94 protein-coding genes, 1 riboswitch and 1 other annotated feature (2 of these 96 running past the window's edge) are annotated in these 115343 nt (G+C 46.1%); of the genes, 27 read left to right on the top strand and 67 right to left on the bottom strand.

The annotated features are described in order from the left end of the window. The 4 genes from hisC to tet(35) form a co-directional block, all read right to left on the bottom strand. Window positions 1-402, bottom strand: partial view of a histidinol-phosphate transaminase gene (gene hisC / locus ATB78_RS05820; RefSeq protein ID WP_061008078.1) — the beginning only. It extends 639 nt beyond the left edge of the window; 402 of the gene's 1041 nt are visible here — the first part of the coding sequence; the start codon lies at window positions 400-402; its stop codon lies beyond the left edge, outside the window. Window positions 403-414: 12 nt separating this feature from the next. Continuing rightward, entirely contained in the window at window positions 415-1707 is a 1293-nt protein-coding gene (hisD, locus tag ATB78_RS05815) for a histidinol dehydrogenase (RefSeq protein ID WP_061008077.1), read from the bottom strand. Between the two features lie 5 nt (window positions 1708-1712). Beyond that, complete coding sequence (gene hisG / locus ATB78_RS05810) at window positions 1713-2609, bottom strand: ATP phosphoribosyltransferase (RefSeq protein ID WP_020196974.1); 897 nt, start codon at window positions 2607-2609, stop codon at window positions 1713-1715. 53 nt (window positions 2610-2662) lie between these two features. Then, window positions 2663-2801 (bottom strand) — a sequence feature (His leader region). Window positions 2802-2981: 180 nt separating this feature from the next. Next, on the bottom strand, window positions 2982-4583 hold the full coding sequence (tet(35), locus tag ATB78_RS05805; RefSeq protein ID WP_061008076.1) for a tetracycline efflux Na+/H+ antiporter family transporter Tet(35): 1602 nt from the start codon (window positions 4581-4583) through the stop codon (window positions 2982-2984). Between the two features lie 109 nt (window positions 4584-4692). Continuing rightward, a riboswitch (Lysine riboswitch) is annotated at window positions 4693-4873 on the bottom strand. A gap of 601 nt (window positions 4874-5474) precedes the next feature. Between tet(35) and ATB78_RS05800 the strand changes: the two genes are divergently transcribed. Beyond that, window positions 5475-5882, top strand: a complete 408-nt coding sequence (locus ATB78_RS05800; protein WP_005437211.1) for an H-NS family nucleoid-associated regulatory protein — start codon at window positions 5475-5477, stop codon at window positions 5880-5882. Window positions 5883-6017: 135 nt separating this feature from the next. Here the strand turns inward: ATB78_RS05800 and ATB78_RS05795 are convergent, their stop codons facing one another. Together ATB78_RS05795 and ATB78_RS05790 are read right to left on the bottom strand one after the other, a co-directional pair. Then, window positions 6018-7322 carry an inosine/guanosine kinase gene (locus tag ATB78_RS05795; protein ID WP_061008075.1) on the bottom strand — a complete coding sequence of 435 codons (1305 nt, stop codon included), beginning with the start codon at window positions 7320-7322 and terminating at the stop codon, window positions 6018-6020. A gap of 116 nt (window positions 7323-7438) precedes the next feature. After that, window positions 7439-7708, bottom strand: a complete 270-nt coding sequence (locus ATB78_RS05790; RefSeq protein ID WP_005437209.1) for a hypothetical protein — start codon at window positions 7706-7708, stop codon at window positions 7439-7441. A 190-nt stretch (window positions 7709-7898) separates the two neighbouring features. On the opposite strand from ATB78_RS05790, the gene mnmA reads away from it, so the two are divergent. From mnmA to purB, 3 genes are all read left to right on the top strand, one after another. Beyond that, window positions 7899-9023 (top strand): tRNA 2-thiouridine(34) synthase MnmA, encoded by a 1125-nt coding sequence (mnmA, locus tag ATB78_RS05785; protein ID WP_009705752.1) that lies wholly within the window; start codon window positions 7899-7901, stop codon window positions 9021-9023. A 10-nt stretch (window positions 9024-9033) separates the two neighbouring features. Further along, the gene (gene hflD / locus ATB78_RS05780; RefSeq protein ID WP_045478697.1) at window positions 9034-9651 is read left to right on the top strand and encodes a high frequency lysogenization protein HflD; all 618 of its coding nucleotides are present in this window, start codon (window positions 9034-9036) and stop codon (window positions 9649-9651) included. A gap of 153 nt (window positions 9652-9804) precedes the next feature. After that, window positions 9805-11175, top strand: coding sequence for an adenylosuccinate lyase (gene purB / locus ATB78_RS05775; protein ID WP_005378198.1), 1371 nt, complete (start codon window positions 9805-9807; stop codon window positions 11173-11175). A 262-nt stretch (window positions 11176-11437) separates the two neighbouring features. Here the strand turns inward: purB and ATB78_RS05770 are convergent, their stop codons facing one another. The 9 genes from ATB78_RS05770 to htpX all read right to left on the bottom strand — a co-directional run bounded on the left by ATB78_RS05770 (window position 11438) and on the right by htpX (window position 18662). Continuing rightward, on the bottom strand, window positions 11438-11956 hold the full coding sequence (locus tag ATB78_RS05770; protein ID WP_045478699.1) for a DUF3833 domain-containing protein: 519 nt from the start codon (window positions 11954-11956) through the stop codon (window positions 11438-11440). A 17-nt stretch (window positions 11957-11973) separates the two neighbouring features. Continuing rightward, a complete protein-coding gene (locus ATB78_RS05765; RefSeq protein WP_061008074.1) occupies window positions 11974-12567 on the bottom strand; it encodes a chalcone isomerase family protein in 594 nt (197 codons plus the stop codon). Further along, on the bottom strand, window positions 12527-13039 hold the full coding sequence (locus tag ATB78_RS05760) for a DUF2878 domain-containing protein (RefSeq protein ID WP_061008073.1): 513 nt from the start codon (window positions 13037-13039) through the stop codon (window positions 12527-12529). Before ATB78_RS05760 ends, ATB78_RS05765 begins: the two co-directional genes overlap by 41 nt. Before the next feature lie 6 nt (window positions 13040-13045). Then, window positions 13046-14302 (bottom strand): cyclopropane-fatty-acyl-phospholipid synthase family protein, encoded by a 1257-nt coding sequence (locus ATB78_RS05755; RefSeq protein WP_061008072.1) that lies wholly within the window; start codon window positions 14300-14302, stop codon window positions 13046-13048. Continuing rightward, window positions 14296-15114, bottom strand: coding sequence for a DUF1365 family protein (locus ATB78_RS05750; protein ID WP_061008071.1), 819 nt, complete (start codon window positions 15112-15114; stop codon window positions 14296-14298). Before ATB78_RS05750 ends, ATB78_RS05755 begins: the two co-directional genes overlap by 7 nt. 1 nt (window position 15115) lies before the next feature. Then, window positions 15116-16426 (bottom strand): NAD(P)/FAD-dependent oxidoreductase, encoded by a 1311-nt coding sequence (locus tag ATB78_RS05745; RefSeq protein ID WP_061008070.1) that lies wholly within the window; start codon window positions 16424-16426, stop codon window positions 15116-15118. 12 nt (window positions 16427-16438) lie between these two features. Then, window positions 16439-17164 carry an SDR family oxidoreductase gene (locus tag ATB78_RS05740; RefSeq protein WP_061008069.1) on the bottom strand — a complete coding sequence of 242 codons (726 nt, stop codon included), beginning with the start codon at window positions 17162-17164 and terminating at the stop codon, window positions 16439-16441. After that, window positions 17161-17580: a nuclear transport factor 2 family protein gene (locus ATB78_RS05735; RefSeq protein ID WP_005437198.1), complete on the bottom strand. Its 420-nt coding sequence runs from the start codon at window positions 17578-17580 to the stop codon at window positions 17161-17163. The genes ATB78_RS05740 and ATB78_RS05735 overlap by 4 nt, the downstream gene beginning before the upstream one ends. A 212-nt stretch (window positions 17581-17792) precedes the next feature. Then, entirely contained in the window at window positions 17793-18662 is an 870-nt protein-coding gene (gene htpX, locus ATB78_RS05730) for a protease HtpX (RefSeq protein ID WP_009705745.1), read from the bottom strand. A gap of 338 nt (window positions 18663-19000) precedes the next feature. Between htpX and ATB78_RS29340 the strand changes: the two genes are divergently transcribed. Further along, the gene (locus tag ATB78_RS29340) at window positions 19001-19168 is read left to right on the top strand and encodes a hypothetical protein (RefSeq protein ID WP_005450789.1); all 168 of its coding nucleotides are present in this window, start codon (window positions 19001-19003) and stop codon (window positions 19166-19168) included. Between the two features lie 91 nt (window positions 19169-19259). Here the strand turns inward: ATB78_RS29340 and bioD are convergent, their stop codons facing one another. Genes bioD through bioB form a run of 4 tightly spaced genes read right to left on the bottom strand, consistent with a single transcriptional unit; the run spans window position 19260 to window position 22936 of the window. Beyond that, a complete protein-coding gene (bioD, locus tag ATB78_RS05725; protein ID WP_009698190.1) occupies window positions 19260-19943 on the bottom strand; it encodes a dethiobiotin synthase in 684 nt (227 codons plus the stop codon). Next, window positions 19940-20746 (bottom strand): malonyl-ACP O-methyltransferase BioC, encoded by an 807-nt coding sequence (gene bioC / locus ATB78_RS05720; protein ID WP_061008068.1) that lies wholly within the window; start codon window positions 20744-20746, stop codon window positions 19940-19942. Before bioC ends, bioD begins: the two co-directional genes overlap by 4 nt. Continuing rightward, window positions 20746-21897, bottom strand: coding sequence for an 8-amino-7-oxononanoate synthase (gene bioF, locus ATB78_RS05715; protein WP_061008067.1), 1152 nt, complete (start codon window positions 21895-21897; stop codon window positions 20746-20748). Before bioF ends, bioC begins: the two co-directional genes overlap by 1 nt. After that, window positions 21884-22936: a biotin synthase BioB gene (bioB, locus tag ATB78_RS05710; protein WP_061008066.1), complete on the bottom strand. Its 1053-nt coding sequence runs from the start codon at window positions 22934-22936 to the stop codon at window positions 21884-21886. The genes bioF and bioB overlap by 14 nt, the downstream gene beginning before the upstream one ends. A gap of 130 nt (window positions 22937-23066) precedes the next feature. On the opposite strand from bioB, the gene bioA reads away from it, so the two are divergent. Beyond that, window positions 23067-24347, top strand: coding sequence for an adenosylmethionine--8-amino-7-oxononanoate transaminase (gene bioA, locus ATB78_RS05705; RefSeq protein WP_061008065.1), 1281 nt, complete (start codon window positions 23067-23069; stop codon window positions 24345-24347). A gap of 69 nt (window positions 24348-24416) precedes the next feature. Here bioA and ATB78_RS05700 read toward each other — a convergent pair whose 3' ends face one another. From ATB78_RS05700 to lrp, 8 genes are all read right to left on the bottom strand, one after another. Continuing rightward, the gene (locus ATB78_RS05700; RefSeq protein WP_005437185.1) at window positions 24417-24683 is read right to left on the bottom strand and encodes a DksA/TraR family C4-type zinc finger protein; all 267 of its coding nucleotides are present in this window, start codon (window positions 24681-24683) and stop codon (window positions 24417-24419) included. A gap of 140 nt (window positions 24684-24823) precedes the next feature. Continuing rightward, window positions 24824-25537 carry a hypothetical protein gene (locus ATB78_RS05695; protein WP_061008064.1) on the bottom strand — a complete coding sequence of 238 codons (714 nt, stop codon included), beginning with the start codon at window positions 25535-25537 and terminating at the stop codon, window positions 24824-24826. Further along, window positions 25534-26406, bottom strand: a complete 873-nt coding sequence (locus ATB78_RS05690; protein WP_081096567.1) for a hypothetical protein — start codon at window positions 26404-26406, stop codon at window positions 25534-25536. The genes ATB78_RS05695 and ATB78_RS05690 overlap by 4 nt, the downstream gene beginning before the upstream one ends. Window positions 26407-26609: 203 nt before the next feature. Then, window positions 26610-27917 (bottom strand): serine--tRNA ligase, encoded by a 1308-nt coding sequence (serS, locus tag ATB78_RS05685; RefSeq protein ID WP_005437179.1) that lies wholly within the window; start codon window positions 27915-27917, stop codon window positions 26610-26612. 91 nt (window positions 27918-28008) lie between these two features. Then, on the bottom strand, window positions 28009-29364 hold the full coding sequence (locus ATB78_RS05680) for a replication-associated recombination protein A (protein WP_276278020.1): 1356 nt from the start codon (window positions 29362-29364) through the stop codon (window positions 28009-28011). Then, entirely contained in the window at window positions 29365-29991 is a 627-nt protein-coding gene (lolA, locus tag ATB78_RS05675; RefSeq protein WP_009705737.1) for an outer membrane lipoprotein chaperone LolA, read from the bottom strand. It abuts the gene before it with no gap. A 61-nt stretch (window positions 29992-30052) separates the two neighbouring features. Beyond that, a complete protein-coding gene (locus ATB78_RS05670) occupies window positions 30053-33304 on the bottom strand; it encodes a DNA translocase FtsK (RefSeq protein ID WP_061008063.1) in 3252 nt (1083 codons plus the stop codon). A gap of 152 nt (window positions 33305-33456) precedes the next feature. Further along, window positions 33457-33951 (bottom strand): leucine-responsive transcriptional regulator Lrp, encoded by a 495-nt coding sequence (gene lrp / locus ATB78_RS05665; protein WP_005437169.1) that lies wholly within the window; start codon window positions 33949-33951, stop codon window positions 33457-33459. Between the two features lie 156 nt (window positions 33952-34107). Between lrp and ald the strand changes: the two genes are divergently transcribed. Beyond that, window positions 34108-35232, top strand: a complete 1125-nt coding sequence (ald, locus tag ATB78_RS05660; protein ID WP_061008062.1) for an alanine dehydrogenase — start codon at window positions 34108-34110, stop codon at window positions 35230-35232. A gap of 93 nt (window positions 35233-35325) precedes the next feature. Here ald and ATB78_RS05655 read toward each other — a convergent pair whose 3' ends face one another. Beyond that, window positions 35326-36522 carry a methyltransferase gene (locus tag ATB78_RS05655; protein ID WP_061008061.1) on the bottom strand — a complete coding sequence of 399 codons (1197 nt, stop codon included), beginning with the start codon at window positions 36520-36522 and terminating at the stop codon, window positions 35326-35328. Between the two features lie 53 nt (window positions 36523-36575). After that, window positions 36576-37550, bottom strand: a complete 975-nt coding sequence (gene cysB, locus ATB78_RS05650) for an HTH-type transcriptional regulator CysB (protein ID WP_005437164.1) — start codon at window positions 37548-37550, stop codon at window positions 36576-36578. 341 nt (window positions 37551-37891) lie between these two features. Between cysB and ATB78_RS05645 the strand changes: the two genes are divergently transcribed. Then, a complete protein-coding gene (locus ATB78_RS05645; protein WP_005437162.1) occupies window positions 37892-38656 on the top strand; it encodes a hypothetical protein in 765 nt (254 codons plus the stop codon). 124 nt (window positions 38657-38780) lie between these two features. Further along, the gene (locus tag ATB78_RS05640) at window positions 38781-39551 is read left to right on the top strand and encodes a tRNA isopentenyl-2-thiomethyl-A-37 hydroxylase MiaE (protein ID WP_005437159.1); all 771 of its coding nucleotides are present in this window, start codon (window positions 38781-38783) and stop codon (window positions 39549-39551) included. A gap of 144 nt (window positions 39552-39695) precedes the next feature. On the opposite strand, the gene ATB78_RS05635 is transcribed toward ATB78_RS05640, so the two are convergent. The 4 genes from ATB78_RS05635 to ATB78_RS05615 form a co-directional block, all read right to left on the bottom strand. Next, window positions 39696-41453: a sodium:solute symporter family protein gene (locus ATB78_RS05635; RefSeq protein ID WP_061008060.1), complete on the bottom strand. Its 1758-nt coding sequence runs from the start codon at window positions 41451-41453 to the stop codon at window positions 39696-39698. Window positions 41454-42499: 1046 nt separating this feature from the next. Further along, window positions 42500-43123, bottom strand: a complete 624-nt coding sequence (locus ATB78_RS05625) for a bifunctional 4-hydroxy-2-oxoglutarate aldolase/2-dehydro-3-deoxy-phosphogluconate aldolase (protein ID WP_061008058.1) — start codon at window positions 43121-43123, stop codon at window positions 42500-42502. Window positions 43124-43201: 78 nt separating this feature from the next. After that, entirely contained in the window at window positions 43202-44134 is a 933-nt protein-coding gene (locus ATB78_RS05620; RefSeq protein WP_061008057.1) for a sugar kinase, read from the bottom strand. A 34-nt stretch (window positions 44135-44168) separates the two neighbouring features. Continuing rightward, a complete protein-coding gene (locus ATB78_RS05615) occupies window positions 44169-44504 on the bottom strand; it encodes a cupin domain-containing protein (RefSeq protein ID WP_005450851.1) in 336 nt (111 codons plus the stop codon). Window positions 44505-44924: 420 nt separating this feature from the next. Between ATB78_RS05615 and ATB78_RS05610 the strand changes: the two genes are divergently transcribed. The 3 genes from ATB78_RS05610 (at window position 44925) to ATB78_RS05600 (ending at window position 51004) form a co-directional block, all read left to right on the top strand. Beyond that, a complete protein-coding gene (locus tag ATB78_RS05610; RefSeq protein ID WP_061008056.1) occupies window positions 44925-47090 on the top strand; it encodes a heparinase II/III family protein in 2166 nt (721 codons plus the stop codon). A gap of 2 nt (window positions 47091-47092) precedes the next feature. Further along, entirely contained in the window at window positions 47093-49258 is a 2166-nt protein-coding gene (locus ATB78_RS05605; RefSeq protein ID WP_061008055.1) for a heparinase II/III family protein, read from the top strand. Window positions 49259-49660: 402 nt separating this feature from the next. After that, window positions 49661-51004 (top strand): polysaccharide lyase family 7 protein, encoded by a 1344-nt coding sequence (locus ATB78_RS05600; protein ID WP_061008054.1) that lies wholly within the window; start codon window positions 49661-49663, stop codon window positions 51002-51004. A gap of 167 nt (window positions 51005-51171) precedes the next feature. Here ATB78_RS05600 and ATB78_RS05595 read toward each other — a convergent pair whose 3' ends face one another. Both ATB78_RS05595 and ATB78_RS05590 read right to left on the bottom strand, forming a co-directional pair. Then, window positions 51172-52200, bottom strand: coding sequence for a metal-dependent hydrolase (locus ATB78_RS05595; RefSeq protein ID WP_061008053.1), 1029 nt, complete (start codon window positions 52198-52200; stop codon window positions 51172-51174). Between the two features lie 158 nt (window positions 52201-52358). Further along, window positions 52359-52616: a hypothetical protein gene (locus ATB78_RS05590; protein ID WP_005437145.1), complete on the bottom strand. Its 258-nt coding sequence runs from the start codon at window positions 52614-52616 to the stop codon at window positions 52359-52361. A gap of 404 nt (window positions 52617-53020) precedes the next feature. Here ATB78_RS05590 and guaD point away from each other — a divergent pair, with 404 nt between their 5' ends. Further along, a complete protein-coding gene (gene guaD, locus ATB78_RS05585) occupies window positions 53021-54421 on the top strand; it encodes a guanine deaminase (protein ID WP_081096566.1) in 1401 nt (466 codons plus the stop codon). Window positions 54422-54509: 88 nt separating this feature from the next. On the opposite strand, the gene ATB78_RS05580 is transcribed toward guaD, so the two are convergent. From ATB78_RS05580 to ATB78_RS05565, 4 genes are all read right to left on the bottom strand, one after another. Beyond that, window positions 54510-56948 (bottom strand): M9 family metallopeptidase, encoded by a 2439-nt coding sequence (locus ATB78_RS05580; RefSeq protein WP_061008052.1) that lies wholly within the window; start codon window positions 56946-56948, stop codon window positions 54510-54512. A gap of 247 nt (window positions 56949-57195) precedes the next feature. After that, a complete protein-coding gene (locus tag ATB78_RS05575) occupies window positions 57196-57534 on the bottom strand; it encodes an aldehyde-activating protein (protein WP_045388007.1) in 339 nt (112 codons plus the stop codon). A gap of 54 nt (window positions 57535-57588) precedes the next feature. Continuing rightward, window positions 57589-58803 (bottom strand): DUF3644 domain-containing protein, encoded by a 1215-nt coding sequence (locus ATB78_RS05570; protein ID WP_061008051.1) that lies wholly within the window; start codon window positions 58801-58803, stop codon window positions 57589-57591. A gap of 16 nt (window positions 58804-58819) precedes the next feature. After that, window positions 58820-59677 carry a YDG/SRA domain-containing protein gene (locus ATB78_RS05565; protein WP_061008050.1) on the bottom strand — a complete coding sequence of 286 codons (858 nt, stop codon included), beginning with the start codon at window positions 59675-59677 and terminating at the stop codon, window positions 58820-58822. 341 nt (window positions 59678-60018) lie between these two features. On the opposite strand from ATB78_RS05565, the gene ATB78_RS05560 reads away from it, so the two are divergent. Both ATB78_RS05560 and ATB78_RS05555 read left to right on the top strand, forming a co-directional pair. Next, complete coding sequence (locus ATB78_RS05560) at window positions 60019-61347, top strand: sphingomyelin phosphodiesterase (protein ID WP_061008049.1); 1329 nt, start codon at window positions 60019-60021, stop codon at window positions 61345-61347. Beyond that, complete coding sequence (locus tag ATB78_RS05555) at window positions 61344-62300, top strand: hypothetical protein (protein WP_061008048.1); 957 nt, start codon at window positions 61344-61346, stop codon at window positions 62298-62300. Before ATB78_RS05560 ends, ATB78_RS05555 begins: the two co-directional genes overlap by 4 nt. A 248-nt stretch (window positions 62301-62548) precedes the next feature. On the opposite strand, the gene ATB78_RS05550 is transcribed toward ATB78_RS05555, so the two are convergent. The 6 genes from ATB78_RS05550 to ATB78_RS05525 form a co-directional block, all read right to left on the bottom strand. Further along, the gene (locus tag ATB78_RS05550) at window positions 62549-63103 is read right to left on the bottom strand and encodes a hypothetical protein (RefSeq protein ID WP_041055099.1); all 555 of its coding nucleotides are present in this window, start codon (window positions 63101-63103) and stop codon (window positions 62549-62551) included. 100 nt (window positions 63104-63203) lie between these two features. Continuing rightward, entirely contained in the window at window positions 63204-63719 is a 516-nt protein-coding gene (locus tag ATB78_RS05545; protein ID WP_017819121.1) for a sigma-70 family RNA polymerase sigma factor, read from the bottom strand. An 83-nt stretch (window positions 63720-63802) separates the two neighbouring features. Then, window positions 63803-64051 (bottom strand): thioredoxin family protein, encoded by a 249-nt coding sequence (locus ATB78_RS05540; RefSeq protein ID WP_005437129.1) that lies wholly within the window; start codon window positions 64049-64051, stop codon window positions 63803-63805. 33 nt (window positions 64052-64084) lie between these two features. Beyond that, the gene (locus ATB78_RS05535) at window positions 64085-65071 is read right to left on the bottom strand and encodes a permease (protein WP_061008047.1); all 987 of its coding nucleotides are present in this window, start codon (window positions 65069-65071) and stop codon (window positions 64085-64087) included. A gap of 100 nt (window positions 65072-65171) precedes the next feature. After that, window positions 65172-66194 carry a tryptophan--tRNA ligase gene (trpS, locus tag ATB78_RS05530; RefSeq protein WP_061008046.1) on the bottom strand — a complete coding sequence of 341 codons (1023 nt, stop codon included), beginning with the start codon at window positions 66192-66194 and terminating at the stop codon, window positions 65172-65174. A gap of 625 nt (window positions 66195-66819) precedes the next feature. Continuing rightward, window positions 66820-67317, bottom strand: coding sequence for a type II secretion system protein (locus ATB78_RS05525; protein ID WP_061008045.1), 498 nt, complete (start codon window positions 67315-67317; stop codon window positions 66820-66822). 377 nt (window positions 67318-67694) lie between these two features. On the opposite strand from ATB78_RS05525, the gene katG reads away from it, so the two are divergent. After that, the gene (gene katG, locus ATB78_RS05520; protein WP_061008044.1) at window positions 67695-69875 is read left to right on the top strand and encodes a catalase/peroxidase HPI; all 2181 of its coding nucleotides are present in this window, start codon (window positions 67695-67697) and stop codon (window positions 69873-69875) included. Between the two features lie 122 nt (window positions 69876-69997). Here the strand turns inward: katG and ATB78_RS05515 are convergent, their stop codons facing one another. The 4 genes from ATB78_RS05515 to ATB78_RS05500 all read right to left on the bottom strand — a co-directional run bounded on the left by ATB78_RS05515 (window position 69998) and on the right by ATB78_RS05500 (window position 74414). After that, complete coding sequence (locus tag ATB78_RS05515; protein WP_061008043.1) at window positions 69998-71068, bottom strand: polysaccharide lyase family 7 protein; 1071 nt, start codon at window positions 71066-71068, stop codon at window positions 69998-70000. A 260-nt stretch (window positions 71069-71328) separates the two neighbouring features. Next, complete coding sequence (locus tag ATB78_RS05510; RefSeq protein ID WP_005437109.1) at window positions 71329-72687, bottom strand: MATE family efflux transporter; 1359 nt, start codon at window positions 72685-72687, stop codon at window positions 71329-71331. Window positions 72688-72801: 114 nt separating this feature from the next. Continuing rightward, a complete protein-coding gene (locus ATB78_RS05505) occupies window positions 72802-73518 on the bottom strand; it encodes a FadR/GntR family transcriptional regulator (RefSeq protein ID WP_061008042.1) in 717 nt (238 codons plus the stop codon). Window positions 73519-73637: 119 nt separating this feature from the next. Then, complete coding sequence (locus ATB78_RS05500; protein WP_005437107.1) at window positions 73638-74414, bottom strand: SDR family NAD(P)-dependent oxidoreductase; 777 nt, start codon at window positions 74412-74414, stop codon at window positions 73638-73640. A 368-nt stretch (window positions 74415-74782) separates the two neighbouring features. Here ATB78_RS05500 and ATB78_RS05495 point away from each other — a divergent pair, with 368 nt between their 5' ends. From ATB78_RS05495 to ATB78_RS05480, 4 genes are all read left to right on the top strand, one after another. Further along, a complete protein-coding gene (locus ATB78_RS05495) occupies window positions 74783-75502 on the top strand; it encodes a FadR/GntR family transcriptional regulator (protein WP_005437106.1) in 720 nt (239 codons plus the stop codon). 173 nt (window positions 75503-75675) lie between these two features. After that, entirely contained in the window at window positions 75676-77538 is a 1863-nt protein-coding gene (locus ATB78_RS05490) for a putative nucleotidyltransferase substrate binding domain-containing protein (RefSeq protein WP_005437104.1), read from the top strand. Next, window positions 77538-78254 (top strand): 3'-5' exonuclease, encoded by a 717-nt coding sequence (locus ATB78_RS05485; protein WP_061008041.1) that lies wholly within the window; start codon window positions 77538-77540, stop codon window positions 78252-78254. The genes ATB78_RS05490 and ATB78_RS05485 overlap by 1 nt, the downstream gene beginning before the upstream one ends. An 18-nt stretch (window positions 78255-78272) precedes the next feature. Beyond that, window positions 78273-79157: a DMT family transporter gene (locus ATB78_RS05480; protein WP_054822777.1), complete on the top strand. Its 885-nt coding sequence runs from the start codon at window positions 78273-78275 to the stop codon at window positions 79155-79157. Between the two features lie 104 nt (window positions 79158-79261). Here ATB78_RS05480 and ATB78_RS05475 read toward each other — a convergent pair whose 3' ends face one another. From ATB78_RS05475 to ATB78_RS05465, 3 genes are all read right to left on the bottom strand, one after another. Next, window positions 79262-80710: a lytic transglycosylase F gene (locus ATB78_RS05475; protein ID WP_061008215.1), complete on the bottom strand. Its 1449-nt coding sequence runs from the start codon at window positions 80708-80710 to the stop codon at window positions 79262-79264. Window positions 80711-80864: 154 nt separating this feature from the next. Continuing rightward, the gene (locus ATB78_RS05470) at window positions 80865-81581 is read right to left on the bottom strand and encodes an oligogalacturonate-specific porin KdgM family protein (protein ID WP_005437091.1); all 717 of its coding nucleotides are present in this window, start codon (window positions 81579-81581) and stop codon (window positions 80865-80867) included. Window positions 81582-81652: 71 nt separating this feature from the next. After that, the gene (locus tag ATB78_RS05465; protein WP_005437089.1) at window positions 81653-82912 is read right to left on the bottom strand and encodes an alginate lyase family protein; all 1260 of its coding nucleotides are present in this window, start codon (window positions 82910-82912) and stop codon (window positions 81653-81655) included. A gap of 1413 nt (window positions 82913-84325) precedes the next feature. Here ATB78_RS05465 and ATB78_RS05460 point away from each other — a divergent pair. The 4 genes from ATB78_RS05460 (at window position 84326) to ATB78_RS05445 (ending at window position 91120) form a co-directional block, all read left to right on the top strand. Beyond that, the gene (locus ATB78_RS05460) at window positions 84326-86107 is read left to right on the top strand and encodes a transporter (protein ID WP_005437088.1); all 1782 of its coding nucleotides are present in this window, start codon (window positions 84326-84328) and stop codon (window positions 86105-86107) included. A 414-nt stretch (window positions 86108-86521) separates the two neighbouring features. Next, the gene (locus ATB78_RS05455) at window positions 86522-88309 is read left to right on the top strand and encodes a transporter (protein WP_061008040.1); all 1788 of its coding nucleotides are present in this window, start codon (window positions 86522-86524) and stop codon (window positions 88307-88309) included. A gap of 58 nt (window positions 88310-88367) precedes the next feature. After that, window positions 88368-89984: a polysaccharide lyase 6 family protein gene (locus ATB78_RS05450; protein WP_061008039.1), complete on the top strand. Its 1617-nt coding sequence runs from the start codon at window positions 88368-88370 to the stop codon at window positions 89982-89984. Between the two features lie 179 nt (window positions 89985-90163). Further along, a complete protein-coding gene (locus tag ATB78_RS05445; protein ID WP_020195677.1) occupies window positions 90164-91120 on the top strand; it encodes an AEC family transporter in 957 nt (318 codons plus the stop codon). Between the two features lie 66 nt (window positions 91121-91186). Here the strand turns inward: ATB78_RS05445 and ATB78_RS05440 are convergent, their stop codons facing one another. From ATB78_RS05440 to ATB78_RS05420, 5 genes are read right to left on the bottom strand one after another with little or no spacing between them, the layout of a single operon-like run. After that, window positions 91187-92047, bottom strand: a complete 861-nt coding sequence (locus tag ATB78_RS05440; RefSeq protein ID WP_061008038.1) for a (2Fe-2S)-binding protein — start codon at window positions 92045-92047, stop codon at window positions 91187-91189. Next, entirely contained in the window at window positions 92047-92850 is an 804-nt protein-coding gene (locus tag ATB78_RS05435) for an ABC transporter ATP-binding protein (RefSeq protein WP_009705685.1), read from the bottom strand. Before ATB78_RS05435 ends, ATB78_RS05440 begins: the two co-directional genes overlap by 1 nt. Further along, the gene (locus ATB78_RS05430) at window positions 92850-93812 is read right to left on the bottom strand and encodes an iron ABC transporter permease (RefSeq protein WP_061008037.1); all 963 of its coding nucleotides are present in this window, start codon (window positions 93810-93812) and stop codon (window positions 92850-92852) included. Before ATB78_RS05430 ends, ATB78_RS05435 begins: the two co-directional genes overlap by 1 nt. Continuing rightward, the gene (locus tag ATB78_RS05425) at window positions 93812-94795 is read right to left on the bottom strand and encodes an iron ABC transporter permease (RefSeq protein WP_061008036.1); all 984 of its coding nucleotides are present in this window, start codon (window positions 94793-94795) and stop codon (window positions 93812-93814) included. Before ATB78_RS05425 ends, ATB78_RS05430 begins: the two co-directional genes overlap by 1 nt. Then, window positions 94779-95738, bottom strand: coding sequence for an ABC transporter substrate-binding protein (locus tag ATB78_RS05420; RefSeq protein WP_061008035.1), 960 nt, complete (start codon window positions 95736-95738; stop codon window positions 94779-94781). Before ATB78_RS05420 ends, ATB78_RS05425 begins: the two co-directional genes overlap by 17 nt. A gap of 141 nt (window positions 95739-95879) precedes the next feature. Between ATB78_RS05420 and ATB78_RS05415 the strand changes: the two genes are divergently transcribed. After that, window positions 95880-98024, top strand: coding sequence for a TonB-dependent receptor (locus tag ATB78_RS05415; protein WP_039987915.1), 2145 nt, complete (start codon window positions 95880-95882; stop codon window positions 98022-98024). Between the two features lie 88 nt (window positions 98025-98112). On the opposite strand, the gene ATB78_RS05410 is transcribed toward ATB78_RS05415, so the two are convergent. The 3 genes from ATB78_RS05410 to ATB78_RS05400 all read right to left on the bottom strand — a co-directional run bounded on the left by ATB78_RS05410 (window position 98113) and on the right by ATB78_RS05400 (window position 101608). Continuing rightward, window positions 98113-98814, bottom strand: a complete 702-nt coding sequence (locus ATB78_RS05410) for a DUF1028 domain-containing protein (RefSeq protein ID WP_061008034.1) — start codon at window positions 98812-98814, stop codon at window positions 98113-98115. Window positions 98815-98835: 21 nt separating this feature from the next. Next, complete coding sequence (locus tag ATB78_RS05405) at window positions 98836-100227, bottom strand: TIGR00366 family protein (RefSeq protein ID WP_005437061.1); 1392 nt, start codon at window positions 100225-100227, stop codon at window positions 98836-98838. Between the two features lie 133 nt (window positions 100228-100360). Then, the gene (locus tag ATB78_RS05400; protein WP_061008033.1) at window positions 100361-101608 is read right to left on the bottom strand and encodes a M20 family metallo-hydrolase; all 1248 of its coding nucleotides are present in this window, start codon (window positions 101606-101608) and stop codon (window positions 100361-100363) included. A gap of 534 nt (window positions 101609-102142) precedes the next feature. Between ATB78_RS05400 and ATB78_RS05395 the strand changes: the two genes are divergently transcribed. Continuing rightward, on the top strand, window positions 102143-102889 hold the full coding sequence (locus tag ATB78_RS05395) for an FCD domain-containing protein (protein ID WP_061008032.1): 747 nt from the start codon (window positions 102143-102145) through the stop codon (window positions 102887-102889). A 28-nt stretch (window positions 102890-102917) separates the two neighbouring features. On the opposite strand, the gene ATB78_RS05390 is transcribed toward ATB78_RS05395, so the two are convergent. From ATB78_RS05390 to ATB78_RS05380, 3 genes are all read right to left on the bottom strand, one after another. After that, window positions 102918-103370: a MarR family transcriptional regulator gene (locus ATB78_RS05390; RefSeq protein ID WP_061008031.1), complete on the bottom strand. Its 453-nt coding sequence runs from the start codon at window positions 103368-103370 to the stop codon at window positions 102918-102920. 470 nt (window positions 103371-103840) lie between these two features. Continuing rightward, the gene (locus tag ATB78_RS05385) at window positions 103841-107002 is read right to left on the bottom strand and encodes an efflux RND transporter permease subunit (protein WP_009707045.1); all 3162 of its coding nucleotides are present in this window, start codon (window positions 107000-107002) and stop codon (window positions 103841-103843) included. A 2-nt stretch (window positions 107003-107004) separates the two neighbouring features. Further along, window positions 107005-108141 (bottom strand): efflux RND transporter periplasmic adaptor subunit, encoded by a 1137-nt coding sequence (locus ATB78_RS05380; RefSeq protein WP_061008030.1) that lies wholly within the window; start codon window positions 108139-108141, stop codon window positions 107005-107007. Window positions 108142-108639: 498 nt separating this feature from the next. On the opposite strand from ATB78_RS05380, the gene ATB78_RS05375 reads away from it, so the two are divergent. Then, window positions 108640-109278 carry a winged helix-turn-helix domain-containing protein gene (locus tag ATB78_RS05375; RefSeq protein WP_061008029.1) on the top strand — a complete coding sequence of 213 codons (639 nt, stop codon included), beginning with the start codon at window positions 108640-108642 and terminating at the stop codon, window positions 109276-109278. A gap of 472 nt (window positions 109279-109750) precedes the next feature. Here ATB78_RS05375 and ATB78_RS05365 read toward each other — a convergent pair whose 3' ends face one another. The 4 genes from ATB78_RS05365 to ATB78_RS05350 all read right to left on the bottom strand — a co-directional run. Further along, window positions 109751-111388, bottom strand: coding sequence for a methyl-accepting chemotaxis protein (locus ATB78_RS05365; RefSeq protein WP_061008027.1), 1638 nt, complete (start codon window positions 111386-111388; stop codon window positions 109751-109753). Between the two features lie 179 nt (window positions 111389-111567). Further along, on the bottom strand, window positions 111568-112035 hold the full coding sequence (locus tag ATB78_RS05360) for a hypothetical protein (RefSeq protein WP_061008026.1): 468 nt from the start codon (window positions 112033-112035) through the stop codon (window positions 111568-111570). A 164-nt stretch (window positions 112036-112199) separates the two neighbouring features. Next, complete coding sequence (locus ATB78_RS05355) at window positions 112200-113909, bottom strand: ABC transporter permease subunit (RefSeq protein WP_179946995.1); 1710 nt, start codon at window positions 113907-113909, stop codon at window positions 112200-112202. A gap of 46 nt (window positions 113910-113955) precedes the next feature. Further along, window positions 113956-115343: the 3' portion of an ABC transporter substrate-binding protein gene (locus ATB78_RS05350; RefSeq protein ID WP_061008025.1), read on the bottom strand. It continues 127 nt past the right edge of the window; only the last 1388 of its 1515 coding nucleotides appear in the window; its start codon lies beyond the right edge, outside the window; its stop codon occupies window positions 113956-113958.

Genomic DNA, 115343 nt, shown 5'->3' with positions numbered 1-115343 from the left:
GCCTGCAAGGTCTAGTTGCCAATCTGACGTTAGCGGCACGGTTTTACGCTCTACACCGATGGTTTCTGCACTGATGGCGTACATACCGTAGGTCGGTGGACAGTAAAGAATCGCATCTTCACCCGGCTCACAGAACGCACGAATCAGTAGTTCAATACCTTCATCCGCTCCGCGAGAAGTCAGCGTTTGCTCTGGTTTCACACCCGCATAGGCTGCGTAAGCAGAAATCAGTTCTTTAGGCTGACATTCGCTGTAACGATTAAGACGAGCGAAGTCTGTTTTGTATTCATTATTGAATGGCGATTCGTTGGCGTTTAGCCATACGTCACCGGTACCACCAATTCGACGAGCCGACATATAAGGGGTAAGTTGTTGGACTTGTTTGCGCGCTAGCTTTTCCATCTCAATATCCTCTTACTTAGCTGCCAGTTTTTCTACACGGATCGTCACTGCACGTTTGTGTGCATCCAAACCTTCAGCTTCCGCCATGGTTACCACCGTTGGTGCAAGGTTCTTTAGACCATCAGCAGACAGTTCTTGAACCGTCATACGTTTCGAAAAGTCCGCTAAGCCTAAGCTTGAATATGTGCGTGTGTAACCGTAAGTAGGAAGAACGTGGTTAGTGCCCGATGCGTAATCACCTGCTGATTCAGGCGACCAATCACCTAGGAAGATAGAACCTGCGTTATCTAATAGAGGTAGAAGCTCGCGTGGGTTCTTAGTCTGAACAATTAAGTGCTCAGGACCGTAGTAATTCGAGATGGAAACCGATTGAGTAAGAGACTCGGCAATAATGATCAAGCTTGAAGCCAATGCTTGCTCGGCGATATCCGCACGAGATAGCTCATTAAGCTGACGTTGAACCGCATCCGTCACTTGATCCGCAATAACAGGAGAAGGAGTCACAAGTACCACTTGAGAATCAGGACCGTGCTCTGCTTGGCTCAAAAGATCCGCAGCAATAAAGTCTGCATCTGCGGTTTCATCGGCAATCACTAACACTTCTGACGGCCCTGCAGGCATATCAATCGCAGCACCGCGGAAATCATTGCTAACCTGACGTTTTGCTTCTGTCACATAAGCGTTACCTGGACCAAAGATCTTATCAACTTTCGATACAGTCTCTGTGCCGTAAGCCATTGCAGCAACAGCTTGGCCACCACCGACGTTGTACACTTCATCAATGCCGCACAGTTTTGCTACGTACAGAATCTCGTCAGCGATTGGCGGAGGAGAACAAAGCACCACTTTACGACAACCTGCAATTTTTGCAGGAACACCGAGCATTAGAACAGTCGAAGGCAGTGGCGCACTACCGCCAGGAATGTACAAACCCACTTTTTGAATTGGGCGTGTTACTTGCTCACAAAGGACACCCGGCTGAGTTTCTACTTTAATTGGTTGTGGCTTTTGTGCTTTGTGAAACTTCGAGATGTTTTCATAAGCTTGCTCAAGCGCACCTTTCATCTTATTAGAAAGGCGAGCAGACGCCTCATCGATTTCTTGAGCTGATACACGAATGGATTCCGGCTTCACACGGTCAAACTTCTCAGTCAGCTCCAATAATGCAGCATCACCCTCTTTACGAACTTTTGCGATTACTTCAGAAACCGCAGCAGTGATGTTTGCGCCTTCTGCGATTGCCGGACGTTCTAGAATCGAGTCTTGTTGAGTTTCACTCAGCGATTGCCATACAACTGTTCTCATTGCGATTACTCCATCATTTTTTCAATTGGTAGTACCAGAATTGAGCTCGCACCCAGTTCCTTTAACTGTTCCATGGTTTCCCAGAACAGGTTTTCAGTACTTACCAAATGAACCGCAACTTTTTGCTTGTCAGCAGATAGAGGTAATACCGTTGGGTCTTCTGCGCCAGGAAGTAGAGCTTTGATTTGGTCTAGCTTCTCAGCTGGTGCGTGTAGCATGATGTACTTAGACTCTTTTGCTTGCTGTACCCCTTGCATACGAGTCAGAAGTTTTTCGATTAGCGCGACTTTATCTGCATCAAATTCGCCGGTGCGTTGAATCAGTGTCGCTTTTGATTTGAAGATGATTTCTGCTTCTTTAAGGCCGTTCGCTTCCAACGTTGCACCAGTAGAGACTAAGTCAGCGATCGCATCAGCAAGACCAGCGCGAGGTGCTACTTCTACAGAGCCTGTCAGCATACATGTTGAGAAAGGAACGCCCGCTTCATCCATGTAAGCTTTTAGCAGTTGCGGGTATGTGGTTGCGATACGTTTGCCCGCTAGATCTTGAGGACCGTTGTACTCCTCGTCTTTATTGATTGCGATAGACAAACGGCAGCCACCGAAATCTAGACGACGAAGTGGAACAAATTCACATGGCTCGCCAAGCGCCTTACGATCAAGGCGAACTTCTTCAAGTTCGTTTTCACCAATAAAGCCAAGGTCAACAACGCCATCCATAATTAGACCAGGAATATCGTCGTCACGAACCAAAAGTAAATCAATTGGCATATTTTCAGAATGAACAACTAAGCGCTCACCCATCACGTTGAATTTCACGCCGCATTTTTTAAGTAGAGCTTGGCTCTCTTTGCTAAGACGACCTTTTTTCTGAATTGCAATTCTTAAGCGTTGTGTTTGCATTGCTTTATCCCTGTGCCAGATTCGGTAATTTAAATATTTTATAAACCAGTAAAACTAAAAAACCCTCGAGAGATTTTGGTCTCCCGAGGGTTTGAAATCTGTTTTCACTTTGATTTTCACCTCCGGGAGTTTCCTATCTCCCGGGTATGCGTACATCTCCCGAAAGACTAAATTGGGTGATGATGGTGATGAATGTTCATTACAAAATTACGCATACTTATTTCAAGGCTCTTCTCATTTGCTTTGTTAGTAACCACACTAACTAAGCTGATTACTTTTTTCAACCCTTAATTTTAAAAAAAATCGAATTGTATAATACAAATAAAAAAGGAGGCCGAAGCCTCCTATAATTTTACTTTTTAATTCAGTTAATTACGCACTCTGGCAAGATGCCATTTTTGACTTTGAAAGCCATGACAAAATCGCGCAAACGATAACGAATGTAATCGACGCTGCGATGAAAGAGAACGCAATAGAAGCTGTCATACCAAGAGCAATAAAGCCCACGCATGAAACAAGCGCGACTGATAATGCATAAGGTAACTGAGTTGATACGTGATCGATATGGTTACAACGTGCACCAGTCGATGACAAGATCGTCGTATCTGAGATTGGTGAACAGTGGTCACCGAATACCGCACCAGCAAGAACCGCACTTAGCATCGGTAGCATTAGCGCTACGTCTGTTGCGCCAGCCATATCACCCGCGATTGGTAGCATGATGCCGAACGTACCCCATGAAGTACCTGTTGAGAACGCCATTAGGCCAGATAACAAGAATAGGATAACTGGTAGCCAGTGTGGGTTAATGTTGCCTTGTGCCATTGTAGATAGGTAAGAACCTGTCTTCATGTCACCGATAACAGAACCGATAGTCCAAGCAAACACTAGGATTAGGATTGCACCAAACATTGATTTAGCACCAATCCAAAGCGTACGTGCAATCTCTACCACTGGTATGCCTTGCTTAATTACAGTGAACAGTGCCACTGCAAGACCAAGCAAACTACCGTAAATAAGAGAAGTACCAACATCTGTGTTCTCAAACGCACCTAGAAGCGCAAATTCTTTACCATCTGCTGCTAGTGCTTGACCACCGGTGTAAAGCATCGAAGCGATTGTAGCAATGATAAGCGTAACAATTGGAAGTACTAGGTCAGAAACCTTGCCCTTCTCGCTTTCGCGAATATCTAGCTCTTCGTTCAGCTCATGCGCTTCTTGAGTATCGTTTTCTTTATCTTTGTCGAAACCGCGACCTTGAGAAGCTGCGATTTCGTGCTCACGCATCTTACCAATGTCTAGACCAAACCACGCCACTGCAAATACCATTAGTAGAGCAAATACCGCGTAGAAGTTCATAGGAATAAGACGAACGTAAGCACCAAGAGCAGAGTACTCAGTGATACCGTGTGACACCAAGATGCCGCCGATAATAGTAATGATGTAAGCACCCCAACTAGAAGCAGGCATGATCACACACATTGGTGCAGCGGTTGAGTCAAGGATGTACGCAAGTTTAGCGCGAGACACATAGAAACGGTCAGTCACTGGGCGAGAGATCGCACCAACAGCAAGACTGTTAAAGTAATCGTCGACAAAAATGAACACGCCAAGGAAGGCTGCAAGAAGTTTAGAGCCGCGTTTACTTTTCACTCGTGTTTGCGCCCACTCAGCAAAAGCTCGAGTACCACCAGAAAGTGTTAACAGCGCAGTGGTCATTCCCAAAAGGATAAGGAAGCCAACAATACTCATGTTCCAAGTGTTGATACCACCGTCTTCAATAAAGACAGAAGAAACTTGAGAACTTACATAACCTATCGTGTTACCGATAGACCAATCGTTAAGTAGAACCGCACCAAGTACGATACCTACACCAAGAGAAACTAAAACACGTCGAGTTAGAATCGCCAGCGTCAGCGCGACAATAGGCGGTAATAACGAAACAGGAGAATGTGCAAAATCTATTAAATTCATGATCTTCAAAAACCAAAGTTTGGCTAGAGATCTACTGCAGACAAGTCACGTAGCATACGATACGTGCTCATGTTGAACTTAGCGACAGGGAAGCGAACACTTCACCCAACCCTACAGTAGCGCTCCATAGTTTAATGTAAATATACTATGGCAGTGTTGTTCCTTTCAGAGACAACCCCAGCAAGTGGTTTCGATAGGCCACTTACTTCGGCAATCTTCGCCTTCCACTATTATTCATTGGCATCACCCCAATAATAGCTACTCTTCGAGACTGCACCTCTACGGCAACAACAAACTTTTAACTGCTAATTGTACAAATTAGCAACAAATTGTCTGCAATATTGCATCAGGTGACAGTCATTGTACCTATGAAGCCTCCCAATGCAACACATCAAACTAAATTAAATGAATAAATAATCGAGCTTTTGATTTATAAATGAAATGTGATCCAATCATACATTGTGCAACTGCAATCGCTTCAACCTTGATGTTTATGAAACTTTATTACTACTATTAAATTCGCCATAGTTTTACGTGCAACAATAAATGAAAGAAATATGACGATACGAACATTCGATAGCTCGTCCTTTTCTGTCAGAAAAATGGAAATTTAATTCAAGCTATAAATAAACATGATGGTGATCGAGAAAAAGACAGTATCTATAAAGTAAAAAGTGTTAGAAATGGCTAATTAGATTTCAATTTGATTAATTAATATTGTTGATTACCGAAAAAACTAAAGAAATTTAATCTAAATCATGAATTAGCATTTGCACATATGAGAAAGATAAAGTTAAATATAAGGACTCTATGTTTTAATTCTAGTTTCGCATTTAATTTATCGTCTCGATAAGCAATGTCGAACCTTTTAACCTATTAATAGGAATCGTTATGTCAGAGCTGACTAAAACACTTCTAAATATCCGTAGCCTTCGTGCATTTTCTCGTGAGCTGACTCTAGAACAGTTAGAAGAAGCTCTAGATAAACTAACTATCGTTGTTGAAGAGCGTAAAGAAGCAGAAGAAGCAGACCGCGCAGCACAAGCTGAGCAAGAAGCAAAACTAGCTGCTATCGCTGAGCAAATCGCTCAAGACGGTATCGACGTTGAAGCACTAATTAGCGCACTTGCTGGTGAAACAAAAACTAAAGCAAAATCTAAACGCGCTCCTCGCCCTGCTAAATACAAATACACTGACGTTAGCGGCGAAGAAAAAACTTGGACAGGTCAAGGTCGTACACCTTCTGCAATCCAAGAGCAACTTGATGCAGGTAAATCTCTAGACGATTTCCTAATCTAATAAAAGATTTATGAATTTTAAAAAGGTTCCCAATGGGAACCTTTTTATTTATCTATAAATAGATACAAAAATGGCGCATTCGAAATGCGCCATTTTTTCACTTATGTGCAAAGTTGGGTAATTCAACAGAATGAATTAACGTTCCCAGTATGCCTCTTCCAAGCTATCTTCACGCTCAGGAAGACCACGTGAAAGACGTGGAGAATGCTGCACTAACACTTCGTAACTTGCTCGGTTCGCGTATTTACAAACTTGAGAGAACGAAGAATAAGTTAAATACTCATTACTGTGCTTACTTGAGTTAGGCACATTTTCTTTGTGGTATTTATTTGCTGCCATATCGTGAAGAACCGCAGACAATGCCGCATCGCCTGCGCCATTAGTGTTCTTAATTTTTTCAGGGCCACCCATGTATGGAGAGATATGTGAATATACTTTAATTGCATTTTCACATGAGTCTTTCTTAGCAGGACGGCTAAATTCGAAACGGTTAAATTCAGCAATAGAACCAGGAAGCAGTGGCAATGAAGTTTCACGCTTAGCGCTTTCTTCAGTGTAACCCGCCATAAACAGACCTACAGGACCAGCAGTACAAAGAACCAGATCAGCCCACTCAAGCGTCTTATCTGAAGCAGCTAGAGGATCAGACTCGCCCGTTAATGCTTCTGCTTCGTCTTCGTTCATCGCAACGACAGAAACATTGTCGCGAATGAATTCTTGCCAGAATGTTGGATCATCTTGAATAACGAATTTAGTACCTAGCGTTAATACCACTGGTACATCGTGCTTCTTCGCGTATTCAATAGCACGCATCGTTGCTTCCGGCATTGGGTCGCCTTCTTTACAACGAACAAGGTATGCAGTAAGAACTAGAGCAGATGCGCTCTTAAAGATCTTCTCAGGAATATTGTCTGGGTGCAGTTGGTTCATTTGACCTTCGCTGATTGCGAAAGTACGTTCACCATCTTCAGTAATCAGAGCAAAACAACGACCGATTGCACCCTCAACGCCTTGTAGGTAGTTCAGGTCCATACGGCTAGATGTGTTACATAGGTAGCGGTAACCGTAGCTGCCGATTTTGATATCTTGGCTCATTACGCCCAGAAGTGTTGAACGGTCATCGGCCAGCACTGAGTAGTTGTGCAGCGTATTACCGATCGTACCACCTGCATACTCATTGGTAATAAGGCATTCTGCTTTTAGCTGTTGGTACAAAGCTTCTGCTGTTGCGTCATCAATAACCAACGAGTGTCCTTTACTCAAACCGTACTTTTCAATCACATCCGTTGTCACTTTCGCTTCAATATCAACCAGCGTTTGATCAATGCCGATGATGTGAGTGCGCGTCATCTTTTTGCTTTCTTGTGCTTGGCTCACCAATGGGTCACGAGCATGAACAGGAAAATAGTGCTTGGATTTGCGTTGTCCAGGAAATTTCATATTGTTAGTCTGAGTAAGGGATGAAAAGGAGAACGGATTCTATACCGCCGTTATTAAAGCAGCAATAAAGGCAATTATAGCAAACGTTTGCAGTCTGCTTTTTTCTTTCAATCGGCCTATTCGCCTTCCATGAAACCCAAATCTGGTAATTGATCAAGGTGCTCGCTGTAGCGTTTAAGATTGAATTCACCTTCGTTTTTCATCACGTCAAAAATCTCAATCGACATTGCACATGCCATCATAGCAACCGCATCTTCACGTGGTGTACCTGTCATCATTAAACGCATCAGGGTTTCTTTTACTTTGAGCGGATTGCCATCTTCTAGCTGATTTTCAACAATTTCAATCAACTCACTTTCTTGCATAAATTGGTTTTCTTCAGTCATTTGCTTTTTCCTCTTGGATTTTTGCCAACTATGCCATATATAACCCTTCTATACTTATCGAATTTAATCCTCACCTTCGCATTTGGATAAATTTAAGCCAAAATCGAAGTGTGATTTCGATCTCGGATCTGTCACCGGTCAGTGGATTCTGGTAGAATCTGCGTCCCGTTAATTTTAGTGGTGTTTAGTAATGTCTGATAACAGCCAAAAGAAAGTCATCGTCGGTATGTCCGGCGGCGTTGATTCATCTGTTTCTGCGTATCTTCTAAAGCAACAAGGCTACCAAGTAGAAGGCCTGTTCATGAAGAACTGGGAAGAAGATGACAACGAAGAGTATTGTACAGCAGCAGAAGATCTTGCTGATGCTCAGGCAGTATGTGACAAGCTGGGCATTCATCTACACACCATCAACTTTGCTGCTGAATACTGGGATAACGTATTTGAGTACTTCCTTGCAGAATACAAAGCAGGTCGTACACCAAACCCAGACATTCTTTGTAACAAAGAAATCAAGTTCAAAGCATTCCTAGAGTTCGCTGATGAAGTGCTTGATGCGGATTACATTGCAATGGGTCACTACGTGCGTCGTTCTTTCCCTGAAAACGGTGAAAAACCACAAATGCTACGTGGTCTCGATGGCAACAAAGATCAAAGCTACTTCCTGTACACATTAAGCAACGAGCAAATCGCACGTAGCCTATTCCCTGTTGGTGATCTAGAAAAGCCAGAAGTACGCCGCATTGCGGAAGAGCAAGATCTAATCACAGCGAAGAAGAAAGACTCTACGGGTATTTGTTTCATCGGTGAACGCAAGTTTACAGAATTCCTAGGTCGCTACCTTCCAGCTCAACCAGGCAACATCGAAACACCTGAAGGCGAAGTGATTGGTCAACATCAAGGCCTGATGTACCACACTCTTGGTCAGCGTAAAGGTCTGCACATCGGTGGCCGTAAAGGTGGCGGTGGTAACGAAGACCCATGGTTCGTTGGTGAGAAAGACCTAGAGCGTAACGTTTTGATTGCCGTTCAAGGTAAAGACCATCCAATGTTGAAATCAGAAGGTCTACTTGCATCACAACTTCACTGGGTAGATCGTGAGCCAATTCGCGATGTTATGAAGTGCACAGTGAAAACTCGTTACCGTCAGGAAGATATTCCTTGTACAATCATCCCTATCGATGATGAAAACATTAAAGTGATCTTTGATGAGCCACAAATTGCTGTAACTCCAGGTCAATCAGCAGTGTTCTACAAAGATGACGTGTGCCTAGGTGGCGGCATCATCGAGCAACGCATTAAATATTCTCAAGCTTAGGAGTCGTTACGTGGCGAATACACTTTATGACCGTACTATCGCTTTTGCAGGTATCTGCCAAGCTGTTGCCTTAGTTCAACAGGTAGCGAGAAACGGACATTGTGATCAAGATGCCTTTGAAACGTCAATTAACGCCATTTTGAATACTAGCCCAGCGAACACCGTCGGTGTTTTCGGCCGTGAGGCCGACCTTAAGCTGGGTCTTGAATGCTTGGTGAAAGGGATTGATAGCACCCCATCGGGAAGTGAAGTCACTCGCTACATCATCAGCCTAATGGCATTAGAGCGCAAGCTATCGGGTCGTAACGATGCAATGTCACAACTTGGTGACCGCATTCAAATGGCTCAGCGTCAAACGGAACATTTTGAATTGCTAGATGATCAAATGATCAGCAACCTAGCAAGCATTTACTTGGATGTAGTCAGCCCTATTGGTCCTCGTATTCAAGTAACTGGTACTCCATCGGTACTGCAACAAACCTCTAACCAGCACAAAGTTCGTGCGCTGTTGTTATCGGGTATTCGTAGCGCAGTACTCTGGCGTCAAGTTGGCGGCAAGCGTCGCCACCTTATTTTCGGACGCAAGAAGATGGTAGAGCAAGCACAAATCCTTCTTGCTCGAATGTAATAAGGTATCAAGTAAGCAGCTCGCGTTTATCGCGAGCTCATTTTTTTCGACCAAAACAAATCTCGCGCAAACGTTTGCGCAATATTCGTGACAATTGCCACAGTTATTGGTATAAAGCTCACGAAATTTAGAAACCCAATTCAGGAGAACATCATGGAACTGTCAGCATTGACTGCTGTTTCACCAGTAGACGGCCGTTACGGAAGCAAGACAATTGCGTTACGCGAAATTTTCAGTGAATACGGTCTACTAAAGTACCGTACTATCGTTGAAATCCGCTGGCTACAAAAGCTTGCTGCTACTGCTGAAATTGCAGAAGTGCCAGCGTTTAGCGCTGAAGCAAACCAATTCCTAGACGACCTTGCTGCAAACTTCTCTGAAGAAGATGCACGCCGTATCAAAGAGATCGAGCGTACAACTAACCACGACGTAAAAGCGGTTGAGTACTTCCTAAAAGAGAAAGTAGCAGACGTTCCTGAACTGCACGCAGTAAACGAGTTCTTCCACTTCGCATGTACTTCTGAAGACATCAACAACACATCACACGCTCTAATGCTTAAAGAAGCGCGTGAGAACGTGATTCTTCCAGAAATCCGTAACCTAATCGACGCTATCAAAGCGCTAGCAGTGGAATACCGCGACATTCCTCTTCTATCTCGTACACACGGTCAGCCAGCTTCTCCATCTACTATGGGTAAAGAAATGGCAAACGTGGCGTACCGTATGGAGCGTCAATTCAAGCAAATCGAAAACGTTGAGATCCTAGCGAAAATCAACGGTGCAGTAGGTAACTACAACGCACACCTTTCTGCTTACCCAGAGCTAGATTGGCACAAGTTCTCTGAAGAATTCATCACTGAGTCTCTAGGCGTAACTTGGAACCCTTACACAACTCAAATCGAACCGCACGATTACATCGCTGAACTGTTCGACGCTATCGCTCGTTTCAACACTATCCTGATTGACTTCGACCGTGATGTTTGGGGTTACATTGCACTAGGCCACTTCAAGCAAAAAACTATTGCTGGTGAGATCGGTTCTTCAACAATGCCTCACAAAGTTAACCCAATCGACTTTGAAAACTCAGAGGGTAACCTAGGTCTTGCGAACGCTGTATTCGGCCACCTTGCACAGAAACTGCCTATCTCTCGTTGGCAGCGTGACCTTACTGACTCAACAGTTCTACGTAACCTTGGTGTTGGTGTTGGCTACGCAATCATCGCTTACACTTCTACGCTTAAAGGCATCAGCAAGCTAGAAGTAAACCGTGAAGCGCTTCTTGCTGAACTAGACAAGAACTGGGAAGTACTAGCAGAGCCAGTACAAACAGTAATGCGTCGTTACGGTATCGAGAAGCCATACGAGAAGCTAAAAGAGCTAACTCGTGGTAAGCGTGTAGACGGCGAAGCAATGCGTAACTTCATCGACGGCCTTGAGCTTCCTGAGCACGAGAAAGCACGTCTGAAAGAGATGACACCAGCGAACTACATCGGTCAAGCAATCGAGCTGACAGATAAGCTGTAAGAGAATCGAGAATCGAGAATCGAGAATCGAGAATCGAGAATCGAGAATCGAGAATCGGATAATTTTGAGGGTTGACGTGAAAGCGTCAACCCTTTCTTTTTATGGGAACGGGCTTTGCCCTATGGAACACTAAGATTCGGGATAAAAGATTAGGTGGCGATTGCTATCAACACTTTCTAAACTCAACTTCCCTTCATTAAACCTTCAACGCCCCACTCACGATTCCTAAAGCGAAGCGCTCCCAAATCTCGATTCTTTATTTCTATTGCCTCTGAAAGAAAAGAGTAATCGTCCCGACTTCAACGCCAAACTTCTTAATCTTGGTGAGATTAAACACGTGCATGTCATCTTGGCGGTAAAGCCAGTCATCGAACGATACCGTGATGGTTGAGTCATCCATCTTTAACTCGAAGTCGTATTGCCATTGCAGCGCATTACCTATCTCTTTACCGGTCGCAACACCGATGATGTCGTCCGCTTTACCTTGATAAGTGCCGTCTTCGAGTCTGGTAATGACCCATATACGCTGGTCTAGCTCGCCATCATCAAATACAAAGTCTTCCACCAGCGTTAGTTCGTTGCCTTCAACCGTGCCGACAATATCGACTTCAAACCGACGAGTTTGTTTCTCGGTGTAGTCCTGCACCATTCCCCATGCCTTGACGTCACCTTCGAAATAGCCAAACAGGTCAAACGCTGGCGATGACGCTTGGTAATTATCAATGTCAGCAGAGCACGCGCTGAGCAGCGTTACCGCCGCAATCAAGGGCGCTTTGAGCATTCGTTTTAGTAATTTCACTACCTTACCTGCCCTATCAGTTGTTTACGAAGTTTGGGAAATTCTGTTTGTGGCGACAGCCAAATAGAAAGGAATGCATCATTGAGGCGCTCATCTTTAACGTAGCCAACGGTTTGGTAAGGCTTGCTGCCTGCTTGGCGGTAAATAAGCTGGCCGTTTTTACCATCGGTGAGGTAAGTAAGCTCGTCGCCTTTCTTGATATCAGGGAACATCGTGTTCAATTCAGAAATCCACTGCTGACGATAGGCCTGAGTAAATCCCAGTTTCTGCCATTGTTCATCAGTAACATCCAAGAGCTGTTCCTTGCTTATATCGCGCTGGTAGTTAATCTCCAACGCAAAAGGATGTGGTGACACGTCACCAGACACTTGATATTGCCCGTCGGGCGTTTTTAAACGAGACTTGTAAATGTCAAAAATAAACCACGTGAGCTGAGCTTCACCCACCGTCTGCCATTGTTGCCAACTGCTCGTGTCTGTTGTGATACTAGAACCCGCGACATTCTGAGCTTGCAAAGGCACCGCACAGAACAAGGAGGCGACCATTACACTGCTAGTCAGCTTCCGTTTCCAATTTCTCTTCAAGCTTTTCATTTCCGTACACCTTGAGTATCAAGAGCATCATTGCGCACCATTCGACAAATAAGAGCATGAGAGTGGTGCCAACGCTAAATCCAAATTCAACGGCTTGGAGCTTATAGCCAGCAAAGTAGCTCGCTGTTCCTCCGAGTCCGCCTACTATTGATACGTAGGTTTTTGGGAAACGGTACAAAATTGACTTAAGTTGATAGGCATACCAAGAAAACAAAACCCACAAGCATATTAACCAGACAGGCAGCCACGGGGTTGGAAAGACAAAGACAGAGAGTTGTTGATTGAGCGTATCAAGCACGAGCCCGACCGTGACGATCACACCAATACTTTTGAGCGAAGATGCGTCGGTTTTTAGACAATACAGTATGGTTGCCAAAGTAAGGAATAACGTCACCCATTGCCCTTGATAGGTTCCAAGCACTGCAGCAAACCAGCAGAGTTGGAACCATGTCGAAGCAAGAAATACCTTCATAACGAACTACGGGCGTTGAAATGTCATGTGAACGGCACTGATCGTGCGAGCCAAAAAGCCACCTTCACAGTAGCTCAAATAGTAGCGCCACATACGTACAAAGCGGTCGTCGTAGCCAAATGAGCGCACTTCACTCTCTGCTCGATTAAAACGTAGGTGCCATTCGTTCAGCGTCTTGGCGTAGTCCAAACCAATATCGAACAAGTCTCGCGTCACTAAGTCACTGTACTTTGTTGTTGCTTGAGTGAGTGAGGTTACAGAAGGTAAAAAGCCGCCAGGGAAAATGTACTTCTGAATGAAGTCGACGTTGTTACTGTAGTAATCATAACGTTGGTCGGCAATCGTAATCGCTTGAATCGCCATCAAACCACCAGACCTCAGCAAAGACTCACAAACCTTAATGTACGAAGGCAGGAATTGTTTACCCACGGCTTCAATCATTTCAATAGAAACAAGCTTGTCGTAAGTACCGGTTAGGTTGCGGTAATCTTCTTTGAGTAGAGTGATTTTGTCTTCTAAGCCACGCTCTTTGATCTTCTGCTCTGCGTACGCGTGCTGCTCTTCAGATATCGTTGTTGTGGTAACCTGACAGCCGTATTGTTCGGCCATATAAATCGCCATAGCGCCCCACCCAGTGCCAATTTCAACAACATGATCAGTAGGCTTCAGCTCAAGTTGCTGACATAGACGATCCATTTTGTTGATTTGAGCCTGCTCTAGAGAGTCATCCGCATTATTGTAAAGCGCCGATGAGTACAACATATTGGTATCAAGGAACGCTTCATAAAGGTTGTTACCCAAATCGTAATGGGCATGTATGTTTTTACGCGAGTTCTCTTCAGAGTTTCTGTTGGACCAATGGCTGAACTTGTACAGCAGCTTAGTAAGCCAACTGCCCTGCTCTTCCAGCTTGTCGAGCGCACGTAAGTTAAGCGCCATCAGCTTCATTAGAGCCGTCAAATCTGGACTGTCCCACCAGCCGTCCATGTAAGCTTCGCCTGCGGCAATACTGCCACCTTGCAATAGACGCGAATAAAACCCAGGATGCTTCACTTCAATGGTTGCCACCACAGGTTCGCCATTGTAGTCCCCGTTCGGGGTTGAAAAGCGCTCACTGCGCTCCGTCGTCTCGGTCTTGAAGCTTTCAATCACCGTTAGACACCCGATTTCCATTTTTTGCAGACACTGGAAAAGAACTCCACGAGCCGCTTTTTGAGTCGTCGTTAATTCACGCGGCATTGCCATAGAAGTCGTATTTAACATGCAGAGTTCTCCTTGTGCTTATTATTCTTTTCTTCTTTACTCACTTGCTCAGGTTCTGTCGTTTCAAGTTGAACGTATTTAGGGTGTGAGTAAAACGGCGCGCCTTTAAGCCATAGTTTGAGAGCGTGCCAATAGATACCGACCATTACTTTTACCGTTTGAATTGGCGTAACGATCAAGCATTTCAATAAGGTTTTGCTTGAAAGCGGTTTGGCTTTCATTGCCATCGTCGCATCGAAGTGTTTTTCCCCTTTGTGACATTCAAGATGAATATTCAACTTGTCTGTCAGAGGTTTAACTTTCCAACGATAGAGTTGGTCAACTGGATTAAATGGTGAGACGTGGAACGCTTTATCTTGCTCCCAACCAAATTCCTTGTCTTCTTTGTCTGCCGATACCGCGTAATAATGTCGTTCATTCCAAGGGGTATTGCTCACCTCTGCTAGGAGGTATTTCCATTCACCTTCCTTGTTATAAACGTAGTAGAAATTAACTGGACTGAAATACAGCCCTAAATATCTCAGGTGACAAACTGCGACGACTTTGCCAGTACAGCGAACACCGGTCAGTTCTTCAACTTTGTTCTGCACTGCCGACTTAACACTACCTTCGCCGATGTAATCACTGCGCTTGAAGCGTGCCCAATGCCACCACCGCGAACCAAAGCCCCATACTTTTTTCTCTAAAGCATCAAGCTCATCGACATCAATGGCAGGCATAAACAATGAGTAGTTCAACTCATGATTCACAGGCGTGAATCGACGGTGGCGAACATTTCCTATAAACAGTCGGCTGTTCATCTGGCTATCCATATCACGCCGCGCCTTTTTCAAAAGGAACCACATTTTGTTCGCGATACTTTTCTTCTAATCCCTTAACTACGTCAATCGCGCTGCGCACACCATCTTCATGGAAACCGTTGTACCAATAAGCGCCGCAGAACCATGTGCTCTGTTTACCTTGAACTTCGTCTTTGCGCTGCTGCGCTGCTATCGACTCCGTAGTAAATACAGGATGATGATAAATAAATGAGCGCAGAATCTTGTTTGGGTTGATTTGATTGGTGCTGTTCAACGTTACGCAAAATGTATGTTCTGATTGAACGTGCTGAAGGATGTTCATATTGTAAGTGAGCGAAGGAAGACGTTGTTGCTCGTCTTCGCTGCCTTCCAAAAGGTAGTTCCAAGATGCCCACGCCGCCTTGCGTTTTGGCAATAGACCGGTATCGGTATGAAGAACAACTTCATTAGCTTGGTACGTCATATCCCCCAATATTTCCTGCTCAATTGGGCTGATATCCTCTAGCATTCGCATTGCTTGATCGCTGTGACAAGCGAAGATCACGTCATCAAACCAATGTGTTTCTCCGAGAACTTGAACGCCAACGCCCTTTTCGTTGCGAATCACTTTTTCGACAGGGCTGTTTAGACGAATATTCTCGGCAAAACCTTTGGTCAATGGTGGAATGTAAGAGCGTGAACCACCTTTAATCACATACCATTGTGGTCGGTTAGTCACATCCAACAAACCGTGGTTGAGGAAGAAGCGCAAGAAGAACATGAGCGGAAACGCGCGCATATCCGCTAAAGTCGACGACCAAATCGCAGCGCCCATTGGCAAAATATAATTGTCAGAAAAGAATGCACTGAATTTGTGCTCATCAAGAAAAGCGCCTAGCGTTTGAGATTGCGTTGATGGCTCGTTGGCAAAGCGTTTTGCAAGTTTATTAAAACGCAAGATCTCGAAAATAAAGCGATAGAACTTAGGGTTTGCCCAGTTACGTTTTTGAGCAAACAATGTCGACACGGTATGGCCGTTGTACTCTAACCCGTTCCCATCATTTCTGACACTGAAGCTCATTTGAGTCGGCAGACCTTCAACGCCAATCTCGTTCATCATTTTGATAAAGTTTGGGTACGTACGATCGTTATAAACGATAAACCCAGTGTCGATTGCATACTCTTTGCCATCAAGGCTGACATCAACGGTTGCAGTGTGGCCGCCAATGTAATCATTCGCTTCAAACAGCGTTACGTCATGTTCTTTATGCAAGTAATAGCCACAAGTAAGGCCAGAGATACCCGTTCCAACGATGGCGATTTTCTTTCTTCCTGCCGTGTTCATGCTTCTTCCTTCTTATGATACGAGTTTTGCGGTTAGCCGAGCTTGCCAGCTGTATGGAAGCAACGAGATAAAACGTAAAATTCCGGTAAATCTCGCTGGGAAATAAATATGGTTTTTGTTGGCATCCAATTGTTTTCGGATGGCAGCCGAGGCCTGATTGGCGGTAACAATCATCGGCATATCAAAGGTGTTCTTATCTGTGAGTGGCGTTTCAACAAAGCCAGGAAACACTGTCACGACTTTGATGCCTTTCTTTTTCAAGTCGACGGCTAGTGTGCGGGCAAAATAGCTGACTGCCGCTTTGGACGCGCCATAGGCTTCTGCACGAGGTAATGCCACCTCTGATGCGATTGACCCGACAATTACAACGCGATGCCCACGTTCAAACCGCCCCTGACACGCTTCAACACAATTCGCCACACCTACAACGTTAACGTTCATGACACGCGCCATGAGTTTCGCATCCACTATGCCGTCGTCCATATATTCACAGTCGCCAGCGTTAAAGATCCAAGTTTCAGGAGTGAACGGCAGTTGTGAAAGCGCTTGAATCGTTTCATCGTACTGAGTCACATCGAAGCGTAATGTCGAGATGTTGGTCGACGCAGCTTCTAACTCAGCCAACACCGCTTCGTTGCGGCCGCACGCAATCACTTTCCAACCTTTACTGGCGTAATCCAAAGCGAGCTGCTTACCAATGCCAGACGTTGCGCCAGTGATAAGAACTGAACCGCTCATTGTCCTAGCCTCTGCTTAATGGTTCTAACGACAGAGCCAAGTAGAGGAAGGTTTTCATACAGCATCTCTCCTAAATCGAAATAGTCTCGATGGTAGATAACCTGCCCTTCACTGAACTTGAGATGAGAAACACCATTTACTGAAATCGGCGCGCCTTTCTGTAGTTTTGGGTGCTGTAAATCCATGGTCCAAGTAAGAAACCCTGTCTCGCCCACTTGTTGATGATCGTGAATGATAAAATCACAACGGATAACGTTGGTGTAGAGCGATTGAAAATAATCGGAAAGCGCAGGCCAGCCCTCTAGACGATGAGCAGCATCTTCAAAAACCACATCCTGGTGGTATACCCCTTCAAGCAAGTGCAAATTCGCTTTGCTCAGCTTTTGATATATGTTGCCAACTGAATGAATGTCCATTTCTATGCTCCTATACTACTTCAACAGTTGTACAAAATTATTATATGTACAAGATAGACCAATCATGAAAAGTTGTACAAAAATATTTTTGTATAACTTTGTTTCTGTAGAGTGATACGTGATGGAGTGCGGTAGAGATCAATAGATACAAAAAAAGGCTTGGTCAAAAAACCAAGCCTTTTCAGGAGATTAACTATTTATTTGCTGAATGATTAGTACTGTTGGCTACGTAGTGCCGCAATACGCTTATCTAGCGGTGGGTGGCTCATTAGAAGCTCAGTCATCGAACGCTTACCGTTGATACCAAACGCCATCATAGTGCCATCCAGTTGAGATTCGTGGCTCATCTTCAAACGCTCAAGCGCCGCGATCATCTTCTCTTTACCCACAAGATGCGCTGCGCCCGCATCAGCGTGGAATTCGCGATGACGGCTGTACCACATAGTCAGGAAGCTAGCTAGGAAACCAAATACCAGTTCAAGCACCATAGACACACCGAAGTAAACCATCATGTTTGTGCCTTGGCCTTCCTCATCGTCATTCGAAGCAACAATGTTAGCAATGAAACGAGATAGGAAGATAACGAAGGTATTCACGACACCTTGCATTAGCGTCATGGTCACCATATCACCGTTAGCGATGTGGCTAACCTCATGCGCAAGTACCGCTTCTGCTTCATCACGCGTCATGTTGTGTAAAAGACCAGTAGATACTGCAACTAGCGAATCATCACGCTTAGCACCGGTTGCAAATGCGTTGATGTCTGCCGCATCATAAATAGCGACGGTTGGCATACCGATGCCCGCTTGTTGAGCTTGGCGACCAACTGTTTCTAGAAGCCAATGTTCAGTTTCGTTACGTGGGCTCTCAATCACCATGCCGCCTACCGAGCGTAGTGCCATGCTCTTGGACATCATTAGCGAGATGAATGCGCCACCAAAACCAAACACTGCTGCCATCAGTAGTAGACCAGACAGGCTGCCTGGCTGCATTCCAGTTACAGCGTAAACAATATTCAGAACAACACTAAGCACTAGCACGACTGCTAGGTTAGTTGCTAGGAATAACATAATTCGCTTCATTACTTTTCTCCGAGGAAGCTTATCGTTTTTATAAAAACGGTTGTTATATGAAACAGAACTCTACGAGGCGATTTCGCTAGATTCAAGCTCTGTTGCGTTATAGATATAGTCTATCCGCGTTAAAAACAAGGTTAAGCAATAAATTGCAACATTTGTTTTCGAGACTGAAATAATACACACCTTTTTACACTCTTAAATCAGCACTTTAGACCGAGTATAGACTTTGGTCTTATTGTGCGACTATCTGTACGTGCTAGATTCGGGTTAGATGAACGAAACGGGGTTAGCTTTTAGGACAATTAAGCAGCTCCAAACTTCCATGTCTTGAGGGAAAAATCATGGTAGAAACTAACGACTATCAAATGGCTATCGATTTACTTTGTTGTCACCTAGGTATCTCAGAGGATGAGGCAAAACAACAGCTAGGTATTTCAACTGATGCTCAAATGTCAAAGCGTGTTGCAGAAACACAACAAGCGTTGATGGGGCTTAGCCAAGAGAAATAAACTAAGCGTCGAATCTTACGATAAGACACAAAGGTTTACATGAGAAAAGGGCTGCATGATGCAGCCCTTTTTGTATTTTTTTGTCGGTTAATTATACGTTTAGCAACGGTTCGACGTTGATGTATTTACCCAACTCTTTGCGCTTCGCACTTGGAATGTATGGGATCTCACCGAGTTTCGGCGCGTCTAAACGCTCTTCCAACATATCGATGATTTCTGCATAGTGCTCCGTGCCTGGGTTAACGCGGTTTGCCACCCAACCTACGAGATTCAGACCATCCGCTTTGATGATCTCAGCAGTGAGCAATGCATGGCTCAAACAGCCCAGTTTAATACCGACAACCAGTACAACTGGCAACTGTTCTTGTTGCACCCAAGTCGACAAGCTGTCTGTGTCAGACACAGGCACGCGCCAGCCACCAGCACCTTCCACTAAAACAATGTCTGATTGCTCTTTGTGTTGAGCTAATTTTTCACTCAATACTTCGTATTTAATTTCTACATGTTCATGCTTTGCGGCGATGTGAGGAGAAGCAGGCAATTCCAAAGCGTATGGGTTTACATCGTCGTACGCGATATCCAGCGTTGCCGCTTTTTGCAGATGCAATGCATCCGAGTTGCGCCAACCTTCCGCCGTCTTATCGCTTCCTGCTGCCACTGGTTTGTAACCAATGGTGTTAAGCCCTTTCGCACCGAGTGCTTGCAAAATAGCTTTAGACGCTACCGTTTTTCCTACATCAGTATCCGTACCAGCAATAAAAAATGCATCAATCATTTAACTATGACTCCAAAACAAACCTGATAACTTGCAGGTAGAAGACCTTGATCGTTTCTAAATGCTTGGTACGCGCGCTCAACTTGCAATAAAGTGCGACGGCTCGTCAGGCCATGTGAGCGCCCGCTTACGTGATTTGCACCAATGCCTTTGAGATCACGCATGACAGAAAACGCTGAATCGTACCAAACTGTGATGGGGGTCAAGTCTAGATGATGGTTGTGGCACCAAGATTGCGCTAACGCAATTTTTACCTGATTGTGGGTAATAAAGTTATTCACGTGTTGATATGTATCAATTTTTGACCAAGCCTCACGTAACTCATAAAGCGAACCATCAACCAGCGTTGAGAAACACGCCTTTCCACCAGTTTTTAGTACACGGCGCGCTTCTCTGAGTGGGTAACTCAAATCTGTACACCATTGCAGCGCTAAGCTTGTAAACACGTAATCAAAGCTCTCATCGTCAAATGGTAAGTTTTCAGCATCAGCAATTTGGTAATGCATTCGCACTGCACCACAACGCAACTCTGCTTTGTCTAACATGGCTTGAGAGATATCGCCGCAGACAACTTCCGCGCCACGTTGTTGAAGCAGTTGGGAGAAGTAACCCGTGCCACACCCTAAATCCAATATACGTTTTCCCGTCAAATTTTCAGGAAGTTTATCAAGCAAGCGATGTCCAACATCACGCTGAAAAGCTGCGTGTTTGTCGTACGTTTCTGCTGCTTTACCAAACGAAGAGGCAATCGCTTCTTTGTCTTGGTAAAAGCTCTCCAATGTCATATTTTCTGCATTATCCATTACAGCGCTCCTAATGCTTGCTTCAATGCCATTGAAAGCGTTTTAACTTGTTCGTTGGTGTGATTGGCGGTGAGTGTGATTCGAAGGCGAGACGTCCCTTTGGGCACCGTCGGAGGTCGAATAGCGGTAACCCAAATACCATTTTGGCGACAAGCGCTCGCAACCTGCAAAGCCAGTTCAGATTCACCAATCACAAACGGCTTAATCGAAGTTTGAGTCTCAACAAAGCCCTCCAGATCGCTGAGGCAGTCTCGATACACTTCACTAAGCTCTGAAAGCTTTTCACGTCGCCAAAACTGCTCTTGAACGATAGAAACCGCATGCGTTAGCGCATAGGCTTGTGCCGGAGGCATCGCTGTGGAATACACATGGTGACGAGCAAACTGAGTCAAAAAGTCTCCCGTTGCGTGGTCGCATAAAATAGCCGCGCCAGACATTCCAAACGCTTTGCCGAAAGTAACGATCAGTATCTCGGGTTTAACGGTTGCCAACTCGCAAGAACCACCACCGGATCGACCAAGAACGCCAATACCATGAGCATCATCGACAGCAAACCAAGCATCATGACTGCGAGTAACTTCAGCTATATCGCTAAGCGGCGCACAATCACCGTCCATGCTGAACACCCCTTCAGTCACAACTAGATGGTTGTCTTCGCTATTAATCAGCGACTTTAGGTGCTCGATGTCATTGTGTTTGAAGCGCTTCATCTTAGCTGGTGACAACGCCCCCGCTTCCATCAATGAAGCATGATTCAAACGGTCTTGGATCAATACGTCTGATTTTTCTAACAAGGTGAACAACAAGGCTTGATTGGCACTGAATCCAGAACCAAACAGGATTGCTCTGTCGTAACCCAGCCATTCGGTCAGTGCGGCTTCTAAATTGCCGTGCGCGGCACTAAAGCCAGTCACCATCGGTGATGCTCCACTGCCACTACCATATACGCTTAAACCTTGCTGCCAAGCCCGAACAAGCGCTTGGTCATTAGCCAATCCCAAATAATCATTACTTGAGAAATTAATGTAGCGTCTACCTTCGTGTTCCAAAACGGACTGGTTACCGGCAAACACCACATTCATAGAACGATTCAACCCTTGCGTTTTACGCTCAGCAAGGGCGGACTCGATACGAGATTTAAACGCTAGCATCGTAGAAAAGGTCGTCTTTTGTCGGACGAGCAGCAACACGCTCTACGACGCGATCGAGTAGCTCATTTTCTTCGATTTCATCAGGTTTTTGAGACACCTCTTGGCTGTTAATGCCGAGCTTATTGAACAGCATCATGTCTTTGTCTTCAGAAGGATTTGGCGTGGTCAGGAGTTTACAGCCATAGAAGACGGAGTTTGCACCCGCCATAAAACACAGCGCTTGCATTTGTTCGTTCATGTTTTCACGGCCAGCGGATAAACGAACGGCTGATTGAGGCATCATGATTCGTGCAATCGCAATCAGGCGAATGAAATCGAATGGCTCAACATCATCCACTTCTTCCAACGGTGTGCCCTTTACCTTCACGAGCATATTGATTGGAACGCTTTCAGGGTGTACCGGTAAGTTCGCCAACTCAACCAACAAGCCCGCTCGGTCATTGGCACTTTCACCCATGCCGATGATGCCACCGGAACAGATCTTCATGCCAGCATCACGAACATGAGACAAAGTATCTAAGCGGTCTTGATAAGTACGTGTGGTAATGATGTTGCCGTAAAATTCAGGAGAAGTATCTAGGTTGTGGTTGTAGTAATCCAGACCTGCGGTTGCCAATTGTTTTGCTTGATCTGGCGTCAACATGCCTAATGTCATACACGTTTCTAAACCCATTCCCTTCACACCTTTGATCATGTCGGTCAAATGCGGCATGTCACGCTCTTTCGGGTTTTTCCATGCTGCCCCCATACAGAATCGAGTAGAACCAGCATTTTTGGCTTTTTGCGCAGCATCGAGTACGCGTTCTATTTCCATCAGACGCTCTTTCTCGATGTCTGTGGTGTAACGAGCACTCTGAGGACAGTACTTACAATCTTCTGGACAAGCACCTGTCTTAATCGACAGAAGCGTGCTTACTTGAACATGGTTGGTTTGTTGATATTGACGATGTACAAGCTGCGCTTCGAATAGGAGATCCATGAATGGTTTTTCCATGAGATCGCGCACTTCAGCATGCGTCCAGTTATGACGAACTTCCACGTGTATTCCTTTAGTCACTTTTGTTGTTGTGTTGACAGTCTACTGAGTCTCGATAAACTGTCAACACAACACAAAAGAACAAAGTTTACACCTGTTTATTTTTTAATCTCAATTACTATTGGAATCGCACATGGATCTCGCCTTCGACCGCCAGCATATCTGGCATCCTTACACTTCTACATTGACACCTCTGACCTGCTACCCAGTGGCATCGGCAAATGGTGTTCACATTAAACTGGAAGATGATACTGAGCTTGTCGATGGCATGTCTTCTTGGTGGTCGACGATCCACGGCTACAACCATCCGCACTTAAATCAAGCCGCGCACAAGCAAATCGATCAGGTCTCTCACGTGATGTTTGGCGGGGTTACCCACCAGCCAGCAATCAGTTTGTGTAAAAAGTTGCTATCCCTAGCCCCAAGTAATCTTGAACATGTATTCCTTGCCGATTCAGGCTCCGTTGCCGTAGAAGTCAGCTTAAAAATGGCACTGCAATATTGGCATGCAAAAGGCGAACGCCGACCGAAGTTTCTTACTTTGCGACACGGTTATCACGGCGATACGTTTGCAGCCATGTCGGTTACCGATCCTGATAACTCAATGCACTCTCTCTACAAAGGCTTTTTGCCTGAGCATATCTTTGCGGAGTCACCAACTTGTGGTTATTGGGATGAATGGAAGCCAGAAGACCTTACCGACTTCGAGCACAAGATTGAGACTCACCATAAAGAACTTGCTGCGGTGATCCTTGAGCCTATCGTTCAAGGCGCAGGTGGCATGCGTATCTACCATCCAGAATTTCTCAAAGGCGTGCGTAGACTTTGCGACAAATACGGTTTGTTATTGATTGCAGATGAGATCGCTACCGGTTTTGGACGCACAGGTAAATTGTTTGCCTGCGAGCATGCAGATATTCAACCAGACATTCTGTGTGTCGGGAAAGCACTTACTGGCGGCTACATGACCCTCTCTGCGACCCTCGCGAGCAAACACGTAGCAGACACCGTTTGTGGTGGTGATGCTGGCTGTTTTATGCACGGTCCAACCTTTATGGGGAATCCACTCGCTTGTGCTGTAGCTACTGCAAGTTTGGAATTGATAGAGCAAGGTGATTGGAAGCAACAAACCCAACAAATTGAAACGCTGTTTTCTGAGTTACTTCCAAAACTTGAAGAAAACGACTTGGTGAAAAACACCCGTTGGTTGGGTGCTATTGGCGTAGTGGAGACGCATCGCCCTGTGAATATGGAAACCATCCAAGCCTTGTTTGTTGAACACGGAGTGTGGATTCGTCCATTTGGCAAACTGATTTATATGATGCCGCCGTTCATCAGCAAGCCGGAAGATATTGAGAAGCTAGTTAACGCGATTGATGCGGCGTTGCAACGTAGAGACTGCTTCGCTTCATAGTTCAATTCAATACGAAAACGGTTTGAGTATGAGACTCAAACCGTCTCTTTATTTATTAGAACAGTAAAGCTATCGAAGTTGACTGTCTTTACTCGCTCGTCGATTGAACAATGCTTGGCGTTGAGATACCAATTCGATTGTTGACTGACATTCGATACATAAACGAACGCCTTTCATAGCAAGACGACGCGCTTCTGGAATCTCATCACCACACTCATCGCAGTAATGGGCGCTCTCACCCTTTGTGATACTGCCACGAACACGGGAAATCTCGTCGTCTATTGTGTTTTGAATTTGTTGGCTGACGCTATCGTCGTTTGCCCACCCTACGGCCATAAGCCCTCCTCGTTACTTGAATGAGAAAATCTACTTACCGTGGTAAGGTGGATGATTATATCGATTACAAATAACAAGATAATTAGGGTAAATTCGAAAACACTATTACGTTTTGGTAAAAATAGATAACCTAAAACCAATTACCATTCTTTAATTAGTTGGTATGACTCATTCTCCTGAAGCCTTGAAAGAACATACCCGTGAGTAGAACCATAGCTTCCGCTTAACACACTATTTTCCTTTAACAGTATTACATCTTCCAAACCATCATCATTGTAGTCCCCGGTCGCAAGAAGAGTAACTTTTTGGTAGCCATCGGAGTTATCGTAAAATACAGCCTGAAAGTCATTCAATCGCTCAAAACTAGTGATTTTATCCATATCAGCCCATCGATGTGCTTCTTTTGATTTTCTCAATTGTTCATCAGAGATGATAAAACTCAACTCTGATGGAGATATATCCGGAAGACTCTCACTAATGATGTTTTCTGATATGTAAGAAGTATTAGATGGTTTAAGAGAGCCCATCACTTTCCAAGATTCACATAAGACTTTTGTTGCCAGTAACGCAGAATGCTCTGAGTCTATTTTAGCGCTAAAGTTTTTTTGGCTTTTCAGCTCGAGTTCTGCACAACTTCTAGCTACTGAGACTTCTCCAGATGCGGACTTAAGTGGGAACTCAAAATACCACTCTGCTCCATAACCTGCTCTGACATTATCCTGAGTTAAAAAGGTCACTTTTTCGACAAAAAAACGATCAGAGTTATTGTAAGGGCTATAGAAGGGCTCTATCGAAATTAGGTTTGCGAATAAGCTAGAAGAAGATAAACCTAGTACAAGGAAGAGTGATTTCATTGATGAGACCTTAATAAGTTTGCTACATAAGCATTTCTTTCTGCTTGTACACCATTTCTTTTCGACTCGAGGGCCGCTTGCTGATAATTTCCGTTTCGAATATGCCCATTAAACTTGGGATAAGTATCTTTAAGTTTTGGCATACCTAAATTAAATATCATGTCAAAAAGCGCTAGCTTTACGTTGTCCGGATAAGATGTAAACGCTTCATCTCCATAGATAACCTTAAGCTCTTTTTCGAAAGACTGTATGTGATGTGCTACTTGCTCGTTCATCACGCTTTCAGTTAATTTGAGGGCTGTAAAAGGCTTAAACCTTGAAGCTGGCTCTGACTCTCCAAAAGGCCGGGCCTTAACACGCAAAAACTCTTCTTTGATTTGCTCGTAAGTAGCCGGTTCATTTGTAGAATTGTGAACAAATGGGAGCTTTGTTGCTGCGGTAACGTCGCTTAACATACTACCTACCCCAACAGTGAGATAGCCTCTGGTATCCAAATACATATGCTCGACTCTTCCCTCATATTGCTCTAATTTAGCCTTGAGCTTCATTTTGAGGGAGGTTGAGACAGGCACAGCCTTCTTCGCACTCAAAACCGTGATACCTTGCATCAGCTTACGATGGCTTCTTCCATTCACATCTATCCTTCCATCTGGACGAACCATCCCAACAAGGCTTTTCTGAAAAGCTTTAATTGCGGCGACAGTCTCGGAGTTTTCCGGTCTTGAGCCTAGTTTCCCATCCACTTTAAGTTCCTTTACTCCCTTTAAAGAACCAAGCAATTGGTTAATAGACCTTTGTACCGTTCGAATATCAGCATCCACATTTTTACCACCCAAGCCAACAGAGCCGCTTATTCTTATCGAAGCCATGAACGTTCCTCCTCTTTAATTTTTGGAGGAGCTTGTCATGCTCAATGAAGCTTAGAAAAATATCATTAGGGAGTGGTTTTAATAATTTAGGCTAACTATGCAATACCTCATCCTATATTTACATAACAACGTATTTTCGCTCGACGCAGATAACAAAAAACCCAGCACTGAGGCTGGGTTTTGGTGTTCTAGTGGTTAATGAATTAACCGATGTGCGTTGCGCCTGCCATGTACTTCTGAAGTACTGTAGGGATTGCAATGCGGCCGTCTGCTTCTTGGTTGTTTTCTAGGATAGCAACCATTGTACGACCTACAGCTAGACCAGAACCGTTTAGCGTGTGTACAAGCTCAGGTTTCTTCTCGCCTTTACGACGGAAACGCGCTTGCATACGACGAGCCTGGAAGTCCCACATGTTAGAACATGAAGAGATTTCACGGTAAGTTTCTTGAGCAGGAACCCAAACTTCTAGGTCGTAAGTCTTACGAGCGCCGAAGCCCATGTCACCTGTACATAGAACCACTTTACGGTAAGGAAGCTCTAGAAGTTGTAGAACTTTCTCAGCGTGACCTGTTAGCTCTTCTAGTGCGTTCATTGAATCTTCTGGCTTAGTGATTTGTACTAGCTCAACTTTGTCGAACTGGTGCATACGAATCAAACCACGAGTATCACGACCGTAAGAACCTGCTTCTGAACGGAAACATGGCGTGTGAGCTGTCATCTTAATTGGTAGATCCGCTTCGTCAGAAATTGTGTCACGAACTAGGTTCGTTACAGGCACTTCTGCAGTAGGGATTAGAGACAGTTTACGTGGCTCTTCGTCGTTTACTTTTTCTACTAGCGGCTCAGTGTGGAAAAGATCTTTACCGAACTTAGGAAGCTGACCAGTACCGAATAGGCTGTCAGAGTTTACTAGGTAAGGTACGTACATTTCTGTGTAGCCGTGCTCTTCAGTGTGAAGATCCAGCATGAACTGAGCGATTGCGCGGTGTAGACGAGCAAATTGGCCTTTCATCACGATGAAACGTGCGCCTGTGATCTTAACAGCACTTGCGAAGTCTAGACCGTCACCCATTTCGCCTAGGTCAACGTGATCTTTCAGTTCGAAGTCGTAAGATTTTGGCTCACCCCAACGAGAGATTTCAACGTTGTCGTTTTCATCTTTGCCATCTGGCACTTCATCTGCTGGGATGTTTGGTACAGAAAGCGTGAATTCGTCTAGTTGAGCCATTACTTGCTCAAGTTCAACTTTCTTCGCATCAAGATCGCTACCTAGAGTACCGATTTGTTTCTTGATTTCTTCTGCGCCTTCTTTGTCGCCAGCCGCCATTTTTTGGCCGATTTGCTTGGAGATGGAGTTACGCGTGGATTGTAAATTTTCTACTTCTACTTGAATGGACTTACGTTGTTCTTCAAGTTTACGAATAGTATCTACGTCTAGCTTAAAGCCACGACGCGCCAGTTTAGCAGCTGTTTCATCCAGCTCTGTACGAAGTAATTTAGAATCCAGCATTGTTAATCCTATGCTTTTTGTTGTGAAATCACGCGCACTTTCCAAGCGTACGCGTTAAAAAAATTTACTGAACAAATGTATCCAAAAACGCCTACTTTTCATAGCGCTTTTGTGGGCTATTTGCATCTAAAGTAGCCAAGTAATCTAACTTTTCGCCGATTTTGGTCTCTAGACCACGATTTGTCGGCTGATAGTACCTACGATCGCCCATTTCAGGTGGCAAATATTGCTCACCCGCAGCGTAAGCGCCAGGCTCATCGTGAGCATAACGATACTCTGCACCGTAACCCATGTCTTTCATCAAACTGGTTGGTGCATTTCGAAGGTGATGCGGCACTTCATATTCAGGTAAGTTATGAGCGTCTGTGAGCGCTTGTTTCCATGCCACGTAAACAGCATTACTTTTCGGCGCACACGCTAAGTACACGATCGCCTGTGCAATCGCACGTTCACCTTCTGCTGGACCAACTCGGGTAAAGCAATCCCAAGCAGACAGTGCCACTTGCATTGCGCGAGGGTCAGCATTACCTACATCTTCAGAAGCGATCGCCAATAAGCGTCGAGCAATATACAAAGGGTCACAACCCGCGGCAATCATACGCGCAGACCAATACAGCGCTGCATCCGGGTTTGAGCCACGAATCGACTTGTGGACCGCAGAGATTAAGTCGTACCAGATATCGCCTTTGTTATCGAAGCGAGAGATCTTCTCCCCGGCTACTTCCGCAAGCAACTTAAGCGTGATCTCTTTTTCACCTTGCGCATTGTCTTCTGCCATATCGTAGAGGAGCTCAAGATAATTGAGAGACATACGAGCATCACCGTTGACCAGTTCTGCTAGGCGGTCTAATACGTTATCAGCGAAGTGTGCAGGCGTATTCCCCAACCCACGTTCTTTATCGCTAATGGCTTGATTCAACGCCAGTGAGATTTCATCTTTGTCGAGAGATGTAAGCTTGTACACACGCGCACGTGACAGCAATGCGTTGTTTAACTCAAACGATGGGTTTTCTGTCGTCGCACCAATAAAGGTAACGGTGCCATCTTCGATATGCGGTAAAAACGCGTCTTGTTGAGATTTGTTGAAGCGATGTACCTCATCCACAAATAAGATGGTGCGGCGACCCGCCATTTTGTTCTCACGTGCTTTCTCAATTGCTGCACGGATTTCTTTCACACCAGACGTCACGGCAGACACGCGCTCAACTTCAGCATTGGCATAGTTTGCAGCCACTTCTGCTAATGTCGTTTTGCCTGTGCCTGGTGGTCCCCAAAGGATCATCGAGTGAATGTGACCCGCCTCTAGCGCACGGCGCAGTGGCTTACCGGGACCTAAAATGTGTTGCTGTCCGATGTATTGTTCGATCGTTTCCGGTCTCATACGAGCAGCAAGGGGACGAAAATCTTCGTCCCCCGAGAAATCTAATGTGTAATTACTCACTACCAATTAATTCCTTTGGTCATCCACTTCCACACCTTTTGGAATTGTGAATGTGAATCTGTCTGCTTTTGGTTTACCCAGCTTCACGTTATTAAAGGTGAACAACCCTTTTTGACCGTCTTGTTCAACCACATTGAAGCCTTTCACCACACCTTTAGCATCAATATTAATCTGGAATTGACCTTGTGTGGAGTCTACTGCAGTAGGAATGAGGATGAACTCATCACCTTTTTGGGAAATCTTGTAGTTATCCCAATCACTTGCGCGATTACGCGTTAACAAAACAAATGGCGTTTGCTCTGTTGCTTGCTCTTGCCAGTAGATACTCACTTGCTCGATGAATGGGCTGTAGTACCACAATGTTTTACCGTCAGAAACCAGAAGGTTTTCATCTGGGAATGTTGTGCTCCAACGGAACAGGCTTGGGCGAGCGATTTCAACCGTGCCTTCTCCTTCCATCACCGTTTCGCCTTCTGGGCTGATAACTTGCTGAGAGAAATCCGCACTGAAGCCATCATTCATAGAAAGGCGTTTGTTTAGTTCATCTTTGGGAGACGCGGCGTGTGCAGTAGAGAAGAGAGAAAAGCTTAAAACAAGCGCAGAGAAAAGTTTCGCTGAAAATAGTTTTTTCATTCAGATACCTATTGTTAGAACCACTCACCTCAGTTGGACTGAGGTGAGTAACACAAGTTCATTAATCTTTTGGTGGCGCAGGAGCCAGTACTTCACGGTTACCATTATGGCCCGGAGCACTTACGATGCCTTGCGCTTCAAGCTGCTCGACAATACGAGCCGCTCGGTTGTAACCAATCTTGAATCGACGCTGTACACCAGAAACAGAACCACGACGCGATTGCACTACGTGCTCTACAACTTGATCGAACAATGGATCCACTTCTTCATCCGATTCCATCTGTTCACCCGGAAGCAGACTTTCTGGACCTTGATCACCGCTGATGATCTCATCGATGTAGTTTGGCTTACCACGAGCTTTCCAGTTGTTCACAACCGCGTGAACGTCATCATCCGATGCAAACGCACCGTGAACACGGGTCGTATGGCTTGAGCCTGGTGGTAAGTAAAGCATGTCACCCATACCCAATAGCGATTCGGCACCGCCTTGGTCAAGGATAGTACGTGAGTCGGTCTTAGTTGATACGGTGAACGCCACACGTGTTGGGATGTTCGCTTTAATCAGACCGGTAATAACGTCAACCGATGGACGCTGTGTCGCAAGGATCAAGTGAATACCTGCCGCACGTGCTTTTTGCGCCAGGCGAGCAATCAGTTCTTCAACCTTCTTACCTACCACCATCATCAGGTCGGCAAATTCATCGACAACCACAACGATGTAAGGCAGTTTCTCTAGCAACGGCGGCTCTGTGTCCATGCTGTCGCCTTCTTGCCAGAATGGGTCGTGAATTGGGTGACCTGCGTCTGCGGCCATCTTAAGCTTCTCGTTGAAGCCTTTCACGTTACGTACGCCCAATGCCGACATCAGTTTGTAACGACGTTCCATCTCGCCCACACACCAACGTAGTGCGTTAGACGCGTCCTTCATGTCCGTTACTACTTCAGAAAGTAGATGAGGAATACCTTCGTAGATTGAAAGCTCCAACATTTTCGGGTCGATCATGATGAAACGCAGATCTTCTGGCGATGCTTTGTAAAGCATACTCAAGATCATCACGTTCACACCTACTGACTTACCAGAACCAGTTGTACCCGCTACCAGTACGTGAGGCATTTTCGCGATATCTGCAATCACCGCTTCACCCGCGATATCTTGACCAAGAACAACGGTCGTTGGTGACGTTGCTTGTTCAAACTGAGGGCTACTGATTACATCAGACAAGAATACCGTCTGGCGGCTCATGTTAGGCAGCTCTAGACCAACATAAGGTTTGCCCGGAATCACTTCTACAACACGTACCGCCATTGCAGAAAGTGCGCGGGCCAAGTCCATAGACAAGCCAGAAATGCGGCTTACTTTAACGCCCGGCGCCAAATCAAGCTCAAATCGAGTGATAACAGGGCCTGGGTAAATACCGACTACGTCTGCTTTGATCTTGTAATCCGCAAGTTTGGTTTCAACTAAACGAGCCACCTCTTCCAGAGCATCACGATCGATAAAGTTATCGCGCTTCTCTGGGTGGTAAAGCAATTCTAGCGTTGGTAGTGGTTCTGCTGGTACTGGCAAGTTTTGTTCTTGCTGCACCAAGAATGGGTTCTGCTGAGCAGCCACTTTCGCTTGAGCGTTCGATACCAAGTTTTGGAATGCAGCCACATCTTGATCGCCGTCTTGAACTTCTTCTACCTCGACTTCTTGAGGTGCAGGTTCAAAGGTAGCGGAAGGAGCAGGCGATTGCTGAACTGGCTCTTGTTGCTGAATCGCTTGTTGCTGCGGCTCAGCATAAGCCGGTTGAGCTTGTTGAGCTGGCTGCTGCACCGGGTAATCATCTTCGTCATCCAGTACATCGAAGTTCGAAATTGTCGGTTCGATGTGTTGGCTTGGCTCTGTGTGTTCAGCAATGTTATCCAAAGCAGAAGAGCTAATCACAGGTTCTTCATGTGAAGGTTGCTCTGTGGTTGGTTGTTCGATTGGCGCGTGAACTGGCGCTGGTTCTTGTGCAACTTGGGCTTGTTGAGCCTGCTCTGCTTCAAACTGAGCATACTCATCGTAGCTTGGTGCGTTATCGAACGGTTCAGAGACGGCTGGTTCAGGTGTCACAAACGGTTCTTGTGGCGCTTGTTGATGCTCGGCTTGCTGTGGAGCAAATTCCTGAGAAACAGACTGTGGAACTTCAGGCTGAGTTTGAACAGGTGCAACTTGCGCTTCTTGAACCTGTGGTTCTTCATCTGCCCAATCGTCAGCTTGTTGTGCCGCCGCTTCTAGCTCTTCAATCGTTACATTTAGTTGTTTAGTACGTTCAACGAATGGATCCACATTATCTGTGCTCACCGCACGCACTGGCTCAACAGTTTTAGCTTGATCTTGAACCTGAGACTGGATTTGAGGCTGCACGGGCGCGGCATTTACAACTGCAGGCTGCGGCATTGGCTGAACGTTAGCTTGCGCTGCTTGCTGCTGTCTCGGTTTATCTGAAGTCGATTGTTCTACTGCCGATTGTGGCATGTAGATTGGGTATTCGTGTGTTGGTGTTTCTTGTTTCGGCTCTTCGACATCATAAGCAGTAAGATGAGGCATAGACTCGTCTTCCATGTCATCTGAACCACGTTTGCTCATTACTCGATCTTCAGCAAACTCGTCTAACTGCGGCTCTAGAGTTTCATGCTCGGTACCACGTGCTTTATTTGTTAACGCTGCAACAACGCCAAGTGCACGATCACCCAACCACTCAACAATGTTAAGCCAAGAAATACCAGTAAATAGTGTGAAGCCAGCACCCCATAGGAAAAGAAGTACAAGCGTTGTGCCCAACACATTTAATGTAGGCAGAGACAAGCTCGTCAGTACGTCACCAACAACGCCACCAGACGAGAAATACCAAATGTCGTCAAAGTTGATATCAGCAAGACCACAACTGGTAAGAATAAGGATAACTAAACCAAGTAGACGAGTGCCCCACAACATAAGGTCGATAGGGTCGTCTTCAGAACGCTTGCGGCAAATCACCCATGCACCTGCGGTTAACAGGAAGGGTAATGGATACGCGAGGGAACCAAAGGTAAAGAATAACGTGTCGGCTAACCAAGCGCCGAACAGGCCACCAGCGTTATCGATCTCACCGCCCCAAGCAGTTTGGGACCAAGACGGATCGGCTGGACTAAAGGTAAATAATGCAACGGCTAGCAATATCGAGCTAAGAACGCCAACGATAAAGCAGCACTCTTTTAAGCGTTGGAAGCCATTTAATCGCGAAGACTGAGGCTCTTCACTGGTTTTGATGATGGTTTCGACTTTCTTTGCGTTCTCTTTGAACATAAATCAACTTGAATATGGAAATGAATTAGGAATAAGCAAAACATTCCGAGCGGCACAAAGCCGCTCGGTAAATTGATTTAACCATATCAAAGAGAAAAACCCAATTACTCTATCGAGAAAGCGGAAGCATTTACCGCTTTCTTTGCAAGAATTTAACGAGTTTTAATCACAAGCTGGTTAGTTTGCTTCACTTCTTCCATAACTACGTAGGTACGAGTGTCGTTCACGCCTGGAAGACGCAGTAACGTATCGCCTAGTAGTCGACGGTAAGCACCCATGTCTGATACACGAGTCTTTAGAAGATAGTCGAAATCACCTGATACTAGATGACACTCTTGGATATCGTCTAGTTTTTGAACAGCCGCGTTGAACTGTTCGAATACATCAGGCGCACCACGGTTAAGGGTAATTTCTACGAATACCAACAGTGATGCATCTAGGAACTGCGGGTTTAATAACGCAGTGTACCCAGTGATATAACCTTGACGCTCTAAGCGACGCACACGCTCCAAACACGGCGTTGGAGAAAGTCCTACACGTTTTGAAAGTTCAACGTTCGAAATACGACCGTCTTTCTGCAGTTCATTAAGAATGTTGCGGTCGATACGGTCTAGTTCCTTGGACGGCTTCTTATAGTTGTCTGCCATTTTTTATTCCACCTTATTACTTCCTTGCAAAAAAATATACTACAACTTTGTAATATTTGGTGCCAAATATTACAAATCAACATCTATACTAGATATTAATTCGACAATAACACCCTACAAACAGTTAATACAACCATTTTAGAAAGAGGACACAGGATGATCATTGGCGTACCTAAGGAAATCAAAAACCACGAATACCGTGTGGGTATGATCCCAGCTAGCGTGAGAGAACTTATCTCACATGGTCACCAAGTTTTGGTTGAGACCAATGCAGGTGCCGGCATTGGTTTTTCAGACGATGATTACATCGCTGTAGGCGCATCCATTCTTCCTACTGCTACAGACGTTTTTGCGAAAGCAGATATGATTGTAAAAGTAAAAGAACCCCAAGCTGTCGAGAGAGCAATGCTCCGCGAAGGGCAGATTTTATTTACTTATTTACACCTAGCACCAGATTTTCCACAAACTGAAGAGCTAATCAAGAGCAAAGCTGTCTGTATAGCGTATGAGACTGTAACAGATAATATGGGTCGTTTGCCACTGTTAGCACCAATGTCAGAAGTGGCAGGTCGGATGTCTATTCAAGCAGGTGCGCAAACGTTGGAAAAATCACACGGCGGTCGTGGTCTACTACTAGGTGGCGTACCTGGTGTTGAGCCAGCGAAAGTTGTTGTAGTCGGCGGTGGTGTCGTTGGCGCGAACGCAGCTCGTATGGCTGTAGGTCTTCGTGCGGACGTAACAATCCTTGACCGTAATGTAGATACACTGCGTAAACTAGACGAAGAATTCCAAGGTCGCGCTAAAGTGGTTTATTCTACTGAAGACGCTATTGAGAAGCATGTTCTAGAAGCAGACCTAGTGATCGGTGCGGTTCTAATCCCTGGTGCTGCAGCACCTAAATTGGTAACAAAAGAGCACATCGCTAAGATGAAGCCAGGCGCCGCGGTGGTTGACGTTGCTATCGACCAAGGTGGCTGTTTCGAAACTTCTCACGCGACAACGCACGCAGAACCAACTTACATCGTTGACGAAGTGGTTCACTACTGTGTAGCAAACATGCCAGGTGCAGTTGCTCGTACTTCAACATTTGCACTGAACAACGCAACGCTTCCTTACATCGTGAAGCTAGCAAACAAAGGCTACCGTGAAGCACTTCTGGAAGACAAAGGTTTCCTTGAAGGCCTAAACGTTATCCACGGTAAAGTGACTTGCAAAGAAGTTGCTGAGAGCTTTGACCTAGAATACGTTGAACCAGCGCAAGCTATTGCAATGTTCAACTAATGACAAAATAACGCATAAATTGTCACGTTTTGTTTACAAAAGCCCACTGGAAAGTGGGCTTTTTTGCATAGAGCATTTAGCTATAAAAAAGATCTAAATCTTATAAGCGCAAATTAAAATGTTTCGAGGTGTGACAGATTTAGCGCAAAACTCTGCCAATCTAACACGATAACCACGTTCTTCAAGATAAAGTGCTTTGTCTAAAGCGAGCCAAATCTCCAACGGACGTTGAAATACCAACTGGACCAGACTCAAACGCTCCATTTGCCAAAAGCGCTGTTCGCTTAACTTTTCAAAATGATCGAAGTCGATTTCTTGAGAAAGATCGATGCCCTTCTGCTCCGCTGCCCAGCGACATAACGATTCAAAACCATCACTTAATTGCGACTTACGAATACTCGGCACAGGCTGATACTCTGCCATCCCCAAAACTTGTCGCGTGATCAAATCAAACCCAAGACGGAACATCATTTCCTGCTGACGATGGCGTCGTACGCGTTCACCACCAGTGACGGTTTGCTGCAGCGGAATACGCAGTTCTTGCTTAGATAATGAGAGAGAAGAAGCCCTACCCTGCACCGACATCGGCTGATATTGCTCAGACTGAATCAAGTGATAACAACAAGGCGAGATTGTCATCGCGGCAATACCGTTTTCACTACCGTATTGCATCAAGCGAACATGAAGATCACCGCAGGCATGAAGGGCAACTGCGTGTTGCGTTGGCTTAAACACCGCTTTCGCTTTGCTATCGAACGCGTCGCCTTGAATAAACGTCATCTTCCAATGATGCTCATTGGCTGCTTGTTGCCCCGAATCGCACAACGCTTGTTGGTATTCAAAACTGGTGACAGGCTGATCGGTTTGTGTGGTCAGAATTCGCCCTAAATAACCTTTGCCTGAGCACCACTCTAACCATTCATCACCATGATGAAGCTGAATCGCAGCTTCACCCATCGAACTAATTTGCTCTAACTTACGACCGGGAATGCCGTTATCTAAACCACGAACGAGTTCCAAGCCTTTTAAAGCTAGCGGTTCTAAGCGAGTGAGTTCTGAAAGTTGTTCAAGTTCAGGCAAAAACGGACTAAGTGCTTTTAAGGCAAGTTCCGGTTCCGCTTTGTATTCTTCAATCTGAGAGGGAGAAAGAGACGCTAACCACTGGCACAGCTGAGGATGCTGCGCTTGCCAAGGTAATGATGCGTGAATGCTGCTTTTAAAAGGCTCGAATCGCCACAAAGATTGGTTTTCGATTAAGCAGTCATTAATAAATTGAAATTGCGTTTTCATAGCTCCCCCTACAACGAGCGCATTGTAGAGGGAATCGAAACATCAATGAAGTGTTATCTGACCGGAAGCTCGATGTCTTTAAACATCTCTTCAATTTCGGTGTTTGATTTAAGCGAGATCGCTTGCTCTACAACCGGACGAGTTAAATGCGGTGCAAAACGCTCCATAAAGTCGAACATGTAAGAGCGAAGGAAGGTACCACGACGGAAGCCAATGCTCGTTGTGCTCGCGCCAAACAAGTGGCTTGCATCAATCGCGACTAAATCGCTGTCTTGGTCTTCATCAACTGCCATGCTCGCAATCACACCAACACCAATGCCCATACGGACGTAAGTTTTAATCACGTCAGCATCCGTTGCAGTAAACACAACGCGTGGTGTTAAACCTTCACGGTTAAATGCGGTATCCAACTCCGAACGGCCTGTAAAGCCGAATACATAAGTCACTAGCGGATAAGCGGCTAAATCGTGGATAGTTACGCGGTCTTTCTTCGCTAATGGGTGGTCTTTTGGTACCACGATAGAACGATTCCAGTGGTAACAAGGCAGCATGATGGCATCTTGGTATAGATGAAGTGCTTCGGTCGCAATCGCGAAGTTTGCCGTACCTTTGGCAATCGCTTCAGACATTTGCGAAGGCGTACCTTGGTGCATGTGCAGCGATACTTTCGGGTAACGTGCCGTAAAGCCTTTGATCACGTCAGGAAGAGCATAGCGTGCTTGGGTATGTGTGGTCGAAATGTTCAGTGTGCCCATCTCAGGGTGAGTATGCTCCCCTGCTACGGCTTTGATGCTTTCAACACGCGCTAGAATCTCTTGAGAAATTCGCACGATCTCTTCACCGGCGGGTGTCACCTGCGTTAAGTGTTTACCACTTCGTTCGAAGATCTGAATACCCAGCTCATCTTCCAATAGACGGACTTGTTTACTGATGCCCGGCTGAGAAGTGTATAGGCTTTCTGCTGTCGCAGACACATTCAGATTATGGTTCACAACCTCAACAATGTACTTCAGTTGTTGCAGTTTCATCGTAATCCCTTACTCATTGATTGAGATAATAACGTCATACTTATCTAGTCTACTCGCCCGAGTAGATATAATGATTAGTTATAACGTGTTAGCAACTAAATGAACAGTAATTTCTAACTTATAGCTCAAGCTCATAGCGGTTTACTCACCTTATCTAAATATGCATGGAGTTGAACCTTCAAAATTCGCTTTTTTAATCAGCTCACCGCATTCTTCACTTAAATCCACAGGAAAACGTGTTTGGAGCAAAATAATCAAATAAATAGGGTGCCGAGAAAGATAAGATTCATGTATTCTTGAACGCTGGATACAGAAAAGTAACAAGTAGTAGAAGCAAAGATATGAATACTGGTTTAATAATCGCTTTGGTAGTCATCCTACTGGTACTGATCCTTGGCTACAACATCATGTTGCAGTACAAGGTCAAAGTAGAGACAGCGAAAAGGCAAGAGTCTGCTCGCTACGTGGCACTGATTGACGGTACAGAAGAGCTGATTGGACACGCTCATCATATTCCTTTCAGCAAGGACTTACTGCTGTGTCTTAACAATCGTATTCTTGATGCACTTGAAAGCATGCGCGACCTTGATCCAAAGAACAAGCAGCTTGTGCAGCGCATCGAAAACATGAAGCAGCAAATTGCTCAATTGAATGAGAGCAGTGCAAACGGTGAAAGCACCACATTCAAGATGCCAAGCAGCGATAAACAAGCCATTGTAATGTTAAAGCTCGTGAAACGTCTTCGTGATGCGGTTCGTAACGAGCACAACAAAGGCCGTTTAGATACGCAAACTTACGTAACTGAAAACGCGCGTCTTGAAACGATGCAAATTCGCATCAACATCGAGAACGTGATTAAGCGTGCGAATGACTCTATTGCTCGCGGTCAACCGGGAACCGCTCTGCAACTGCTTCGTAAAGGCATTGATGCGTTAAGCACCAAAAATGATGCTTACTCGATTCAAGCAAAACAAAAGCTCGAAGAAATGCTTGGTGACTTGGATAAGAAACGCCAGGACAAGAATGAAGCAGAAATGCAGCAAATTGCCGACAAAGAACGCGACAGTGATATGGATGCGCTCTTCGGCGAGAAGAAAAAGTGGTAAACTCCGCTTAAGCTTTCCGCCCTATCCGATTAAAGGCTGCGTTTGCAGCCTTTTTTGTGTCTTCTTGATTGAATAGACATTGGCCGGATAAACCAAAATTGAATGTAAAGTACTAAAAATTAAAATGATTAATCTCGACGCCTATCAGGACCTTCTTGCTCCAATTAACCAATTCTTGCAATGCAGCACCCCAGATGAATGGGTTGAGGAAGCAAAGAAGCCTGAAAACCTTCCAACCATTTTATTAGACCACCTACTGTGCGAACTCAAAGCGGGCCAGTCGGCAATGTTCCTGATCCGTAAATACGCAGTAGACCAAGCAAGCTCACATGCCCTACTCGATTGGTTCAAACCATACGAGGACTTTGCCTACCGTAAGACAGGCTCACTAGAGACGCTTAAAGGCAAGAGCAACATTTCAAAAGCCATCATCGCTAAATCAGATTCGCCGTACAGCCAAGATCTTATCGACAAGATGGTTCTGCTGATCAAAGAAGAGTTGCACCACTTCTACCAAGTGCTAGAAATCATGGAAAGCCGTGGCGTGGAATACAAAAACATTCCAGCAAGCCGCTATGCAAAAACGCTGATTTCGAACATGAAAACACATGAGCCAGAAACCTTGATTGATAAGCTCATCATCGGTGCCTACATAGAAGCTCGCTCATGTGAACGTTTTGCGAAGCTGGCTCCACACATGGACGAAGACATCGCGAAGTTCTATGTTTCTCTACTTCGCTCAGAGGCTCGTCATTACCAAGACTACCTAGTCCTTGCAGAACAAATCGCGGGTAAAGACATTAGCGAGCGCGTTGCAGAGTTTGGACGCATCGAAGCTGAACTGATTTCAACGCCAGACGAAGATTTCAAATTCCACAGTGGTATTCCTGCTTAAATCTAATCGCCTTAAGCAAGAAGCAAGAAGCAAGAAGCAAGACAATCTAATCACTCGGTTTTCTCTTAGTGCTTAAAGTCGAAAATAAAAAAATCCCACAGTAGCGATACTGTGGGATTTTTCATAGAGAGTCGTTAACTGTGGTTAGCTTTTCGCGTTAGCTAACTTTGGGCTTTTAGGCCCTCGTGCTGCGTTCACCAATAGAACACCCACCGAGAGAACAATCGCACCACACAAGATAAACAGTAGTCGACCTGATGGTTCGTTTGGAATCAGAGCCATCGCTAGGATACCGAAGCCCGCTACGCTGATAAGCTTACCAAGCATGCCACGCTGTTTTGTATCTAGGTTCTGCTGCTCTTCGCTGTCAGCCACAAGTGGCGTGTTCCAGTTCTCGAACAATTGGTCCACTTCTTTCTCACGCTCAGGCGATAGACCTTTGTAAAAACGTGTTGTCAGTAGGAAGAAACCACCAGTGAAGACAACGTGTGCCGCTAAGCTCAAGCCAACTTTCAGGTCAGCCCACTCACGTCCTGTAAACGCTTGCTCTAGACCGAATAGGCGTTCTACGTCCTCTGCTTGTAGTGAGATACCGAAGATGTAAGAAACAAAGCCACCAACAACCAGTGTTGCCCAACCAGCCCAGTCCGGCGTCTTACGAATCCACATACCAAGTAGTACAGGAATCAACATTGGGAAGCCAATCAATGCGCCCACGTTCAGTACGATATCGAACAGGCTCAAGTGACGTAGTGAGTTAATGAACAAACCGATACCAATAATGATGAAGCCCATCACGATAGTCGTTGCTTTACTCACGATAACCAGCTCTTTTTGTGACGCTTGTGGACGCACAATTGGGCTGTAGAAGTTCATCACGAAGATACCCGCGTTACGGTTTAGACCAGAGTCCATTGAAGACATGGTCGCCGCAAACATTGCTGACATCAAAAGACCCACCATACCTGCTGGCATTACGTTTTGTACGAATGCTAGGTAAGCTGCATCACCACCAACTGAGCCGTATTGCTCTGCGAAATCAGGCATAAATGCCGCAACGTACCAAGGTGGTAGGAACCAAATGATAGGACCGACAATCATCAGCACACATGCAAGACCTGCTGCTTTACGTGCGTTTTCACTGTCTTTTGCACATAGGTAGCGGTAAGCGTTGATGCTGTTGTTCATTACACCGAACTGTTTAACAAAGATGAACACTACCCAAAGGATAAAGATACTGACGTAGTTCAGGTTGTTACCCAGCATGAAGTCGCCGTGGAAGTTCGACACAATGTTGCCAATACCGCCACCGTGGAAGTATGCCGCCACCGCACAAGTGATCGTCACTGCCATGATAACCAACATCTGCATAAAGTCAGATGCAACAACCGCCCAAGAGCCGCCCGTTACCGCCATTAGCATTAGCACTAAACCAGTAACGATGATGGTCGCTTCCATAGGAATGTTGAAGACCGCTGCCACGAAAATCGCAAGACCATTCAACCAAATACCGGCCGAGATCAAGCTGTCTGGCATACCAGCCCAAGTGAAGAACTGCTCTGAAGTCTTACCAAAACGTTGACGAATTGCTTCAATCGCCGTCACTACACGTAGTTGGCGGAACTTTGGAGCAAAGTAGAGGTAGTTCATGAAGTAGCCAAATGCGTTGGCTAAGAATAGGATTACAACAACGAAACCGTCGTTGAACGCGCGTCCTGCGGCACCTGTAAACGTCCATGCTGAAAATTGCGTCATGAAGGCGGTAGCACCTACCATCCACCATAACATCTTACCGCCCCCTCGGAAGTAGTCACTGGTTGAGGTAGTGAACTTACGGAACATCCAACCAATTGCAACTAAGAAGAAGAAGTAGGCAAGAACAACAAGAGTATCAATAGTCATTTTTTCAGCCTTTCAAGTTTGATCATTTTCTAACGCCTAGACTACTCTGTTCATTATTTTATTTGTACTACAATAAGCTTTAATTGTGATCTGGAACATAAGTTATTTCATTGAAAAATTGGCGAGAAATCCTTTGTTTTATTGGGCTATTGGCATTCTAAGTCAGAATCTCTGCCACTCAACAAACAATTATATTGTAATACAAATAATCTATTGCAAATTCATTAAAGTATGGAATATTTTTCTTCTTCACGCTTTGTCGGAAGATCAAAAATGCGCGGTATTTCTTTGAGGGAAACGTAATGAGATGTTTCAAAAGGATTGAGCTATCAGTGGGGAGTAGATGAATGAAAAGCAAGATCCCCGACTCGCTCCTTCGTCACTCTCGAGGATGACGCGAGAAAAATTCAGTGCTTTCCATTTCCACCTCCCGAACCTAATACATCACATATCATTGCTACTCCCTCTACTCCTTCCCGTCATTTCCTAGAAGGAGAAACGACTGAGTAGGAAATCTCTTTTCATCACAAATTACCAAGTCGTTCCTTTGATGGGTCAAATCACTATTGAAGTTTCTTCTTTGGCTCTCTGAGATCCCCGACTCGCTCCTTCGTCGCTCTCGAGGATGACGCGAGGAAAATTCAGCGCTTTCCATTTCCACCTCCCGAAGCCAATGCATCACCTCTCATTTTTCATCCCTATTCCTTCCCGTCATTTCCTAGAAGGAGGAACGACTGAGTAGGAAATCTCTTTTCACCGCCAAGTACCAAGTCGTTACTTTGATGAGTCAAATCACTGTTGAAGTTTCTTATTTGGCTCTCTGAGATCCCCGACTCGCTCCTTCGTCGCTCTCGAGGGTGACGCGAGGAAAATTCAACGCTTTCCATTTCTACTTTTCAAATCTCGCTTCTCGATTCTAATCTCTCGTTTGTTTTTCTCGTATCTCGACTCTCCAATCTCGCCTCTTTCAAACTTTCAAACAAAAAAAGCGAGCCCTGAGGCTCGCTTTTCATTCTTTCGCTAGTTTTATCGGGGTGTTACGACACTTATGCTACGTGAGCTACTGCGTCGCGAACCAATGTACCTAGTTCATCCCACTTACCTTCATCGATAAGTTTTGTTGGCACCATCCAAGTACCGCCACATGCCAGTACTGAAGGGATAGACAAGTACTCGTCCACGTTACCTAGGCTCACGCCACCTGTTGGCATGAATTTCACTGGGTAAACCGCCGTTAGTGCTTTAAGCATACCAACACCGCCAGATGGCTCAGCAGGGAAGAACTTAAGTGTACGCAGACCCATTTCCATCGCTTGCTCAACAAGACTTGGGTTGTTTACGCCAGGTACGATAGCCACGCCTTTGTCTAGGCAGTATTGAACCGTGCGAGGGTTAAAACCAGGGCTTACGATAAAGTCCACACCAGCTTCGATCGCTTGGTCAACTTGGTCGTTAGTTAGGATCGTACCTGCACCGATCAGCATTTCTGGGAACTCAGCGCGCATAGCACGAATCGCTTCTGCAGCACACTCTGTGCGGAACGTGATCTCTGCGCAAGGCATACCGTTTTCAACCAAAGTGCGACCTAGAGCAATCGCATCTTCTGCTTTGTTGATGGCAATAACAGGAATTACTTTTAGGTTTGCTAGTTGTTCGTTTAATGTCGTCATAAGAGTGTACTCGTCGTCGTTAACTTGAGTTCAATAAATCACTGCGGAGCGCCGATTACTCAACGCTCCGCAAAAGAATTACAAAGGAAGATCTGGCATCACTTCACGTGGAATGATGGCACCTTTATGTTGAATTACCGCGCCAGCCATACAGTGGCCAGAGTAAGCCGATTCCGCAGCATTGCCGCCAGTCAAACGCTTCGCCAAGAAGCCTGCACTGAAAGAATCACCAGCCGCTGTGGTATCAATCACGTTGTCGACTTTGTTTGGCGCCACGTATTGCGCTTCGCCATTCGCCACAACCAAGCAATCTTTGCTACCACGTTTGATGATGATTTCATCCACGCCCAGTGCAGAGGTTCTCTCGATGCACTGTTCTAGATGCTCGTCACCGTAAAGCATTTGCTCATCTTCAAATGTGAGCAGTGCGATATCTGTGTGCTTAAGGATCTTAAGATACCAAGACATGGCACTCTCGCGGCTTTCCCACAATTTAGGACGGTAGTTGTTATCGAAAATAACCTTACCACCTTGTGCCTTGAAGCGCTCAAGGAAGCCAAACAGTTGCGTCTTACCTTCTTCAGTAAGGATCGCTAATGTAATACCGCTCAAGTAAACCGCATCGTACGAGTAAAGTTTGTCGACTAATAGCGGAGACTCATTTTGTTCGAATAGGAACTTAGCGGCCGCTTCGTTACGCCAGTAGTGGAAGTAACGTTCGCCAGTTTCATCGGTTTCGATGTAGTAGATACCTGGTTGCTTTTCTTTAACGGAAAGAACGAGGCTAGTATCGATGCCCTCTTCTTGCCATGCTGATAGCATTTCTTGGCTAAAAGGATCGTTACCTAGAGCCGTTACATAGCTGGTTTTGATGTCGTGAGCTTTGGTCAAACGAGATAAATACAGTGCGGTATTCAACGTATCACCACCAAATGACTGCTTTAGCTGACCTTCCTTTTTCTGTAGCTCAACCATACATTCGCCAATGACCGCGATGTTTAATGATTTCATGTTGTCACCTTAGCAACTGAGGTTGCGCTATAGATTATTTTAAGAAGTCTTCACGAGCTGGGTTGAAGATATCTAGAAGAATGCTGTCTTGCTCTAGTGCAACCGCACCGTGCATCATGTGCTTACGAGCAAAGTATGCGTCGCCTTCTTTTAGTACTTTCTTCTCGCCTTCGATTTCCGCTTCAAAGCTGCCACGTACTACGTAACCGATTTGATCATGGATTTCGTGAGTATGCGGAGCGCCAATCGCACCTTTATCAAAACATAGGTGAACCGCCATTAGGTCATCTGTGTAAGCAACAATTTTACGTTTGATACCGCCGCCTAGCTCTTCCCACGGGTTCTCATCTAATACAAAGAAAGAATTCATCGTCATACTCCTAAAAAGTCTCTATTAAAGCGAACCCTACGGCACTTCATTCTTAACCATGCTTTATTAAAAGGTCCTCTTAAAAAAGCGTCGTATTGATAAAAGTGAAACGCGAAGCGAAAGGGTCTGCTGTCGAATTGGTAACGAGCATATCCGATCTATTTTAATTGTCATACAATATATCTAAAAATATGTGATATTCATCAAACGGCGCTCGTTAAAGCATTCCACTTAACGATTGATAACGCCGAAACATCAGTCACAATAAGAATTACCACAACAATATAAATCAATGAGTTAGCTAAATTCGCGTGATTTCACTCTCCCTTTTTGCCACAAAAACTACACCCAAACTTAATATTGTATTACTTTATAGAAAGTTTAAGAAAACAACACACTTCATCTGAGGGTGGTAAAGAAATGACTACACAACCGATTTTGTTGACTGAAGCAGAAGTCGAACTACTAAGAAAGGAAGTCGGAAAGCCGAGCTTAATGGGCAAATCCATTGAAGCGAATCGTAAGGAACTTGAAGCCTTCATGCGTCTGCCTCTAGACGTACCAGGTCACGGCGAAGCGGGTGGCTACGAGCACAACCGCCACAAACAAAACTATACCTACATGAACTTAGCGGGTCGCTTGTTCTTGATCACTCAAGAAGAAAAGTACGCGCAGTTCGTTAAAGATCTTCTCGCTATCTATGCAGAGAAGTACCTAACTTTTGATTTCCACGTACAGAAAAACACTAACCCAACAGGTCGTCTTTTCCACCAGATCCTTAATGAACACTGTTGGTTAATGTTTACTAGCCTTGCTTACTCTTGCGTGGCATCAGTAATGACAGAAGAAGAGCGCACAGCCGTTGTTGAGCGCATTTTCGAACCAATGCTAGACATGTTCACAGTGAAATACGCACACGATTTCGACCGTATTCACAATCACGGTATCTGGGCAGTTGCGGCTGTTGGTATTTGTGGTCTAGCCATTGGCAAACCTGAATATCTAGAGATGTCGGTATACGGTCAAGACCGTGATGATACTGGTGGCTTCCTAGCGCAAATCTCGCAACTGTTCGCCCCTTCTGGTTACTACATGGAAGGTCCGTACTACCATCGTTATGCGATTCGTCCAACTTGTGTATTTGCAGAAGTAGTACACCGTCACATGCCTGAAGTAGACATCTACAACTACAAAGACAAAGTGATTGGCAACACAGTACAAGCGATGCTGGCAACGGCCTACCCGAATGGTGAGTTCCCTGCCCTAAACGATGCATCTCGTACCATGAGCATTACAGACATGGGCGTTCAAGTTGCAGTGAGCGTTTACAGCAAGCACTACGGCTTGGATGACAACATCCTAGGCATGGCGAAGATTCAAAACGCAGTTTGGATGCACCCATGTGGTCTTGAGCTTTCTCAAGCTTACGATAAAGCCATCGCAGACCGTGAAATCGGCATGCCTTTCTGGCCAAGTGTGGAACTTAACGAAGGTCCAACTGGTAACAACGGTGCACAAGGCTTTATCCGTATGCAGGATAAAACCGGTGATGTGTCACAGCTTGTGATGAACTACGGCCAACACGGCATGGGACATGGTAACTTCGATACGCTTGGCATTACCTTCTTCAACCGTGGTCAAGAAGTACTGCGTGAATACGGTTTCTGTCGCTGGGTAAACGTAGAGCCTAAATTCGGCGGTCGTTACCTAGACGAAAACAAATCGTACGCACGTCAAACTATCGCGCATAACGCGGTAACGATTGATGAGCAATGTCAGAATGGTTTCGATGTAGACCGCGCTGATTCAGTACACGGTTTGCCTCACTTCTTCAAAGTAGAAGGCACTGAAATCAACGGTATGAGCGCGTTTGCTAACGACCATTACCCGAACACAGACATGCAGCGCAGTGTGTTCATGCTTAACCTAGATGAGCTTGAAGCACCGCTATTGCTAGACCTTTACCGCATCGAAGGTGAAGGTGAGCATCAGTACGACTACTCTCATCAATACGATGGTCAAATCGTACGTACTAACTTCGATTACCAAAGCTTTGGTGAACTGAACACGCTTGGCGATGACTTCGGTTACCAACACCTTTGGAAAGTAGCAGGCGGCAAAGTGCAAGATACGGCGCTGGTTAGCTGGCTACAAAACAACACCTACTACACTTGGTTAGGCACAAGCAGCAGCGCGAAACAGAACGGCGATAATGAAGTAATCTTCACTCGCACTGGCGCTAATGATCCAAGCTTTAACCTACGTAGCGAACCGGCATTCATTCTACGCAGCAAGGGCGAATCGACGCTATTTGCTTCTGTGCTAGAAACACACGGCTACTTCAACGAAGAGTTTGAGCAGTCGGTGAATGCACGTGGTCAGGTGAAAGATATCCGCGTCGTGGGTTACAACGCCGTTGGCAGCATCGTAGAAATCACGACTGAAAAATCACTGGTTACTGTGATGATCAGCAATGTTCTAGGCGCTGACGACCAAACCCCACACCAAGTAGAAATGAACGGTAAAACCTACAGCTGGAATGGCTTCTACTCTCTAGAAGTGAATGCATTCGGGCAGGAGAAATAATAATGAGCTACCAAACCCAGTCTTACCAACCGCTATTAATGAACTTTGAAGAAGCGGCAGAACTAAGCAAAGCACTTGGCACGGATAGCCTATTAGGAAATGCACTAGCACGTGACATCAAACAAACTGACGCTTACATGGCCGAGGTCGGCATTGAAGTTCCAGGTCACGGCGAAGGCGGCGGTTACGAGCACAACCGCCACAAGCAAAACTACATCCACATTGATCTAGCGGGTCGCCTATTCCTTATCACTGGCGAACAGAAATACCGCGATTACATCGTGGACATGCTAACGGCTTACGCGAAGGTTTACCCGACGCTAGAAAGCAACACCAGCCGTGACTCTAACCCTCCGGGTAAGATCTTCCACCAAACTCTGAACGAGAACATGTGGATGCTATACGCCTCTTGTGCGTACAGCTGCATTTACCACACATTGGAAGAAGAGCAAAAAACACTGATTGAAAACGACCTGTTCAAACAAATGATTGAGCTGTTCGTAGTCACTTACGGTCACGACTTTGACATCGTACACAACCACGGTCTGTGGGCTGTAGCAGCAGTCGGTATCTGTGGTTACGCAATTAACGATCAAGATGCAGTAGACAAAGCGCTTTACGGCTTGAAACTGGATAAAGTTAGCGGCGGCTTCCTAGCTCAGTTAGACCAACTGTTCTCGCCAGACGGCTACTACATGGAAGGTCCTTACTACCACCGTTTCTCGCTGCGTCCAATCTACCTATTTGCAGAAGCGATTGAACGTCGCCAGCCTGAGCTTGGTATTTACGAGTTCAACGACTCGGTCATCAAGACCACGTCTTACGCAGTATTTAAGACGGCATTCCCAGATGGTACTTTGCCAGCACTGAACGATTCATCGAAGACGATTTCGATCAATGATGAAGGCGTAATCATGGCAACGTCAGTATGTTTCCACCGTTACGAGCAGTCTGAAACGCTACTTGGTATGGCAGACCACCAGCAAGACGTTTGGGTTCATATCTCAGGCAAAACATTGTCTGACGCGGTTGCAGCCGCAGACAACATCAAACCATTCAACTGGGGTAGCCTATTCGTAACTGACGGTCCAGAAGGTGAAAAAGGCGGCGTAAGCATTCTTCGTCACCGTGACGAGCAAGACGATGACACCATGGCGCTTATCTGGTTTGGTCAGCACGGCAGCGATCACCAGTACCACTCAGCGCTAGACCACGGTCACTACGATGGTCTTCACCTGAGCGTGTTTAACCGCGGTCATGAAGTGCTGCACGATTACGGCTTTGGTCGCTGGGTAAACGTTGAGCCTAAATTTGGCGGTCGTTACATCCCAGAGAACAAGTCTTACTGTAAGCAGACGATCGCCCACAACACAGTAACGGTTGACCAAAAGACGCAAAACAACTTCGACACAGCGCTAGCAGAAACCAAGTTCGGTTCTAAGCACTTCTTCAAAGCTGATGACGAAAAACTGCAAGGCATGAGCGGTCGCATCTCTGGTTACTACAATGGCGTAGACATGCAACGCAGCATTATTCTTGCTGAATTGCCAGAATTCGAAAAACCACTTGTGATTGATGTTTACCGCATCGAAGCAGATCAAGAGCACCAATACGACCTGCCAGTGCACTACTCTGGTCAAATCATCCGTACGGATTTTGAATACGATGTAGAAAGCACGCTACGCCCAATGGGCGAAGACAACGGCTACCAACATCTATGGAATGTAGGTTCAGGCCAAGTTCAAGGCAGCTCGCTTGTTAGTTGGTTGCACGACAACAGCTACTACTCGCTAATCACAAGCGCAACAAACGGCGGCAAAGTGTTCTTCACTCGCACTGGCGCAAATGATCCAGACTTCAACTTGAAGAGCGAACCAGCACTGATCTTACGTCAATCTGGTCAGAACCACGTGTTTGCTTCTGTGCTAGAGACACACGGTTACTTCAACGAGTCTATCGAAGCATCGGTTGGCGCTCGTGGTCTAGTAGAGTCGGTAATCGTCGTTGGCAACAACGAAGTGGGTACCGTGATTCGTCTGCAAACCACAACAGGCAACACTTACCACTTCGCTATCTGCAACCTAGACGAAGACAAACAGAACGCGGCACATCGCGTTGAGTTCGACGGTGTGACTTACACTTGGGAAGGCGCATTCGCACAAATTTAATCTTTAGCTAGTCACTGAAAATTAATGTAAAAATCGGGAACTAATTCAAAGCCGGACGTCATGTTCGGCTTTTTTTCGTCTTCATAAAACCGATCTTCGCTCACAATTATTCATATTGTATAGCTTGTAACCCTCTCTTCTTGAACGACTTTTCTAATCTTTGACACCTACAAAGTGCAATCGCGCTTCCAGATCAACACAGCATGCTAAAGAATTACATTGCAAATAGTTGCGTAAGATCGCTAGTTAACCACAACCAAAATACAGAAGTTCGCTTTTCATCTTCATCTTTGTTCTCCAGAGAAAGAACTAACGCTTATTTGTGTTATTAAAATACATGAAACACAACTTACTTCTACAGGATTAGAAGATAAGCCATCGTTGAAAACCGTGGAGAACAACATGAAAAGCAAGTTAGTCAATATTGTCGGCAGTGCCGTTTTACTGAGCTCTTTTGCCGCACACAGTGCCGAAGTCAATCTCGTTAACCCAAGTTTTGAACAAGATTTTTCTGGATGGACAGAGGTGGATCCAACCGCTGTCTCCGGTGTTGCCTATGACGGCGCAAAGTCAGCAAAATTCTCTGGCAATGGTGCTCGTCTAGAGCAGTCAGTTCCTGTCACAAGCAATACCGAATACACACTGAGCGCGTACGTGCTGGCAGATGCGAACATCGGCGTGAATGTTGGCAGCGACACCTTTAGTAAAACCGCCTCGAACTCAGATTGGGCGCAAACCACCATTACCTTCAACTCAGGAGATGCAACGGAAATCACCATCTTTGGTGAATACAGTGGCGCTGAGGGCCGTGTCGATCTCTTCAAACTCACATCTTCTGAAATCATTGACCCACCGACCACTTCATTGCCTGTCTTCGATCTCGACCCTGCCCTGCCGCCATCAGGCAACTTCGACTTATTAGATTGGAAACTCGACTTGCCAGTTGATGATAACGGCAACGCGTCTGGTGATGCTCAAGAAGTGAAAGAAGACGAACTCTCTAGCGGCTTTGAGAACAGCGAGTTCTTCTACACTGGTGATGATGGCGGTTTGGTGTTCATCTCACCCGTCGAAGGCGCAACCACATCTGCAAATACCAAATACACACGTTCAGAAATGCGTGAAATGCTTCGTCGTGGCGACACCAGTATCTCAACCACAGGCATCACCAAAAACAACTGGGTATTCGCGAGCGCACCAAGCGATGATCAAAACAATTCTGGCGGTGTGGATGGCGTTCTAGAAGCAACATTGACCGTCAACGCAGTAACGACAACGGGTGACAGCGGCCAAATCGGTCGAGTGATCGTTGGACAAATCCATGCCAACAACGATGAGCCAATTCGCCTTTATTACCGATTGCTACCAGGACACACAAAAGGCTCACTGTACTTTGCGCATGAACCGAATGAAGACGCATCAACAGACCCAGAACAATTCATCAATCTGATTGGCAGTTCTGCCGATGATGCGTCAGAACCAACAGACGGTATCGCTCTGAATGAGTTGTTCTTCTACCGAATCGAAGTGCAAGGTAACCAACTTATCGTCACCATTAAGCGCGATGACCACGAAGACGTCACCGAAACGGTAGATATGACCACCAGCGGCTACGATGTTGGCGGCCAATACATGTACTTTAAAGCGGGCGTGTATAACCAAAATAACTCAGGTGACCCAACTGACTATGTTCAAGCTACGTTCTACTACCTAACCAACTCGCACGACGGGTATGAATTCCCGTAGTGAGTTCGACCAATAGTTGATTAAAGCAAATACGAAAAAGCCGGACATCACGTCCGGCTTTCTTTATTCAGTTTGGTGTTAGTATTCATTTTGATGAAGAGATTCCCGACAACACGCTCTCGTCTCATCATCTTCAAGAGCGAGTTGGGGGTCGCTATACACCTAAACTATGAACGCGCGCTTAACTCCACACGCTCCAAATTCGCATCAATACTCTGGTCGCCTTTCAGCCTTTCCCAAAGTTGGCCTAACAAGTCCAAGCTACGCTCATTTGGGTAGCGTTGTGTTGATTCCAACAACTGCCAATCGCCATCTTTGCCCTTCTCCGCAAAGATAAATTCGAAGGAAAGGTTGTTCGACATTCCCAAACGCAAGTCAGAGACAATCAGTGCATCATCTTCCACTCGATAGTTCAGATAGTCATGTGAGAAAGCCTTGAGCCCTTTCAAAGTCTCCGGCTTGTCTGCCAAAGGCCAACTGCCTAGCGGGTGTGAGACAAAATCAATACGCTCATCGCTATCGAGTACCGATGCCAAGCCTTCGTAATATTGACCATCATCCATCACCACCACTCGCCACAGGAAGGTATTAAACGGTGTTGGCGTGATCAGCACTTGTTGATTCGGTAAGTTCTGCGCCGCTAAGTTATGCTCCACGCGAGATGCGATCATTTGCTGCGATGCGTAACCCCAACCGAGATAAAGCGAAGAGATAAGCACCACACTCTGACACCAACGTCCGCCGCGGGTTTTAGAAAACAGAGCCACACCAATCGCAAGCAACAAAGGCAGAGTGTAAAGCGGATCGATAATGAACACGTTCCGCAGCTCAAAATAACCCTCAAATGGCCAAATCAACTGCGTGCCATACGTTGTCATTGCATCCAACAAAGTGTGGGTGACGAACACGCTCACGGTTAAAAAGAACACACGAGAAAGCGTCCAAAACGTATCTGGTCGCCAACGGCAATAGAGCCAAGAAATCAGCAAAGCAAAAGGAGGTAACACCAAGAGTGAATGCGTAAAGCCGCGATGCTTGATTGTGTTTTGTACTGCGTCGCCATAATCCAGAATCACATCCAGATCTGGCAAAGTGCCAAGCGCAGCACCCATCAGTAATACCTTCGCGTTACAGCGTTTACCGGCAATCGCACCGGCGACAGTCGCCCCTAATGCAGCTTGTGTGATTGAATCCATATCCTGCTATCTATACCCATTCATGACAAAGATTGATTGAATCGAAAACTAAAACGCATTTCCATAAGTGTCAAACCACTCACTAACTTTGACTCTCTTATTTACTTACTTTTACACATTGAGTGTCGATCAAATGTCTTGGATACTTTGAGGACAAGTTACTTAAAAACGGCAGTTTCTGGGCGGGATATTTTCTTGATCAATGCTTCACGTCTAAGCTCTAAAATCTCATCAATCAGTTTCTCTTTTGCATTGATGCCAAAGTGCTGATCGTAGTTTTTCACTTTTTCGATTTCGTGTGGGTGTAAACGATACACTTCTTCTTTCAAGCGGGCTTCAGCTTCGCTTTTAATAAAGCCTTGGTTTTGGAGCAACTTAATGATCACTTCATCGGCTGCGTTTACTACTCTTGCCATGGTTCTCCAATCTACTGGTTACGTTGTTCGCCAAATGGTTTACTCACATCATCTGGCTTGGGCTTCTCATCTGGCATAGCCATTTAAGTCGCACAACTTATAACCCAAACATGACAGCTTTATTGCAGCCCAAGGTCATTTATTAGCAAAACATGAAATGCACCACATCGGTTCAACTGTCTGTTTTTCCTCACCATCATGGTTAGCGAATACCTACTTATTGTCTCGTGAATTCGCTCTCAAGCCTTGTACTGCCTACCATTAACCGCCTTGTCGTTGATTGGCATACATCTCGCAACAGTCTCTTCGCTTTTAATGGTTTTCGGTTGTTACACTCTATTGACAAGGGCTTGCTCGAATAAGTCAAAAACCATGGATTTTCAAACGATTCAATGGAGTGACTTATGAACAAAAACGCGATCCTTCTATCTTTACTCGGTACGGCTTTCTTCTCTTCTCATGCGACGGCAGACGTCACTGCTATCCGCTCTAGCCTATTACATTTCATCAATGATCCTGCCAAGGTTGAACACCTGCCTGATGCCTACCAGTACTTCGAAGACGGTTTGTTAGTGATTGAAGATGGACACATCAAAGCCATCAAAGCGTTCAGTGAAAGCGATTCGACACAGTACCAAGAGATTGTCGATCACAGGGGAAAACTCATCGTGCCGGGCTTTATCGACACACACATCCACTACCCACAAACACAAATGATCGCCGCCTATGGTGAGCAGCTGTTGGAGTGGCTAGAAACCTACACCTTTCCCACAGAAAAACAGTTTGAAGACAAAGCCCACGCCAAAGCCATCTCTCAGTTCTTTATCAATGAACTGCTGAAGAACGGCACCACCAGCGCGTTAGTGTTTGGCACGGTACACCCCCAATCTGTAGAAGCGTTATTTGAGGAAGCGCTGGACAAGAACATGCGCATCATCGCAGGGAAAGTCATGATGGATCGCAACGCGCCAGACTACCTACTCGACACGCCTGAGACGGGTTATCAAGAAAGCAAAAACCTGATCAACAAATGGCACAACCAAGGGCGATTGCAATACGCCATTACGCCTCGCTTTGCGCCAACCTCAACGCCCGAACAGTTAGCAGCGGCCGGTAAGCTCAAAGCCGAGTATCCCGATGTGTATGTGCATACGCACTTGTCAGAAAACAAAAACGAAATCGAATGGGTGAAATCACTCTTCCCGGATCGTGAAGGCTACTTCGATGTTTACGAGCACTACGGCTTGGCTGGCAAGCGCTCCATCTTTGCCCACGCGGTTCACCTCACCGATAAAGAATGGAGTGCATTTCAGCGTACCGATTCTGTGATTTCTTTTTGCCCTACCTCCAACCTATTCCTAGGTAGCGGCCTGTTCGATTTAGAAAAAGCAGAGCAAAAAGAGGTACGCGTCGGTTTGGGGACAGATGTTGGCGCAGGCACCAGTTTTTCTCAGTTAGAATCTTTAAATGAGGCTTATAAAATCATGCAGTTACAAGGCAAGAAACTCTCCGCGTTTAAAGGCTTGTACTTAGCGACATTGGGCGGCGCGAAATCGCTGAGTCTCGATGACAAGATAGGTAATTTCGAAGCAGGGAAAGAGGCCGATTTTGTTGTCCTTAATTGGGCAGCAACGGATTTGCAGAAGTTGCGTTACCAGCATTCCAAGAGCTTAGAAGACAAATTGTTTGCCTTGATGATGTTGGGTGACGAACGAAACGTCGAAGCCACTTACATTGCAGGTGAACTTGCGTATTCTACCGATGGCAAAGTCGCGACAAAGAGTAAAGTGAACGAGCCAATCTAAGCAGGTTCAGTCCTGCGCACAAATAGCAAAAAGCCGGACTCTGATGTCCGGCTTTGGTTTTATGAGGGTTTGATTTCGGTATGGCGAGTTAGTAGAAGTACACCAACATCTCCACCTCATCCCCTTGCTGCTCAGCATTTAAAGAGAAATGGACATAGCCTTCTTCTGTCACTGGGATTTGCAGGTATTCATTGCTGCCCCAGTAGTTTGATGCGTATTCGTGTTGCCCTGCTGTTGGCCAATAAGCTTTGCTCGCATACAGGTCAACATTGCCATTATCTGCATTCCCGTTTTTATCGGTTAGCCACACTCGAACTTCTTGCACGCCTTGCGGAACATAAACCGCTGCGTAACGCTGTTGGTGCACCGTTAAGGTTTGCGCTTGGCCAGATTCCAATACCACTGGGGTTAAGTCATCTTGCTCTTGTGCTGGCGGTGTTGGGGTTTCTGTCACTAATGACGCCTGTAATGTCACATCATTAAAGTCAGAACGGCCCGCGATGCTGATGTAGTAACGGCCCGGCTTGATGTAACCCGATTGCTCCGGCTCAAACGTCACCATCTCGTTGCTGCCATCACCATATTGACTGAACTCAAAGTCGTAGTAATGGGCTTCTTTCTCAAAGCTCATGTACAAATCGGCATCGCCTTGGCTATTACTATGAATCGCCACCTCAAAGTGAGTTGCGTTCTCCGGCACATCCACATAGAACAGTTGCTCGCTGTATGCTGTGCCACTGAGCACCACACTTTGATTTGCTGCGAGTTGCGTTACTTGATCAGAAGGCTCTGTCGGCTCACCCGGATTTGGATCTGGGTTTGGATCAGGCTGCTGTGGTTCACTAGAGACAGAATCTAACCAACGATCAAACTCACCATTGTATTGCTCACCCAATAATTGAACCTGTTTTGCCCACTCAGCAAACTGACCAGAACGAGAAAGCGCCAGTAAGCTATCTACCTCTTGCGGATGCTCTTCCAACATAAAGCGAACCGCTAAGTAGCCCCATCGATAAACACGATTGGTATCGTGAGAGTAAGTGGTCGCCAACACGTCCGATAGGCTCATCTTGCCATCAGCAATCAACCCAATCGCTGCGTCGTAACCTTGCTTGTAATGCATGTACTCAGCAAAGCCCTCTAGCCACCAAACAATGTAACCATGTGCCAAGTTATCGCTGAATGAACCATATTGGTTGAATCGCGCATCTAGGTAATGAGTGTATTCATGCTCTAGATTGAGAATAGAGAGCGCCTCACCATTGTCATAGCGGTAAGCGACAAAGCGCGCCACGTTGCCTGCTTGTGCCGGATTACCCTCAAGGTACTGACCGCCGTTATCCGTCGTGTTACCAAACAAGAAAGACGAGTAATCCACGTAGCTGCCGTTGTTCGCAAACACGGCGACTTCTACTCGTTCATTGTTGTCGTCCGCAACAGGTTGATGCCCTGTGTTTGCCACTTGGTGGAAGTCGGCCTCTTTTGCGGCTAAAACCTCACAAGCTTCAATAGACTGGGCTTGAGTTAAATCTTGAGAACGAATGATGGCCGGACCGTCACACTCATGACGATTCGGTAGCACGCGAGCCGCTAAATCACGCTTAGCTTGATCTAAATCCAAACCATTCAAACCCTCTGGCGCGAAGTAGCTCATCATCTCGACTGCGGCTAGCCAAAGTTTATCGTGTTCACTACCAAGCGGGTTTTGCTCCATCACTTGTTGCATCACACGCAGCGCTTTCTCTTTGGTTGCTTGATTTGGGCTGGCTAGTAAACGTCCGGTTTCGCGAACGGCGTTGTAAACCAAGAAGCTCGCATCCGTATCCAATGCCCAAGCATTATCATGAGCAAATGCTGCTAACGTATCGATGTGTTGCGTATGGCTCGCCATGTATTGGTAAAAATCATCTCGCGAAGCATGGCCAGCCATTGCACGGAAAAGGTTATTCAACCCATCGACCCACTGTGTATCTTGCGCCGTTTCACGATTGAAGTGACGTAGTGTCGCAAGTTGTGCTTCCATTGTTAGAGGAAGTTGCTTCACATTGTCGACCATCAACGTCAGGCTTTTCATCGCCCCTACTTGCTCGCGTCCTTGGTCTAGCGCGTGTGGATTCGCTAAGAACGCATTAATCGACTGAGCAAAACGTTGACCTAATGCCTGAGAAAAGTCCGGCTGTTGCGCGTTGTAACGAACGTAATAAGCCGCGCGGGCAAACTCACCAAGGTTTTCGAGTTTGCGCGCTTGTTCTGCCTCACCGCGGTAACTTGCAATGGCCTGGTTTAACGCAATCTGAATACGGCTTAAGCTCGCTTCACTGTAGATATCGTTTAGTGAATCAGCAGGTGCAGAGAACCAAGCACCATAGCAATGATGAGTCGCTTCAGAAACAGCCAAAGCAAGATCAGGCGCCTGTTGAAGATCAGGAATATCACACTGTTCTTGAGCGAATGAGAAACTGGATACACTGGCAAGCATACAAGCTAGCGCCAAGCGATGACGTGGGAATAGACGGGTATGAGACATAACAACACTCATTAATTAGTTATATGTTTGAGGGCGCTGTTATATTCCTTACAACAAACAAGGTGAATTGAGTTGCATAGGATTTATGAAGTTGGTCCAGAAATTAGATATTTAACTCTAATTTATAAACCAATTGCCAGATTTGCAGATTGTCTCTCGCCGAAAACGTTACACAACTGATTGAAATGTCAAAGATAAAGTCAGTTAACTAGAAAGAGAAAAGCCAGACATGTGCCTGGCTTTTTGATTAGTAGCGCTTACCATCAATGAGTCTTAGCGGGATATCTTTCAAGACTTCCTCTTCTGCCATCCTCATATTGATGGCGACGATATCAGCGTCACATTTCTCTGTCGTTACGTAGTGTGTCAAACACCCACACAGATTGCAGCGGTGAAACTCGACTTCTTTATCACCCCAGATATAAAAGACTGAAGGCTCTTTAACGTAACGAACTGATACTTGCTCTGGCGAGTAGTAAGCCCAATAAGCTGCATATCGACGGCAGATAGAGCAATTACATGACGCTATCTCTTTCGGTACGTCAGCTTGAACAACGATGTTCCCGCAATGGCATGTGATTTCCATATTCAGCCTCTCGTCTCCGTAACGAACTTTAAAGCCCTGTTTACACTCTCAGTACTATTTTACTGTTGCTTTCTCATACCATTGATCAAACTGATCAATCACACGATTATGATAAAAAGTTTTGTTGATGCTGTTAGGGTTGGTTGGATCTAACCTCCTAACTTTACAATAACGTTCACCCTCGGCTTTCAAAGTCCTCATTTGGTCATGAAACACCTTGTTTTGCTTAAAGTTTGTATAACGGAACTTTAGTATTTCTAGAAGTTCATAGTAATCGTGCGGATAATTTTTAAGCGCATCCTCTTCCGACAACATAATTTCTGGAGCATCTGGATCATTTGTAAGTCTTACTTGCAATGCCTCATCATTAGTAGTTTTGACAAGTTTAGTGTGTAGCTTAAGTGAAATTGCATAATGAGCGTCTTTATCTCGCTCGTGTTCCTTCTCAACTGACTTAAGATATTTTAATAAGTTAGATTTAACATCACTATCGACACTAAAGCTTGTTACATCCGAAAGATGAAAAAACGATACTGGCATTAGGTAGAAATTGTAACGACTAAAGTCATAATTAAACCAGTTCATTGTTAACGTCATATAGTTCTTGAGAGACGCTGTTCCTATTTCTTGTATGCTCGTGCTAAGTTCTAAGTCGCCACAAACAAAATGCACAGAGTCATCTCTGATATTCATCAACAAACGAATATTATCCCCAACTACATGCGGAACAGAGCCGTTTGATAACAACCGGTTGAGAGCTGTCCCCAAAGATATTGTTTTCGGATTTCCACTAGGAGAGATTACTGGTTTATCTTTCGAAAAAATATGTATCGCTTGTGCTTCTTCATCCTCATCTTTGACGAGCTTAGCTTTTAACAAGAGCTCCCAAGCGTTAGTCATTAGGATAGAAAACGTCTCTTCACGATGCATAAAGTTAGGTTTGTTATATATCTCAATTGCTGAAATACAAGCAGAGATCGACTTTTCCAGCATGATCTGATGCAGTAATTTTTCAATTTCATTTTTCTGGCTTTGATGCTGTCTAAAGGTAGTCTCATTAAACTTAGTAATAGCTTCGGTAACCTTTAACTTGTCTCCAGAATCATCCAATAAAGTTTCCCACTTTTTGCGTAAGTATGTTTTTACAGTAGAAACACTCCAACCAGTCTCTGCAGCAAGGTCTTCCAGATTAAATTCAAGCCCCTCTCGATACGCTCTTAAAAAAAACGAATAGGCTTTATCGACTTGTAACCACTTTTTATCTGACATCAGACTTAACCTTCTATTAAGACTTAAAATAATGCTCTCGGTGATACTGAAGAAACTTTTGTTCTATCTTGTGTTTCTTGTTCAGCGTTAAGTGTCCGTCTAGACCAATCAAACTGAAATCATCCGCGATTGAGAACACACCGTTATCAAACATCACGTGATGGTTTGGACATAAGCACAGGATATTTTCGACCACATCAGGGCCGCGATGCGGCTCACCTAGCGGTTGAATGTGTGCAGCTTCTGCGTAGTACCCTGCTCCAGTATCAATGGCCAAACCGCATACTTGGCATTGGTATTGATGCCAGTCTTTTACCTGCTTTGCCTTTTTGTAGTCTCGGACGATCTTGTTGACCGTAACAGCTTGGCGAGACGTTACCTCATAACGTGCTTTGCTTGTGTCTTGCACCTCTGCCGCAGGTTCCGAATCAATTTGGACAAGTTTGTAACGCCATACTTTGAAGCCAGACAATCCACGCTCGCACCAATAGTCTTCAACGCGGTATAAACCCGCATATTGGTAACCTTTGGTTGGAGAATAATGGCTTTGGTGTTTATGACTTCGAGTAACGCGGACGGGTAAATCCTCCAGCTTGTTTCTAGCCAGAGCGAGATTAGCGCGTTCTAGTTTTTGATCGGCAATTTGTTTGTTGGTGTTTTCGTCGCGACCACCAGCTCCGGTATAGATAATGACGTTGCCAAAATCTTCGTCGTCTTCATAACCACCGGAAAGTACGATTGAGTCAGCGCCTTCTTTCGCGCCGCCACTTATACCAGCCTGCGTTGGTGGATGGATGCCAGATTTGGCTAACGCGGCTCGATTTTCGAACATGTCACCGACTTCGGTATCGGGTATGTGTCCAAAAACTCTCATAGTAAACCCTTGTATGTGTACTACTCAGTGGGAAAACGTGTCGAGAAAAGTGATGAATTTCCAACTGATACATACGCTAACGGTATCACAGTCAATCAGGTTTATATGCGTGAAACCTTCTCATTTTTCACAAGAAGTTTTTATGGTGACAATCGTTTATTTTCATATAGATAGCGAGCAGCATCGGGTAAACAAAGTCGCTTAAATTGCAATTCAATCCGAACAAAGATCACAACTCGCTAACTATTTCTGCTGAGTGCCTTTCTGTCATCCATATTTAACGTGCTAGTCATATTTATAAATAAGAATTATTGCTCTAACACAACTTATGGATAAACAAGATGAAATTTTCGCAGTGGAGTCTTTTGCTAAGCGGTTTAGTGGCATTACCAATCTTGGCGGATACGGACGTATACCTCACCAATAACTCAGACCAACCGTTAACCATTCAAGTGAAACACGAAGGCAGCGATTTACTCAAATACGGAGAAGAATGGCAGCAGCATGTGCAAGTGCTTGGCCCTTGGGAAACCAAATCCGTACTGAGCTTTAATCGCTGGGAAGGCGTGAAATCTGGTCAGAACTATCGCTTTGAAACCGTGGTGTCTAACCCACAAGGTGAGAGCATCACACTTAACCAAGTGATGGAAGGCCATTGGTATAATTCTACGATTGAATATGGCTTGTCTGCGGCGGATGTGGGCTTAGCACTCAAAGACGATCGCAATATTCACCGCTCTAGTACCGATGCATTTGGCGACCTTACGTCAGAACTGGCGTTCAAATCTGCCAGCACAGCTCGTTATGATGATTTGTATTACACCATCACGCCAAACAAGGTGGATGAAGTCGTCGATACCGATGAGCAAAACCTGAAGCTAATGACTTATAACATCTGGGCACTGCCTGCGATTGCTTCTCACATTGGAGATCGTTACGAGCTCATTCCTGATTACGTCAAAGGTTACGATGTACTGGCACTGCAAGAGGTGTTTGCCAGCGGCCGTGATGCTTTCTTACGTGAACTTGCAAAAGAATACCCATACCAGACTAAGATGTTGGATAAAGATGGTTTCAATATTTACGGCGGCGGCGTGATCATCGTGAGCCGCTACCCTATCGTCAATCTGGCTCAATACGTCTTCCCAGATTGCTCGGGCACGGATTGTTTTGCCGATAAGGGCGTGAATTATGCGGAGATCATCAAAGGCGGTCAGGCTTATCATGTGTTCGCGACTCATACTGCGTCTTTTGATACGGATACGGCGCGCGAATATCGTCAGCGCCAGTTCAAGCAGATGCGTGCAATGGCTCAATCTCTGAATATTCCTACCAACGAGACTGTGGTTTACAGCGGCGACTTTAACGTGAACAAGTTGAAGTTCCCTGGTGACTACCAGCAGATGATTGCGAACTTAAGTGCGATACAACCTCAGTACTCAGGTTATACCGCTTCGACCTTCGATCCTCGCATCAACAACTTTGCCGGAGAGGCTTTATCTGGTGGCGAGAATGTGGAGTACCTGGACTATGTGATGGTGAGTAATGAATATGGCGTGAAGTCGTTTAACGATAACCGTGTCGACGTTCCACGCTCTACCGCAGAGAGTTTGTGGAAGCATTACAATCTGTCGGATCATTTCCCTGTTAGCGCTGTGATCAAACCATGAAGCGTATTGCGTTAGTTACTGTGTCCGCCGTCGTGGCGGGCACGATTTGGTTCTCAATGGCGGGTGATAATCGTGAAAGCTTGTTGTCGTTTTCTGCAGTGATTGAAGGGCGTGCTGAACAAGATACTAGTGGTCATTCTTCAGCAGACAATCACACTGCCAGTAAAAACGTCATACCGAAAGCCAAAGATACCCCTTCTCCAATTAAAGCGATTGCTGGACGTTTGAATGACGCCAAAGGTCGTCCATTAAAAGCCGAAATAGAGACGTTCTGGCATACTTGTATGTCTGACCACAACTGCGAATCTAAGCTGGCCGAACTGGAAAGTTATATGTCGGGTGAGCGCTTTGCTTTACTGGCGAACTACCATCAGCTCAATAGTTTGTGGCAGCAAAGTGTGGGTGATTTGTTGTTTGATGAACAGCAACCGCTAGCCTCTCGTGTTGCTCTTCTCAAAGCGGAAGCAAGAAAGATATGGGGTGAATTGGCCGAAGTCATTTTTGCTGATGAATTTGCCCTTTACGATTTTAGTTTGCAGGCAGAGCAGTTGAATTCGACTCCCGCTCAAGACTACGTGCAAGCCTTTGAGGATTTAGTTCAAGAGTGGCAAGGCAATGACGAAACGTTGGGATTAGCCAGCGAGCAAGCAAAGTACGAGCATGCGGTGGCGTTAATTCCGGATAACGTCAGCCAAACAGAGCGTGAGGCTTTGATTGAAGAGCTTCAACACACTTACCTTTCTGAGCAAGAGAGTGAAGAGATACGCGCTCGCGAACAACAAGTCGTCGAGCAACAACAGCAAGTGCGCGATTATCAGAGTGAGTTGCAGCAACTTGAATCCAAGCTAGCAACACAAAGAGCCACCAGCCACGCGGGTTTATCGGACTCGGAATGGCAACGTTATTACCAACAAGAGGTGGCGGATTTTCGTCGCGAGTTTTTTGCGGGTTAATGGCTCGTTTGTCTGAGCAACTGTAAGTGAGAGATTCCCTACTCGCTCATTCTTCGCTCTAGGGAATGACGCTGTTTGGGGTCGTGATCGTAGGCAACAAATACGGCTTCCACTAACTCAAAGCTTAAACGGGGTCATTCCAGCAAGCCTAGGCACGACTAGGAATCTGGTTCCCGCGAATGCTTGATACAAGAAGGTCGCTTACTTAAAACGACCTTCTGTAATTCGTTCCGTTAAGAACTCAACGGTTACAACACGCGTAAGCACTCTTCCGGAGGCAAGCTCAAGAGCGTGTTAGCGAAATTGATCTTCTCATCGCGCCATTTCAATGCGGCTTCTCGACTGTCTTGCGAATGTCGGTCGGCTTCAAAGTAGCTTTTTCTTGGTAGTCCGTTTGCTGGTGTCATCACCATAGACTGTTCATTCAAACGAATCGTAAATAGGAACTGGCCACGTTGCCCGGTTTGCGCTGCTGGGTGGTGCAATGTGGTATCGCAGCAATAACGTTTATCACGTAGTGCGCGGCATGTGTATTCAAAGGCATCTTGAGCACCTCGCCCAGGGAACGCGGTATAAATACTGATGCCATCTCGTTGCAAAGACTGATCACCCGCCGCCAATTGCACCGCGTATTGGAGCATCCTAAAACCCAGAACCACGCCACCAATGCTGTTCAATCCACTGTATTGAATTGCGCCTTCTAAGCTCAGACGAAGTTTGTCTTCCCCTTCATAAAGAAAAAGATCAGGCGATGCCCAATCACTCTTTGGAATAAGCAGTTGAGTAATATCCGAGTGTTCCATGTTGGTCTCCGCAACGATGAGTGTATTTGAGACCACAAACATAACGTAATGAGAATTATTATCAATAAATTTAAATCAGAAACGTTACTGTCAGAAAGATTTAAGGTTCAGCTTGAAAAGACTTAAAGCAGCAGACGCCCGTTTGGTCTTGGGTCACTTTGCATTCGCTCACTAAAATGCTTTTGAGCTCTATTCGGGCTCGACGTAAACGCGCCTTCACAGCTGGCAGGCTAAGCTGGTGTTTCTCTGCGTAGTCTTTTTGAGCCATGCCATTGAGGTCACATTGCTCAATCACATCTCGCTCTTGTTCAGTGAGTTTTACCAATACCTTTGGAAGACAACGTTGAAGTTGAACCATTGCGGGAGAAATTTCTGTTGGCGTGACAAACTCTTCGATTTCTACCGATTGGATTTTCCGTCTTAGTTGGTCGACGAAGTGGTTTCTGGTCATCTTAAACAACCATGATTTGCCGTCCTGCAATGTACAGAAACGCTCACTGTTCTCCATGGCTTTCAGAAACACTTCTTGCATGATGTCTTCCGCTTCATGCGGATTTTGGGTTTGTTTTAGTAGCCAACCATAAAGGCTCGGTTCTGCATGATTCCACGCATTCATCAAACATTTCATTCTTGAATCTCGATTGGTCGTCGCGCGTGGTCATTCAAACAATCCGCACGCGCGACACGCTTTCCTTGCCTTTACGCTACAACATCTTCTTTGAGCAAATCGCGAACCAGATCAACAGATGGCACCGAACCTGTGTGTTTCAACTCGCCATTAATCGCGACACCCGGTGTGCTCATAATGCCCGCTTTCATGATGGCTTCTAAACTGGTGACTTTTTCAATACTGACTTGTTGCCCTAGCTCTTGCGCAACCTCGGCAATACGTTCTGCGGTGACGATGCAGTTCTTACAACCTGAACCATAAACTTGAATACTTTTCATATCAGACTCCTGTGAGCATTTGCTCTGCTGTGATTAATAGAAGAAGTTAAACAACCAACCCGTAATGGAAATTGCCACCAGCAAGTAACCCGCGATGGCGCCAAGTAATCGGTATTGCATGACTTGTTTGAGCATCATGAACTCTGGCAAGCTCACGGCAACCGCTCCCATGCAAAACGCAAGCGTGGTTCCCAGCGGCATGCCTTTGTCTATCAACGACGCCATGATTGGCACGATGCCCGTTGCGTTGGTGTAAATCGGAATAGCGCTGAGCGTGGCGAGTGGTACGGTCCACCATTGTCCATGTGCGAGGTTTTGCTCGAACCAGTCAGCCGGAACAAAACCATGAATAAACGCACCGATACCTACCCCAACAAATACCCAAATCCAAATGCGCTTGAAGATGGTGCTGGTTTCATTCACTGCAAATTCGTGGCGTTGTTTCAACGTCATTGGCGGAGACTCAATCGGCGCTTGAGGCAGAGCATCTAGCTCATTGGCTTTTTGATACGCCTCGGCGAGGAAAGGTTGTAACCAACGGTGGGCTTTAAAAGCATCTAAGACAAAGCCTGCAAAAATGCCCAGCAACATCCCGATGACGACGTACATGATGGTGAATTTCAGACCAAGGACACTGCCAAGCATGATAACCACCACCTCGTTGATCAGAGGCGAGGTAATAAGAAATGCGATGGTCACACCAATAGGAATGCGCGCGGAAACAAAACCCATGAACAAAGGAATAGAACTGCACGAGCAAAATGGGGTAATCGCACCAAATAGAGAGCCAAGAAAGTAACCCACACCGCGGTGCTTACCCTGCAGATATTGGCGAACTTTGTCCACACTCAGACTGGCTCTCAGTGCGGAGATAACGTAAATCAACACAACCAGTAAGACTAGGATCTTACTTGTGTCTTCAATAAAGAAATGAACACCTTTTGCCATAGAAGTGCTGGCTTCCAAGTTGAAAATGGCATACGTCAGCCAGTCGGCAAAATGGGTAAAAATGTCCAACATAGTGGCACCCTCTAAACGATTTACCTCTAACACGTTTGAGGTCGCAAAAGGATGCACACTTTTTTGAATTATTTTTTTGTCGTGATTTGCAGACCCGATTTCAGAACAGATTCAGACCAAACACACCTTTCACATCAAATAGCACTTGCTCGGTTTTCTCACGTGAACGTTGGCTACCTTGTTTAAGGATTTCGATCAGTTGTGCTTTGTCATCTAAGAACATGGCACGTTTTTCTCGAATTGGACGAAGCATCTCTTGCAGACACTCTTCCAACACTTTCTTGGTTGTTCCGTCACCCAATCCACCACGGCGATAATGCGCTTTTAACTCTTCCACATAAGCTTTATCAGTATGGAACGCATAAAGGTAAGTGAATACGATGTTGCCTTCCACTTGGCCTGGGTCTTCAATACGTAAGTGGTTTGGGTCGGTGTACATGGATTTTACCGCTGCGCTGATTTCTTTCTCTGTCGCTCCTAAGTTGATTGCGTTACCCATGCTTTTCGACATTTTGTTTTTGCCATCTGTGCTTGGCAAACGCGGTGCGTCACTGAGCAGTGGACGACACTCTTTCAAAATAGCTTTCCCGCCAAGATGGTTTATCTTTCTCACGATTTCATTGGTTTGCTCTAGCATCGGCAATTGGTCATCACCAACGGGGACAAGTGTCGCGTGAAAGCCGGTAATGTCAGCCGCTTGAGAGATTGGGTAAGTCAAAAATCCAGCCGGAATGGAACGCTCAAACCCTTTGCTTTGGATTTCGTTTTTCACCGTCGGATTACGCTCCAAGCGTGCGATAGAAACCAAGTTGCTGTAATACATGGTTAGCTCAGCAAGTGCCGGAACTTGGGACTGCAAGCAGATGGTGGTCTGAATCGGATCGATGCCAACGGCAAGGTAATCCGCCACGACGTTCAAGATATTGGAAGAAACCTTGGAAGGATTGTGCGCATTGTCGGTTAAGCCCTGCATATCGGCAACGAGAATGGTTTGATCGTGCTGAGTTTGTAGCGCGACACGCTGTTGCAGTGAGCCAACGTAATGACCTAAATGCAGAGGGCCAGTGGCTCGGTCGCCAGTGAGAATGACTTCGCGTTGTTGAGTGTTTTGTGTGGTGTTCATAACTTATCTCCGAATAAAAATAGATCGCTACTGGAGATAAAAAGACATGACACTCTTAGCTACCGTCCAGCAGCGTAAGAATGTAAGGATTCCGCGCCGCTCTAATTAGAGCGCCACCAGAAGAAGTTTGATGAAGGTGTGAATGTCGTTTTCATGCTTTTAAAACTAACAAGGAGCAGAGCCGAAAACAACCCTACTCCTTGTACAATTTGATATCTCAGTGTTGGCACGCTTTGCCAGCACTGGGTCAAATCTGGATATACATGGCGATGACCAGTGCTGCGCCAAATAGGCTACCCGATACAAACGCACACAATACCGCTTTATTCTGTTTGCTTCTCATCCTTTACTTCTCGACTTTAGAGCACGTAGAGCAACGCTGATTGCTCCGCTCTTATACTAAGTTGAACAGTGATAAATCCTTTCCGGTGAATCGATACGCCAAACAATCTTCGGTTCACTCTGTTGCACACAGCGTTACGATTTTTGGCGAAAACTTAAACCACTTAGTCCAAGAAGTGTGATGGCGTTAGAACAAGTTCAATGAAAGCCGACAAGGTTTACAGAGACGTGTCTATTAAAAACAGCCAGATTAATTGTGCAAAAAGGCATAGATTCGAAGCAATTAGCAACCGGATGTCACCGTTTCAAAACTCGGTTCTGAGCCTTCTCCCGATGCTTGGGTGTAAAGGAAATAGCATTGGCCATTCTCTAATGCATCAGCGTTTTGAGCAAAACCAATGTAGAGTTTGTTCTTGCCCGGCGCCTCTGGATCAGACACCACCAAATCCCCATCGAGGTTCACCATTTCTTCGACCGAAACGTTGTCTAAATGCCCCCAAACCATCAAAGGTTCGCCATCGTCTTGCACGCCATTTTTGTTCAAATCTAAAAAGGTATTATCTGTTGCCGTGGAGCCAATCGATACGCCATAACCAAGCTGATACTTGGCATTGGCAATTTGGTTGGCGTTCACCACAGCGCCTCTTACGCCTTCAATCACTGCCGCTCTCGCATCGCCCTGAATATTCAAAAAACGTGGCGCGGCCGTCACGGCTAATATCCCAAGAATCACGATAACCACGACTAATTCAATTAAGGTGAAACCCTTTGCTGTTCTCATTTAAAAGCCCTGTATTTGTTGCTTAGGGCACATGTTAGAGCGGTGAAATGAGATTACTATTGGCCAACATTGGATTGGGAAATCTTACGTCGGGTTCGAGAACAATCTGACAAAGTGACGAGAGATTAGCAACGTTTTGAGGTTCATTTTCTCGCATGAGACTAAGCTTGCGGAAATCACCCAATTCCCCCTTTGTCTTCGAAAAGAATTACTGGGATCCAACGTCAATATTGAGCATTAAATACGGTTAAGTTATTGAAGAATGACACTGATCATCTTTTGAACAAAATCCCGAAATATAACGTAAAACCGCAAGGGCGAAATACGCAACCTGTAACTAAACTTTGGGAACACTAACCCCAGTTAGGGAGCAAGAGATGAGCGACAAAAACAATCACTCCAAATGTCCTGTCATGCATGGAGCGAATACCAACCAACAGGCAGCTGAATTCAATTGGTGGCCGAAAACCCTCAACCTCGACATTCTTCATCAACACGACCAAAAAACCGACCCAATGGGCGCGGATTTTAACTATGCCGATGCTTTTAACTCTCTCGATTTAGAGGAAGTGAAAAAAGACCTAAAAGATCTGATGACTGACAGCCAAGATTGGTGGCCAGCAGACTGGGGGCATTACGGTGGCTTGATGATTCGTATGGCGTGGCACTCTGCGGGTACTTATAGAATTGCAGATGGTCGCGGTGGCGCAAGCCGAGGGAATCAGCGTTTTGCTCCACTTAACAGTTGGCCAGATAACGGCAACCTAGACAAAGCACGCCGCCTACTTTGGCCAATCAAAAGAAAATACGGCAACAAATTGTCTTGGGCTGATTTGATGATTCTTGCTGGTAACATGGCTTATGAATCCATGGGCTTTAAGACGTTTGGTTTTGCTGGCGGTCGCGAAGACATTTGGCATCCTGAAAAAGACATCTACTGGGGCGCAGAAAAAGAGTGGTTACAACCAAGTGGCGGCGAGAACAATCGTTACTCTGGTGAACGCGATCTAGAAAACCCACTTGCAGCCGTAATGATGGGTCTGATTTACGTAAATCCTGAAGGGGTCGATGGCAAACCTGACCCAATCAAAACTGCACACGATATGCGTGTCACCTTTGCGCGTATGGCAATGAACGATGAAGAAACCGTAGCGCTCACCGCAGGTGGTCACACTGTGGGTAAAGCACACGGTAATGGTGATGCTTCCCTACTCGGCCCTGAACCCGAAGGCGCAGAAATCGAAGACCAAGGCTTTGGTTGGCTCAATAAAACCTCTCGCGGCATAGGACGTGATACCGTCACCAGTGGCGTGGAAGGTGCGTGGACCACTAACCCAACCAAATGGGATAACGGCTACTTCCACTTGTTGTTTACTTACGACTGGTGGGTTACTAAGAGCCCAGCGGGTGCTGCCCAGTGGGAGCCAGTAAACATCAAAGAAGAAGACATGCCGGTGGATGTGGAAGACCCAAGCATCCGTCGCAACCCAATGATGACCGATGCGGATATGGCACTTAAGTTTGATCCGGAATACCGCAAGATTGCAGAGCGTTTCCGTGATGATCCTAAGTACTTCGAAGATTGCTTCGCCCGCGCTTGGTTTAAGCTGACTCACCGCGATCTAGGCCCTAAATCTCGTTACCTCGGCCCTGATGTGCCAGCAGAAGATTTGATTTGGCAAGATCCCGTGCCGCCTGTCTCTTACCACCTATCTGAAGAGAACATCGACGCGCTCAAGATGGCGATTCTCAATAGTGAGTTGAGCATAGCCGAGCTGGTTTCTACCGCATGGGACAGCGCTCGTACTTACCGTGGCTCTGACCGTCGCGGCGGTGCCAATGGCGCACGTATTCGTCTTGCTCCGCAAAAAGATTGGGTGGGTAACGAGCCAGAAAGATTGCAGAAAGTGTTGAGCGTGCTCGACGATATTCGCACCACACACAACTCGCCAATTAGTATGGCGGATTTAATTGTGCTTGCGGGTGGCGTAGGTATCGAGAAAGCGGCATCCAACGCAGGTATGAATGTCTCTGTACCATTTAGCCAAGGACGCGGGGATGCAACGGACGCTATGACCGATGCCGATTCGTTCGATGTGCTTGAACCAATTCACGATGGCTTCCGCAACTGGCTGAAATCCGATTACGTCGTAACGGCCGAAGAGCTGTTATTGGAAAGAAGCCAATTGATGCAACTGACCGCTGTCGAGATGACGGTGCTCATTGGTGGTATGCGTGTTCTTAGCACCAATTATGGTGGTACAAGCCAAGGTGTATTCACCGATAACGTCGGCGCACTGACCAACGATTTCTTCGTTAACCTCACTGATATGAGCTACACATGGCATCCAATCGGTGATAACGAGTACGAAATCCGCGAACGCGCTTCTGGCCAAACCAAATGGACAGCGTCACGTGTCGACTTGGTGTTCGGTTCCAACTCAGTACTGCGCTCTTACGCTGAGGTTTACGCTCAGGACGATAACAAAGAGAAGTTTGTCCAAGACTTTGTCGCAGCTTGGGTGAAAGTGATGAACAACGATCGCTTCGATCTATAACACTTTCCCAGACGCAGACAAACATAGATACCGATAGACATAGATACCCAAAAACTTAGTAACCAACTAAAAATCCCTACCACGTGGTAGGGATTTTTTTAGCAAGAAGTCTAATTTCGGGCTTATTTGCCGTTTAACTTCAGGACAGAGAAGGTCGCACTGCTGTAATCGCCGTTCTTCTTATCCGTCTCGAAATCTCCCGTTCCTTCACAGCCTGTCGCCCAGAAGTTATCGCCAGTTTTCACGCTACATTGTCCGTAAGCGCCCGCTTTAAAGTAGAACCACTCGTTCGCATAACCTTTCGCGAAGTCTTTCTTATCCACTTTTCCATAGGCGTCGACGTTATTGCTCAAGTCGAGTTCATACTTCACGGTTGGGTGGCCTTCGGCTTCGAACGCAAGCTGCATCATGTTGCCTTCGACTTTTACGCTGTAGCTGAACTCTTCACCAAGTGCGATGCCTTTGTCTCCCGGCTCGGTGTTGTTTTCCCATGTATTACCCCATACTGGATAAGCGATGTCTGTACGATCAGGATCCGCTTTCGCTAGATTGCGTTCGTATGTCCAGAACACCGATCCCACCTTATGGTTTGGCCATTTCTTGTAGAAGATTTTTAGTGGTTCATTGCCGTGTCCAAACCCTGTGTTCGCCTCTAACTGAGCCGGATCTTTGCCTGCATGAATCTGCCCTACCACGACGGAATACGCTGGGTATTTTTCTGGATTCTTAGAGCGCGTAGCAACGTGGTTTACTTTTAACGTCGCTTCTAATGTTCCTCCTACTGCGCTGAATGATTCCGCTTGAGGATGCGCAGCAATCGGCCAGTTGTTTTCTGGCGCTTTCACGCTGATATCCACATCAGTGCCTCGCCCCATTTGGCGCAGCTCAGAACGCGCATTCGTTGAGCCCTTTGTTGTCACGGCCATGTTCGGTACTTCAAAGACCATATTGTCGTTTTCATCTAAGAAGAAAAATTGGTGATGGGAGTAGCTGAGCATCGCCACGCCTTCGATTTCATCCGCTCGACCGTTGTTGTCTTTGTCCATTGGCAAGGTGATTTTCCAGTTCATCATGTCGAACTTATCCGCTGGCACTGGATGAGGTGTCTGATTATGAGCCAAAGCGGTCATTGGTAACGTAGTCAGTAAGGTGGCAGCGAGGAGATTCTTGTTCAGTCTTTTGTTATTACACATGGATTTGGATTTCCTTATTTATGTATTATTGTCGTACATATTAATCATTAATCCAGAGATTAAACCGAACGGAAAATCGGGTGTGTAAAATCGCTCACAGTTTGATCATCGCAAGTTCTACTTGGATCAAACTTTAAGAAAAAGTGATAGATAAAAGCAGGTTATTTAAACCAAACACTCAGCAGTAAACTATAGAGACAAAAAAGCCCTCATCGTTGAGGGCTCTTTACTAGACGAAAAATCAAAATAAAAACGACAAATTAATCATACATAAGCTTCTCAGCTTTCTTAAGATCAAACTCGTTGAGTGATTTACGCGCCAAGTGCCTAAATGGCAGTGCTTTCACTATTTCTTCAAATGGCATAACGGCGAACGCCCAAAAGAAAGAGAGATCCCAATGCAGAATGATCAACGCACACAATGGGATGGACACAATCCACTGGCCAGTAAAGTTGATCTTGAAGACTTCTGTGGTCTTGCCCAACGCGCGTAACACGTGACCGTGTACCGTGTTATAGCCACGAACAATCGGCAGAAAGACGTATAACGGCGCGATAGAAGCAAGGGCAACGTAAGTGCTTGGATCTAGATCTGGGTATAAATCCGGTAGCACAAAACTTAAGGCTAAGAAGAACGCCGCAGAGACAAATGAGATCATCACTGCCATGTCGATGCTGATATCAACATTCTTACGCAGCTCATCCATTTGACGTGAACCAATCGCTTGGCTGATCGTGATCGCCGACGAATGCGCCCACGCCGTGATGAACTGAGTCCCTGCTTTGATCCAAGGCATTACGATGGTCATTGCTACGTACGCATTCAATGTCAGCTGTGAGTACAACAACATGTAGATAGTCGCGCCGGTTTGCAACATGGTTACGTTTGCCGCAACGGGGAAAATCTCTTTGAAGTGATTCAGCGTGTTAGCCTTCAGTGACGCATCTAGGTTCTTAATCGACAAGACGATGGAATCATCCCATCGAATACAAAGCGTTAAGTACAGCAATCGAATGGTGATGGCGATTAAGCTGCCTGCAGCCGCACCTTGCACACCAATGCCCTCAAAACCAGCAAAGCCATGAATCAAAACGTACGACATTGCCATGTTGACGGGCAGCTCAATCAAATACCCTTTGAACGGCACTTTGGTTCGGCCAAGTGCATTAAACAAGGCGATCATGACTTGGGTAATCGCGTTGAAGATGATGATGAACTTGGCGACAGCGAGGTAACGTTCGGTTTCAGCATACAGAGCAACGTTGTCGGTCAACTTACTGATCAACGCTTTGTCGAAGGCGGTAATCAGTGTCCAAAACACAACCGCGACCAAAACGTTGATAATTAAGCCCGCCCAGAAACCTTTGTTCAGCGACAGGTGTTGCCCAGATCCAACTGCACGACTGAGTACCAACTGTGAGCCGTTCGCCAACGCCATTTGGATACCTAAAACAAAGGAGACGATGGTGGTAGCAATACCCATGGCAGCAAGGGAAACTTCACCGAGTGGTGAGACAAGGAAGGTGTCGATCATTAACATCGACTGCATTAATAATGCGTTCAAGGCCAATGGCCAAGCAAGGGACAGATTTTTTCTTATATAGGGTTGGGAAGACATGGTAGACCTTTCGGAGTTGTCACAAGCGCAACTAGCAAGCCAGCCGTTGCCGCTAAACGTTGGCCTTGCCCTATCCTTTCACCGTTAGGGCAAAGCCAAATACACGTTGATTCATCAACCGTTGACGACCTGAGCCAGTTTTTGGTTTTCGTCGTTAAGCAATGTATGCGACGCGATGCGAGCTTGGTCCCCATCCCCCGCCATAATGGCATCGTAAATCGCACGATGCTCTTCAATACAGAATCGACCGCCTTCAGCTGAATGATCGATAAACTGCTTGAAGATGGTCGACAAAATATTGCTAAACGGAATGTAGAATTGATTGCCTGTTGCAAGGAATATTGTCTGGTGGAACAAGTGGTCGTTGACCGTCCAATCGTCATAATCGAAACGATTGGCTGCCATGGTCATACGCTGAAAAATGACCGACAATTCTTTGCGTTGCTCTGCTGTTGCGTTATTCGCCGCTAAGGCACAAGCCTCTGGTTCAATCGCTTTACGCAGCCCCAAAAACTGAGCCAGAAACGGCTCGGTATCTTCTAAATCTTGAATCCACTCCAAGAGTTGAGGGTCGAGAAAATGCCAATGGTTGCGCGCACGAATCGTCGTCCCCACTTTCGGCTTTGACTCGATTAACCCTTTTGCTGAGAGCAGTTTGGTTGACTCGCGTAATGCTGTGCGACTCACGCCAAACGCGTCACAGAGATCCATCTCATTGGGTAGCTTTTCATTTTGGTTTAGCTCACCTGACAGTATTTTGCGGGCGATTTGTCTGGCAACTTGCACATGGATCTTGCGGTGTGAATCCTCCACAAGAGAAAACTTTGCCATTTGACGCTCCTTATAATTATGCTTCCAGTGCCATAGCACTTGATAAATGATCAAAAAAAGCCAGACGAAGCTGGCTTTTTGAGGTCAGTGTATTCGTCTGAAACGAAATAGGTCAGCGCTTATGGCGCCATTTGTCCGCCGTTTACATCCAGCACTTGGCCAGTGATGTAACCAGAACATGCGTGTGAAGCGAAGAAAGCAAACGTTGGTGCTACTTCTTCGATTCGACCGAAGCGACCCATAGGGATACCGCTTGCGATTGCTGCTTTCAACTCGTCAGATTTACCATCGTGGAATGCGGTGTCGATAGTGCCTGGAGAAACGATGTTGAAACGGATGTTGTCTTTAGTGAACTCTTTCACCCAGTTACGATGAATGTCGTGTAACCACGCTTTTGATGCCGCGTAGATACCAGCACCAACACCGCCGCCTTCACGAGCTGCGATAGAGCCAGTGCTGATCACACATGCTGTCTCACCAGACTCCGCTGCAGATGCACGTAGGTGCGGGATTGAATATTTGGTTGTCATCAACGCAGAACGAGCGTTCAGATCCATCACGCGGTTGTAGAACTCATCATCGATGTTTTCTAGATTCTCACGACCGCCAAGACCACCAGCGTTGTTGATTAGCACGTCCATGCCACCGAAATGATCGGTAAATTCCTTAACCAGTTTTTCGCAATCTGCGGTCACCATAAGGTTCGCTTGGAAAAACTTAACATCGCCACCAAGTGCGGTTAGCTCAGTCACTGCTGCATCTGCGTCAGGACCGGTTTGATGACTGTTAATGCCGATTTTCGCGCCGTATTTTGCGAACACGCGTGCCGCCGCTAGGCCCATACCTGACGTAGAACCAGTGATAAGTACGCGCTTACCTTTCAAATCGTTAAACATGACGGTTTACCTATGTTAGTTATTCGTGCTTTCAAAATAAATCATACAATAAGATCTTTCGGTCGCAAGCGTATTTGCGCCCAATTGAGCGAGATCCGGCAAAATTCGTCAGTTTTGCGTTGCATTTGTGGTTTGGGTCACAACAAGTAGGATTTTAAAGCTATTATTTGTATGAATAATTTAACAACTTGATAGCGATAAAAACGATGTTGAAGAAGCAGTCAAGTCAACGCAATCATTGATTGTGTCTAGTGAAAACACGCGTTATGTGAACCTTCTTATATTACGTTCACATCTGCTTGGTGGGTGGGGGCAAGAGTGCTATAGTACGGCTTAAATAATACATATTTAGTAATTAAGTGAAGATTATGTCTGGCGAATTTCATTCTATCTCAGGCTCTAAGCGAAGCCTTCATGTGCAAGTAGCGCGTGAAATCGCACGTGGTATTTTGTCTGGTAAGCTCCCTCAGGGCTCTATCCTACCTGGCGAAATGGTTCTTTGTGAGCAATTTGGCATCAGCCGTACTGCACTACGTGAAGCAGTGAAATTGCTAACGTCGAAAGGCCTACTTGAGTCGCGTCCTAAAGTTGGTACTCGCGTCATCAACCGCGCTTACTGGAACTTCTTAGATCCTCAACTGATTGAATGGATGGACGGTCTTGCTGATACTGACCAGTTCTGTGGTCAATTCCTTGGTTTACGCCGTGCGATCGAGCCAGAGGCATGTGCACTTGCTGCTATCCACGCGACTGCGGAACAACGTATTGAATTATCTGAAACTTTCCAACAGATGGTCGACGTTGCAGAGGCGGAAGAGTTTGATCATGAAAAATGGATGGAAGTGGATACACGCTTCCACAGCCTGATTTTCAATGCAACAGGTAACGACTTCTACCTACCATTCGGCAATATCCTGACGACGATGTTCGTTAACTTTATTGCGCACTCTTCGGAAGAAGGCAGCACTTGTATCAAAGAACACCGTCAGATTTACGATGCAATCATGGCAGGTAACTCTGACAAAGCGCGCCAAGCATCAGCGAATCACTTATTAGACTCTAAGCACCGCTTAGCGCCAGTAAAATAAGCTCAGCGACAAACCATTGAAAGCACGCGTCCTTCGCGTGCTTTTTTGTCTCTACTCCCCTCTTGCTTTAGCCAGAATCTTCTCTGTCCTCACAAAAAACTTCTTATTCAGTGATACTTTGATTAAATTTAGATATATAATAATACAAATTAAATTTATTAAAGTGCTGCGTTATGACTGAATCTTTGCTGCCAAACATCCTGCAATTTATTGGGCAAGTCGACCCATTCGACAAGATCCCAAAACCCGCTTTACGTGAACTCGCATCGCACGTGCAGATTACTTACCTTGGCAAAGGTGAAGTCATTGACCAATGCGTGACAGGCCAAGAAAAGTCACTCTACATCATACGAACAGGCTCCATGGAGCAAAGAAAGTCCGATGGTGTGCTACGAGCGAAACTGGGGCCAGAAGACATCTTCGGTTTCACCTTTCTTGGCAGCCAAATCGACAGCACGAAGGGCTACCGTGCCATCGCAATTGAGAACTCACTGGTTTATGTGATTCCCAACTCGGCGCTTAAAAAGCTATTCGAAACCCACCCTGAATGTGCAGAGCACTTTGCTTCTCAAGCGCAAGTTCGTTTGAAATCTGCGCTGGATGTGGTGTGGTCAAACAAAGAGAAAGGCTTGTTCATTCGCCGAGTTGGTGAGGTTGCCAGCGGTCGTGTTGCTGTGGTGACTGCCGACCAGTCAATTCAAACCGTTGCAAACGAGATGTTGACCAAATGCTCTCCTTGCGCCGTGGTTTACGAGAACGACAAAATCGTAGGCTTGATTACCGACCGCGATATGACCAAGCGTGTTATCGCACAAGGGGTAAGCACTGACCGCCCGATTTCTGAAGTGATGACGCACGATCCGCAAACCATCAAACCGGATGATCTCGTCTTGCATGCCGCATCGATGATGATGCAGCACAATATTCGCAACCTGCCATTAGTGGAAAACAACAAGGTCGTCGGCGTGCTGACTACGACACACCTTGTGCAAAACCACCGTGTACAAGCCATCTTCTTGATCGAGAAAATCAAATACGCAGGCAGCGTGAAATCCCTGTCGAGCTTTACCCCAGAGCGCCAAGCGATCTTTGAAGCCTTGGTGGATGGGCACGTCTCACCAGAAGTCATCGGTAAAGTGATGACGATGATCATGGATGCCTACACGCGCCGTTTGATTCAAATCGCGATTGATAAGCTTGGTCCGCCACCATGCAAGTTCTCATGGATTGTGGCAGGCTCTCACGCTCGTAACGAAGTCCACATGTTGTCGGATCAAGACAGCGCGATTGTCCTTGCTGACCACGCGACAGAGAACGACCGAATTTACTTTAAACACCTTGCTATGATCGTCAGTAACGGCCTTGCAAGCTGTGATTACCCTTTGTGTCCTGGCAAGTTTATGGCGGCAACGCCAAAGTGGTGCCAACCTCTTAGCGTTTGGAAAAAGTACTACAAGAAATGGGTGGCCAACCCAGAGTACGAGCGCTTGCTAAACATCAGCGTGTTCTTGGAAATTCGTACCCTTTACGGCAATAAAGATTACGAGCTCATCTTGCGAGATGAACTGCATACCAACATTCGCAGCAATCGTGAGTTCCTCTCCATGCTTGTGAACGATGCGGTGAACACCAACCCACCGTTGGGTATCTTCAACAGTTTGGTTTTGGAGAAGTCAGGGGAGAACAAGAAGACGCTCGATGTGAAGAAATACGCCATCAATCTGATCATCGATTTGGCACGCATTTACGGTTTGGCGGTAGAGTGCGACTTAACGGCAACCGACGAGCGTTTCAAAGCCGCGAATGAAGCGGGCGTATTAAGTGAAGATGCGTACAAGAACATTTTGAATGCCTACCAGTTCATCTTGTCGTTCCGTTTTGCTCATCAGTTAGAAGCGCTGAAACGCGGTGAAGAGCCAAATAACCACATCGACCCAAATACGTTCGGTAGCTTTGAACGCCAACACCTGAAAGACGCCTTCCGAATTATTGCTGACTTGCAAGAAGCGGCGAAAGTGCGCTTTGGGAGCCGTTAATGAAGCGAATCTTAGAACACTTTCATCCTTGCTCGCGTCTGAATCGAAAGCGCGAGCAATACGTTAAACAGACAACCATGCCAGATCACATTAAAGCGCTGGTTCAAACGCCACGTCTGGAAGCGGCGCAATTTGCACAAGACGCCAATTACATTGTGCTGGATTTGGAAACGACCGGCTTAGACAGCGAAGAAGATTTGATTTTGTCGATCGGTTGGGTAGACATTGCGAATGGCAAAGTGGATCTGGCCACCAGCCAGCACATGTACATCAATAGCGATTCGCAAATCAAACCAGAAACCGCGGTGATCAACCATATTACGCCGCAAATGCTCTCAGAAGGCGTTTCTATCCATGATGCCATGCGTGCGTTTTTCCATGCTGCCGAAGGCAAGATCTTGGTCGCTCACGCGTGTGTGGTCGAAACCCAGTTCATCAATCAATATCTACATCGGGTGTTTAAACTCAGCGAACCGCCTTTGGTTTGGCTCGACACCATGTGCATTGAAAAGCATCTACAGAAAGCGATTAATCCTCGTGACGAAATTGATGTCACTCTCTCTGGCACCCGCGCCCGTTATGGCTTGCCTGAGTACAACGGGCACAATGCGTTAGCGGATGCGGTCGCGACAGCAGAGCTGTTGTTGGCACAAAAAACTCGCATTACTCCTCAAGGAAAAACCACCATCGGTACCCTTTATCGATTGAGTCTCTAACTCTCTAACCATTCCAATATGAAAAAATCTGATGTCTCTAGCGCCATCTTCCTTTTGGTGGCGGCGAACTTGGTTGCGTCTCTTTCCGACGTTTCCCTCAAAATGCTTAATGGCGAAGTCCCCACTTTTCAATACGTCTTTATTCGCCAATTAATCAGTCTGGTGTTGCTGTTACCCCTTTGGCTTCGTTTGGATAAACGAGAGCGTCAAATGGGATGCGATTGGATCACCTTCTGGCGTGCGCAATTGATTCTGATAGGCAGTGCCAGCGCTATGGTAGCGATCACGCATCTGCCATTGGCGACAGCGAATGCGATTTTTTATGTCGGTCCACTATTGGTGCTGCCGCTGTCGGTTATCTTCCTTAAAGAAAAGCCCTCCAAAGGTAAGATTTTCGGTACTTTAATTGGCTTTGGTGGCGTCTTAATTGTGCTTCGTCCCGAACATTTCCATTGGGCTGCAATCATTGCGCTCGGCAGTGCGCTTGCCATCGGTGTGGGCAACATCCTTATTCGTCGTATGCCACAAGAGCAGCCTTTGGTGTGCACCTTGTTTTGGACAACGTTAATGACATTACCAGTCGCTCTATTGCTCGCCTACCCTCAATGGCAAGCCATTACCTGGCAACACCTGATGTGGATTGTCGCGATTAACTTGTTTGTGCTTGCTTATCATGCCTTGGTGGTCAAAGCGTTTAAGCGTGCTCCTGCGAGCCAGATTGCACTGGCTGAGTATTCCGGACTGGCGTTTGTAACACTGTTTGGCGTGATGTGGTTTGATGAAATACCCGACCTATTTACCGCGCTCGGTATCGTCCTGATTGTACTGCCGATGATGCCGCTCAATTGGCAGCGTTTATTGGGGAACAAACGTCGAGTAGAGACTGCGCAAGAAGTGTCTTAATCGTCTCAAGCAATGCAATAAATACTCAAGAGGAGCACAGCGCTCCTCTTTTTTATTGTGCTTAAGCTATCTTGCGAATACCTGTGCCACTAACACTTTTCTCGTTAGTAATAGAGCTTAATAGTCTCGAGTTTGTATGGTGGATGAAGGTAAGGTTCGAGTTCACTACGACGATTGTTGAGTCTCTCTAGCAACTTGTAGGCAATAAAGTAATGGTTAATGTTACTGACGTAGCGTATCGGCTCAAGTCCGATGTATTGCCGCGTCACCACTTCCACATTGCCGAACCAGACATTAGGGTCATACCCTTTTTCTTTGGCGATTCTTCTCATCTTCCTCATGTTACCCGGCCCTGCATTGTAAGCGGCAAGACAGAAATAAATGATGTCGTTTTCGCTGATGTTGTCATCGTTAAAGAAGTATTTCCTTAGGTAGTTCATGTATTTCACGCCAGCATGAATGTTTGGTTCTTCTTCATAAATGTTCGAGATATTTACCGCTCTATCCCGTGCGGTTGTGGGCAAGATTTGCATAATCCCAACCGCTCCCATATGAGAGATCACATTCTGGTTCAAACCGGACTCTTGAAAACCTTGGGCCAACATCAATAGATGGTTAAACTGATACTCTTGTGAATAGAGATAGAAGATATCCAACAACTCTCTAGAACGAACTGCGTTGTCTCTATTAAGAAACTTTCTCAACCATTTGTCGTTTTCGAGATACCTTTCATTAACCACATTGCCGAACAAAGTTCCTATGCGAACTTCCTTGATGAACTTGTTCACCGCCTCTTCTAATTGAGGCGAATCTTGTCGTATTCCCCATCCAATCTGTGCATTTTCTCTGATGGTGATTTGATTATGAAACGCCACGCCGGGAAAGATATTTCCCCACATCCCCGTCTTGTGCCGGTCAAGTACGGTGATATCGATAATGCCCGCACTGACCATTTCTAAGACCTCATAATCTTGCATGATCTCATCAAGAAATAAGATATTAATCAGCGGTTTGTTTTGTATCGTGAAGTAGTTATTTACCTTGGTTAAGCTCTTATGATAACTCGAGCTTTCTCTCACCCAAACATCCAGCCCACTTAAATCATCCACAGTTTTGATGTCCGAGTATCTGGTGTTGGTAACAATGATTTCTGAGACGTTTTCTCGTACCGGATCGCTAAACGCAATCAGCTCTTTGCGCTCATTGGTAATGGTTAGATTCGCGATAATGACGTCACCATAACCGGCAATCAGTTTGGGGATGAGTTCGTTTCTTGCGACCGGAATAACCTGAATGTTGATCGCCTTTTTGTTCTTCCTTAAATAGCGTTCAAATTCATAAATAAGCTCAGAGATAATGCCTTTCGGCTTACCATTTTGGATGTAGTAAAAACCCAGATCAGCAGACACCAAAATACGAACGGCTTTCTTTTCCTTAAGGGTCTCTAAGTCACCTACGTAGGGGTCAGACTTTAAAGGAGACAGTTCCAATGCGGCACTGGTATGAGAGAAAGACCAAAGACACAAGACGATGCAAAGTATTTTACCCACCATGAGCTTATCCATTCGCCAAATCATTAATGATAATTTTAGCAATAAAAGCTCAAGGGCATGTCTTAGGTCTGAGCCTGGCCTTGTTCGAGAAATAAAAATAGCCCGCTTCGGGGGCGGGCTATTGGAAAGAATCTTAATTTATTTGTAGCTTGGATTAGAAGCTGTACGTTACACCAACACGGCTACGTAGCTGACGTGATGTTTTATCATCACAAGAGCTGTTACATTGAACGTTACCGAATTCTACGTATGGACGCCAATCCCAACCTTTCTCTTTGTAGCCTAGTTTAAAGTTGTAGTCCCATTCGTACTTGCCGTCGCGGTTACCTAGCTTCCACTCATCGCTGAAGAAATCTTCTTTGTAGTTTGCTTCAAAACCAAATTGCCAAGCGTTCCAGTTGTAATCGATGTTACCTGTGATTTTACTCGCGTTTAGTGAGTCGTGTTGTTTGCCGTCTAGACCTGTTGATGTTTTACCAGATGCGTAGTTACGGAACTCGTGACGGTAGCGAAGCTTGGTTGTGATACCAGAATCGAATTTGTATTGAACACGAACCTGAGGTTTGTACGTTACAGCTTCATCACCAAAGGTAATTGGCATCGATGTGGTTACACGCCAGTTGTTGTCAAATTTGAAGTGGTAGCCGTATTCGAATTCGCTATCACCACGCTGAAGCTCGCTTAAGTTACCTGTGTGCTTCATTTCAACGCCGTAGTAGTGGTTACCTGTGCTGCCACCAATTTTGATACGACCTGCCCACTGCTCTGAATCGTGTTTGTATTCTTCACGGAAGTCTAGTGACGCGGCTGAAATGCTACCTGCAAAAAGGGTTGTCGCGATCGCTAAAGCAATTTGTTTTTTAGATGTCATAGTAATGTTCCACTGTAAATAAATTGTATTTCAAAGTGGCGACGCGCATACACGCCGCCCTTTTCAGGGTTTTATTGTTTTGGGTAAAGCAATTCGATATCGCGCTGAGCCCAAACTTCTGCCAAGTTCTTCTTCACTGTGAAGCGGCTAAAGTCAGTTTCGGTTGCCAGTTTCACCCACTCAGGTTTCTCCATCGCCACACCTGCTTTTAGGTAAATCGGTGTCATGCGCTCTACGCGGCGTGGATTGTCTTTCGCGGTGTATGGCCAGTCAGACGCAGGATCTTGATAAGTCGCCATTAGCTGAATACCTTGCGCTAATGAGCCACCTTTCTTGTTTTGGTAGTGCCATAGGTCGATGCCCACTTTGTCACCGATTTGAGCGATGCCGACCAATGGATCTAAGCTGAAGTAGTGGTAGTGGTATGCGCGAGTACGTTCGATTTCATGAGGCTGAGAGCCGTCTTTTTCGAACTGAGTGTCTACGCGCATCTTGCCTTTTTGAACCATCTGTTTTGCGAGAGGTTCATTACCTAAGAAGTAAGCAATACTCGCGACTTGGAAGTCATACCATGTACCGTGGTTGTTTGCCGCAGCAGCTTCGCCTTTCGGGCCACCTGATAGGTCATCAATAATCAACCAATCTAGGTATTCGCCGTACCATTGCGTGATTTGCTGTTCGTCTTTATCCGTCCAAGCAGGAGAAAGTGAAAGGATGGCGATCGAATCCAGCATGCGATCGGCCAGAGTACGTGTATCAATAATGCCGCCACGACGACCTTCTGCACGACCAGGTACGCCCTGACCGTAATTCACGTTCGGGTTCATCTTAGTTTCATCATTCATGAACCAAGTACGAACGTATTCGATACCTTGTTTTGCGTATTTCTCGTCTTGGCTGAAGTAATAAGCCAATGCTAATGCGCGAACAGAACGAGTGAAGTGACCAATACGTTTAGAATCTGTTTCAGCTGTTTTCGATGCAGGGTTGGTTTTGCCATCGTGACGAACCCAAGGAAGGCCATCTTCTTTCGATTCATCTGGCCACCAGTACGGGCTGATGCTCATGTAATCGTTTTTGCTACCGCTTGGTGGCGTCATACCTTTCGCTGTTACCGTAAACGGGCCATCTTTCATCGCCAGTTCTGCTTCTTCAATTAGACGGTCGTACGCGTCTTTCATTGAATCGCTCGCTTTATCGGACTGTAAAACAGCGCGGTTTTGTTCAAGCGTTGCTTCATCAAGGAACACAAAGTCTGCAGCAAGAGTGTTAGCACTGAAAAGAATGGCGCTGAGGCAGGTTGCTAGATGTAGAGGTCGTAGGGGTTTCATTATTATCGGCCTTATATCTTGAGTTAAAATACTACAAATATAGTACCTAGCCGATGTTGAGCGTTCTGTGAATTAGATCTAATTGTATGATTTATCCACGCTATCAAACTTTGTTACAACCACCAAAGTTTACATTAACTTATTGATATTAAATATATTACCGATATTTACGGCTCATTAATTGTCTTAATATTTAGGCTAAAAATGTGCTCTACCGCATATTTTTGCACCAAATGAGTTCGCTTTTATTTGTCATACAATATAATCATTTCAGGTTTTTGAGACACAGAACATCAAATTGCTATTGACGCGCACTTTTTCGCTCTGTCCTTTTCTATATAGAGTCCAATAACAGGTTAAGCATCGCTTGGTTATAGAGACGAAATGAGAAAGGCCGAGGCTATATAAGCAGAGGTCACTTATGTCAGGCTGAGACATAAGTGGGTAGAAGAATTAAGTAAGTAGAAGAAATAGCGAATAGAAGCAAAGTACAGCGAACAAGATGGATGCGACCAGTGAAACTTTCGACATTGAAGAATACTGTTTTGTCATCCCTACTCGCTGTTGCTCAAGTCTTGATGGTTCTAAGCAGCTTGTTGTTGCTTCCAACAGTTGTGGTTCTCATTGGACTTAAATGGCTGTAGCAGTTTGTCTTTTGTAACAGACACTTATAGAGACAAATCAACAGCTTGGTTTCGCTATCAATAGGTAGCAAGCCAAGGAAAACGCTTAATTGGTTATGACTAATTGAGTCTTTAGGAGTAGTTACTTAAGTGGGAAATGTTTAATACCAATCGGCATAAGAAAAGCACCGAGATCGATCAGACGAGGATGATGACTTGTGTCGATTGGTATAGTTGCTCCCATATCATAACAACACTTTACAGAGCCTAGCTTTGTTGAACTTTGCAATGATTGTCGAAGATCTTACAGCGTAACGTGCTTAGCAGCGATGAGAGATATACCCCTCGAGTATCTTTCAGCTACATCCAGAACCTCGTTTCACTGTTCTATTGCAATCCAACAGAGCCCTTGGCTCAGACGGTATCAATACCGTTTTTCGCCCACGCATTACAGGCATGTCGTGGGCGTTTTTTTATCTTCAATAGTCATACAAATCTGACAATACTTCACACCTTCTTACGCCGTTATAAACCTTATTAACTAAGGCTATAAACGCTATTGAACCAATCGAGTGCACGTCAAAGTCATTGATAACTTGTCGTGATATTGACTTGGTGCACCCTTCCCCTTTTGAGTGCAATGTCAATATCCGATCACGATCACTTGTATGATTATTGAAATGACCCATTCCGGATCATTCGTCACGCTTTTGAGTTATTGTACTACAAATAAGCAAACTGATAGTTAGTATTGCCTCAAGACATTAAATAACGATCAAAAGGTCTAAAGATGGAACTCAATACCCTTATTGTAGGCATCTACTTTCTATTCTTAATTGCAATAGGTTGGATGTTCAGAACGTTTACCAATACGACTAGTGACTATTTCCGAGGCGGCGGCAACATGCTTTGGTGGATGGTTGGTGCAACGGCCTTCATGACGCAGTTCTCTGCATGGACGTTTACTGGTGCTGCTGGTAAAGCTTATAACGATGGTTTCGCGGTTGCGGTTATCTTCCTAGCAAACGCATTCGGTTACTTCATGAACTTTGCGTATTTCGCACCAAAGTTCCGTCAGCTACGTGTAGTAACGGTAATTGAAGCGATTCGTATGCGTTTCGGCACCACGAACGAACAAGTCTTTACTTGGTCTTCCATGCCAAACAGTGTGGTATCTGCTGGTGTTTGGTTGAACGCACTGGCGATCATCGCTTCTGGTATTTTCGGCTTTGATATGACAGCAACCATCTGGATTACCGGTTTGGTGGTACTGATGATGTCAGTAACGGGTGGCTCTTGGGCAGTTATCGCGTCTGACTTCATGCAGATGGTGATCATCATGGCGGTAACGGTAACTTGTGCAGTTGTTGCGATCGTTCAAGGCGGCGGCATTACTGAAGTCATCAGTAACTTCCCTGTCGCAGAGGGCGGCTCTTTCGTCTCTGGTAACAACCTGAACTACCTAAGCATCTTTAGCATTTGGGCGTTCTTCATCTTTGTTAAGCAGTTCTCTATTACTAACAACATGTTGAACTCTTACCGCTACCTTGCAGCAAAAGACTCGAAAAACGCGAAGAAAGCGGCATTGCTAGCATGTGTTCTAATGCTAGGCGGTGTATTCATTTGGTTCATGCCTTCTTGGTACATTGCGGGTCAAGGCGTAGACCTATCAGCGGCTTACCCAGATGCAGGCAGCAAAGCAGGCGACTTCGCTTACCTTTACTTCGTACAAGAGTACATGCCAGCGGGTATGGTTGGCCTTCTCGTAGCAGCAATGTTTGCCGCGACCATGTCTTCAATGGACTCAGGTCTAAACCGCAACTCTGGTATCTTCGTTAAGAACTTCTACGAACCAGTGATTCGCCGTGGCCAAGCATCAGAGAAAGAGCTGGTAACGGTATCGAAAATTACCTCAACGGTATTTGGTATTGCCATCATCCTGGTTGCGCAGTTTATCAACTCACTAAAAGGCCTTAGCCTGTTCGACACCATGATGTACGTTGGTGCCTTGATCGGCTTCCCAATGACCATCCCTGCATTCCTAGGCTTCTTTATTAAGAAAACGCCAGACTGGGCTGGTTGGGGTACGCTGATTGTCGGTGGTCTTGTCTCTTACGTTGTTGGTTTCGTTATCACTGCTGACATGGTTTCTTCAGCATTCGGTCTTGAACAGCTTACTGGCCGTGAATGGTCAGACGTTAAAGTCGCGATTGGTCTAGTTGGCCACATTACGCTAACGGGTGGCTTCTTCGTTCTATCAACGCTGTTCTACAAGCCTCTAAGTGAGAAACGTCAAGCAGACGTAGATAAGTTCTTCGACAACCTATCAACACCACTTGTTGCTGAATCTGCAGAACAGAAAGTTCTTGATAACAAGCAACGTCAAATGCTTGGCAAACTCATCGCAGTCGCTGGTGTAGGCGTAATGCTGATGGCTCTACTGCCAAACCCAATGTGGGGACGCTTAGTCTTCATCTTGTGTGGTGCCATTGTTGGTGGCGTTGGTCTACTACTTGTTAAAGCGGTTGACGACAACGGTACTCAAACCCAACAAGCGGTAACCGAAAGCTAAATCTACTTTATGAAGCGGTTGTACACAGCCGCTTCATTCTTCCCTTATCACTCAGGTCTATTTGTTTACTTTTTTGTTAAGTCCGTTGCGGTTGAGACATTAAATAACCAGCGAATTTAACAAAGAAATAATCATACAAAATAAGCAAAATGTATAACCAAAGTTTCTTGTTGAAACGATAAGCGAATGTAATCAACGGGATTCCATACTGACAAAACTCATCATAAGTTATTGAATAATCGATTTTAAGTTCGCAACCATCAATTCGTGTGGATAGAAGCAGAAGAATGTACTGGGTCAAGCAGATTTCCAGTATTAATCACCTCATCACACAATTGAATTATTGTAGTACAAATAAATAATCGAACGGATAATATATCTGGCAGAAATCAATGACTATGAGAAGGTCGAAAAATGGAACTCAATACCCTGATTGTTGGCATCTATTTCCTATTCCTCATTGCGATAGGCTGGATGTTTAGAACATTTACAAGCACCACCAGTGACTACTTCCGCGGGGGCGGCAACATGCTGTGGTGGATGGTAGGCGCAACGGCGTTTATGACCCAGTTCAGTGCTTGGACATTTACTGGTGCGGCCGGTAAAGCGTACACCGATGGCTTCGCTGTAGCGACTATCTTCTTAGCTAATGCGTTCGGTTACTTGATGAACTACCTGTACTTCGCACCGAAATTCCGTCAGCTGCGCGTTATCACGCCGATTGATGCGATTCGCATGCGCTTTGGTCGCTTTAACGAGCAAGTATTCACTTGGTCTGGCATGCCAAGCAGCGTGATTTCTGCGGGTATCTGGTTGAATGGTTTGGCGATCATCGCATCGGGCATTTTCGGCTTCGATATGACAACCACCATTTGGATCACGGGTTTAGTGGTGCTGATGATGTCCGTAACGGGCGGCTCTTGGGCGGTTATCGCATCTGACTTTATGCAGATGGTCATCATCATGGCAGTAACGGTAACGTGTGCTGTGGTTGCGGTAGTAAAAGGCGGCGGTATTACAGAAATCATTGCGAACTTCCCTGTTCAAGAAAACGGGTCTTTCGTAACCGGTAACAACCTGAACTACCTCAGTATTTTTGGTATCTGGGCAGTGTTCATTTTCTTAAAGCAGTTCTCTATCAACAACAACATGTTGAACTGTCACCGTTACCTAGCGGCAAAAGACTCTAAGAATGCGAAAAAAGCTGCGCTACTTGCGTGTGTACTAATGACAGTGGGCGTATTGATTTGGTTTACCCCTTCTTGGTTCATTGCAAGCCAAGGTGTTGACCTATCAGCGCATTACCCAGAAGCGGGCTCTAAAGCGGGTGATTTTGCTTACTTGTACTTTGTTGAGCAATACATGCCAGCGGGCATGGTTGGTCTACTGATTTCAGCGATGTTTGCAGCGACGATGTCGTCAATGGACTCAGGTTTGAACCGTAACTCAGGCATCTTCGTGATGAACTTCTACTTGCCGATTCTGCGCCCGAATGCGACAGAAAAAGAGCTGATGATCGTATCGAAAATCACCTCTACCTTCTTCGGCATCGCGATCATATTGATTGCTCTGTTCATCAACTCGCTAAAAGGTCTGAGCCTGTTCGACACCATGATGTACGTTGGCGCGTTGATTGGTTTCCCAATGACGATTCCTGCGTTCTGTGGCTTCTTTATCAAGAGAACACCGGACTGGGCTGGCTGGGGCACATTGGTGGTAGGTGGCATCGTGTCTTACACGGTTGGTTTTGTCATCACACCGGAAATGATTCAAAACTGGTTTGATCTTCAGCCTCTAACAGGTCGTGAATGGTCAGATCTAAAAGTTGCGGTTGGTTTGATTGGTCACTTGGTGTTTACCGCAGGCTTCTTTGCTCTGTCGACACTGTTCTACAAACCGCTTGAAGAGAAACGCCAACAAGACGTTGACCGCTTCTTCAATAACTTAGCAACACCGTTGGTTTCTGACTCAACGGAACAGAAAAAACTGGATAACAAACAACGCCAAATGTTGGGTTCGTTGATTGCCGTGTCTGGTGTGGGTGTGATGGTGATGTTCTTACTGCCTAACCCATTCTGGGGACGCATGATTTTCGTGTTCTGTGGTGTGATTGTTCTTGGCGTCGGCGTGGCGCTGATGAGAGCAGTCGATGGCAACGCAGAGCGCGCTTCTGAGGGGACTCCGATAACGGAGAACTCATAACGAGAAACAAGCGGTTGAGTATTCAACCGCTTTTTGTGCTTCTACAAAGAGATACATTATGAAAAAAACAATGCTTGCTGGCGTGGTTGCCGCGTCCATTTCTGCCCTAACCCTAGTAGGTTGTAACACTTCACCTTCTCAAACGACGGAAGCTGCGGCTCCCGCTGTTGTTGAAACCGCAGTGAATGACATCACTCGCGATTACTTGCTTGCTACGGATCGCTTAAACACAGTGGATGGCAGCGCACTTGAGGCGCAATCAGCAGACGCTGTGCAAGCATTGAAACAACAGATGGAGAATGCCGAAGACGGTACAACAATTACGATTCCTGCGGGTAAATACGCGGATCTTGATATCGTCACGGTGAAAGCCAACGACATTACCATCAAGGCGGAGCAACCTGGCAGCGTTTGGCTAACGGGTTTGGCTCAGCTTCGCCTTGAAGGTAACAACATCACTGTCGACGGTTTGGTATTTACCGAAGGCGGCCCTGCTGAACGTTTCGGCGGCGTGCGTATGATGGGTAACAACAACACTTTGCAAAACTCTACGTTCTACTACTTCAACCACGCTTACGAATACCAACCGGACGAACGTCGCTCTGAATACCCGAAATACTTGTGGGTTTCACTTTGGGGTAAAGATGGCAAAGTGATCAATAACCGTTTTGAAGGTAAGCAAAAGCGCGGCACGTTAATTGGCGTACAAAAAGACGACACACCAGATAACCACCTTATTGCTAACAACATTTTCTTGGACCAAAAACCAAACCAATTCAATGAATTCGACATCAAAGAAGCGATTCGCTACAACGGCAACAGCTGGGAAGCGATTCGAATTGGTGACTCTAAATCGTCTCAATGGGCATCAAATTCTAAGTTCACCAACAACCTGATGATTGATATGGATGGTGAGCGTGAGCTGATTTCGATTAAGTCAGGCGGCAATGAAATATCTGGCAACACCATCTTTGAAAGTGCCTCTCTGATTTCTCTTCGTCACGGTAAAGCGAACGTGGTGAAAGACAACGTGATTCTAGGTAACGAAAAACTGCTGACTGGCGGTATGCGTATTTACGATGAAGACCACGTGATTGAGAACAACTACATCACTGGCACGCGAGGTCGTGATGGCAAGATTGAAGGCAATGCAGATCTGCGCGGCGGCATCGTGATCAATACCGGCATCATTGATGTAGCAAACGGCGAAAAGCTTGACCAAGCAGTAAAAGGCAAAGAGCTCAACAAACAATGGACACCAAAGAACATCACCATTCGTAACAACACCCTTGTAGATACGGAATGGGGCATTGTCTACGGCAACCAAACGCACCGTGTTAGCCTGTTCAACAACAGTGAAGTGAAGAACATTTTCGCTGGCGTGGATGTTCACTTTGACAGCAACGTGGTTGATAACCACCAGCAAGAGCAATTCGTCAGCGTACGCGCGACAGAAGAGTTGCCGTTGGTGAATCCTACCTACAACAACGAAGTTTACGTCGGCACGGTGACTAACGCAGAACAAATTGCTTCTTACTCGGTAGAGCTACCAAAAAGCGAACAAGTGAAAGGCTTTACTCAATACCAAGGCGTTGGTGCAGATACGAGCAAGCTGTCTGTAGTAACGGCGGAAACAGCAGGGCCTGATTACCTCCTTTCAAACGCTCAAAAGTAATTCTGCTTTAGAGTTTGCTTCCAGTCTGGTGATACAAGCCAGACTGGTTTTCCTCTCCTTTCACCAGTAACCCCACAATAACTGAAGAAAATTTCACCACCCTACTGTCTCCCAAGATTGAGTTGTGGTTTAATTGTATGACAATTATAAAACTCTTTTCTTTTGCTGCGGATACACTCATGGATGCTGTTTTACATCAGTTGCAATTCTCGTTGTCGATCACTGGCCCCATCTGCTTAATGTTGGTCTTGGGCGTTATCTTCAAACGCATTGGGCTTATCAACGACAACTTTATCGAAGTCGGTTCTAAACTGGTGTTTCAGGTCACGCTACCTGCGATGTTGTTCTTGAGTATCGTCGTCTCCGAGCATGATTTCTCTGCGGCTAGCGGCTTCGTCAATTACGGCATTGTTGCCAGCATCGCGTTTTTCATCTTCACTTTTATCTCCGTCAAACTGTTCTTCAAATCATCACCCGACCAAGGCGTTTTAATCCAAGGTGGCTTTCGCGCCAATACGGGCATCATCGGCATTGCGTATGTGGCGAATGCTTATGGTTCACAAGGTGTCGCTCTGGCTGCGCTTTATGTTGCGGTGACCACCTTTATCTATAACGTGCAAGCGGTGATTTGTTTGTCTCCAAAAGGCGCAACGTCTGGCTCTCAAGCCGCCAAAATGATGGTGAGAACCTTAACGCGCAACCCGCTGATCATCGCGATTGTCTCTGGCATGGTGTTTTACCTTTTGTCGATTCCGGTTCCGGATGTGGCGATTGATGCCGGTAACTATCTATCGAAGATGACGCTTCCCCTTGCTCTGCTGTGTACTGGTGGCTCACTTGATTTAAGTTTGATGAAGAAAGAGAAAGGACCGTCTTGGTTTGCTAGCAGCTACAAACTGATCGTTGCCCCTATCGTGATTACCACAGGTGCGTATTTAGTTGGCTTTAGAGGGATTGAGCTTGGCATTCTGTTCTTTATGAACGCCTCTCCCGTTGCGGCAGCAAGCTATGTGATGGCCCGCTCGATGGGAGGAAACTCCGTCTTAGCAGCGAACATCATTGCTTTAACGACCGTGCTTTCAACAGTGACTTGTACCGTAGGGATTGTGATTTTAAAAGCGTATGGCTTGATTTAGAACAGCGATTCTCAATTGGAAAATCGCCGATGAGGGAAAGGATATCAACAAGCAATGCAGGCAAACCTATGCGATAGCACTAAGCAGCTTGTTACGCATGATATTTTCTTGGATTTCTGAATCGTGCAAGTTACAAGTTGAGCACTTCTCTTTGCCTTCAATTTTGTATTTCAGACAGCACGTTTCTCTTCTCACATAGAGCTTTTGAAAACCATTAAAGGTCACCTTTTTTACCGCGTTTAACTCACCACCTTTTGGTGTTACCGCGTTAAATAGGTTTTGCTGCCACTTTGATGCCGCTTGCACATCCAGATCTAACGTGTCATTGGCTAATGGCTGATACGCAAGTTTAGAAAACGCCAAATCGCACGCGTACAAGGCATTACCCCAAAACACTTTCGGGCTGACTTTCTGCTTTTTGTACAACGGCACCAATGGCTCCGAGAGCGTCGTAATGACTTGTGCGAGTTTCTCATCTAAGGCCAGTTCCGATTCCACTTGCATTGCGTTTTCGTTGCCAGCCTCAAGAGCAAAGAAAGGCGTCGCATTCGACACCTCAATGCTTGCGACACGATGGTCTTCACCAATGGTGAGATACAGATCATCAAGTGTTAACTGCAACACACGATCAAACACTACACGGTGACCTACAAGCGACGTGAGCAAAATTGCGTTGAACACTTTCTGCCAGATAGGCACGGCAAATGGCAGCTTTGCCTCAATAGAGTTTGCGTAATCTTGCACAACGGCAGGAAACTCACGCTCAAACCATTCACTGGCTTTAGTGCCTTTCGGCTGTTCAACAAAACGTAAGCGGAAGAAAGGTTCGTGTCGATTCAAGATGGCTTGCTGATCGCTGATACTCAGCGTTTTAACATTCTCAGGCAAAGCCACCAAAGTACGAAACTGATTAAACAGGTTTTCCATTAACGCACTTCCTCACGAACATAAGCTTTTGGTAAACAGTAAACGTAGCCATCAATGACTTCCATTTTTCCTTCCACTTTAAACACCGATTCAAGGGTCGATTCAGTGAGCACATCCAAAGGCGCTCCCTGTTTTAAGATCTGGCCTTTTTTCATTAATACCAGTTCATCGCAGAACTGCGCAGCTTGGCTGAGTTCATGGAGAACATAAACGATGGTTAAGTTGCGTTCCTTGTTCAACTTATCGAGTACTTCGAGTAGCTCGAGTTGGTGACCTAAATCGAGATAACTGGTTGGTTCATCCAGCAATAACCACTGAGCTTCTTGCGCCAAACACATCGCCAGCCAAACGCGCTGACGCTCACCACCCGACAACGTACTCACTACCCGCTTTTCGTAACCAGCCAACCCGACAGAAGCAAGTGACTCAGTAATCACTTCTTGGTCACGTTCACTATTGCCCTGATACCACTTGCGATGAGCAACACGACCAAGCGCAACAAGCTGCTCGACCAAGACACCTTCTGGCGCCGTAGGATGTTGAGGCAGAATCGCAATGTGCTTAGCGAGATCTTTAAGCTTCCATTGGTTAAGCGCTTTACCTTTAAAAGTCACGTCGCCTTTTTTCGCTTTTATCGCACCGGTTAAGGTCTTCATCAGCGTACTTTTCCCACACCCGTTTGGGCCAATGAACGCCGTTACCTTACCTTCTTGAAGACGGATGTTCACATCGTTCAAGATCATCGTATCGTTGTAGCCTGAAGTGAGCGATTGCCCTTCAAGCCCTTTTGAAGATAGGGTCATTATGAGTGTTTCCTTAACAAGAAGAGGAAAAATGGCACACCAAGCAGTGCGGTAATCACGCCCGCTGGAATTTCGGTTGGGAACAACAAGTGTTTGGCTAAAACATCTGAAAGAGCGAGGAAACCAGCGCCGAAAATCAAAGTCGTGAACATGGTTCGCAAAGGATCATTCGCACTGAGCAAACGTGCAATGTGCGGGATCACCAATCCCACAAAACCAATTGGCCCAACAGCTGAGACGGCAGGCGCAGTAATAAAAACTGTGCCTAATAAAATCCCTAAACGCAGCAGAGCACCGTTGATACCAATACCACGCAGAATTGCGTCATCGTAGCGTACCCATTTCAATGGCAAATACACCAAAGCGATAAAGGCTAAACAGGCCAAGAACCAAGGCAGAAGATAACTTACTTGCTCCCAACCTCGGCCATACATACCACCCGCCATCCATTGCAATGCGATGTCGGTTTTACCCTGACCAATAGTGAAGATCAGCGCCGAACTCAATGCGCCAAGAATCGCCGTGATCGCTACACCTGTGAGTAGAGTTAGACTGGTATTTCCGATTCGGCTAACGATCAAAACAGGAATCGCACTGAGCAAACCACCCGCCATTGAAAACAGCAGCAACGCGCTTTCTGTGGTGATATTCCAATTAAACCAAGCGGGCAACAAAATCGCACAAACAGCACCAAGAGAAGCACCAGCGTTCACACCTAAAATACCGCTGTCTGCCAACGGGTTTTTAAGGGTGGTTTGCAGCAATAAGCCTGATACTGCCAGCATCATCCCCGCCATTATCGCCAGCAAAAATCTTGGTAAAGTTAGCGACCAAAATGGGTGGTAAGTACCATGAGCAATAAACAGCTCGCCTGCTTGTCTAAGCTCTGAGTTAGAGGCGATAAACAGTGCAGGAGCGAACACCAGCAAAGCCAAGCAAGGGAATAGGAAACGTGTTTTCATTAATTCCCTCTCAGCTTACGAACAATCAACATAAGAAACCAAGGCGCACCTAATGTCGCGGTAATAACGCCAATAGGAATTTCCAACGGCATAAGCAGGGTTCGAGAAAGGAGATCCGCTGCAGTAACGAGTGCCGCACCAATCACAGCTGCACCGCCAAGTCCCAACCCCATCATGCGAGCTAGATGAGGAGCGACAAGGCCAACAAAACCAACAGGGCCAAATGCACCAACCGCAACCGCAGTAAGCACGACAGAGACAAAGCCAAACGCCAATCTATAACGGTTGATCGCGATACCTAAACCACGAGCAACCGTGTCATCCAGCAGTAAGTAACCACGCTGTCGATGTGTCACCGCAAGCAAGATAAACGCTGGAATGACGGTGTAGATAAGCGGCGTAAACACCGACCAATTCGCGCCCGCGTTACTGCCCGTTAACCAGAAAAACAGTGACTCACTGTCTACGCGATCCGACAGCAGAATGTAGGTCACCGCAGCTTGGCAAAACGCACTTACAGAAATGCCAGCTAACGCCAAACGCGCTGGTGTGACGCCCTGTTTCCAACTGATGGATAAGGTAATGGCACCGCCAAGCAAACCACCCACTACCCCCCAAAACAAAGTTGGCAATGGCAGCAAAAACATGGTCGCCGTCAACACGCTAAGCGCTGCGCCAGACATCACACCGGTCAGATTTGGAGATGCCAATGGGTTACGAACGATGTCTTGCATGAGCGAGCCAGATACCGCCAACGCCGCCCCACCAAAGAGTGCGATTAAGGTGCGAGGTAAACGTAGTTCCCAAAACACTAAAGATGCTTGGCTGCTTGAATCAGAAATCAAAAACGCCATGATCTGCTGGGCATCAAAATAGTAAATGCCACTCGACAAAGACGCATAAACCACAGCTACAAACAAAGCCGTCGCCAAACAGCGAACCATCACCGCACTTGGTTTGGTTATCCTAAGAGCATGAGCCATTGATCACCTCATAAACTCGTTCAACAGAAGGCGCAGGGAAAAGATCGGGATACACTTTGTGGGCGATATCCATCGCAACCCAAATTCGTGAAAGCGGCCCTTCTGGCTCTCGCCATGTCATATCAACCAAGTAAACTCGATTGTTCTTCACCGCTTTTAGGCTTTGCCAAATTTTCGATTCGGTAAATTGTGGCTCGGCGTTCTGGTACATGAAAATCACATCGGGATCGAGTTTCACCAACCACTCAAGACCCACTTGCCCAGAAAAAGGCGTTTTCGTCGCGTACGGCGAGTCACCATTCGCACTTCGGATATTCAATTTTTCCATAAGAGCGACGGACATAAAGTGTGAGTAGTATGCTCGCGGAGTGACGCCAGCACTTGTCAGAAATAAACCAGAAAACTGTCTATTACCGAGATTTGATTGCATTTCATCAAGAAAAGCCTGAAAACACATGTTTAGTGATTTCCCTTGCTCTTCTCGCCCCATTGCCATGCTTGCACGCTCTACCGCAGAAAAACTGTCTTCTAAAGTAATCAAATCAAAACCGAGAGGCGGTGCGATTTCGACGAAGCGCTGATAGTAAGGCTCTAACATTCGCCCCAAACCAACGACCAAATCTGGCTTAACATCGTACAAAGCTTCAAAGCTGGTTCTTGAACGATTACCAAGACTTGGCACGTCATTTAAAGCAGAGAGATAAGGAGGAAATCCACCAGGATAATCGGATACACCAACAGGCTTCTCACCCATTGCCATTACTAGCTCTGCACCAAAAGTAGATACGCTTGCAACACGCGGAAAACGGGTCACATTCGATGTCGATATCGTATGGTCTAGATCATCGACAACTGATGCGTTTAATCCACTTGCATAAGCAAGCTGAATAGACAGAATCTGGCTAATTATTGAAATGATAACGACTGCAGTAAAATTGCTCATTAAATGACAAATGATAATTATTGATATTTACATTACTTCTTTGCGTGCTAGACTACCACGCAATTACGAAGTGCTCAATAATCGCTAGCTAAATCGATTTATTAACCAGTTTATAAAATACAACTTTAGTTGCAGGAAGTTATGAAACTCAAACTATCTAAGCTAAATATTGCAGTGGTAAGTGCAATTACTCTTTCATCTTTCGGTGTTTCAGCAGAAAGTAACGACGAAGTCCAAGCAATGGAAACAATGGTCGTTACCGCAAGCCGTTCTCAACAGCTGCTTAACGACGTTCCTCGCTCTGTGACCGTTATCGACCAAGAACAACTTCAATCTCAGTTAAACCAAAGCCGCAGCATCAACGATGTGCTTTCAACGTTGGTTCCGGGTATGGGTACTTCTGTTCACGGTAACCTGAGCAGCAAAGGTCAAAACCAAATCCGTGGTCGTCGCGTTCTACTATTGATTGACGGCGTTGCACAAAACAACAGCTTCCTAGACTTCGGCCAAGAGTTGTCGGCTATTGATCCACAAAACGTAGAGCGTATCGAAGTTATCCGTGGTGGTTCTGCGGTATACGGCCTTGGCGCACAGGGCGGTATCATCAACGTGATCACCAAAATGCCAGAAGAAGGCGCAGTAGAATACCGCACTAAAGTTGGCACAAGCTTCCAAGAGTTTGGTAGCGATGCGTTCACTTGGAACGTGTACCAAGAAGCGACAGGCGGTGATGAGAAAGATCAATGGCGTTTAGGTTTGGGTTACGAGCAACGTGGCGGCAGCTACGATGCTAATGGTGACCGCCTACCTTCGGTAAATAACGAAGATGACATGGACAACCTAAACGTAAACGGCGTTTGGAACCGTAACATCGACGAAGATCGTTCACTGACTTTGACTGTTGGCGTTCGTAACATCACTGACAACGACGGCTGGTGTGCAGCGAATGGCGACGCGGCCAACGGCAAACCTGCAGAAGCGGTTCACTGTGGCCCAGGTTACAACAACGGCGTTGCAGGCAAAGATGGCGCAAAACCAAATGACGTGACACGTACGTTCGCTAACTACCAAGCTCGTTACCAAGATCTGGGCTTTAGCCTAGGTATGCTAGACGTAACGGGTTACTGGATGGCACAGGACACTGAGACGTTCACGCTTGCGATGAAAGACAAGAACCCAAATTCTCCAACCTTTGGTCAAACGCTATACGGCCACAACGAGACAGATTTTGATCGTTTCGGCGTGAAAGCCAACATCTCTAGCCAAATTGATTGGGCATTCGTGACTTGGGGTATGGACGTTGAACAACAGTCGTTCAAACAGCCAAACAGCGTCGGTTTCTACAACAACACACCGGATGTAGAGCAGTTTGCTATCGCACCATTCGCACAGTTCATCACTGACGTAAGCGATAACACGGTTCTTTCTTACGGTATCCGTTACGAGTACGTACGTCTAAGCGTGGATGATTTCACGGTAGGTAACACGCACAACAATGCAGGTGATCAAGTTCAAGGCGGTGATCCGTACTTTGACGAGTTCCTATTCAACATTGGTGTGACACACGATCTGACCGACAACCACCAGCTGTTTGCATCTTTCGCGCAAGGTATGTCAACGAACGAAGCACTACGTGACATTCGTTCTGGTAACAGCTCAACAGTTGAAGGTGCTATCAAGCCAATTACTACTGACAACTACGAAGTGGGTGTGCGCGGCTTCCTTGGTGAAGCGGACTACTCTCTTGCAGCGTTCTACAGCGAATCTGACCTAGGTTCGACGCTGAACGTAAACGAAGCCGGCGATGCGCTAGAAAGTACTCGTGCACCAGAAAAAGTTTGGGGTGCGGAAGCAACGCTTGGTTACAGCATTCTTGCTAACCTTCGTACAGACAGCACGATCTCTTGGCAAGAAGGTGAGCGTAAACTTAACGAAGACAGCGGTTGGGAACCACTAGACGGCACGCGTATCGCACCATTGAAAGTAACGTCTGTTATCAGTTACGACGCTTACGAATTCGGTCGCTACAACATGACGCTGGTTTACTCAGGCAACCGTGATAAAGAAGATGAAATCACTTCTGGCGCGAAATACGCAGTAGACAGCTACTTCGTTGCAAACGCTGGTGTGGACTACGATCTTCCGTTCGGTACGTTAAGCTTCGCTGTAGAAAACCTATTCAACGAAGACTACATGACGGCGTACGCGCAATCAGAGCGTAACAACTCACGTTACTACAACGCACCGGGTCGCCGCTTCCACTTAAACTACGAAGTGAAGTACTAATCCCTCACCTCGTTAAGATATGAAAAAGCCGAACAGTGATACGCTGTTCGGCTTTTTTGTTTTTGTCTCTGAACAAATCTCAGAAAAACTATTGATTCGGCAATCCGTTGAGAAACTCTTGGAAGCTCGGTGCTTGTACGCGGCTCAGTACCTTTCTCATGTCTTCAATCAAGCTGTCATCAGACCAATCAACACGAATATCAATCGGTGCTTGCGTGTAGCTTTCAATACGAAGCGAAGCCGAATACGTACCGCGCTTATCGCCGCCTGCTTCCAACGCGGCTTCTAGTGCAGTTATGAGCACCTCCGCTAACCTTACTTCGTAGTTCTCATGATATTGAGGTTTGTCCCCTGCTCTCACTTGATCGGCATTCAGCATTGTCTGAGCCATAAATGAATCCGCAAATGCTTCAATAACCGCATCACTTTCTAACATGTTGCCAGCAACGGCGAGATCTTGAAAAGCAAGAGAGCCCACGTGCGCGATGTTCTCTTCACCATTGATAAACGCCGCGTGGCCATGTTTATCCATTACCATGCATTGGCGCTTAGCAAATTCAGCATCGCCCTCTTTCAAACGCTCAACCACATCATGGCAACAAAGCCCTTGGGATAACCATCGCTTAGCGTTGTCGGCATACCAAGGATTGGTAAACAAGCCTTGGGTGGCACACGCGCCAATCCCACGCCAACTGTGGTTTACGTAGCCACCGACGGCAACGCCGCCAGTCGCTGTAATGGAAGCCGATAACCCTGTTTCTGGGTTAACGTGGATAAGTGAAATCGTCATAGATTCTCAATATAAAAGGCGTTAGTAACCAACCATTTGTCCAACAAACAAGGCTACCCAACATAGAACATAAACGAACGCCATGAATGGCATGATAGCTTTGAGCCACTGCTCATAAGACACGCGACCAAGTGCCAACATCGCTAGCGTACCACCAGAAGTCGGTACGATAAGGTTGGTCAGACCGTCACCCACTTGGAATGCGGTGATCATCAGCTGACGGCTCATGCCAGTAAGGTCAGCTACAGGAATTAGGATTGGCATGGTCACCATTGCCTGACCAGAACCCGATGGTACGAATAGGTTAATCACACCTTGCACCACACTCGCAACAATCGCAGAGATAGCAATCGGCATATCTTGAATCAGTGAGCTTAGCGCGTTAACGATGGTATCGATGATTTGCGCTTGGTCGAGTATGATTTGAATCGATGCCGCAACACCAATCACCAATGCGCCTGCGGTTACACCCGATGCACCTTCCATCATTTGCTTAACAATGCCATTGGCGCTTAAGCCGTTGACTGCGCCGATCACAATCGCCATCAATAAGAACAAGCCTGCGATCTCGTTGATGTACCAGCCATTGGCAAATACGCCATAGAGCATCACGCCAAGACCGGCTAGGAATACGCCCAGCGTCAGTTTGTCTTTCTTCTCTAGGTGGTATTCCGATAAATCTTTGCTTAAGCCTTCTGCTGAATCTGGCTCTTTAAACTCCATCTTCGCTACACGAGTACAGATGTAGTATGACAGCAGTGCAAGAGAGGAAATCACCATCGCCGCACGCAGCCAAGCGCCCGAGAAAGTTGGCAGCTCTGCAATACCTTGAGCCACACCGACGGTATAAGGGTTGATTGGTGACAGAGCAAAGCCCACACCGATACCGCCCACCGCCATTACCGTACCGACAAGGCTGGAGTAACCAACCGCCGCAGAAATCAGAACCGCAACCGGAACAAGCGCGATGTTGTTCTCAAAGCCTACCGCCACGCCAAAGAAACCGTAGATAAAGGTGCCGATGGTGATGATCAGATTACGGTTCTTCACACCCGCTTTGTTTACCGCCACACCAATTGCGTTCTCTAATGCTCCGGTGCGTTGCAAGATGTGGAACAAACCACCTGCAATAAATACGATGAACAAGTAAGGCGCCGCACTGATCAAACCTTTCGGAATCGCGACAAAAATATCAAAGAAATGCACCGCTGGAACGTCATTCAGATAGGCAAATGAGTTCGGTACAACCGTGGTTCGGCCATCGACAACAACGCGTGAGAATTCCCCCGCCGGCACAACAAAGGTCAGTAGGTAAGTCGCCACTAAAATCATAAAGATCAGGACCATCGGGTCCGGCATGCTTTTGTACCAAGCCTTTTTCTCTGTCGTCTCCATCTTCTTTGTCATATCCATAACAAAATCTCTCCTTAGTATAGGAATGAAAGCTCACTCGTTTGAGCAATCACGTTTGCAAGCAAAAACCAACACTTGGTTTTAAAAGTAAAAAAGAGGATGAATCCCCACCCTCTCTTGTTTTATTCGCGTGTTATTGATGCTTCATCAGCATGCAGAAATGGTTCAGCACTTCGACTGCGGCCATCAGATCTTTTTGTAGAATCGCTTCATCTGGATGGTGGCTAACCCCATCCGTGCAACGCATAAACAACATCGCAATGTCCGTTAATTCACACACCGCAAGACCATCATGCCCTGCACCACTAAATAAGTGCTTAGCTTCAATATTGGATAGCGAGATCGCCTGAGTCAGTGCCGAGGAAAGCGAATCAGAACAAGTGACAGCCGCTTGCTCGTAAGTCTGTTCGTGGCGATACGCAAGGTTGTACTGCGTCATTAAGGTTTCGATGTTTGCCAGCATTTCTTGTCGTGCGGCAATACGAGAAGCATCATTTGGCGAGCGCAGTTCAATAGTGATGTCCGTTTGCTGAGGAATCACATTCACACCATTCGGGAAGTTGGCAATTTTGCCCACCACACCCACAAGGTCATCTTCACGTTTACACAGTTGGTCGAACATATGAATGACCTGCGCAGCCCCAACTAGCGCATCTTGGCGCATGTCCATTGGCACTGTACCCGCGTGACCAGCTTTCCCTATAACCGACAAAGTATGGCGCTCGATACCGGTGATGGCCGTAACCACACCCACAGGCAAATTCGCTTGCTCAAGTTGCGGGCCTTGCTCAATGTGGAGTTCCACAAAGCCCAACACCTTGTCTTTGTCGTAAGCATCTTGCGCAATAAGTTCTGGATGGCAACCGAATGAAGTCAGTGCTTCACGCATCGTAATACCGTAAGCATCGCGTGCATCCAAAACGCTCGGGTCAAACGTTCCGGCAATGGCTTTTGAGCCAAGTAATGTCGATTGGAATCGTGTGCCTTCTTCATCACTGAAGGCAATCACATCGATATGGAAAGGAAATTCAAATTTATGCTGATGGAAATAATGAACCAAAGCGATAGGTAGGATGACACCTAAAATACCATCGTACTTGCCACCATTTGGCACGGTATCTTGGTGGGAACCAAAGATCAGCGTCTGCGCATTTGGGTTCGGGCTGTGGTAACGACCAATAAGGTTAGCCGCGTTATCCATGCGCACTTCCATGCCAGACAACAACATCCACTCGCGTAGCTTTTCGTTTGCTCTCGCGTGCTCTTCACTGGCACACAAACGTGTCACGCCTTCGCTATCTGGATCATTGGTTTGGCTGCATCGAGCAATATCTTCCAACCATTCCCACGCTAGACTGGCCGTTTCTACAAATTTTTCCATCTTGAATCGCTCTATTTCTAACCATGTTCATTTTTAATTTATCATGATAAATATCAAATGAAAGACATTTATCATGATAAATATCAAATGAAAGACATTTATCATGATAAATAGACTTTTTTGTGAGTGCGATTCGATCGATAATCGGATGGTTTCATAACTAAAACCGTGTTCGTTTTTCAGAAAATGAAAGGCAGAAAACAGGTGACATCCTTTGAATTTCCTTCAAAATTTAATAGGGTCTGTTAACCTTTCGTGCTGATTTTTGCAGCGAGTTGTTGGGTGTTTATACAAGGCAGAGACTTTGATGTGTAGTTAGCCTACATGAGAAGTCGATAACGAAGTAGAAATGGCCAACAAACGCTGCCCAAAGGGTTCGGTTAAAATCGTTTTATGCTTTGTTAAGGAGTATTTGCTTAGAATGACTAGGCGGCACACTCCTTGCCTCGCCTAAAACGATTTTATCTCGAACAAAATTTAACCACGAAAGATCAACAGACCCTAGTTACCGCGAGATAACCCAGCGAGGAAAATGTGGCAAGCAGCGCGAAAGGACGTAGAACTCAACAACTGGCCGAATCGATCAAAACTTGGATCGTCGATCAAGCTTTGCAGCCCGGCGATCGTCTGCCGAGTGAAATCGAAGTCATGGAAACCTTTGATGCTTCCAAAAGCACGGTGCGAGAAAGCATGCGAATCCTTGAAGCACAAGGCATTCTCTCGACCAAGACGGGGCCAAAAGGCGGTGTGTTTGTTAGCGAAATGAGCGAGAACAAAGCTCAGGCACTGCTAAGCAACTACCTGTTCTTCAAAGATGTTTCGATTTCTGACCTGTACCAAATCCGCTTGTCACTTGAACCAGAAATCGCTGCCTCTTTGGCAGGCACATTAACAGAGGCACAGCTTGTCACGCTCGATAAGCAAATCGATAAGTACCAAACACCACCAGAAGACGTATATCAAGAGCGCGAACACCACATTGCATCGATTGAGTTTCACAGCCTCTTAGCCAGTTACTCTGGCAATGAGCTGCTGAAGTTTGTGGTTCGCTTTACTGCGCAGATGCTTACCGAGCTAACGATTTACCGTAAACTGTATGAACCGGGGAACCACAAGCTGTGGCAAACGGGCGTGCAAAGCCAACGTTCACTGGTGGAAGCATTGCGTAAAGGTGACGCGCCAAAAGCCAAGCAAGTAATGGAACAACACATGCTGACCGCGCATCAATTGATGAAGAAGCAAGAAGCTGAAGTGGCGAACCGTTTCCTCACAGAAAGCTAATTGGCTCGCCATCGTTTGAAATACAGAATTAAGCGTGATTGGCTAAGGTCATTTTACGCACCAAACGGAAGAATTCGTCGGACTCTTCTTCCGTCAAACAAGAAAAGAAATCTTGTTTAAGGTTAGTCATGATGCGGTGCACTTTGCGTACCGCTTCTACCCCGTCTTTAGTGAGTGTCAGAATCTTTAATCTCTGATTGGTTTCGCTCTTAGAAACTTTAACAAAGCCTCGTTTCTCTAAGTTATCCACCATACGTTTTGCGACGCTTCGCTCCGTTAGAACCGCATCCGCCAACTCTTGCTGACTCATCGGTTGAAACTCTTCTAACGCCGCCAACGCACTCGCCATTTCCAACGTCATTAAGTCCTGACGCGATAGCTCTGCTTGAGCACGATTGCGGAAGGTTCGGTTCATCACGCTGCACACAAACATCGGGCTTTGATCCAACACGGATATCGGAGAAATCTTCTGATCTTTCATACTTGCCTATTCTACTTTCGGCTTTGTTTTCATTTGGATAGTACTGCGTTTACAAGAGATTCCCGACTACGCTCCTTCGTCGTTTTCGGGAATGACGCGTTGTTGAGTGACATGCTCAATTCAATATTCCGAGCATTCTGATGAGCCTCAGAAACCCTACGTCCGTCATCCTCAAGAGCGAGGGACGAGCGAGTTGGGGATCTCTTTCAACACTCAAATCTCGGTCATTCCGACGAGCCTAAGCGAGATCAGGAATCTAACTGCCACACGCTCTCACTCAATGTTTCACACCAAGTTACAGCACTCGGTGAGCAGATTCTGAATCACGCTCGTCCCTCGCTGTTCAGAATGATGTAAAAAATTAAACATCAAACCCAAACTATCCAATTGAATCCAAAAATAAAGGACGCCGAAGCGCCCTTTTCTTGTACTTATTAGCAATAGTATAACTTAGTCTTTAGCGTTAAGTCCTACTCTTGGCTTGCCGTTGGCTGTGAAGTAGATTCCACTTGCTCTTTTTGTGCTTCTTTTCTTGCGCGGCGGTCGAACAAACGCTCAACCACAACGAAGAACACAGGCACGAAGAAGATACCAAGCAAGGTCGCACTTACCATACCGCCAAGTACGCCCGTACCTACCGCGTTCTGACCTGCTGAGCCTACGCCCGCACTGATCGCTAGCGGCACTACACCAAGACCAAAAGCAAGCGAGGTCATGATGATAGGACGAAGACGAACACGTACCGCGTGCAGCGTTGCTTCAATCAAGCCCGCGCCTTTCTCATAGTATTCCTTGGCGAATTCCACAATAAGAATCGCGTTCTTCGTTGCCAAACCAACAGTGGTCAACAGGCTTACTTGGAAGAATACGTCGTTATCCATGCCGCGAGTCATGACCGCAAGTACCGCACCTAGCACACCTAGAGGCACGACAAGTACAACCGCGAATGGTACTGACCAGCTCTCATAAAGTGCAGCTAGTACAAGGAAGACAACCAGAATCGACAGCGCGTAAAGCATTGGCGCTTGGTTACCTGATAGACGTTCCTCGTAAGAGATGCCGTTCCAGTTCACCGTAAAGCCAGGAGGCAGTTTTTCTACCATGGCTTCAATTTCTGCCATCGCTTCACCAGTACTTACGCCCGGAGCCGCGCCACCTTGGATGTTCATCGCTGGTAGACCGTTAAAGCGTTGCAATAGCGGAGAACCGTAAGTCCACTCACCCGTTGCGAATGCCGAGAATGGCACCATTTCACCTTGTGAGTTACGCACGTACCATGAGTCGAAATCTTTCGGCTGCATGCGGTGCTCTGCGTCACTCTGTACCATTACCTTTTTCACGCGTCCGCGGTCGATGTAATCGTTGATGTACGCACCACCCCATGCCGAAGCTAGGATTTGGTTTACATCGTTGATGCTCACATCAAGCGCACGCAATTTTACGTGGTCGATATGAACTTGGTACATCGGCGCATCTGCCTGACCGTTAGGGCGCACGCCTACCAGTTTCGGGTTCTGTGCTGCCATACCTAGGATTTGGTATTGAGCCGCTACCAATGCTTCATGACCGTTACCGGTTGAGTCTTGTAGGTAAAAGTCGAAACCGGTCGCGTTACCCAACTCTTGAATCGCTGGTGGTGCAAACGCAAACACCATTGCTTCTTTAATCGTTGAGAAGTAACCCATCGCACGACCTGTCAGCGAAGCCGCATCTGAACCCGGTGCTTCACGTTCTGACCAATCTTTCAGACCGATAAACGCCATACCCATGTTCTGACCTTGACCCGCGAAGCTGAAGCCCGCTACCGAGAACACTGACGCAACGTTGTCTTTCTCTTCTTCTAGGAAGTAGTTACGGACTTTCTCTAGTGTCTTTTCAGTCTGCTCTTGAGTCGAGTTCGGTGGCAAAATTGCCATTGAGAACACCGTACCTTGGTCTTCATCCGGTAGGAACGATGTTGGTAGGTTCATGAACAACCAACCTGCACCCGCACTCATTGCCGCGAATACCAACAGCATACGACCAGTGCGTTTTAGCATTTTCGCTACGCCCGCTTCGTAGCCCGCCGTTGCCGCATCAAACTTACGGTTGAACCAGCCAAAGAAGCCTTTCTTATCCGAAAATTCTGCATCGCCTTTTTTCAGCAAGCTCGCACAAAGTGCCGGAGTAAGAATGATCGCCACCAATACCGATAGCGTCATCGCCGCCACGATGGTGATAGAGAACTGACGATAGATAACACCGGTTGAGCCAGACATGAACGCCATCGGTACGAATACCGCAGACAGCGTCAGACCAACACCCACTAGTGCGCCAGTGATCTGCCCCATTGACTTCTTCGTTGCTTCTTTTGGATCGAGACCGTCTTCGTGCATTACACGTTCCACGTTCTCAACCACAACGATCGCATCGTCCACCAGCAAGCCGATTGCCAGAACCATCGCAAACATGGTTAAGGTGTTAACACTAAAGCCTGTCGCGTAAAGGATCGCAAACGTACCCAGCAATACCACCGGAACCGCAATCGTTGGGATGATCGTCGCACGGAAGTTCTGCAAGAACAGGTACATGATCAAGAATACCAACACGATCGCTTCAAGCAGTGTCTTGATTACTTCTTTGATCGACGCATCAACGAATGGCGTTGTCTCAAACGGGTAAGCGATCTTCAAACCGTCTGGGAAAGTCGCACTTAGCTGACCAAGGCGTTCTTTTACTGCTTCTGCCGTTTCTAGCGCGTTCGCACCAGTACCAAGCGAGATACCAAGACCTGCCGCAGGGAAGCCGTTGTACTGACCTTTGATGTCGTAGCTTTCTGCACCGCGCTCAACACGCGCCACGTCTTTCAGGTAAACGTTCGAACCGTTCGCTTCTGATTTCAGAATGATGTTTCTAAATTCAGCCACACTGGTTAAACGACTTGCTGAAGAAATCGTCGCGTTAAGCAACTGACCAGACTGAGCAGGTGCTGCGCCTAACTGACCAGAAGAAACCTGTGCGTTCTGTTCACGAATCGCGTTCGCAACGTCGATTGCTGTTAGGTTGAACTGAGTAAGTTTGAACGGGTCTAGCCAAACGCGCATTGCGTATTGAGAACCAAACGCTTGCACTTGACCTACACCCGTTACACGGCTGATTGGATCTTGAATATTGGTAACAACAAAGTCACCGATGTCGTTTTCTGTGAATTCAGGGTCTTCAGAGTAAACCGCCACAACCATTAAGAATGAGGTGTTGGATTTGTTTACGATGATACCTTGGCTTTGTACTTCCATCGGAAGTGACGTCATTGCCAATTGCAGCTTGTTCTGCACCTGAACTTGCGCGATATCTGGATCCGCTTCGCTATCAAACGTCAGCGTAATGGTTGCGTTACCAAACGCATCACTGCTTGAGTTTAGGTAGCGTAGGTAGTCCAGACCCGTCATGTTTTGCTCGATAACCTGAGTCACTGAGTCTTCTACGGTTTTCGCAGAAGCACCAGGGTAACGGGCATTGATTGAGATCGTGGTCGGTGAAATCGTCGGGTATTGAGAAACCGGCAAGTTGAACAGGGACATTACGCCCGCCAACATAGTCAGAATCGCAAGTACCCAAGCAAATACCGGACGATCGATAAAGAATCGTGCCATGATTATGCCTGCTCACCTGATTGAATGGTCACTGGGTTACCCGGCTGCACCATCTGCAGACCAGTCGTGATGACTTTATCACCCACTTTCAAGCCTTCTGTGATGCGCCATTGGTTACCAATAGACTCAGCAGTCGTCACTGGAGTGATAGACACTTTGTTGTCCGCATCCACAGTCATGACTGAGGCTTTGCCCGTTGCGTCACGCGTTACTGTGTTTTGTGGGATAAGAATCGCCACAGGGTCCACACCTACCGTTACCGTTGCGCGCACGAACATGCCCGGTAGCAGTAAGCCATCTGGGTTCGCGAATTCTGCACGTAGCGTTACGCTGCCCGTGCTTTCGTCTACGTTCACTTCAGTAAACTTCATGGTGCCTTTGTGTGCGTAAGTCGAACCGTCTTCAAGCGTTAGTGTCACTTGAGCGGATTCGTCTTTTTGCAGATGGCCTTGTGACATCGCTGCTTTCAAACGGAGTAATTGAGCAGAAGATTGCACGATATCAACATTGATTGGGTCTAGCTGTTGGATGGTCGTTAGCGTCGCCGCTTGGTTTGCCGTTACCAGCGCACCCGCCGTTACGTTAGACTTGCTAATCACACCGCTAATTGGCGCTTTCACTTGTGCGTAAGACAGATTGATCTTCGCCGTGTTGATTCTCGCTTTCGCTACCAACACTTGCGCTTTCGCTTCTTTGTAAGCCGCTTCTGCTTCATCTAGATCTTGTTGGCTGATCGACTTCTTAGTGATCAACGCACGGTAACGACGAACCGTTGAGTACGTTGACTCTTCCGATGCTTGAGCACGGATCAGTTCAGCTTCTGCGCTTAATAGGTCTGCTTGGAACGTAGAATCGTCGATCTGGTAAAGCGATTGACCTTTCTCAACCACACCACCCTCTTCAAAATTACGCTCAGAAATAATACCCGTTACCTGTGGGCGAACTTCTGCTTCTTTAAACGCTCGGCTGCGGCCTGGCAGTTCTACTGTTAGCGCTTGGCGAACAGGTTCTACCGTCAATACCATCACTTCTGGTGTCGGCGCTGGACCACCTTGCGCTTGTCCTTCTTGGCTCTGTTCACACCCGACCAATAATAGGCTCGACGCAATCAAGAGCGATAGCGTGGTTCTACGTGTCATGAAAATTCTCTCTTCCTAACTAAAACAACGTGACTCAATAAAAAGTCAGCAAATATTAGTCGGGATGATAATTATTCAATGTTGTACATACAACAAAATTTAACGTTCTTTACGATAGACAAAAATGTTTATTCGAAAGCTGTCGTTGATCTCTCAATTTGAACGCTTTTTGATTGGAAAAATAAATTTTCTGTGAGCAATCGAAATCAGATTTTTCTTAATAAAAACAGTAAAAAAGAGTAGACAAAACCAGAGAACTCGTGACAAAGCAAACCAATTAGTAGGAGATCTTGCTAATGCAGATAAAAAGAAAGTTTATTAAAAAACGTGAGAATAAGTGAAAAAATAGGACTTTACACTTGTTTAACATTGCATCATTAATTGAACATTTAAAGCACGCTTTGATTAAATAAATTGCAAATATAGGCGTTGATTTCCGTATTTATTACCCTATAATTCGCTCCCCTAAAACAGCCTGATATACGAAATAAGTTGGTTATGAAAAACAACAATAGAATAGTATTAGGGAAATTCACATGGGACAGGACGACTCACTATTTACTGCCCTCCCTTTTGAGTGGCAAAACAGAAGAGCAAGACACAGTTAAGCTCACCAATAAACAAAAAGCGTTATTGAACTGCCTCGTTGATGCGCACCCAAACACGATCAGTAATAAAGAGATCATTCAGCAGGTTTGGGGTTATGAGCATATCTCACAAGAGAGCTTGCCGCAGCTGATAAATCGCACCCGACGCACATTAGAAGATAACGATAAATCGATTCTCATCAACGTCCCTGGTGTTGGCTATTCATTAAACTTCGCTGCTGCTGAGCAAGAAAAGTTGGTTTCTGAAGCACTAATTGAGCCGAAGCAAGAAACGCTTCCAATGAGTGTTATCAAAACGGGTCAAAGCCAAGGTTTATGGTGCCTTCTGCTCGCAGCATTGCTGGTGCTAACAGTCTTCAACCTTTATGAAACGGCGAAAGCACTGTATTACAAGCACGACTTTGAACAAGTACTAAGAGCCAAAGCTTACCCAGAAATAAAACGTTCCGATGACGGAAAAACGATAGTGACAATTAACAACCATGAATGCATTTATCACAAAGATCAGCTTTTACTTCAATGCCCATAAATTCAAAGTATTGATAGCATTGGTTGTGTTCAACGGCATTCTCTTGTTCACTGCACACCAGTCAAAAGTTCAACTGTTTGGCAAGGTAGAAGCGATGCAATATAGGTGGACGACCTATACTGAACTCTACAAAGATCACATTGAGACTCGGAATCATTACTCACCGATCGGTGGTGCTGTGACAGACTTTCAAGCGCTTGACTATCAATATGAATATTCAAAGTCTAAGGGAAACGAATACATTGTATTGAGTTACGAAAAGCCGGTGACCATGCGCCACAATCGTATCTACTATCTAGATGAACAATGCAGTTTGCTCTTTTTTGGCAGAGCGGAGCGAACCCTAAAAAACATGGGATTTAGATGCTTATACTGATGCTATTCGCTTCTAAAGAAACTGACAAAAAGGCACCTTTGATAATCAAAGGTGCCTTTTTCATTTCGGATAGAGCGTAATGGGTATAACGCTGTTTTATACGCGGAACTGGCTGACTTGCTTGTCCAACTGTTGTGTCTGCTCAGACAACATAGACAATGACTGCTGTGCTTGAGTCACTACATCCACAATAGACGTGCTGCTGTCTGCAATACCTTGAACGTTGCTGTTCACTTCATCACTCACTGAGCTTTGTTGGCCTGCTGCTGTCGCAATGTGTGTGTTCATCTCGTTCATTCGTGCGATCGCGTTTAGGATTTCAGCCAAGGATTCTGTCGCTAAACCTGCCGATTGAATGGTGTCTTCGCTACTGGTTTTACTGCCCTGCATCACTTCCACCGCTTGAGCAGCACCTGCTTGTAGCTTCTCAATCATGGCTTGGATCTCGCCCGTGCTCTTTTGAGTACGGCTCGCTAGGGAACGAACTTCATCTGCCACAACAGCAAATCCACGACCTTGCTCACCAGCACGCGCTGCTTCAATCGCCGCGTTCAATGCCAACAAGTTAGTCTGCTCTGCAATGCCACGGATAACATCCAATACCGAAGCAATGTTGCTTACGTCATTGTCTAGTGTGTTGATAACTTGACTTGCACTTTCAATCTCACCCGCAAGGTCACGAATTGCTGCGACGGTCTGCTCCAAAATCACATTGGTATTCGACAACTCTTCGTTCGCGGTTTGGCTTGCCAATGCAGCTTCTGTTGCGCTATCACTCACGTTACGACTCGTCACCTGCATTTCATGAACAGCTGCGGCAACGGCTTCACTGTCTCGCTGTTGACCTACCGTTGAATCTGCGATGGTCGAAGTCAAGGCGTTTAGGTTATTCATTTCCTGACGCAATGTGTTTGAGCTTTCTACCACTTGTGACACCGTTGCTTGGATCTTAGTGACGAACTGGTTAAAGCCGCCAGCCAGTAGACCAATTTCATCTTGAGAATTGATGCTGATGCGCTGACTTAAATCCCCTTCTCCAGACGCAATTTGTACCATCGCCTCTTTGATGTCATTGATTGGCTTCACTACTGTTTTAAGCAACAACACCACCATGCCAAGTGCCGCTAGAATTACGATCGCAATGCCTGCTTCTAAAATGACTTCTGCACGAAACGCGGCTGCCGCGATGTCTGTTTTAAGCGTATTTTGCTTTGCTTCAATCGCGTCTTTCACTACGTTCAATTGATCGCGAACCGCACCAAATTGGCGTTCAAATTCAGCTTTGTTTGATTCGTAGTAGTTTACCCACTGTGATTGTGGCTTGCTGATCATTGCCTCATAACTTTGCAGCCATTGTTCACCCGTTGAGACCAACTGTTGAACTTCACTACCGTGACTACGGGGCAGAACACCTTGATCAGAAAGTGACATGACTTTCTTCATGCGAGGCAGAGCTTTGTAGGCGTTGTCTTTGTATTCAAACAAGTGGTGATCGATTTCTGCTTGAGTCTGTGCCAATGCCAGACCTTGAATCGCAGAAGTCGCTTGATACAGGTCGCGATACGCATCTTCAAGAGTGAATAAGCTTGGAATAACTTGGTCATTGAGCGTGTCACTAAGCTCAGTCTGTTTCCACATGGTGAGAACATTCAATACTGAACTTACCGTGAGTAATACAATCATCAAAGACAGCGGGAGAACTATCTTCTGCTTGATGGAAAGGTTGTTGAACATGAATAGATACCTTTGTTTTATTGTTCAAATCACCGTCGAGTGTATCAAACAAAAGGCGTATAAAATTGCTTATACAGTTCAACGTCCTCTAATTATTTTTGTCTTTTCGACTAATATTTTAGATTCAACAAATAACTGATTTATCAGACGATTTTTCTAGGAAGCAAGGTCACACAACTTCAGTCGTTACAGTTCGATATGCCTTGATTAGATTGGAACGTCTCCATCATGGGTTCGATTTGAACATTACCCCACATAACGAAGCCAAAGCACAATAAGGGGAACAACAGATGAATAAGGGATTTGAACGTACCGAGCTTGCCGCGTTGAATCACAGTGGGTCTGAATACCTTAACGCCTTTTGGTGGGAACTGACCTTCGATCAAACCACGTACGCCAAGTGGCAACATCAATACCGCAGTAAGTAAAAACACGGACACTGGCACCCAAAAGAACAATATGTGAACCAAAAGTTCTAAGCCTGATATACCGAACATTTGAGAACATTCCGGCGCTTCGACGACTGCTTGCAGCAGAGACTCTCCGTTAAACTTAAACAGCACGCCAACTAGAAGGCCAAATACACCAGCGATAGCGATTCTGATGATCTTTTCTTTCTTGTTGTACTGCGGTGCGTATTCCTTCATGCCCTTTCCTATCAAGATAAAAACCGTGAGAGTCAGCTTAAGAATGGCACGCCAGAGCGCAAATGTGTGCTTGGCTTTTGGGACACACAATGGTGAATAATGAAACAGAAAGAAAACAGCCTCAATATCGCTATTGAGGCTGCTGGAAAGTTCACGAGTCCGGTTTAATCGTCGAACAACAAGTTGATTGCAATTGCCATCAAAACTAAGCCTGAGATTGGCAGTAAAACACCTAATGGCGAGCGCTCAATGTAAGGCAGATTCTCTGCAATCAATAAGCCCCACTCAGGTTCTGGCGGCTTAACGCCAAGTCCGATAAAACTCAGAGACGTCAGGCTGAGCGTAATGTACGGCAAACGCAAAAACGCGTGACGAATCAATGGCGGCAGCACATAAGGCAACAAGTAGTAACGGAGAACTCGCCACTGACTGGTTCCCCAAATGGGCGCAAGATGCGTATAAGGCTGCGCTTTGGCTTCCATCAACAAGCTCGCGCAGTGCGCCGCTAATGGTGCCCACGACACCATAACAATCGCAATCAAGGCACTGTTTGGGTTCATCCCCGTTAGACCAGCGATCAGCAGACCCGCCACAATGTATGGCACACCTTTGGTGATCTCAATTAAGCCTTGGCTATAACGAGTCACGAAGCCAAGTAGCAAACCAATCACCAAACTTAGGAACGTCGCGATGATACCCATTTTGATTGTCGACATCATACCGCCGCCAACACGAGCAAGCAGATCTCGACCAACGGCGTCGGCACCAAACGGTGCTGCTAAGCTTGGCAATTCAAGGCGGGTAAAATGGATGGTGTAAGGATCGCGCATTAACGCCCATCCTGCACAACCAATCAGCAAGGCAAAGATCGTGGCACTGACGATACGTTTGGTGGTGTTTTGGGTAAAACGGAACGTGCTGTGACTGCTGATCAACTTGCCACTCGTGACACTGTGCCCGAGTAACCAGCGTTGCAATAAGATGCTCGCACTGCTAATCAACATAGAGAACACCAGCAACACCAACAAGCCACCTTGCAGCATCGGCAGATCTTGTGACTTCGCTGCGCCTAAGATCAATCGTCCGATACCCGGAATGGAAAACACTTGCTCCACAGCAACCGCGCCGCCAGTCAAACCAATCACCGTCATTGCGATTTGAGGAATCAAGTTACTAACGGCACGCCACAAGGCAAAGCGTAAGATTTGAAACTTACTGACGTTCGCCGATAGCCAAGTGATCACCCAAGGCTCATCTAGTACACGCTTGAGGCTGTCATTGAGCAAGCGCCCGAACAAGCCAGCAGCAGGCAATGCCATTGCCAAACTGGGTAGCCAGAGGTTTTGCACACCTTGCCAACCATAAGGCGGGAACCAGCCCAACCAGATGGAAAACACCATGATCAGCAACGAAGCAATCACGTATTCAGGCAATGAAACCAACACCGAACTGAGCGTGTCATGATGTTTGTCTAAGCGATTCTGTTGCCAACGACGCACAGTGTAAAGCATGCTCGCCATGCACATTACAAATGCCATTCCTAGCGCTGTAAGCATCAGTAATAGTGACGTTTTTGCAGTTTGTTGAACGCTCTCCATCACGGATGCACCGCTCACCCAAGAGACACCTAAGTCACCTTGCATGACAAGCGTCAACCAATCCCACAATCGCTCAACAGCACTGCGGTCAAGTTGAAGATCTTCTCGAATTGCTTGCAGAGCTTCTGCCGTCAGCAATTGTTGAGCACCCGCACGAGCACGGAGGATTGATTGGCTTGGATCGATACCTGCAATATCCGGCATCAAACCCACCAGCACAACCACTACCCCGAGTGACAGGAAGCGCGACAAAAACCGCGTAAACCATTCAGGCATACAAGCGCTCCAACGAGAGCGCATGTTGGCAACAGACGACATCGAGTTAGTTTACCTCAGTAAACTGGTCGATCAGGCGACGCTCGCGTGGGTCACGTTGTGCATTCTTCACGCGGTCACTCTCACCTTGGATTACTCGCTCGTGCAGCAGTGGAATCACAGCGTATTGCTCAAGGATTTTGCTTTCTGCTTCGATGATCGCTTGTTGGCGTTTCTCACCCAAAGGCTGACGATCAGCGTGTTTCAATGCTGCGTCCACTTCTTCAGAGCAGAACTGACCTAGGTTGTAAGAACCTTTACAGCTAAAGTCACTTTGCATGTACGCGACTGGATCACCAGAATCCAGCACTGTTGCACGTGACAACAAGAACGCATCGAACTTACCTGCTAGTGCATCGTTTTCGATTTGTGCGTATTCACGAACGTCTAGTTCAACCACAAAGCCAGCCGCTTCAAGTTGTTGCTTTAGCAACACCGCCACTTCTGGCAACTCAGCACGGTCGGTAAATGTACCGATGGTGATCTTCTCACCGTTCGCGTGGCGCATTTCCATGGTTTCCATACGAGGGTTCGCATCACGAATTGGTTGAGCCCATGCTAATGCTGGACCTAACAGACCTTTCGCTGAATCGGCGTGGTTCTCGTAAACCGTTTTGATGATTTGCTCACGGTTAACCGCTTGAGCCGCTGCTTTACGCAAACCGAACTGGCTAAACACTTCTGATTTGTTGTTTAGGTAAAGCGTGTTGGTACGTGGCATTGCGACTTCGTGCAGCTGTGAAGATTCCATCATCGCGATTTGTGATACAGGAACCGCTTCAACTACATCCGCCTCACCGGTACGCAGCGCTGCAGCACGAGCAAAACCGTTTGGTACGTATTCAGCAAAGATACTGTCTACTTTTGCTTTTTCACCCCAGTAACCGTCAAAACGCTTCAGTTTTGCGCTGGTTGTCCCGTTGATTTCTGTCAGAACGAATGGCCCCGTACCCGCATTGATTGGCACAACACGACCGTTTTCTTGGTATGCAGCACCAGAAAGGATCGCTAACTGTGGGCTAGATAGACGGCTTGGCAACAATGGATCGTTAAAGGTCGTTTTGATTTCAACAGTGAAGTCGTCCAATGCGCGAACTTGCCATTCGATACCATCCAAAATACGTGGTTTTGGTGCGGCATCTAATGCTTTTTGTAGAGAGTTCACAACCGCGTTGGCATCAAGGTCAGAACCATCGTGGAATTTCACGCCCTTACGTACCGTAAATTGCCACGTCATCGGGTCAACTTGTTCCCACTCTGTTGCCAGCATAGGCTCTGCTACCGACTGATCGTTTAGGTTCACCAGCGTTTCTGCCGTGCTCCAACGTGATAGTTTGAACGCGTCATCTGAAAGTGGTGACAAACCTGTGCGTGGTGGCTGCATCATGGCAACGC

It is taken from the genome of Vibrio sp. CUB2 (assembly GCF_001557945.1).
Classification (GTDB): domain Bacteria; phylum Pseudomonadota; class Gammaproteobacteria; order Enterobacterales; family Vibrionaceae; genus Vibrio; species Vibrio owensii.
Note: the sequence above shows the minus strand (reverse complement) of the source record. Positions and strands in the feature narration are given on the sequence as shown.

Coding starts and splice junctions, on each gene's coding strand:
- ATB78_RS05605 (WP_061008055.1), top strand. CDS start 47,093: ATGAGCTACCAAACCCAGTCTTACCAACCGCTATTAATGAACTTTGAA.
- ATB78_RS05735 (WP_005437198.1), bottom strand. CDS start 17,580: ATGGACATTCATTCAGTTGGCAACATATATCAAAAGCTGAGCAAAGCG.
- bioA (WP_061008065.1), top strand. CDS start 23,067: ATGGATCTCGCCTTCGACCGCCAGCATATCTGGCATCCTTACACTTCT.
- ald (WP_061008062.1), top strand. CDS start 34,108: ATGATCATTGGCGTACCTAAGGAAATCAAAAACCACGAATACCGTGTG.
- lolA (WP_009705737.1), bottom strand. CDS start 29,991: ATGAAAAAACTATTTTCAGCGAAACTTTTCTCTGCGCTTGTTTTAAGC.
- ATB78_RS05465 (WP_005437089.1), bottom strand. CDS start 82,912: ATGAAACCCCTACGACCTCTACATCTAGCAACCTGCCTCAGCGCCATT.
- ATB78_RS05460 (WP_005437088.1), top strand. CDS start 84,326: ATGGAACTCAATACCCTTATTGTAGGCATCTACTTTCTATTCTTAATT.
- trpS (WP_061008046.1), bottom strand. CDS start 66,194: ATGAACACCACACAAAACACTCAACAACGCGAAGTCATTCTCACTGGC.
- ATB78_RS05495 (WP_005437106.1), top strand. CDS start 74,783: ATGTCTGGCGAATTTCATTCTATCTCAGGCTCTAAGCGAAGCCTTCAT.
- ATB78_RS05595 (WP_061008053.1), bottom strand. CDS start 52,200: ATGGATTCAATCACACAAGCTGCATTAGGGGCGACTGTCGCCGGTGCG.
- ATB78_RS05375 (WP_061008029.1), top strand. CDS start 108,640: ATGAAAAACAACAATAGAATAGTATTAGGGAAATTCACATGGGACAGG.
- ATB78_RS05505 (WP_061008042.1), bottom strand. CDS start 73,518: ATGGCAAAGTTTTCTCTTGTGGAGGATTCACACCGCAAGATCCATGTG.
- ATB78_RS05535 (WP_061008047.1), bottom strand. CDS start 65,071: ATGTTGGACATTTTTACCCATTTTGCCGACTGGCTGACGTATGCCATT.
- ATB78_RS05750 (WP_061008071.1), bottom strand. CDS start 15,114: ATGGATAGCCAGATGAACAGCCGACTGTTTATAGGAAATGTTCGCCAC.
- ATB78_RS05745 (WP_061008070.1), bottom strand. CDS start 16,426: ATGAACACGGCAGGAAGAAAGAAAATCGCCATCGTTGGAACGGGTATC.
- ATB78_RS05800 (WP_005437211.1), top strand. CDS start 5,475: ATGTCAGAGCTGACTAAAACACTTCTAAATATCCGTAGCCTTCGTGCA.
- serS (WP_005437179.1), bottom strand. CDS start 27,917: ATGCTGGATTCTAAATTACTTCGTACAGAGCTGGATGAAACAGCTGCT.
- ATB78_RS05485 (WP_061008041.1), top strand. CDS start 77,538: ATGAAGCGAATCTTAGAACACTTTCATCCTTGCTCGCGTCTGAATCGA.
- purB (WP_005378198.1), top strand. CDS start 9,805: ATGGAACTGTCAGCATTGACTGCTGTTTCACCAGTAGACGGCCGTTAC.
- bioF (WP_061008067.1), bottom strand. CDS start 21,897: ATGCTAGCGTTTAAATCTCGTATCGAGTCCGCCCTTGCTGAGCGTAAA.
- ATB78_RS05790 (WP_005437209.1), bottom strand. CDS start 7,708: ATGACTGAAGAAAACCAATTTATGCAAGAAAGTGAGTTGATTGAAATT.
- ATB78_RS05440 (WP_061008038.1), bottom strand. CDS start 92,047: ATGGAAAACCTGTTTAATCAGTTTCGTACTTTGGTGGCTTTGCCTGAG.
- hisG (WP_020196974.1), bottom strand. CDS start 2,609: ATGCAAACACAACGCTTAAGAATTGCAATTCAGAAAAAAGGTCGTCTT.
- ATB78_RS05560 (WP_061008049.1), top strand. CDS start 60,019: ATGAAATTTTCGCAGTGGAGTCTTTTGCTAAGCGGTTTAGTGGCATTA.
- ATB78_RS05575 (WP_045388007.1), bottom strand. CDS start 57,534: ATGGAAATCACATGCCATTGCGGGAACATCGTTGTTCAAGCTGACGTA.
- ATB78_RS05670 (WP_061008063.1), bottom strand. CDS start 33,304: ATGTTCAAAGAGAACGCAAAGAAAGTCGAAACCATCATCAAAACCAGT.
- ATB78_RS05640 (WP_005437159.1), top strand. CDS start 38,781: ATGATTAATCTCGACGCCTATCAGGACCTTCTTGCTCCAATTAACCAA.
- bioD (WP_009698190.1), bottom strand. CDS start 19,943: ATGATTGATGCATTTTTTATTGCTGGTACGGATACTGATGTAGGAAAA.
- ATB78_RS05600 (WP_061008054.1), top strand. CDS start 49,661: ATGAAAAGCAAGTTAGTCAATATTGTCGGCAGTGCCGTTTTACTGAGC.
- ATB78_RS05690 (WP_081096567.1), bottom strand. CDS start 26,406: ATGGCTTCGATAAGAATAAGCGGCTCTGTTGGCTTGGGTGGTAAAAAT.
- ATB78_RS05695 (WP_061008064.1), bottom strand. CDS start 25,537: ATGAAATCACTCTTCCTTGTACTAGGTTTATCTTCTTCTAGCTTATTC.
- ATB78_RS05580 (WP_061008052.1), bottom strand. CDS start 56,948: ATGTCTCATACCCGTCTATTCCCACGTCATCGCTTGGCGCTAGCTTGT.
- ATB78_RS05795 (WP_061008075.1), bottom strand. CDS start 7,322: ATGAAATTTCCTGGACAACGCAAATCCAAGCACTATTTTCCTGTTCAT.
- ATB78_RS05390 (WP_061008031.1), bottom strand. CDS start 103,370: ATGAAAGATCAGAAGATTTCTCCGATATCCGTGTTGGATCAAAGCCCG.
- ATB78_RS29340 (WP_005450789.1), top strand. CDS start 19,001: ATGGTAGAAACTAACGACTATCAAATGGCTATCGATTTACTTTGTTGT.
- hisD (WP_061008077.1), bottom strand. CDS start 1,707: ATGAGAACAGTTGTATGGCAATCGCTGAGTGAAACTCAACAAGACTCG.
- ATB78_RS05635 (WP_061008060.1), bottom strand. CDS start 41,453: ATGACTATTGATACTCTTGTTGTTCTTGCCTACTTCTTCTTCTTAGTT.
- ATB78_RS05510 (WP_005437109.1), bottom strand. CDS start 72,687: ATGTCTTCCCAACCCTATATAAGAAAAAATCTGTCCCTTGCTTGGCCA.
- ATB78_RS05570 (WP_061008051.1), bottom strand. CDS start 58,803: ATGTCAGATAAAAAGTGGTTACAAGTCGATAAAGCCTATTCGTTTTTT.
- ATB78_RS05550 (WP_041055099.1), bottom strand. CDS start 63,103: ATGGAACACTCGGATATTACTCAACTGCTTATTCCAAAGAGTGATTGG.
- ATB78_RS05515 (WP_061008043.1), bottom strand. CDS start 71,068: ATGTGTAATAACAAAAGACTGAACAAGAATCTCCTCGCTGCCACCTTA.
- ATB78_RS05565 (WP_061008050.1), bottom strand. CDS start 59,677: ATGAGAGTTTTTGGACACATACCCGATACCGAAGTCGGTGACATGTTC.
- ATB78_RS05410 (WP_061008034.1), bottom strand. CDS start 98,814: ATGACGATTTCACTTATCCACGTTAACCCAGAAACAGGGTTATCGGCT.
- ATB78_RS05360 (WP_061008026.1), bottom strand. CDS start 112,035: ATGAAGGAATACGCACCGCAGTACAACAAGAAAGAAAAGATCATCAGA.
- ATB78_RS05770 (WP_045478699.1), bottom strand. CDS start 11,956: ATGCTCAAAGCGCCCTTGATTGCGGCGGTAACGCTGCTCAGCGCGTGC.
- ATB78_RS05400 (WP_061008033.1), bottom strand. CDS start 101,608: ATGGAAAAATTTGTAGAAACGGCCAGTCTAGCGTGGGAATGGTTGGAA.
- ATB78_RS05625 (WP_061008058.1), bottom strand. CDS start 43,123: ATGACGACATTAAACGAACAACTAGCAAACCTAAAAGTAATTCCTGTT.
- ATB78_RS05655 (WP_061008061.1), bottom strand. CDS start 36,522: ATGAAAACGCAATTTCAATTTATTAATGACTGCTTAATCGAAAACCAA.
- ATB78_RS05455 (WP_061008040.1), top strand. CDS start 86,522: ATGGAACTCAATACCCTGATTGTTGGCATCTATTTCCTATTCCTCATT.
- katG (WP_061008044.1), top strand. CDS start 67,695: ATGAGCGACAAAAACAATCACTCCAAATGTCCTGTCATGCATGGAGCG.
- ATB78_RS05545 (WP_017819121.1), bottom strand. CDS start 63,719: ATGAATGCGTGGAATCATGCAGAACCGAGCCTTTATGGTTGGCTACTA.
- ATB78_RS05405 (WP_005437061.1), bottom strand. CDS start 100,227: ATGGATATGACAAAGAAGATGGAGACGACAGAGAAAAAGGCTTGGTAC.
- ATB78_RS05435 (WP_009705685.1), bottom strand. CDS start 92,850: ATGACCCTATCTTCAAAAGGGCTTGAAGGGCAATCGCTCACTTCAGGC.
- bioC (WP_061008068.1), bottom strand. CDS start 20,746: ATGGATAATGCAGAAAATATGACATTGGAGAGCTTTTACCAAGACAAA.
- ATB78_RS05430 (WP_061008037.1), bottom strand. CDS start 93,812: ATGAAAACACGTTTCCTATTCCCTTGCTTGGCTTTGCTGGTGTTCGCT.
- lrp (WP_005437169.1), bottom strand. CDS start 33,951: ATGGCAGACAACTATAAGAAGCCGTCCAAGGAACTAGACCGTATCGAC.
- ATB78_RS05645 (WP_005437162.1), top strand. CDS start 37,892: ATGAATACTGGTTTAATAATCGCTTTGGTAGTCATCCTACTGGTACTG.
- ATB78_RS05450 (WP_061008039.1), top strand. CDS start 88,368: ATGAAAAAAACAATGCTTGCTGGCGTGGTTGCCGCGTCCATTTCTGCC.
- mnmA (WP_009705752.1), top strand. CDS start 7,899: ATGTCTGATAACAGCCAAAAGAAAGTCATCGTCGGTATGTCCGGCGGC.
- ATB78_RS05610 (WP_061008056.1), top strand. CDS start 44,925: ATGACTACACAACCGATTTTGTTGACTGAAGCAGAAGTCGAACTACTA.
- ATB78_RS05470 (WP_005437091.1), bottom strand. CDS start 81,581: ATGACATCTAAAAAACAAATTGCTTTAGCGATCGCGACAACCCTTTTT.
- ATB78_RS05425 (WP_061008036.1), bottom strand. CDS start 94,795: ATGGCTCATGCTCTTAGGATAACCAAACCAAGTGCGGTGATGGTTCGC.
- cysB (WP_005437164.1), bottom strand. CDS start 37,550: ATGAAACTGCAACAACTGAAGTACATTGTTGAGGTTGTGAACCATAAT.
- ATB78_RS05385 (WP_009707045.1), bottom strand. CDS start 107,002: ATGGCACGATTCTTTATCGATCGTCCGGTATTTGCTTGGGTACTTGCG.
- ATB78_RS05365 (WP_061008027.1), bottom strand. CDS start 111,388: ATGTTCAACAACCTTTCCATCAAGCAGAAGATAGTTCTCCCGCTGTCT.
- ATB78_RS05740 (WP_061008069.1), bottom strand. CDS start 17,164: ATGAGCGGTTCAGTTCTTATCACTGGCGCAACGTCTGGCATTGGTAAG.
- ATB78_RS05540 (WP_005437129.1), bottom strand. CDS start 64,051: ATGAAAAGTATTCAAGTTTATGGTTCAGGTTGTAAGAACTGCATCGTC.
- ATB78_RS05755 (WP_061008072.1), bottom strand. CDS start 14,302: ATGTTAAATACGACTTCTATGGCAATGCCGCGTGAATTAACGACGACT.
- ATB78_RS05355 (WP_179946995.1), bottom strand. CDS start 113,909: ATGCCTGAATGGTTTACGCGGTTTTTGTCGCGCTTCCTGTCACTCGGG.
- ATB78_RS05445 (WP_020195677.1), top strand. CDS start 90,164: ATGGATGCTGTTTTACATCAGTTGCAATTCTCGTTGTCGATCACTGGC.
- ATB78_RS05765 (WP_061008074.1), bottom strand. CDS start 12,567: ATGAAAAGCTTGAAGAGAAATTGGAAACGGAAGCTGACTAGCAGTGTA.
- ATB78_RS05760 (WP_061008073.1), bottom strand. CDS start 13,039: ATGAAGGTATTTCTTGCTTCGACATGGTTCCAACTCTGCTGGTTTGCT.
- ATB78_RS05525 (WP_061008045.1), bottom strand. CDS start 67,317: ATGAGAACAGCAAAGGGTTTCACCTTAATTGAATTAGTCGTGGTTATC.
- ATB78_RS05615 (WP_005450851.1), bottom strand. CDS start 44,504: ATGAATTCTTTCTTTGTATTAGATGAGAACCCGTGGGAAGAGCTAGGC.
- guaD (WP_081096566.1), top strand. CDS start 53,021: ATGAACAAAAACGCGATCCTTCTATCTTTACTCGGTACGGCTTTCTTC.
- ATB78_RS05480 (WP_054822777.1), top strand. CDS start 78,273: ATGAAAAAATCTGATGTCTCTAGCGCCATCTTCCTTTTGGTGGCGGCG.
- ATB78_RS05475 (WP_061008215.1), bottom strand. CDS start 80,710: ATGGTGGGTAAAATACTTTGCATCGTCTTGTGTCTTTGGTCTTTCTCT.
- ATB78_RS05590 (WP_005437145.1), bottom strand. CDS start 52,616: ATGGCAAGAGTAGTAAACGCAGCCGATGAAGTGATCATTAAGTTGCTC.
- ATB78_RS05420 (WP_061008035.1), bottom strand. CDS start 95,738: ATGAGCAATTTTACTGCAGTCGTTATCATTTCAATAATTAGCCAGATT.
- ATB78_RS05415 (WP_039987915.1), top strand. CDS start 95,880: ATGAAACTCAAACTATCTAAGCTAAATATTGCAGTGGTAAGTGCAATT.
- ATB78_RS05500 (WP_005437107.1), bottom strand. CDS start 74,414: ATGTTTAACGATTTGAAAGGTAAGCGCGTACTTATCACTGGTTCTACG.
- htpX (WP_009705745.1), bottom strand. CDS start 18,662: ATGAAGCGAATTATGTTATTCCTAGCAACTAACCTAGCAGTCGTGCTA.
- ATB78_RS05700 (WP_005437185.1), bottom strand. CDS start 24,683: ATGGCCGTAGGGTGGGCAAACGACGATAGCGTCAGCCAACAAATTCAA.
- ATB78_RS05490 (WP_005437104.1), top strand. CDS start 75,676: ATGACTGAATCTTTGCTGCCAAACATCCTGCAATTTATTGGGCAAGTC.
- ATB78_RS05380 (WP_061008030.1), bottom strand. CDS start 108,141: ATGACACGTAGAACCACGCTATCGCTCTTGATTGCGTCGAGCCTATTA.
- ATB78_RS05555 (WP_061008048.1), top strand. CDS start 61,344: ATGAAGCGTATTGCGTTAGTTACTGTGTCCGCCGTCGTGGCGGGCACG.
- ATB78_RS05620 (WP_061008057.1), bottom strand. CDS start 44,134: ATGAAATCATTAAACATCGCGGTCATTGGCGAATGTATGGTTGAGCTA.